The 111,376-nt window shown below is 69.4% G+C and carries 100 protein-coding genes and 2 pseudogenes (1 of these 102 only partly in view); 45 read left to right on the forward strand and 57 right to left on the reverse strand.

The annotated features are described in order from the left end of the window. Positions 1–318, forward strand: partial view of an AtuA-related protein gene (locus E5P3_RS12395; protein WP_232073109.1) — the 3' portion only. It extends 111 nt beyond the left edge of the window; 318 of the gene's 429 nt are visible here — the last part of the coding sequence; the start codon falls outside the window, past its left edge; the stop codon is at positions 316–318. A gap of 52 nt (positions 319–370) precedes the next feature. Beyond that, a complete protein-coding gene (locus E5P3_RS12400) occupies positions 371–1,336 on the forward strand; it encodes a Bug family tripartite tricarboxylate transporter substrate binding protein (RefSeq protein WP_162586252.1) in 966 nt (321 codons plus the stop codon). Between the two features lie 489 nt (positions 1,337–1,825). Here the strand turns inward: E5P3_RS12400 and E5P3_RS12405 are convergent, their stop codons facing one another. After that, a complete protein-coding gene (locus tag E5P3_RS12405) occupies positions 1,826–3,223 on the reverse strand; it encodes an FAD-containing oxidoreductase (RefSeq protein ID WP_162586253.1) in 1,398 nt (465 codons plus the stop codon). A 169-nt stretch (positions 3,224–3,392) separates the two neighbouring features. Between E5P3_RS12405 and E5P3_RS12410 the strand changes: the two genes are divergently transcribed. Both E5P3_RS12410 and E5P3_RS12415 read left to right on the forward strand, forming a co-directional pair. Beyond that, complete coding sequence (locus E5P3_RS12410; RefSeq protein ID WP_162586254.1) at positions 3,393–3,701, forward strand: acylphosphatase; 309 nt, start codon at positions 3,393–3,395, stop codon at positions 3,699–3,701. Between the two features lie 269 nt (positions 3,702–3,970). Beyond that, complete coding sequence (locus E5P3_RS12415; RefSeq protein WP_162586255.1) at positions 3,971–5,071, forward strand: glycosyltransferase WbsX family protein; 1,101 nt, start codon at positions 3,971–3,973, stop codon at positions 5,069–5,071. A 39-nt stretch (positions 5,072–5,110) separates the two neighbouring features. On the opposite strand, the gene E5P3_RS12420 is transcribed toward E5P3_RS12415, so the two are convergent. From E5P3_RS12420 to E5P3_RS12435, 4 genes are read right to left on the reverse strand one after another with little or no spacing between them, the layout of a single operon-like run. Continuing rightward, positions 5,111–6,343 carry a M20 family metallopeptidase gene (locus tag E5P3_RS12420; RefSeq protein WP_162586256.1) on the reverse strand — a complete coding sequence of 411 codons (1,233 nt, stop codon included), beginning with the start codon at positions 6,341–6,343 and terminating at the stop codon, positions 5,111–5,113. 1 nt (position 6,344) lies between these two features. Beyond that, on the reverse strand, positions 6,345–8,123 hold the full coding sequence (uraD, locus tag E5P3_RS12425; protein ID WP_162586257.1) for a 2-oxo-4-hydroxy-4-carboxy-5-ureidoimidazoline decarboxylase: 1,779 nt from the start codon (positions 8,121–8,123) through the stop codon (positions 6,345–6,347). A 1-nt stretch (position 8,124) separates the two neighbouring features. Next, positions 8,125–9,078 carry an allantoinase PuuE gene (gene puuE, locus E5P3_RS12430; RefSeq protein WP_162586258.1) on the reverse strand — a complete coding sequence of 318 codons (954 nt, stop codon included), beginning with the start codon at positions 9,076–9,078 and terminating at the stop codon, positions 8,125–8,127. An 8-nt stretch (positions 9,079–9,086) separates the two neighbouring features. After that, on the reverse strand, positions 9,087–9,755 hold the full coding sequence (locus E5P3_RS12435; RefSeq protein ID WP_162586259.1) for a GntR family transcriptional regulator: 669 nt from the start codon (positions 9,753–9,755) through the stop codon (positions 9,087–9,089). Between the two features lie 82 nt (positions 9,756–9,837). Between E5P3_RS12435 and uraH the strand changes: the two genes are divergently transcribed. Continuing rightward, positions 9,838–10,200 (forward strand): hydroxyisourate hydrolase, encoded by a 363-nt coding sequence (gene uraH / locus E5P3_RS12440; RefSeq protein WP_162586260.1) that lies wholly within the window; start codon positions 9,838–9,840, stop codon positions 10,198–10,200. On the opposite strand, the gene E5P3_RS12445 is transcribed toward uraH, so the two are convergent. Beyond that, entirely contained in the window at positions 10,185–10,709 is a 525-nt protein-coding gene (locus tag E5P3_RS12445; RefSeq protein ID WP_162586261.1) for a hypothetical protein, read from the reverse strand. The two genes, uraH and E5P3_RS12445, sit on opposite strands and share 16 nt — an antisense overlap. Positions 10,710–10,762: 53 nt before the next feature. Between E5P3_RS12445 and xdhC the strand changes: the two genes are divergently transcribed. The 3 genes from xdhC (at position 10,763) to E5P3_RS12460 (ending at position 14,336) form a co-directional block, all read left to right on the forward strand. Next, on the forward strand, positions 10,763–11,572 hold the full coding sequence (xdhC, locus tag E5P3_RS12450) for a xanthine dehydrogenase accessory protein XdhC (RefSeq protein WP_162586262.1): 810 nt from the start codon (positions 10,763–10,765) through the stop codon (positions 11,570–11,572). Positions 11,573–11,743: 171 nt separating this feature from the next. Beyond that, positions 11,744–12,952 (forward strand): urate hydroxylase PuuD, encoded by a 1,209-nt coding sequence (locus tag E5P3_RS12455; RefSeq protein ID WP_162586263.1) that lies wholly within the window; start codon positions 11,744–11,746, stop codon positions 12,950–12,952. Positions 12,953–13,007: 55 nt separating this feature from the next. After that, positions 13,008–14,336, forward strand: coding sequence for a glycerate kinase type-2 family protein (locus E5P3_RS12460; RefSeq protein ID WP_162586264.1), 1,329 nt, complete (start codon positions 13,008–13,010; stop codon positions 14,334–14,336). Positions 14,337–14,369: 33 nt separating this feature from the next. On the opposite strand, the gene E5P3_RS12465 is transcribed toward E5P3_RS12460, so the two are convergent. After that, on the reverse strand, positions 14,370–15,077 hold the full coding sequence (locus E5P3_RS12465; RefSeq protein WP_162586265.1) for a TetR/AcrR family transcriptional regulator: 708 nt from the start codon (positions 15,075–15,077) through the stop codon (positions 14,370–14,372). A gap of 108 nt (positions 15,078–15,185) precedes the next feature. Here E5P3_RS12465 and E5P3_RS12470 point away from each other — a divergent pair, with 108 nt between their 5' ends. From E5P3_RS12470 to E5P3_RS12505, 8 genes and pseudogenes are all read left to right on the forward strand, one after another. Continuing rightward, positions 15,186–16,211: an HlyD family efflux transporter periplasmic adaptor subunit gene (locus tag E5P3_RS12470; protein ID WP_162586266.1), complete on the forward strand. Its 1,026-nt coding sequence runs from the start codon at positions 15,186–15,188 to the stop codon at positions 16,209–16,211. Continuing rightward, entirely contained in the window at positions 16,211–17,962 is a 1,752-nt protein-coding gene (locus E5P3_RS12475) for an ATP-binding cassette domain-containing protein (RefSeq protein WP_162586267.1), read from the forward strand. Before E5P3_RS12470 ends, E5P3_RS12475 begins: the two co-directional genes overlap by 1 nt. Beyond that, positions 17,959–19,080, forward strand: coding sequence for an ABC transporter permease (locus E5P3_RS12480; RefSeq protein ID WP_162586268.1), 1,122 nt, complete (start codon positions 17,959–17,961; stop codon positions 19,078–19,080). The genes E5P3_RS12475 and E5P3_RS12480 overlap by 4 nt, the downstream gene beginning before the upstream one ends. Before the next feature lie 11 nt (positions 19,081–19,091). Continuing rightward, positions 19,092–20,222 carry an ABC transporter permease gene (locus E5P3_RS12485; protein ID WP_162586269.1) on the forward strand — a complete coding sequence of 377 codons (1,131 nt, stop codon included), beginning with the start codon at positions 19,092–19,094 and terminating at the stop codon, positions 20,220–20,222. Between the two features lie 13 nt (positions 20,223–20,235). Next, entirely contained in the window at positions 20,236–21,744 is a 1,509-nt protein-coding gene (locus E5P3_RS12490; RefSeq protein WP_162586270.1) for an efflux transporter outer membrane subunit, read from the forward strand. Between the two features lie 41 nt (positions 21,745–21,785). Then, positions 21,786–22,169: a hypothetical protein gene (locus E5P3_RS12495; RefSeq protein ID WP_162586271.1), complete on the forward strand. Its 384-nt coding sequence runs from the start codon at positions 21,786–21,788 to the stop codon at positions 22,167–22,169. A 95-nt stretch (positions 22,170–22,264) separates the two neighbouring features. Further along, complete coding sequence (locus tag E5P3_RS12500; protein ID WP_162586272.1) at positions 22,265–22,711, forward strand: SRPBCC family protein; 447 nt, start codon at positions 22,265–22,267, stop codon at positions 22,709–22,711. Between the two features lie 43 nt (positions 22,712–22,754). Then, positions 22,755–22,994: pseudogene (locus E5P3_RS12505) on the forward strand (ester cyclase); the annotation flags it as partial. 186 nt (positions 22,995–23,180) lie between these two features. Here E5P3_RS12505 and E5P3_RS12510 read toward each other — a convergent pair. From E5P3_RS12510 to E5P3_RS12530, 5 genes are all read right to left on the reverse strand, one after another. Next, a complete protein-coding gene (locus tag E5P3_RS12510) occupies positions 23,181–23,621 on the reverse strand; it encodes a CBS domain-containing protein (protein ID WP_162586274.1) in 441 nt (146 codons plus the stop codon). Between the two features lie 44 nt (positions 23,622–23,665). Beyond that, positions 23,666–24,721, reverse strand: a complete 1,056-nt coding sequence (locus E5P3_RS12515; RefSeq protein WP_162586275.1) for a 2-oxoacid:ferredoxin oxidoreductase subunit beta — start codon at positions 24,719–24,721, stop codon at positions 23,666–23,668. Continuing rightward, entirely contained in the window at positions 24,718–26,589 is a 1,872-nt protein-coding gene (locus E5P3_RS12520) for a 2-oxoacid:acceptor oxidoreductase subunit alpha (protein WP_232073111.1), read from the reverse strand. The genes E5P3_RS12515 and E5P3_RS12520 overlap by 4 nt, the downstream gene beginning before the upstream one ends. A gap of 58 nt (positions 26,590–26,647) precedes the next feature. After that, positions 26,648–28,480, reverse strand: coding sequence for an FAD-dependent oxidoreductase (locus E5P3_RS12525; protein ID WP_162586276.1), 1,833 nt, complete (start codon positions 28,478–28,480; stop codon positions 26,648–26,650). A 123-nt stretch (positions 28,481–28,603) separates the two neighbouring features. Next, positions 28,604–29,293: a winged helix-turn-helix transcriptional regulator gene (locus tag E5P3_RS12530; RefSeq protein ID WP_197893961.1), complete on the reverse strand. Its 690-nt coding sequence runs from the start codon at positions 29,291–29,293 to the stop codon at positions 28,604–28,606. 111 nt (positions 29,294–29,404) lie between these two features. Between E5P3_RS12530 and E5P3_RS12535 the strand changes: the two genes are divergently transcribed. Beyond that, positions 29,405–30,280: a class I SAM-dependent methyltransferase gene (locus E5P3_RS12535; protein ID WP_162586277.1), complete on the forward strand. Its 876-nt coding sequence runs from the start codon at positions 29,405–29,407 to the stop codon at positions 30,278–30,280. Between the two features lie 22 nt (positions 30,281–30,302). Here the strand turns inward: E5P3_RS12535 and E5P3_RS12540 are convergent, their stop codons facing one another. Then, the gene (locus E5P3_RS12540) at positions 30,303–32,051 is read right to left on the reverse strand and encodes an adenylate/guanylate cyclase domain-containing protein (protein ID WP_197893962.1); all 1,749 of its coding nucleotides are present in this window, start codon (positions 32,049–32,051) and stop codon (positions 30,303–30,305) included. A gap of 195 nt (positions 32,052–32,246) precedes the next feature. Here E5P3_RS12540 and E5P3_RS12545 point away from each other — a divergent pair, with 195 nt between their 5' ends. After that, positions 32,247–32,459, forward strand: a complete 213-nt coding sequence (locus E5P3_RS12545) for a hypothetical protein (RefSeq protein WP_162586279.1) — start codon at positions 32,247–32,249, stop codon at positions 32,457–32,459. A gap of 312 nt (positions 32,460–32,771) precedes the next feature. Here the strand turns inward: E5P3_RS12545 and E5P3_RS12550 are convergent, their stop codons facing one another. Further along, positions 32,772–33,707, reverse strand: coding sequence for a LysR family transcriptional regulator (locus E5P3_RS12550; protein ID WP_162586280.1), 936 nt, complete (start codon positions 33,705–33,707; stop codon positions 32,772–32,774). Positions 33,708–33,829: 122 nt separating this feature from the next. Between E5P3_RS12550 and E5P3_RS12555 the strand changes: the two genes are divergently transcribed. The 4 genes from E5P3_RS12555 to E5P3_RS12570 are packed head-to-tail and all read left to right on the forward strand — an operon-like array spanning position 33,830 to position 37,375. Next, the gene (locus tag E5P3_RS12555) at positions 33,830–34,990 is read left to right on the forward strand and encodes a CaiB/BaiF CoA transferase family protein (protein ID WP_162586281.1); all 1,161 of its coding nucleotides are present in this window, start codon (positions 33,830–33,832) and stop codon (positions 34,988–34,990) included. Between the two features lie 12 nt (positions 34,991–35,002). Further along, positions 35,003–35,992 (forward strand): hydroxymethylglutaryl-CoA lyase, encoded by a 990-nt coding sequence (locus E5P3_RS12560; protein ID WP_162586282.1) that lies wholly within the window; start codon positions 35,003–35,005, stop codon positions 35,990–35,992. Next, positions 35,989–36,369 carry a VOC family protein gene (locus tag E5P3_RS12565; protein WP_162586283.1) on the forward strand — a complete coding sequence of 127 codons (381 nt, stop codon included), beginning with the start codon at positions 35,989–35,991 and terminating at the stop codon, positions 36,367–36,369. The genes E5P3_RS12560 and E5P3_RS12565 overlap by 4 nt, the downstream gene beginning before the upstream one ends. Positions 36,370–36,406: 37 nt before the next feature. After that, a complete protein-coding gene (locus E5P3_RS12570) occupies positions 36,407–37,375 on the forward strand; it encodes a Bug family tripartite tricarboxylate transporter substrate binding protein (RefSeq protein WP_162586284.1) in 969 nt (322 codons plus the stop codon). 21 nt (positions 37,376–37,396) lie between these two features. On the opposite strand, the gene E5P3_RS12575 is transcribed toward E5P3_RS12570, so the two are convergent. Beyond that, on the reverse strand, positions 37,397–37,717 hold the full coding sequence (locus E5P3_RS12575; protein ID WP_162586285.1) for a hypothetical protein: 321 nt from the start codon (positions 37,715–37,717) through the stop codon (positions 37,397–37,399). 166 nt (positions 37,718–37,883) lie between these two features. Further along, positions 37,884–39,695 (reverse strand): tannase/feruloyl esterase family alpha/beta hydrolase, encoded by a 1,812-nt coding sequence (locus E5P3_RS12580; RefSeq protein WP_162586286.1) that lies wholly within the window; start codon positions 39,693–39,695, stop codon positions 37,884–37,886. A gap of 205 nt (positions 39,696–39,900) precedes the next feature. Here E5P3_RS12580 and E5P3_RS12585 point away from each other — a divergent pair, with 205 nt between their 5' ends. Next, positions 39,901–40,320 (forward strand): surface-adhesin E family protein, encoded by a 420-nt coding sequence (locus E5P3_RS12585; protein ID WP_162586287.1) that lies wholly within the window; start codon positions 39,901–39,903, stop codon positions 40,318–40,320. Between the two features lie 164 nt (positions 40,321–40,484). Further along, a complete protein-coding gene (locus E5P3_RS12590; RefSeq protein ID WP_162586288.1) occupies positions 40,485–43,139 on the forward strand; it encodes an excinuclease ABC subunit UvrA in 2,655 nt (884 codons plus the stop codon). 109 nt (positions 43,140–43,248) lie between these two features. On the opposite strand, the gene E5P3_RS12595 is transcribed toward E5P3_RS12590, so the two are convergent. From E5P3_RS12595 to E5P3_RS12620, 6 genes are all read right to left on the reverse strand, one after another. Beyond that, positions 43,249–43,662, reverse strand: coding sequence for an acyl-CoA thioesterase (locus E5P3_RS12595; RefSeq protein ID WP_162586289.1), 414 nt, complete (start codon positions 43,660–43,662; stop codon positions 43,249–43,251). A 6-nt stretch (positions 43,663–43,668) separates the two neighbouring features. Beyond that, positions 43,669–44,685, reverse strand: coding sequence for a Bug family tripartite tricarboxylate transporter substrate binding protein (locus tag E5P3_RS12600; RefSeq protein ID WP_162586290.1), 1,017 nt, complete (start codon positions 44,683–44,685; stop codon positions 43,669–43,671). A 22-nt stretch (positions 44,686–44,707) separates the two neighbouring features. Then, positions 44,708–46,309, reverse strand: coding sequence for an indolepyruvate oxidoreductase subunit beta family protein (locus E5P3_RS12605; protein ID WP_443083245.1), 1,602 nt, complete (start codon positions 46,307–46,309; stop codon positions 44,708–44,710). Between the two features lie 73 nt (positions 46,310–46,382). Further along, the gene (locus E5P3_RS12610) at positions 46,383–48,536 is read right to left on the reverse strand and encodes a thiamine pyrophosphate-dependent enzyme (RefSeq protein WP_162586291.1); all 2,154 of its coding nucleotides are present in this window, start codon (positions 48,534–48,536) and stop codon (positions 46,383–46,385) included. 16 nt (positions 48,537–48,552) lie between these two features. After that, entirely contained in the window at positions 48,553–49,203 is a 651-nt protein-coding gene (locus E5P3_RS12615) for a c-type cytochrome (protein WP_232073113.1), read from the reverse strand. Continuing rightward, positions 49,200–50,393: a PQQ-dependent sugar dehydrogenase gene (locus E5P3_RS12620; protein ID WP_174263065.1), complete on the reverse strand. Its 1,194-nt coding sequence runs from the start codon at positions 50,391–50,393 to the stop codon at positions 49,200–49,202. The genes E5P3_RS12615 and E5P3_RS12620 overlap by 4 nt, the downstream gene beginning before the upstream one ends. A gap of 125 nt (positions 50,394–50,518) precedes the next feature. On the opposite strand from E5P3_RS12620, the gene E5P3_RS12625 reads away from it, so the two are divergent. The 7 genes from E5P3_RS12625 to E5P3_RS12655 all read left to right on the forward strand — a co-directional run bounded on the left by E5P3_RS12625 (position 50,519) and on the right by E5P3_RS12655 (position 57,474). Then, positions 50,519–51,427, forward strand: coding sequence for a LysR family transcriptional regulator (locus tag E5P3_RS12625; RefSeq protein ID WP_162586293.1), 909 nt, complete (start codon positions 50,519–50,521; stop codon positions 51,425–51,427). Positions 51,428–51,550: 123 nt separating this feature from the next. Then, a complete protein-coding gene (locus E5P3_RS12630; protein WP_162586294.1) occupies positions 51,551–52,513 on the forward strand; it encodes a FecR domain-containing protein in 963 nt (320 codons plus the stop codon). A 60-nt stretch (positions 52,514–52,573) separates the two neighbouring features. Continuing rightward, entirely contained in the window at positions 52,574–53,446 is an 873-nt protein-coding gene (locus E5P3_RS12635; RefSeq protein ID WP_162586295.1) for a c-type heme family protein, read from the forward strand. 14 nt (positions 53,447–53,460) lie between these two features. Next, entirely contained in the window at positions 53,461–54,975 is a 1,515-nt protein-coding gene (locus E5P3_RS12640; protein ID WP_162586296.1) for a serine/threonine-protein kinase, read from the forward strand. Between the two features lie 15 nt (positions 54,976–54,990). Then, a complete protein-coding gene (gene tagH, locus E5P3_RS12645; protein ID WP_162586297.1) occupies positions 54,991–56,292 on the forward strand; it encodes a type VI secretion system-associated FHA domain protein TagH in 1,302 nt (433 codons plus the stop codon). Beyond that, complete coding sequence (locus tag E5P3_RS12650; RefSeq protein ID WP_162586298.1) at positions 56,274–57,014, forward strand: PP2C family protein-serine/threonine phosphatase; 741 nt, start codon at positions 56,274–56,276, stop codon at positions 57,012–57,014. Before tagH ends, E5P3_RS12650 begins: the two co-directional genes overlap by 19 nt. Before the next feature lie 328 nt (positions 57,015–57,342). Continuing rightward, a complete protein-coding gene (locus tag E5P3_RS12655) occupies positions 57,343–57,474 on the forward strand; it encodes a hypothetical protein (protein ID WP_197893963.1) in 132 nt (43 codons plus the stop codon). A 318-nt stretch (positions 57,475–57,792) separates the two neighbouring features. Here E5P3_RS12655 and tagF read toward each other — a convergent pair whose 3' ends face one another. The 11 genes from tagF to E5P3_RS12710 form a co-directional block, all read right to left on the reverse strand. After that, entirely contained in the window at positions 57,793–58,365 is a 573-nt protein-coding gene (gene tagF, locus E5P3_RS12660; RefSeq protein WP_162586300.1) for a type VI secretion system-associated protein TagF, read from the reverse strand. After that, on the reverse strand, positions 58,359–61,682 hold the full coding sequence (tssM, locus tag E5P3_RS12665) for a type VI secretion system membrane subunit TssM (RefSeq protein ID WP_162586301.1): 3,324 nt from the start codon (positions 61,680–61,682) through the stop codon (positions 58,359–58,361). Before tssM ends, tagF begins: the two co-directional genes overlap by 7 nt. Continuing rightward, a complete protein-coding gene (locus tag E5P3_RS12670; RefSeq protein ID WP_162586302.1) occupies positions 61,679–62,809 on the reverse strand; it encodes a DotU/TssL family secretion system protein in 1,131 nt (376 codons plus the stop codon). Before E5P3_RS12670 ends, tssM begins: the two co-directional genes overlap by 4 nt. Next, positions 62,806–63,996 carry a type VI secretion system lipoprotein TssJ gene (tssJ, locus tag E5P3_RS12675; RefSeq protein WP_162586303.1) on the reverse strand — a complete coding sequence of 397 codons (1,191 nt, stop codon included), beginning with the start codon at positions 63,994–63,996 and terminating at the stop codon, positions 62,806–62,808. Before tssJ ends, E5P3_RS12670 begins: the two co-directional genes overlap by 4 nt. Before the next feature lie 205 nt (positions 63,997–64,201). Continuing rightward, positions 64,202–64,822, reverse strand: a complete 621-nt coding sequence (locus E5P3_RS12680; protein ID WP_162586304.1) for an OmpA family protein — start codon at positions 64,820–64,822, stop codon at positions 64,202–64,204. A 68-nt stretch (positions 64,823–64,890) separates the two neighbouring features. Continuing rightward, the gene (locus E5P3_RS12685) at positions 64,891–65,625 is read right to left on the reverse strand and encodes a GIN domain-containing protein (RefSeq protein WP_162586305.1); all 735 of its coding nucleotides are present in this window, start codon (positions 65,623–65,625) and stop codon (positions 64,891–64,893) included. A gap of 32 nt (positions 65,626–65,657) precedes the next feature. Next, positions 65,658–66,092, reverse strand: a complete 435-nt coding sequence (locus E5P3_RS12690) for a hypothetical protein (RefSeq protein WP_162586306.1) — start codon at positions 66,090–66,092, stop codon at positions 65,658–65,660. Beyond that, positions 66,076–67,692 (reverse strand): DUF4384 domain-containing protein, encoded by a 1,617-nt coding sequence (locus E5P3_RS12695; RefSeq protein ID WP_162586307.1) that lies wholly within the window; start codon positions 67,690–67,692, stop codon positions 66,076–66,078. The genes E5P3_RS12690 and E5P3_RS12695 overlap by 17 nt, the downstream gene beginning before the upstream one ends. 29 nt (positions 67,693–67,721) lie before the next feature. After that, positions 67,722–68,051: a hypothetical protein gene (locus tag E5P3_RS12700; protein WP_162586308.1), complete on the reverse strand. Its 330-nt coding sequence runs from the start codon at positions 68,049–68,051 to the stop codon at positions 67,722–67,724. Between the two features lie 69 nt (positions 68,052–68,120). Next, on the reverse strand, positions 68,121–68,693 hold the full coding sequence (locus E5P3_RS12705) for a hypothetical protein (protein WP_162586309.1): 573 nt from the start codon (positions 68,691–68,693) through the stop codon (positions 68,121–68,123). 215 nt (positions 68,694–68,908) lie between these two features. Beyond that, positions 68,909–69,484 (reverse strand): hypothetical protein, encoded by a 576-nt coding sequence (locus E5P3_RS12710; RefSeq protein ID WP_162586310.1) that lies wholly within the window; start codon positions 69,482–69,484, stop codon positions 68,909–68,911. Positions 69,485–69,663: 179 nt separating this feature from the next. Here E5P3_RS12710 and E5P3_RS12715 point away from each other — a divergent pair, with 179 nt between their 5' ends. Next, positions 69,664–70,623: an alpha/beta fold hydrolase gene (locus E5P3_RS12715; RefSeq protein ID WP_162586311.1), complete on the forward strand. Its 960-nt coding sequence runs from the start codon at positions 69,664–69,666 to the stop codon at positions 70,621–70,623. 12 nt (positions 70,624–70,635) lie between these two features. On the opposite strand, the gene E5P3_RS12720 is transcribed toward E5P3_RS12715, so the two are convergent. From E5P3_RS12720 to E5P3_RS12735, 4 genes are all read right to left on the reverse strand, one after another. Continuing rightward, the gene (locus E5P3_RS12720; protein WP_162586312.1) at positions 70,636–71,487 is read right to left on the reverse strand and encodes a caspase family protein; all 852 of its coding nucleotides are present in this window, start codon (positions 71,485–71,487) and stop codon (positions 70,636–70,638) included. A 5-nt stretch (positions 71,488–71,492) separates the two neighbouring features. After that, entirely contained in the window at positions 71,493–72,110 is a 618-nt protein-coding gene (locus E5P3_RS12725) for an anti-sigma factor family protein (protein ID WP_162586313.1), read from the reverse strand. Positions 72,111–72,188: 78 nt separating this feature from the next. Further along, positions 72,189–72,785 carry an RNA polymerase sigma factor gene (locus E5P3_RS12730; RefSeq protein ID WP_162586314.1) on the reverse strand — a complete coding sequence of 199 codons (597 nt, stop codon included), beginning with the start codon at positions 72,783–72,785 and terminating at the stop codon, positions 72,189–72,191. Between the two features lie 251 nt (positions 72,786–73,036). Beyond that, positions 73,037–73,873: a GNAT family N-acetyltransferase gene (locus E5P3_RS12735; RefSeq protein WP_162586315.1), complete on the reverse strand. Its 837-nt coding sequence runs from the start codon at positions 73,871–73,873 to the stop codon at positions 73,037–73,039. 194 nt (positions 73,874–74,067) lie between these two features. On the opposite strand from E5P3_RS12735, the gene E5P3_RS12740 reads away from it, so the two are divergent. From E5P3_RS12740 to E5P3_RS12750, 3 genes are all read left to right on the forward strand, one after another. Further along, complete coding sequence (locus E5P3_RS12740; protein WP_162586316.1) at positions 74,068–74,874, forward strand: CHAP domain-containing protein; 807 nt, start codon at positions 74,068–74,070, stop codon at positions 74,872–74,874. 190 nt (positions 74,875–75,064) lie between these two features. After that, positions 75,065–75,952: a methyltransferase, TIGR04325 family gene (locus E5P3_RS12745; protein ID WP_162586317.1), complete on the forward strand. Its 888-nt coding sequence runs from the start codon at positions 75,065–75,067 to the stop codon at positions 75,950–75,952. Next, a complete protein-coding gene (locus E5P3_RS12750) occupies positions 75,942–76,271 on the forward strand; it encodes a four-helix bundle copper-binding protein (protein ID WP_162586318.1) in 330 nt (109 codons plus the stop codon). Before E5P3_RS12745 ends, E5P3_RS12750 begins: the two co-directional genes overlap by 11 nt. Positions 76,272–76,280: 9 nt before the next feature. On the opposite strand, the gene E5P3_RS12755 is transcribed toward E5P3_RS12750, so the two are convergent. The 4 genes from E5P3_RS12755 to E5P3_RS12770 all read right to left on the reverse strand — a co-directional run bounded on the left by E5P3_RS12755 (position 76,281) and on the right by E5P3_RS12770 (position 81,279). Further along, positions 76,281–78,506, reverse strand: coding sequence for a heavy metal translocating P-type ATPase (locus E5P3_RS12755; RefSeq protein WP_232073115.1), 2,226 nt, complete (start codon positions 78,504–78,506; stop codon positions 76,281–76,283). 91 nt (positions 78,507–78,597) lie between these two features. Beyond that, the gene (cueR, locus tag E5P3_RS12760; protein ID WP_162586320.1) at positions 78,598–79,017 is read right to left on the reverse strand and encodes a Cu(I)-responsive transcriptional regulator; all 420 of its coding nucleotides are present in this window, start codon (positions 79,015–79,017) and stop codon (positions 78,598–78,600) included. A 251-nt stretch (positions 79,018–79,268) separates the two neighbouring features. Beyond that, on the reverse strand, positions 79,269–80,543 hold the full coding sequence (locus E5P3_RS12765; RefSeq protein ID WP_162586321.1) for a c-type cytochrome: 1,275 nt from the start codon (positions 80,541–80,543) through the stop codon (positions 79,269–79,271). Positions 80,544–80,547: 4 nt separating this feature from the next. Continuing rightward, entirely contained in the window at positions 80,548–81,279 is a 732-nt protein-coding gene (locus E5P3_RS12770; protein WP_162589663.1) for a c-type cytochrome, read from the reverse strand. A gap of 43 nt (positions 81,280–81,322) precedes the next feature. Between E5P3_RS12770 and E5P3_RS12775 the strand changes: the two genes are divergently transcribed. Further along, positions 81,323–81,970 (forward strand): DUF1345 domain-containing protein, encoded by a 648-nt coding sequence (locus E5P3_RS12775; protein WP_162586322.1) that lies wholly within the window; start codon positions 81,323–81,325, stop codon positions 81,968–81,970. A gap of 56 nt (positions 81,971–82,026) precedes the next feature. Here the strand turns inward: E5P3_RS12775 and E5P3_RS12780 are convergent, their stop codons facing one another. The 3 genes from E5P3_RS12780 to E5P3_RS12790 all read right to left on the reverse strand — a co-directional run bounded on the left by E5P3_RS12780 (position 82,027) and on the right by E5P3_RS12790 (position 85,138). Then, positions 82,027–82,962 (reverse strand): DMT family transporter, encoded by a 936-nt coding sequence (locus tag E5P3_RS12780; RefSeq protein ID WP_269474004.1) that lies wholly within the window; start codon positions 82,960–82,962, stop codon positions 82,027–82,029. A 95-nt stretch (positions 82,963–83,057) separates the two neighbouring features. Continuing rightward, a complete protein-coding gene (locus E5P3_RS12785) occupies positions 83,058–83,555 on the reverse strand; it encodes a methylated-DNA--[protein]-cysteine S-methyltransferase (RefSeq protein ID WP_162586323.1) in 498 nt (165 codons plus the stop codon). A gap of 35 nt (positions 83,556–83,590) precedes the next feature. Continuing rightward, positions 83,591–85,138, reverse strand: coding sequence for a DNA-3-methyladenine glycosylase 2 family protein (locus tag E5P3_RS12790; protein ID WP_162586324.1), 1,548 nt, complete (start codon positions 85,136–85,138; stop codon positions 83,591–83,593). A gap of 113 nt (positions 85,139–85,251) precedes the next feature. On the opposite strand from E5P3_RS12790, the gene E5P3_RS12795 reads away from it, so the two are divergent. Together E5P3_RS12795 and E5P3_RS12800 are read left to right on the forward strand one after the other, a co-directional pair. Then, positions 85,252–86,634, forward strand: coding sequence for a phosphomannomutase/phosphoglucomutase (locus tag E5P3_RS12795; protein WP_162586325.1), 1,383 nt, complete (start codon positions 85,252–85,254; stop codon positions 86,632–86,634). A 22-nt stretch (positions 86,635–86,656) separates the two neighbouring features. Continuing rightward, entirely contained in the window at positions 86,657–88,021 is a 1,365-nt protein-coding gene (locus E5P3_RS12800; protein WP_162589665.1) for a 3-deoxy-D-manno-octulosonic acid transferase, read from the forward strand. A gap of 6 nt (positions 88,022–88,027) precedes the next feature. Here the strand turns inward: E5P3_RS12800 and E5P3_RS12805 are convergent, their stop codons facing one another. Continuing rightward, a complete protein-coding gene (locus E5P3_RS12805) occupies positions 88,028–91,180 on the reverse strand; it encodes a galactose oxidase-like domain-containing protein (protein WP_162586326.1) in 3,153 nt (1,050 codons plus the stop codon). Positions 91,181–91,404: 224 nt separating this feature from the next. Between E5P3_RS12805 and E5P3_RS12810 the strand changes: the two genes are divergently transcribed. Next, a complete protein-coding gene (locus E5P3_RS12810; RefSeq protein ID WP_162586327.1) occupies positions 91,405–91,875 on the forward strand; it encodes a hypothetical protein in 471 nt (156 codons plus the stop codon). Between the two features lie 12 nt (positions 91,876–91,887). Next, on the forward strand, positions 91,888–92,751 hold the full coding sequence (locus E5P3_RS12815) for a hypothetical protein (RefSeq protein WP_162586328.1): 864 nt from the start codon (positions 91,888–91,890) through the stop codon (positions 92,749–92,751). On the opposite strand, the gene E5P3_RS12820 is transcribed toward E5P3_RS12815, so the two are convergent. From E5P3_RS12820 to E5P3_RS12845, 6 genes are read right to left on the reverse strand one after another with little or no spacing between them, the layout of a single operon-like run. Continuing rightward, entirely contained in the window at positions 92,741–94,264 is a 1,524-nt protein-coding gene (locus E5P3_RS12820) for a TolC family outer membrane protein (RefSeq protein ID WP_162586329.1), read from the reverse strand. The two genes, E5P3_RS12815 and E5P3_RS12820, sit on opposite strands and share 11 nt — an antisense overlap. Positions 94,265–94,300: 36 nt before the next feature. Then, on the reverse strand, positions 94,301–94,639 hold the full coding sequence (locus E5P3_RS12825) for a rhodanese-like domain-containing protein (RefSeq protein WP_162586330.1): 339 nt from the start codon (positions 94,637–94,639) through the stop codon (positions 94,301–94,303). Further along, positions 94,639–95,322 (reverse strand): protein-L-isoaspartate O-methyltransferase family protein, encoded by a 684-nt coding sequence (locus E5P3_RS12830; RefSeq protein ID WP_162589666.1) that lies wholly within the window; start codon positions 95,320–95,322, stop codon positions 94,639–94,641. The genes E5P3_RS12825 and E5P3_RS12830 overlap by 1 nt, the downstream gene beginning before the upstream one ends. A gap of 51 nt (positions 95,323–95,373) precedes the next feature. Beyond that, positions 95,374–98,613: an efflux RND transporter permease subunit gene (locus E5P3_RS12835; protein WP_162586331.1), complete on the reverse strand. Its 3,240-nt coding sequence runs from the start codon at positions 98,611–98,613 to the stop codon at positions 95,374–95,376. 4 nt (positions 98,614–98,617) lie between these two features. After that, the gene (locus E5P3_RS12840; protein ID WP_162586332.1) at positions 98,618–99,769 is read right to left on the reverse strand and encodes an efflux RND transporter periplasmic adaptor subunit; all 1,152 of its coding nucleotides are present in this window, start codon (positions 99,767–99,769) and stop codon (positions 98,618–98,620) included. Continuing rightward, a complete protein-coding gene (locus E5P3_RS12845; RefSeq protein WP_162586333.1) occupies positions 99,766–100,443 on the reverse strand; it encodes a TetR/AcrR family transcriptional regulator in 678 nt (225 codons plus the stop codon). Before E5P3_RS12845 ends, E5P3_RS12840 begins: the two co-directional genes overlap by 4 nt. A 101-nt stretch (positions 100,444–100,544) precedes the next feature. On the opposite strand from E5P3_RS12845, the gene msrA reads away from it, so the two are divergent. The 3 genes from msrA (at position 100,545) to E5P3_RS12860 (ending at position 103,708) form a co-directional block, all read left to right on the forward strand. Next, complete coding sequence (msrA, locus tag E5P3_RS12850; protein WP_162586334.1) at positions 100,545–101,099, forward strand: peptide-methionine (S)-S-oxide reductase MsrA; 555 nt, start codon at positions 100,545–100,547, stop codon at positions 101,097–101,099. A gap of 47 nt (positions 101,100–101,146) precedes the next feature. After that, positions 101,147–101,524 (forward strand): hypothetical protein, encoded by a 378-nt coding sequence (locus E5P3_RS12855; protein WP_162586335.1) that lies wholly within the window; start codon positions 101,147–101,149, stop codon positions 101,522–101,524. Between the two features lie 78 nt (positions 101,525–101,602). Beyond that, positions 101,603–103,708, forward strand: a complete 2,106-nt coding sequence (locus E5P3_RS12860) for a TonB-dependent receptor (protein ID WP_162586336.1) — start codon at positions 101,603–101,605, stop codon at positions 103,706–103,708. 109 nt (positions 103,709–103,817) lie between these two features. Here E5P3_RS12860 and E5P3_RS12865 read toward each other — a convergent pair whose 3' ends face one another. From E5P3_RS12865 to E5P3_RS12875, 3 genes are all read right to left on the reverse strand, one after another. Further along, the gene (locus E5P3_RS12865; protein ID WP_162586337.1) at positions 103,818–105,131 is read right to left on the reverse strand and encodes an ATP-grasp domain-containing protein; all 1,314 of its coding nucleotides are present in this window, start codon (positions 105,129–105,131) and stop codon (positions 103,818–103,820) included. A 24-nt stretch (positions 105,132–105,155) separates the two neighbouring features. Next, positions 105,156–106,337 (reverse strand): amino acid kinase family protein, encoded by a 1,182-nt coding sequence (locus E5P3_RS12870; protein WP_162586338.1) that lies wholly within the window; start codon positions 106,335–106,337, stop codon positions 105,156–105,158. A gap of 335 nt (positions 106,338–106,672) precedes the next feature. After that, positions 106,673–107,683: an aldo/keto reductase gene (locus tag E5P3_RS12875; protein ID WP_162586339.1), complete on the reverse strand. Its 1,011-nt coding sequence runs from the start codon at positions 107,681–107,683 to the stop codon at positions 106,673–106,675. Positions 107,684–107,839: 156 nt separating this feature from the next. Here E5P3_RS12875 and E5P3_RS12880 point away from each other — a divergent pair. Further along, positions 107,840–108,784: pseudogene (locus tag E5P3_RS12880) on the forward strand (AEC family transporter); the annotation flags it as partial. A gap of 39 nt (positions 108,785–108,823) precedes the next feature. Here the strand turns inward: E5P3_RS12880 and pdxH are convergent. Beyond that, complete coding sequence (gene pdxH, locus E5P3_RS12885; RefSeq protein ID WP_162589667.1) at positions 108,824–109,471, reverse strand: pyridoxamine 5'-phosphate oxidase; 648 nt, start codon at positions 109,469–109,471, stop codon at positions 108,824–108,826. Positions 109,472–109,513: 42 nt separating this feature from the next. Here pdxH and E5P3_RS12890 point away from each other — a divergent pair, with 42 nt between their 5' ends. Beyond that, positions 109,514–110,092, forward strand: coding sequence for a nucleotidyltransferase family protein (locus E5P3_RS12890; RefSeq protein WP_162589668.1), 579 nt, complete (start codon positions 109,514–109,516; stop codon positions 110,090–110,092). On the opposite strand, the gene E5P3_RS12895 is transcribed toward E5P3_RS12890, so the two are convergent. Together E5P3_RS12895 and E5P3_RS12900 are read right to left on the reverse strand one after the other, a co-directional pair. Further along, positions 110,079–110,618 carry a superoxide dismutase family protein gene (locus E5P3_RS12895; protein WP_162586340.1) on the reverse strand — a complete coding sequence of 180 codons (540 nt, stop codon included), beginning with the start codon at positions 110,616–110,618 and terminating at the stop codon, positions 110,079–110,081. The two genes, E5P3_RS12890 and E5P3_RS12895, sit on opposite strands and share 14 nt — an antisense overlap. A gap of 2 nt (positions 110,619–110,620) precedes the next feature. Further along, on the reverse strand, positions 110,621–111,376 hold the full coding sequence (locus E5P3_RS12900; RefSeq protein ID WP_232073117.1) for a gamma-glutamylcyclotransferase: 756 nt from the start codon (positions 111,374–111,376) through the stop codon (positions 110,621–110,623).

Below are 111,376 nucleotides of genomic sequence, written 5' to 3' on the forward strand. Positions count from 1 at the left end.
ACCGGCGACAAGGGCGATCGCTCCAACATCAGCGTGATTGCCTGGCATCCGGAGCTCTATCCGCTGCTGGCCGAGCAGATCACGCCCGAAGCCGTGGCCGCGCAATTCCGCCACCGTGCGCCCAGCCGGGTGCAGCGCTTCCTGCTGCCGCGCCTCGGCGCCATGAACTTCGTGCTCGACGGGGTGCTGGACGGCGGCGTCAACGACGCGCTCAATCTCGATGCGCACGGCAAGGCGCTGTCCTTCCTGCTGCTCGACATGCCGCTCGAGGTGCCGGATGCGCTGCTGCACCGGCTGGTCGGGCCGCCCGAGGGCTGAGCGTCGTTCCTTTTTTCATTCATCCATTCAACGACCCCAGGAGACAACAAGCATGATCCGATTGCCATCCCTTTCGCTGGCCCTCGCCGCGCTGCTGGCCGCAGGCGGCGCCACGGCCCAGGGCTTCCCCGAGAAGCCCATCACCTTCGTCGTGCCCTTCGCGGCCGGCAGCGCGACCGACCAGATCGCGCGCGCGCTCGGCAACGGCGTGACGGCCGAGACGAAGCAGCCGGTGGTGATCGACAACAAGGCCGGCGCGAGCGGCTTCATCGCCTCGCAGCAGGTCGCCAAGGCCGCGCCCGACGGCTACACGGTGCTGATCACCACCAACACCACGCACGCGGCCAACGAGCACCTGTTCAAGAAGCTGCCCTACGACCCGGTGAAGGACTTCGCGCCGGTGGCCGGGCTGGGCAAGGGCGGCCAGATCATGGTGGTGCGGCCCGAGTTTCCGGCGAAGACGGTGGCCGAGTTCGTCGCGCTCGCGAAGAAGGAGCCGGGCAAGCACAGCTTCGGCAGCGGCAGCTCGTCCAGCCGCATGGCGGGCGAGCTGCTGCAGCAGCTGGCGGACATCAAGCTGCTGCACGTGCCGTACAAGAGCAACCCCCTGGCCGTGACGGACCTGCTCGGCGGGCAGATCGACATGATGATCACCGACACGGCGACCGGCCTGCCGCAGGTCAAGGCGGGCAAGCTGCGCGCGCTCGGCGTCTCCGGCGCCAAGCGCTCGCCGCTGGCGCCGGACGTGCCCACCATCGCGGAGGCCGGCGTCAAGGGCTACGAGATGGGCTACTGGTTCGCGGCCTACGCGCCCGCGAAGACGCCGCCCGCGGTGGTCAATCGCCTGAACGAGCTGCTGGTGAAGGCCGCGAAGAGCGAGGCTGCCAAGGCGGCCTTCTACGAGCCGAGCGGCACCGAGGTGTTCACCACCACGCCCGAGGAGCTGGCGAAGTTCCAGACCGCCGAATCGCAGAAGTGGGGCCGCATCGTGAAGGCCGCGGGCATCCAGGCCGAGTAGCCGGCTCCCGACGACGCACCGCGACCAGCAGACGAGCATGCAACAGACCAGGAGGCGCGCCGCCGGCGCGCACTCTTCGCCGCCGCATCAGTGATCGCGACACTGCGCGCAGCCATGTTGCTTGATGGGTGCTTTGTCTCCGCTTGTAAAAGGTTGCGAATACTTAAGTTCGCGAAATGATGCCAAATCCCGGTGGCTCGATGCGATTGCGTCGCTTCGTGCCCACGGATGCCTGTTTGACGGGCATTCCGTCGGAACGCCCGTGGGGCCTCGCACGGATGAGTTGCTCTCTGGGTTGTCCACAACGTTATCAACGGGCCCGGGGGATAAATTTCCCTCTGGCCGGGGCGCCTTGGGCGCTGCCGGCGCCGGACTTAGCCACAAGCGCGGCTAACAAATAAATCACGCGCTGACAAGCGCGTTACCGAGCAAAGACACAGTCGGATATCCCATGCGCGAAGGGCGCGAACGGCGCAGGGGATCCGCGGCTCAGTCCTGCGCTGGAGGCGCCTCCAGCGGCCGCAGTGCACCCAGCACCGTCGGCAGCAGCTCCGACACGGTGGGATGGATGAACACGGCGCGTTGCACGGTCGACACCGGCTGCCGCGCATACATCAGCGTCAGCAGCGCATGCACCGCCTCGTCGGCCTCCACGCCCAGCAGCGTCGCACCGACCAGGTGGCGCGTCTGCGCATCCACCAGCACGCGCAGGAAACCTTGCTCTTCACCCTTCTGCACCGCGCGCCCGACCCGGGACATGGGACGCTCGCCGATGAGGGTCGGCCGGCCCGAGCGCAGCGCCTCGCCCACGGTGATGCCGATTCGCGCGAGCGGCGGGTCGGTGTAGAGCGCGTAGGCAGGAATGCGATCGCCCACGCGCCGCGGGTCGTCGTCCAGCAGGTTCGCGGCGACGATCTCGAAGTCGTTGTAGGCCGTGTGCGTGAAGGCGCCGCGGCCGTTGCATTCGCCGAGCGCCCAGATGCCTTCCGCCGAGGTGCGAAGCTGGTCGTCGACCTCGATGAAGCCGCGCTCGTCGACCTTGACGCCGGCGCGCTCCAGCCCCAGGTCATCGGTGTTGGGCCGGCGCCCGGTGGCGTTGAGCACGTGCGTGCACAGGAACTCGTCCTGGTCGTCCCCGCAGCGCCAGCGCGCGGCGATGCGCTCTCCCTCGCGCCGCAGCGCGAAGCATTCCGTGCCCGTGCGGATCTCGACGCCCTCGCGCTCTAGGATCTCCTGCAAGGCAGCCGCCACATCGGCGTCCTCGCGCGGCACGATCTGCGCGCCTCGCTGCAGCATCGTCACCCGCGAGCCGAAACGCCTGAACATCTGGGCGAACTCCAGCCCCACGTAGCTGCCGCCGACCACGCCCAGGTGCTCGGGCAGTCGATCGAGTGCCATCAGCGACGAGTTGTTGAGCACGTCCACGCCGTTGCGGATCTCGGGCGCCAGCTCGCTCGCGCGGCCGCCCACATTCACGAAGATGCGATCGCTGCGCAGCAGCCGATCGGCCACGCGAACCGCGCCGGGCGCTTCGAAGCGCGCATGGCCCTGGATCACCGTGACGCCCGGCATGCCGCGCAGCCAGTTCTCGACGTTCTCGCTCGACTTGCCGGAGATGCGGCTCTTGCGCGCCATCACCGCGCCGAAGTCCACCGCGGCTTCGCCCCGGATCGAGACGCCGTACTCCTCGCTTCGATGCAGCAGCGCCGCCACGTGCGCGCTCGCCACCATCGCCTTGGTCGGAATGCAGCCGGTGTTGACGCAGGTGCCACCGAATCGATGGCGCTCCACCACCGCGACGCGCCGGCCCGCTTGCGAGAGGCGGGCGGCCAGCGCGGGGCCGGCCTGGCCGCTGCCGATGACGATGGCGTCGAATGGCTCGTCCATGTGCATCTCCTTTGGAAGCGCGCAGTGTGTCAGGCCAGGAGCGCCTTGACCAGATCCAGCTGCGGTCCGGTCCGTGCGTCGTGAGCTGCAGGTTGGCCTCGGGACATGGAGTTGGTGTCTACCCGGAGCAGGTCGACAATGGACCGCCCGCGATCACCGAAGGAAACGCATGCAGCCCCACGACGAGAACGCACCGATCGAGCACCGCCTGGTGCGTGTGCGCGGCCTCGTCCAGGGCGTCGGCTTCCGCGCCAGCTGCATGCGTCACGCGCGCGCGCATGGCATCGCCGGCTGGGTGCGCAATTGCCGCGACGGCTCGGTCGAGGCGCTGCTTCAGGGCTCGCCGCAGCAGCTGGCGCAGATGTGCGACTGGCTGCGCCACGGCGTGCCCGGCGCGCGGGTCGAGGGGCTGGAGCAGAGCGTCGTGCACGCGCCGTCGCTGCCACTGGAAGGGTTCGACATCCTGCCCGCTGCGTGAGCCGTCGGGGTCGAGGGCGGTGGCCTCGGCACGTGTCCTACGGCGCGGTAGGGATGCGCCTACAAACGAAACGTACTCATGCGAAGGGATGCCTGCTGGCGCTTGCCTCAGGATGAATTTTCCGGCATCCCGCCTGCCGCACACGCAGGCACCGAACACATGAGGGTATGAATGAGTATGGGTATCGACGTAGACCGAAACGCCGCGCAAGCCAGATTTCTGCGGCCCGTGCGCTGGACTACGCAGCTTGAAAACGGGTCGCGATTCTGATGAGCAGCCCGCAGCTGCTGGCATTCCTGCTGCCGCAATTTCATCGCATCCCGGAAAACGACCAGTGGTGGGGCGAAGGCTTCACCGAGTGGACGAACGTCAGGAAGGCGCGGCCGGGATTCCGCGGGCACCGACAGCCCCGCGTGCCGCTGCACGGCCACTATTACGACTTGTCGGATCCCAGCACGCAGGACTGGCAGGCCGAGCTTGCGAAGGCCCACGGACTGGGCGGCTTCTGCTACTACCACTACTGGTTCGCGGGCCGCCAGTTGCTGGAGCGGCCGCTGGAATCCATGCTGCGGCGGGGTGCGCCCGACTTCCCGTTCTGCCTGGCATGGGCCAATGAACCCTGGACGCGCGTCTGGGATGGCGGCGACCGCCACGTCCTGATGCCGCAGAGCTACGGCGACAAGAGCCATTGGGAGGCTCACTACCGGCATCTCGAGAGGGCGTTTCGAGACCCGCGCTACATCCGCGTGGATGGCTGCCCGGTGATCCTCATCTACCGCAGCGCCAGCATCGCCGAGTGCGGCGACATGCTGGATTGCTGGCGCAACCTGGCGGTGAAGAGCGGCTTCCCCGGGCTGCACGTCGTGAGCATGCTGACCGTGTTCGGCCGTGATGAGCGCAGCCATCTCTTCGACGCCTATTCGGAGTTCGAGCCCTTCTACACGCAGGCGCACCTGCCGCTCCACCTGAGGATTTCCGAGAAGCTCGTGAATGGAGCCAGCCGGCTGTGCTGGCGCTATCTTGGAAGGGGCCCCTACGCGCCCCGGAGCAGGGACTACCGGGCGATGTGGCGGGCGCTTGCCAGCCGTCCCGTGCGGCCGGGCCAGTACCCCGGCGCATTCGTCGATTGGGACAACAGTCCGCGCAGGCGGCTGGACACGAGCCTGGTCATGCGCAACGTGGATGTCGACACATTCCGGACCGGTTTTTCACAGCTCTACGAGAGAGCCAGCGATGCCGGAGCCCGCTTCATCTTCATCAATGCGTGGAATGAATGGGCGGAGGGCACCTACCTGGAGCCTGACGAGGACATGGGCACGGCCTATCTGGAGGCCATCCATTCCGTGGTCGGACGCAACGGCGGCGGCTGAGCCGCCGCGCGCCAACCGGACGCGCCGGCGCCGGCGTACTCAGGCCAGCAGGTCGTGCAGGGTGCGCGCGATCACCTTGGTCGCGCGCCGCAGATCCTCCAGCACCAAGCGCTCGTCGCTGCGCTTGGCATGCGATTCGAGCACGCTGCGCGGGCCGGCCCCGTAGATCACGCCCGGGATGCCGGCTTCGGCGTAGAGCCGCACGTCGGTGTAGAGCGGCGTGCCCATGGCCTTGATCGGCTCGCCGAAAACCTGCTGGCCGTGCTTCTGGATCGCGTCGACCAGCGGCTTGTTGCCGGGCAGCGGCTTCATCGAATTGGCCAGCAGCAGGCGCTTGATATCGACCGTGATGCCCGGCACCTGCGCGGCGGCATCGGCGATGACCTGGCGGATGGAGGCCTCGACCTCGGCCGGATGTTCCTCGGGGATCATGCGGCGGTCCAGCTTGAACACCACCTTGCCGGGCACGACGTTGGTGTTGGTGCCGCCCTCGATGCGGCCCACGTTGAGGTAGGGATGCGTAATGCCCTCGACCTTCGACGTGACCTGCTGGTAGAGCGTGTTCTGCGCATAGAGCGCATTCAGGATACGGACCGCCCCCTGCAGCGCATCGACGCCGGTGGCAGGCACGGCCGCATGGGCCATCTTGCCGTGCACGGTGACTTCCATCTGCAGGCAGCCGTTGTGGGCCGTCACCACCTCGTAGCTGAAGCCGGCCGCGATCATCAGGTCGGGCTTGGTGAGGCCGTTCTTCAGCAGCCAGCCCGGGCCGAGGAGGCCGCCGAATTCCTCGTCGTAGGTGAAGTGCAGCTCGACGCTGCCCTTGGCCGGCTTCGCCACCGCTTCGAGGGCACGCAGCGCGAAGGTGAAGCTAGCGAAGTCGCTCTTGCTGACCGCCGCGGCGCGGCCGTAGAGGCGGCCGTCCTCGATCTCGCCGCCGTAGGGGTCGTGGGTCCAGCCTTCGCCGGGCGGGACCACGTCGCCGTGCGCGTTCAATGCCACGGTGGGCCCAGCGCTGCCGTACTTGCGGCGCACGATCAGGTTGGTGATCGACTCCAGGCCGTAGTCCTTCACTTCCTGCGCGGGCACCGGGTGCTTCTCTGCCACGAAGCCGAAGTCTTCCAGCAGCTCGGCCGTGCGCTCCGCATGGGGCGCGTTGTTGCCGGGCGGCGTGTCGGTGGGCACGCGCACCATCTGCTGGAGGAAGCGCACCTCCTCGTCGAAATGCGCGTCGATCCATGCGTCGAGCTTGTCGTAGTCGGTGGTCGTCATGTCAGTGCGCTTTCTCGCTGGCCAGGTTGTCGAGCAGCAGCTGGAAGGCTTCGACCGCCAGCTGTATGTCGTTGTTGGTGCTCGATTCGAGCGGGTTGTGGCTGATGCCGGAATTGATGCCGCGCACGAAGAGCATGGCCTGCGGCATCACCTCGTGCAGCTTCATCGCGTCGTGCCCGGCGCCGCTGGGCATGCGGTGCAGCGGCACGCCGAGCGCATCGACCGCCTTCTCCCAGCGCTGCTGCCAGTCCGGGGCGCTGGGCGCGGCGGAGGCCTTCATGCTCTCTTCGATCGTGTGGCGCACGCCGCGCCGCTCGCAGATCGCCACGAGCTCGGCCAGGACGTCGGCCGTCAGCTTGTCGCGCTGCGGGTTGTTGGGCGCGCGCAGGTCCAGGCTGAACTTGCAGCGGCCCGGCACCACGTTGATCGAACCGCTGGGCACTTCCAGCATGCCGACAGTGGCGACCGAGTCGCCGTCCCTGGCGGCGCGCTGCTCGGCGTAGAGGATCAGCTCGGCCACCGCGGCGGCCGCATCGCGGCGGCGGTTCATCGGCGTGGTGCCGGCGTGGCTGGCCATGCCGATCACTTCGCCCACGTAACGCACCCCGCCGTTGATCGAGGTCACGATGCCCAGTGGCAGGTCCAGCTCGGTCAGCACGGGGCCCTGCTCGATATGCACTTCGACGAAGCCGAGGTACCGGGACGGGTCGCGCTTCAGCTGCGGGATGTCCTCTTCCTTCAGTCCGGCGATCGCGCGCGCCTCGCGCATGGTGATGCCGTCGGCGTCCTTCTGGTCCAGCCACTTCGGGTCGAAATGCCCGGTCAGCGCGCCCGAGCCGAGGAAGGTGGCCTTGTAGCGCTGGCCTTCCTCCTCCGCGAAGCCGACGACCTCGAAGGCGTAGGGCAGGCGGCGGCCCTGGCGCTTGAGCTCGCGCACGCAGGCGATGGGCACGAAGATGCCCAGCCGCCCGTCGTACTTGCCGCCGTTGCGCACGGTGTCGTAGTGCGAGCCGGTGAGGAGCGTCCTTGCATCGGGCGAGGTGCCCTCGTAGCGGCCCACCACGTTGCCCACGGCATCGATCTCCACGCTGTCGAAGCCGGCGTCGCGCATGCAGCCCGCGATCTGCTGCGCGCAGGCCCGGTGCGCCTCGGTCAGGTAGGTGACGGTGAGCTGGCCTTTCTCGGCATAGCCGGGGTCGGTGTGCACCGAGAGCTGTTCGTGCCAGTCCCACACGTCGTTGCCGAGGGCGGGCGTGACGCCGAACTTGTCGTCCAGCCGGATCTCGGCGATGCGGTGGATGTTGCGCAGCGCCTCGCCGCGCTCGAAATCCGCGGGGTGGTGCAGCCGGCGCTCGAAGGTGTCGATGATCTCGCGCTTGCCGAGGCCCGTGCCGCGCGGCCCGCGCACCGCGAGGATGAAGGGGAAGCCGAACTTGGCGTTGTAGTCGGCGTTGAGCTGCTGGATCTTCGCGAACTCCTCGGGCGTGCACTCCGTGAGGCCGGCCTTGCCCTGCTCGTGGGTGGATTCGGCCGTCAGCGTCTTGCTGACCATGGCCTTGCCGGCGAGTTCGGGGTGCGCGCGGATGAGGCCGAGCTGTTCGTCTTCGGTGGCGCTGGAGACCACCTGCACCAGCGCATGCTTGAGATGCGCCAGCGAGCGGAAGGGCCGTGCCGCGGCGGCGCGCTGCGCGATCCACGGCGAATGCTCGTAGGTGCCGTCGAGCAGGGCCGCGAACTGGTCGGGCGCGGCGGCGTTCAGTTGTTCGATGCTCAGGGCCATCTCAGGCTCCTTTCGATTCGGTGCAGGGGTGGGTCGCCTTCCAGTGGCGCGCGATGTCGAGGCGCCGGCAGACCCACACGCGATCGTGCTTGGCGATGTGGTCCAGGAAGCGCTGCAGCGCCGTGATGCGGCCGGGGCGTCCGAGCAGGCGGCAGTGCATGCCGATGCTCATCATCTTCGGCGCCTCGTCGCCCTCGGCGTAGAGCGCGTCGAAGCTGTCCTTCATGTACTGGAAGAAGGGGTCGGCATGCGAGTAGCCCTGGGGCAGCGCGAAGCGCATGTCGTTGCAGTCCAGCGTGTAGGGCACGATGAGCTGGGGCACCACCGTGCCATCGGTCTTCTGCACCTTCATCCAGAAGGGCAGGTCGTCGCCGTAGTAGTCGCTGTCGTACTCGAAGCCGCCGTAGTCGGCCACCAGGCGGCGCGTGCGGGGGCTGTCGCGGCCGGTGTACCAGCCCAGGGCCCTTTCGCCCGTGAGCTTCTCGATGGCCTGCATGCCCAGGCGCATGTGCTCGCGCTCGGCGGCCTCGTCCATGTTCTGGTAGTGGATCCAGCGCCAGCCGTGGCAGGCGATCTCGTGGCCCAGTTCCCTGAAGGCGGCCGTCAGCTCGGGGTGGCGCTCGAGCGCCATGCCGACGCCGAACACGGTGAGCGGCAGGCCGCGCTTCTCGAACTCGCGCAGGATGCGCCAGACGCCGGCACGCGAGCCGTACTCGTAGATGCCCTCCATGCTGATGTGCCGGTCCGGATAGCTCGCCGGATTGAACATCTCGGAAAGGAACTGCTCCGAGCCTGCGTCGCCGTGCAGCACGCTGTTCTCGCCGCCTTCCTCGTAGTTGAGGACGAACTGAACCGCGATGCGCGCGCCGCCGGGCCATTGCGCATGCGGCGGGTTGCGGCCGTAGCCGACCAGGTCGCGCGGGTAGGGCAGGGTGGTGTCGTAGATGTTGCTCATGACGAGGATCAGGCGGCCAGTGCGACCGAGATGTCGTGGGTGGGAACCTTGCGGTCGAAGACGAGGTTGGCCTCGACGTTCAGCAGGTGCTCGGTCATCAGCCGCACGGCGCGCTCCTCGTCCTTCGCGGCCAGCGCCTTCACGATGTCGGCGTGCTCGTCGTTGGAATGCTCGGCCGCGCTCGCGCTCTGGTACATCAGCGTGATGAGGGCGCAGCGCGAGATCAGCTCGCCGAGGATCTGCGCCAGCACCTGGTTGCCCATCAGCTCGGCCATGCGCACGTGGAAGTCGCCCAGCAGCTCGGTGCGGCCCGAGACGTCTTCGCCGGAGACCGCGGCCTTCTCGAGCGCGACGTGCTCCCTGAGCGCCTTGATCTTGGCCGGCGTCACGCTGCGCACGAACTCGCGCGTCATCTCGGCCTCCAGCATGCGGCGCACGGCGAAGACCTGCTTGGCCTCGTCGACCTCGGGCGCCGCGACGAAGGCGCCGCGCGCGGGCTCGAGCCGGATCAGCTTGTTCTGCGAGAGCTGGAACAGCGCCTGCCGCACCAGGGTGCGCGAGACGCCGAAGTGATCGGCCAGCTTCTGCTCGGCCAGCTTGCTGCCCGGCTGCAGCCGGTGCTCCACGATGGCCTTGGTGAGCGCATCGACGATCGCGCGGGTGGTGGTCGAATCCATGTTTTCATGATAGACCCAAAGCCGAGAAGTGTATACACTTTTGTCGACCGGAATTTCCCGAATGCCTTGAAGGAGCATCACCATGGGCCTGAGCACCCACGTCCTCGACACCATGCACGGCGGCCCCGCGGTCGGTATGCAGGTCGCGCTCTACACGACCGAGGGCAGCGGCGAGGACGCGCGCGCCACGCTGGTGAAGCGCTTCACGCTCAATGCGGACGGCCGCAGCGATGGGCCGCTCTATGCCGACGGTGCGCTGAAGGCGGGCACCTACCGCCTGGTGTTCGACGTTGCTGGCTATTTCAAGTCACGCGGCGTGAAACTGCCCGAGCCGAATTTCCTGAATCGCGTGGCGCTGGATTTCGGCGTGGCGAACGCCGAGCAGCACTACCACGTGCCGCTGCTGGTAAGCCCCTGGAGCTACTCCACCTACCGTGGATCCTGAAACTGCGAGAGCTGCCCTTCGGTCAGCGTATCGAGTTGGAAATGCCCGCTCTTGTCCCACAGCCAGGTCTCGGTCCAGGTCAGCTTGCCGATGCGGCTCGCGGCCGGGTAGGGCGCCGCGCTCAGCACGGTGCGCTCGATCTCGGCGATGACCTCGGGTGCATGCTTGGGCGCGCGCATCCAGTTCATGCCGGTGACGCGGCCGTTCGCATCGAGGCTGACCGAGAGCGTGCCGATGGCGTAGAGCAGCGGCGGCAGCTTGCCGGCGTAGATCCGGTTGCCGTTGCGTGCGTAGATGTGGCGGGCGGCGTCCTGCTTGTACTCGCGCGGAGTGCCGGCGTTCGAGGCCCGGGGGGTTGCGCTGGCGCCCTGGGCGGTCGCATTGCTGAGCTGGCCGGGCACGGAACCGGTCGATCCCGGAAGGCCGCCGCAGCCGGCGAGGCCCAGGGCCATGGTCAGGGCGGCCGCGAAGGCGCGGCGCAGGGGCGTGGCGAGCAGCGTGAATGTCATGCTGGGATTTATACCGTGGGCGCAGGGCCCCGGCGCAACCGGAGGTTTCGCGGATGAACGGCATGGTCGACGAACTGCTGGCGCGCCTCGCGCGCGGCGAGGAGGGCGTGCTGGTGCTCGTCGAGAAGACGCAGGGCTCCGCGCCGCGCGAGGCCGGCACCTGGATGGCCGTGTGGGCCGATGGCCTCACCGCCACCATCGGCGGCGGGCAGCTGGAGTACCAGGCGACCGACGAGGCGCGCGGCTGGCTGCTCGGCGGCGCGGCGATCGAGGGCGTGCAGCGCTATCCGCTCGGCCCGAGCCTCGGCCAGTGCTGCGGCGGCGTGGTCTTCCTCTCGTACCGGCGCATCGTGGCGGCCGATGCGAAGGCGCTGCAGGCCGAACTGCTCGCCCATCTGGAACCGGTGGCCCTCTTCGGCGGCGGCCATGTAGGCGCGGCGCTGGCGCGGCTGCTGTCGACGCTGCCCTTCAAGGTGCGCTGGATCGACAGCCGCGACGGCGTGTTCCCCGACGCGCTGCCGGCCCAGATCGAGACCGAGCATTCCGATCCGGTGCAGGACGCCGTGGCCCAGCTCGAGCCTGGCTCGCGCGTGCTGATCATGAGCTTCAGCCACGCCGAAGACCTGGACATCGTCATCGCCTGCCTGAAGCGCCTGCGCGCCCGAAACGACTTGCCCTACGTGGGCCTGATCGGCAGCAAGACCAAGTGGGCCACCTTCGGCCACCGGCTGGAGGCGCGCGGTTTCACGGCCGAGGAACTGGCGCGCATCACCTGCCCGATCGGCGTGCCCGGCATCAAGGGCAAGGAGCCCGAGGTGATCGCAATAGCAGTCGCGGCACAGTTATTGCAGACACTGGGCTAGGGTTTTCCAGCAGGCCTCGCTGCGAAAATCCTTCGAATCCAGCGTCAAAAGTGTATACACTCCAGTCCACAAGCCGCAGCGGAGCGAGGCCATTCCAGGAGCCTGCGTTCGCGGCCTTTTCTCTGCTTACAGCGCCCGCAGTGGTGAGCAGTCCAAACCAAGGTTGAGCACATGGAAAGCTACTACCTCGACTGGGCCAATCTGCTGCTGCGCTGGGTCCACGTCATCACCGCCATCGCGTGGATCGGCGCCTCCTTCTACTTCGTGATGCTGGACAACAGCCTCGAGAAGCCGCAGGACCAGGAGTCCCTCGACAAGGGCGTCGGCGGCGAGCAGTGGGCGGTGCACGGCGGCGGCTTCTACAACATGCAGAAGTACGCGCTGGCGCCCAAGAAGCTGCCCGACCACCTGCACTGGTCCTACTGGGAAAGCTATTCCACCTGGATCAGCGGCTTCGCGCTCTTCACGATGTCCTATCTGTGGAACGCGAGCACCTACCTGATCGACAAGTCCAAGATGGACTGGCAGCCCGGCGCCGCCATCGGCGTGGCGCTGGCCTTCTTCGTCGTCTTCTGGATCGTCTACGACGGCATCTGCCAGGTCTTCGGCCGGCGCAAGAACGGCGACACCATCGTCGGCGTGCTGGTGGCGGTCTTCATCGCCTTCGCCACCTGGCTGGCCTGCCAGTGGTTCGCCGGCCGTGCGGCCTTTTTGCTGGTGGGCGCGATGATGGCCACGACCATGAGCGGCAACGTGTTCTTCTGGATCATCCCGGGCCAGCGCAAGAACGTGCAGGCGCTGCGCGAGGGCAGGCCGGTGGACCCGGTCCACGGCGCGCGCGGCAAGCAGCGCAGCGTGCACAACACCTACTTCACGCTGCCGGTGCTGTTCGCGATGCTGAGCAACCACTACAGCTTCACCTACACGCACAAGTACAACTGGATCGTGCTGCTGCTGATCATGCTGGGCGGCGCGGCGATCCGCCAGTTCTTCGTGGTGCGGCACCGCTTCAAGCTGGGCAGCGCGGGCAACCCGCTGCCCTATGCGATGGTCGGCGTGGTGGTGCTGGGCCTGTCGATTGTGTGGATGCGGCCCGAGCCCGCCGCCGCGCCGATGGCCAGCGCCGCCGCCTCCCAGAAGGTAGCCTTCGGCGACGTCAGGAAGGTGCTGGAGCAGCGCTGCTACATGTGCCACGGCGCCCAGGTGCAGATGAAGAACGTGCGCCTCGACACGCCCGACCAGGTGGCCGCGCATGCGCAGGGCGTCTACCAGCAGGCGGTCGTGACCAAGATCATGCCGATGAACAACTCGACCGGCATGACCGATGCGGAGCGTGCGCTGATCGCGAAGTGGTTCGAGGGCGGCGCAAAGACCAACTAGCGAGCCCGGGCGCCGCGGCGTGCCGTGGACAATCGGGCAACGGAGACCGAAAGCAATGAATCCATCCCCAGCCCTGCCCGATCCGCACGCCGCGCCGCGCAATTTCCTCGAACAGCTCTACCGCATCGCAGTCCGGCGCGCCCTGCCGCTGGACAGCATGGGCGCTTGTCTCCCCAAGCCGCCCAAGGGCCGCACGCTGGTGCTCGGCGCCGGCAAGGCCGGCGGCTCGATGGCGCAGGCGCTGGAGGCGCTGTGGCCGGCCGATGCGCCACTCTCGGGGCTGGTGGTTACGCGCTACGACCATATCCCGCCGCGCCCCGAGGGGCTGGCGCAGCGCATCGAGATCGTCGAGGCCGCGCATCCGGTGCCGGACGAGGCTGGCCTGAAAGCGGCCGAGCGCATCCTTGCGCTGACGCAGGGCCTCACGGCCGACGACCTGGTGCTGTGCCTGATCTCCGGCGGTGGCTCCGCGCTGCTCACGCTGCCGGCCGAGGGGCTGACGCTGGCGGACAAGCAGCGCATCAACAAGCAGCTCCTCGAATCCGGTGCCCACATCGGCGAGATGAACTGCGTGCGCAAGCACCTGTCGCGCATCAAGGGCGGGCGGCTGGCCGCCGCCTGCGGGCCCGCAAAGGTGGTGACGCTCACCATCAGCGACGTGCCCGGAGACGACCCCGCAGTGATCGCCAGCGGGCCCACGGTGCCCGATGCGACGACCTGCGCCGACGCGCTGGCGATCCTGGATCGCTATCGCATCGAGGTGCCGCCGGCCGTGCGGGCGCAGCTCGAGAGCGGCGCGCTCGAAACACCCAAGCCTCATGACGCCGTGTTCAATGGCCACGCCACGCACCTGATCGCCACGCCGCAGCAGTCGCTCGAAGCCGCTGCCGCGGCGGCGCGCGCGGCCGGCATCGAGGCCCACATCCTCAGCGACGAAATGGAAGGCGAATCGCGCGAGGTCGGCAAGGTGCATGGCGCACTGGCGCGCGCCGTGGCGCTGCGCGGTGCGCCCTTTGCGAAGCCCTGCGTGATCCTGTCGGGTGGCGAGACGACGGTCACCATCCGCCCGCGTCAGCCGGGCCAGGCGAAAGGGCGGGGCGGCCGTGCCGGCGAGTTCTGCCTCGGTCTCGCCGGTGCGCTCGCCGGCCAGAAGAGCGTGTGGGCACTCGCGGCCGACACCGACGGCATCGACGGCGTGGAAGACAACGCGGGCGCCTTCGTCACGCCCGACACCCTGGCGCGCGCCGAGGCGGCGGGGCGCAAGCTGGCTGACCACCTGGACCGCAACGACGCGTATGGGTACTTCGATGCGATCGGGGATCTGTGCGTGACGGGACCGACGCACACCAACGTCAACGACTTCCGGGCCTTGCTGGTGTTGTAGATCAGCTCTGCGTCTTCGACGTCGCCAGGAACCTTACCTGTGCCCGCTCCCGGAGCGAGTGGGCGCAGTTCGATGCGCCTTCCCCAACGCCGCCAGCCCCGCGAACACGTAGCGCATCAGGTCATCGAACATCCCCTCGCTGTCCTTGGCCATCGCCGGCAGCACCTTGCGCGGGATCTCCTTCGGCGCGACCAGCATCACGATGCAGGGCAGCACCGAGAACACCAGCGCCCGCTGTACCGCCGGGTGATCGGCCGGCAGCTCCAGGATTTCGGCCAGCAAGCCGAGCAGCAGCTTCGCCTTGGGCCGCACCGCCTTTTCCACCAAGGCCGGCGCCAGTGGCCCTGGTGACATCATCTCGCGCAGCATCACGCGAAAACCCCAGGGCATGGCCTCGCGCGAAGAGGGCGCCAGCATATGCCCGAGCAGGGCGCGCAGCTTGTCGCGCGGATCGCCGAGCGCGCGCGTCATCTCGACCAGCTCGTCCACGCTCACGATCTGGCGGTGCGCCTCGATCAGCACCTCCTCGTACAAGGCCTCGCGGCTGCCGAAGTGGTAGTTGACCGAGGCCATCGGCGTGCCGGCGCGTTCGCAGATCTCCTTGCTGGTGGCGTCGGCATAGCCGCGCTCGGCAAATACCTGGCCGGCGGTCTGCAACAGCAGCGCGCGGGTGGCGGCGCCGTCCGGGCGCGGTGCGCGTGCAGTGCGCGGGGCGGGGGCTTTCTTTCTCGTGGCAGGCATGGCAGAACAGGGTGCGCGCGAAACTCGGCATTAGTTTGAATTTAAATTCAAATTCGTTAAGATCCAGTCTACTGCATCGACCACGCCCCTGGCGAGAAGGCCCACCCCATGAACAAGAAACCCCTCATCCTCGGCGGCATCGTGATCGTGGGGGCGCTCGCTGCAGCCGCGTGGTACTTCAACCGCAAGCCGGCCGATGCAGACAGCCTCGTGCTCTACGGAAACGTCGACCAGCGCCAGGTCTCGCTGGCGTTCAACGGCAGCGATCGCATCGGCAGGCTCGACGTGGAGGAGGGCGACCACGTCAAGGCCGGCCAGGTGCTCGGCGAGCTCGACACCCGCACCCTGAAGCTACGCGCCGCGCAAGCCCAGGCGCGGATCGGCGTGCAGGAGCAGGCCCTGCTGCGCCTGAAGACCGGCAGCCGCCCCGAGGAAGTCGCACAGGCCCGCGCCGGCGTGGCTGCCGCCCAGGCCGATGCCGAGCTGGCCGGCCAGCAACTGGAGCGACTGCAGGGCATCCGCCAGACCACCGCCGGCCGCGCCGTCAGCCAGCAGGACCTGGACAGCGCCCTGGCCCGCCGCAAGGTCGCGCAGGCGCAGCTGGAGAACGCGCGCAAGGCCCGGCAGCTGGTGGTGACGGGCCCGCGCAAGGAAGACATCGCGCAGGCCCAGGCCCAGCTCGATGTGGCACGCGCCGAACTCGCGCTGCTCGAGCGCCAGCTCGAGGAGGCCGAGCTGCGCGCCCCGATCGACGCCGTGGTGCGCGCCCGCCTGATGGAACCCGGCGACATGGCCTCGCCGCAGCGCCCCGTCTACACCCTCGCGATCACCGACCCGAAATGGGTGCGTGCCTACGTGGCCGAGGCCGAGCTCGGCCGCGTCAGGCCCGGCATGGCCGCAACGCTCTCGACCGACAGCCATCCCGGCCAGCCGCTCGCGGGCAAGGTGGGCTACATCTCGTCGGTGGCCGAGTTCACGCCCAAGACGGTGCAGACCGAGGAGCTGCGCAGCAGCCTGGTCTATGAGATCCGCGTGCTCGCCGACGACAAGGAGGACCGCCTGCGTCTCGGCATGCCCGTCACCGTGCGCCTCTCGCTGAACGGCAGCGCGACGCCGGTCGCCGCGGGGCGCTGATGAATGCCGCCGCGCCCGCACTTGTGGGCCACGGCCTGCACAAGCGCTTCGAGCTCAAGGGCACGAAGCGCACGGTGCAGGCGCTCGCCGACGTGTCGCTGGAGATTCCCGCCGGCACGCTCAGCGCGCTGGTCGGGCCCGACGGCGCCGGCAAGACCACGCTGCTGCGCCTGGCGGCCGGCCTGATGCGCGCCGACCAGGGCACGCTGCGGGTGCTGGGCATCGACGTGGCCGCCGACCCGCAGGCCGTGCAGGACCGCATCAGCTACATGCCGCAGCGCTTCGGCCTCTACGAGGACCTGAGCGTGCAGGAGAACCTCGACCTCTACGCCGACCTGCATGGCGTGCCGAAGAAAGAGCGCACCGAGCGCTATGCACGCCTGATGGAGATGACCGATCTCGGCCGCTTCACCGCGCGGCCCGCGGGCAAGCTCTCGGGCGGCATGAAGCAGAAGCTCGGCCTGGCCTGCACGCTCGTGCGTTCGCCGCAGCTGCTGCTGCTCGACGAGCCCACGGTGGGCGTGGACCCGCTCTCGCGCCGTGAGCTGTGGGAGATCGTGCGGCAGCTGGTCGACGACGAGCGGCTGAGCGTGATCGTCAGCACCGCCTACCTCGACGAGGCGGAGCGGTGCCGACGGGTCTTCGTGCTGCACGAAGGTCGCATGCTCGCGCAGGGCACGCCGCAGCAGCTTCGCGACGAGGCGCGCGATCTCTGCTTCATCGCGAAGCCGCCGCAGGGCATGCCGGCGCGCACGCTGCAAGCCAGGCTGCTGGATGCGCCGGCCACCATCATCGATGCCGTGCCGCAGGGTGGCGAGGTGCGCCTGATCCGCCAGCCCGGCGCCGACGGCCGGGCGCTGGCCGCGCTGCTCGACGGCGCGCCTTGCGCGCCCGTGCCCGCGCGCCTGGAGGACGGCTTCATGGTGCTGCTGCGCGCCCAGCAGCCGAAGAGCGCGGCACCGGCTGCGGCCGCTGCCGGCGTGACGGTCCCCGGCGCCGCCGACGAGACCGTGATCGAGGTCAAGGATCTGGTGCGCACCTTCGGCGACTTCACCGCCGTCGCCAGCACCAGCTTCAGCGTGCGCCGCGGCGAGATCTTCGGCCTGCTCGGCCCCAACGGCGCCGGCAAGACCACCACCTTCCGCATGCTGTGCGGACTGCTGCCCGCCAGCAGCGGCTTCCTGCAGGTGGCGGGCGTCAACCTGCGCCACGCACGGGCGCAGGCGCGCGCACGCATCGGCTACGTCTCGCAGAAGTTCGCGCTCTACGGCAACCTGACGGTGCAGGAGAACCTCGAGTTCTTCGGCGGCGCCTACGGGTTGCGCGGCGCGCGCCTGCGCGAGCGCATGCACGCCGTGCTCGACCAGTTCGATCTCAGAGGCCAGGCGCAGTCCGCCAGCGGTCTCCTGCCGGGCGGCTTCAAGCAGCGCCTGGCCATGGCCACCGGCCTGCTGCACGAGCCCGAGATCCTGTTCCTCGACGAGCCCACCAGCGGCACCGACCCGCTGGCGCGGCGCGAGTTCTGGCGCCGCATCACCGCGCTGGCGCAGGCCGGCGTCACGGTCATCATCACCACCCACTTCATGGAAGAGGCCGAGTACTGCGACCGCATCGTGATCCAGGACGCCGGCCGGCTGCTGGCCATCGGCACGCCGCAGGAAGTACGGCGGCAGGCGGGCCGCGCGCCGGACATGGAAGAGGCCTTCATCGGCATCGTCACCCAGTCGCGCGAGCGGAGGGCCGCGGGATGAGCGGCTTCCGCTCCAGGCTCGCCGCCCTCACGCGCAAGGAGACGCGCCAACTGCTGCGCGACCCGAGCAGCATCGCGATCGGCGTGCTGCTGCCCATCATCCTGATCCTGATCTTCGGCTTCGGCCTCTCGCTGGATGTGAAGAACGCGCCGCTCGCCGTGGTGATGGAGGACAGCACCCCCACCGCGATGGATGCCGTCGCGGGCCTGCAGCTCACGCCCTACATCTCTCCGGTGCTGCTGGGCTCGATGCACGATGCCGAACTGCTGATGCGCCAGCGCCGGGTCGACGGCATCGTGCGCGTGCCCGGCGACTTCTCGCGCCGGCTGGCGGCCGGCGATGCGCGCATCCAGCTGTTGGTCCATGGCGCCGACGCGGGCCGCGCCAGCATCGTGCTGCGCTACGCGACGGCCGCGCTGCAGCAGAACGCGCAGCGCGTGGCCGACCGCGGCCAGCCCGGCGCCGCCATCGGGCGCGTGAGCGTCGAGCAGCGCCTGTGGTTCAACACCGCCAACACCAGCACCTGGTACCTGGTGCCAGGGCTGATCGTGCTGATCATGACGCTGGTCGGCGCCTTCCTCACCGCCCTGGTGATGGCGCGCGAATGGGAGCGCGGCACGCTGGAGGCGCTGTTCGTCACGCCCGTGCGGCCGGTCGAGATCCTGCTGGCGAAGATCATTCCCTACTTTGGCGTCGGCATGGTCGGCCTTGCGCTGTGCCTGCTGGCCGCGCGTTTCCTGTTCGAAGTGCCGATGGTCGGATCGCTCGCGCTGCTGGTGCTGTGCGCGATGCTCTACATGCTGGTGGCGGTGGGCATCGGGCTGGTGATCTCCGCGGTCACGCGCAACCAGTTCCTGGCCAGCCAGGTCGCGCTGCTCGCGAGCTTCCTGCCCTCGCTGATGCTGTCGGGCTTTCTCTTCGACCTGCGCAACGTGCCCACCGCAGTGCGCGTGGTGGGGCAGGTGCTGCCGGCCACCTACTTCATGGAGCTGATTCGCACGCTCTTCCTGGCCGGCGACGTCTGGCCGCTGGTGCTGCGCAACGGCGCCATCCTCATCGCCTATGCCGTGTTGCTGCTCGGCGTGGCGCGCGCCACAACCCGCAAGACACTGGATTGAGGCCGACCGCCATGAACGCTTTCTTCATCGACGCCGTGCTGCGCATCCTCAACCTGTGCCGCAAGGAATTCCTGGCCGTGCTCAAAGACCCGGCCAGCCGCGCCATCCTTATCGTGCCCGCGCTCATGCAGAGCCTGCTGTTCGGCTATGCCGCCACCTACGACCTCAACCAGGCCGACTATGCGCTGCTCGACCAGAGCCACAGCGCGGCCTCGACCGCGCTGGTCGCCAAGCTCGACGGCACCGGCGTCTTCCGCCGCGCCGCGACCTTGCGCAGCGCGGGCGACATCGAGCGCGTCATCGATGCGCAGGACGCGCTCTTCGTGATCCACATCGGCCCGCGCTTCGAGCAGCAGCTGCAGGCCGGCGAAGACGCCGCAGTGCAGCTCATCGTGGACGCGCGCAACTCCAACACCGCCGGCTCCGCCGCCGGCTACGTGAGCGCCGTGGTGGCCGACTTCAACGCGCAGTGGCGCGCGCAGCACGGCGGGGCGCAGGCGCCGGTGCGCATCGACTCGCGTGCCTGGTACAACCCCAACCTCGAGACGCGCTGGAACCTGATGCCCGGCATGATCGCCGCGCTCAGCATGCTGCAGACCCTGCTGCTCACCGCGCTCTCGGTGGCGCGCGAGCGGGAGCAGGGCACCTTCGACCAACTGCTGGTCACCCCCCTCACGCCCACCGAGATCATGATCGGCAAGGCCGTCCCGCCGGTGCTGATCGGGCTGGTGCAGTCCACCATCGTGCTCCTGGTCACGCTGCTTTGGTTCAAGGTGCCGATGGCCGGGTCCCTCCTCACGCTCTATGCGGGCCTGGCCTGCTTCACCATCGCGAGCGTGGGCATCGGTCTGTCGATCTCTGCGGTGTCGGCCAACATGCAGCAGGCCATGCTCTATACCTTCGTGCTGATCATGCCGCTGATGCTGCTGTCGGGCCTGACCACGCCCGTGCGCAACATGCCCGAGGCGCTGCAGATCGCGACCCTGGCCAACCCGCTGCGTTTCGCCATCGACCTGGTGCAGCGCGTCTATCTCGAGGGCGTGGGCCTGCTGACTGTCTGGCACAACCTGATCCCGCTGGTCGTCATCGCGGCCATCACGCTGCCGCTGGCGGCTTGGCTGTTCCGCAACCGTCTCGTCTGAAAGAGAGCGCGACATGAAGCACCCGCAACGCTCCTCCTCATTGTCCCGCTGCGTCCCCTGGCTCGCGGCGCTGATGCTGGCCGGCGGCTGTGCCGTCGGGCCGGAGTTCAATGCGCCCACGCCCGAGGCACCGGCCGATTTCTCGGGCTGGCACGGCGGCTCGGCGGAGCTGCTCGATGCGCAGGCCCGCGATGCCGCGGGCGCGCCCATCGGCTGGTCTGCCTTCGCCGACCCGGTGCTCGATGCACTGATGGCGAAGGCGCTCGACGCCAACCACGACCTGCAGACCGCCGCGCTGCGCTTCGCACAAAGCCGCGTCCAGCGCCGGCAGGCCGAGGCCCAGCGCGGCCCGCAGCTCAACGCCAGTGCGGCCGCTGCGCGCAAACGGCAGAGCGAGGTGGGCTCCGGCACGCGCTTGATCGATGCGCTCAATCCCTCGAACCGCGAGCAGCTGATCGGCGCCCTGAGCGAGCCGCACAACCTCTACCAGGCCGGCTTCGATGCCTCTTGGGAACTCGACCTCTGGGGCCGCGTGCGTCGCGCCATCGAGGCGGCCGATGCCGATGTCGTTGCTTCGCAGGCCCTGCTGGCGCAGGTGCAACTGGCCGTGCAGTCGGAACTGGCGCGCAACTACTTCGAGCTCCGTACGGCGCAGCGGCAGTTGCGCATCGCGCGGGCCGACGTCGGCGCGAGCGAAGAGACGCTGGCCCTGGTGCGCGCACGCGCCGACGGCGGCCTGACCACCGATCTCGATGTGCGGCGGCAGGCGGCCCAGGCTGCGGACCTGCGCGCACGCCTGCCGCAGCTGCTGGCGTTGGAGGCCAGGGCGACCAACCAGATCACGCTGTTGCTCGGCGAACGGCCTGGCGCAATGCAGACGCAGCTTGCGGGGCCCGCCGATGGGCCCGCAGGCGCCTTGCCCGACCTGTCGCCGGGGCTGCCTTCCGAGGTGGCGCTGCGCCGTCCCGACATCCGGCGCGCGGAGGCGCAATTGCATGCGGCCACCGCGAGCATCGGCCTGGCCATGGCCGACCTGTACCCGCGCATCACGCTGGGCGCGAACTTCGGCTTCGAATCGGTGGCGAGCCGCAGCTTCGGCGAGTGGGGGAGCCGGCAATGGTCCGTCGGGCCCAGCTTGCAGTTGCCCCTCTTCGATGGCGGACGGCGCCGCAGCACAGTGACCCTGCGCGAGCTGCAGCAACAGGAAGCCGCTGTGGCCTACCAGCAGACCGTGCTGAAGGCCTGGCACGAGATCGACGATGCGCTGAGCGCCTATGCCGCCGAAAGACAGCGGCATCTTCAGCTCGCCGACAAGGAGCGGCAGAGCAGGGATGCGTGGGATCTTGCGCGAGTGTGGTACGAGCATGGGCTGACCGACTTCCTGGTGCAGCTCGATGCGCAGCGCACGCTGCTGCAGGCGCAGCGGGACCAGGTGGACAGCGCAGGGCGGCTGGCGATGGACCTGGTGTTGCTGACCAAGGCGCTGGGCGGGGCCGAGGACCGGAACGCAGCGCGGCGCTAGGCCCAAGTGGTGCGATCGGATCTCTGGCATGCTGGGTCCGCATGAACCTGGATCCGTTCGTCAGCGTCGATGGAATTCCGTTCACGATCTCGCAAGAAGAGATCGTGAAGCGGCGAGGGCAGCCCCTGGGGTCCGGCCGGAACGCCGTGGGGCTGAACGAGTTCGACTATGCATCGGTGGTCTACCGGTTTCAGGACTCTGGCAGGTTGGAGGAGGTCACCACGCAGGCGCCGGTGGTCAACTTCGGCAATGTAGCGGTGCCGTTCGAGACGCTGCCGTCGTTCGTCCGGCAGCAGGATCCGGGGGTGTTCGAGCGGGCAGGGTTTGTCGTCAGCCCGCGGTTCGGCCTGGCCTTCGATCCCGATGAGCCGTCCTGGGTGACGGCGCTTGCGGCGCATTGTCTCGATGCGTGGCGGGCCTTGTGAAAACACGTTGGCAGGATTCGCGGCTCCCTGGTCCTTGTGGTGCAGGCTGATCCTTCGTAGGCTCGGGGTTTCACGTCCATCATTCAAGGAGAACCATGAGCAACAACACAGTCAGGCTGCATCGCGTCATTGCCGCTAAGCCTGAAAAAGTCTATCGGGCCTTCGTCGACGCCGACGCCAAGGCGCGGTGGCTGCCGCCCAATGGCTTCACCGGGAAGGTTCATAGCATGGAGGTCAAGGTGGGCGGCAAGTACAGGATGTCGTTCACGAACTTCACCACCGGCAAGAGCACGTCCTTCGCGGGTGAATACCGCGAGCTCGTGCCGAATGAGCGGCTGCGGTACACCGACGTCTTCGACGATCCGAACCTGCCCGGGGAGATGCAGGTCACGGTCACGATGAAGCAGGTCTTGGTCGGCACCGAACTGAACATCGTCCAGGAGGGCATCCCCGATGCGATCCCTCTGGAAGCGTGCTACCTCGGCTGGCAGGAGTCGCTGCTGAACCTGGCGCGGCTGGTGGAGCCGGAGATCAACGGTTAGCCATCGGGGGCAATGGACCCGTCACCCAGTACGGGAGCTGCCCATGACCCCTGCCGATCTTTCCGCCCTGTACCTCGAATACATCGCCTGCCTCAACCAGCAGGATTGGGCGGCGCTGGGGCGGTTCGTCGACGATGAGGTGAGCCACAACGGCCGGCAGTTCGGACTGCACGGGTATCGGGAGATGCTCGAAGGGGATTTCCGGGAGATCCCGGATCTTCATTTCAACGTGGCATTGCTGGTTGCCGAGCCGCCTCATGTCGCGAGCCGGCTGGACTTCGCGAAAACGACGCGGTATTAATTCGAAGTTTTGAGGCGAATGATGGTCTGGAAAATGGTGTGCTAGCGATAGCAAGAGCGACAACAAACCAACGCCTTCTCAAGGGTGCTGATTAGATCTCAATGATCTAGTGGACGATCCCGCGCTCGCCCAGTAACAATGCCGGACCCACCCAGTCCCCACGCCTCCCTACCCCAACACATCATTCACCTGCGCATTGAACTCCGCCTGCCCCAACGCCACCCCGATCTCCCTTGGCAGCGCATCCCTCACAGAAAACACCCCCAGGATCTTCGTTCCCGACACCAGCGGCAGGTGCCGGAATCCCCGCTCGAGCATCAGCACCACCGCATCCGACACCAGCGTCTCCGGCGACACGCAAATCGGATTCGGCGTCATCACTTCACGCACGGCCGCTCGATCCGGATCGAGCCCTTTCGCCAGCACCCGCGTCATCAGGTCGCGCTCGGTCAGGATGCCCAGCAGGATGTCCGGCGGCTCCATGATGAGCACGCTGCCGCAGTTGGCGCGGGTCATCGCGCCGGCGGCGTCGCGCACGCTGGCATGCGGCCCGAGGCTGAGCACATGCTTGCGCGATATGGACTGAAACACAGTACGTTCTTCCGCCATGGTCCGCCCTCCAGCAAAAGCGCGATGTTGCGACGGGCTCGGGCTCAGCGCAAGGAGGCGTTGAGTTTTTCCAGCGCCGGGGCGCCCGGGCACAGCTCGCCGGGCCCCAGCTGGTTGAGCGGGCGGGCACTGGTGTTGAGCGCCGTGTGCAGGTCGGTGGCCAGTGGATCGACGTAGAGCAGGCCGGTCACCACCTCGCCCATTTCCTGGTGCCGCTGCATGTGCGACATGGCGGCGTGGCGGTCGCCGGGGTTGTAGCCGGCGTGCAGGCTGCGCAGCCGCAGCAGGGTGCCGTCGTGCTGGCGCACGTCCATTACCTCGCCCGGCGCCACGTCCGCGGTGATCGCTTCGCGCCCCTGGATGAAATCGATGCGGCTCACCGCCTCGTTGTGTTCGCGCACGTAGTCGTAGCTCTTGGTGCTGCCCGGATGGTTGTTGAAGGCCACGCAGGGGCTGATCACGTCGATGAAGGCGGCCCCGCCGTGGCTGATGGCGCCCTTGATCAGCGGCACCAGCTGGGCCTTGTTGCCCGAGAAGCCACGCCCGACGTACGTGGCGCCCAGCTGCAGGGCCATGGCCACGAGGTCCACCGGGCTGTCCGTGTTGATTGCGCCCTTCTTGCTCTTGGAGCCCTCGTCGGCGGTGGCGGAGAACTGGCCCTTCGTGAGGCCGTAGACGCCGTTGTTCTCGACGATGTAGGCCATGCGCACGCCGCGCCGCATGGCGTGGGCGAACTGGCCCAGGCCGATGGATGCCGAATCGCCATCGCCCGAGACCCCGAGATAGAGCAGGTCGCGGTTGGCCAGGTTGGCGCCGGTCAGCACGCTGGGCATGCGGCCGTGCACGGTGTTGAAGCCGTGCGAGGCGCCCAGGAAATAGTCCGGCGTCTTGGAGCTGCAGCCGATGCCCGAGAGCTTGGCGACGCGGTGGGGCTCGATGTCCAGCTCCCAGCAGGCCTCGATGATGGCGGCCGAGATCGAGTCGTGGCCGCAGCCGGCGCACAGCGTGGAAATCTTGCCCTCGTAGTCGCGCCGCGTATAGCCGACCTTGTTGGTGGCCAGCGTGGGGTGGTGCAGCTTGGGCTTGGCGAGATAGGTCATGCGGTTCCCCCCGTCACATGCGCAGCGATCGCCCCGGTGACGAAGCGCGCCGTAATGGGCGTTCCATCGAAGTGCAGCACGCGCACCAGCCGGGCCGGGTCGATGTCGAGTTCGTTGATCAGCAGGCTGCGCATCTGCGCGTCGCGGTTCTGCTCGACCACGAAGACTTGGCGGTGCTCGGCCAGGAACTGCACGACGCTCTCCGGAAAGGGGAAGGCGCGCAGCCGCATCGCATCCAGGTGGATGCCGCGGGCCTCGAGCGCTTCCAGCGCCTCGTGCATGGCGGGGCTGGTCGATCCGAAATAGATCACGCCCAGGTCCGTGGCCTGCGCGGCCGGCCGCAGCACGGGCTGCGGCACCATCGTGGCGGCGGTCGCGAACTTCTTCAGCAAGCGCTCCATGTTGTAGATGTAGTCGGGCCCGCGCTCCGAGTAGCGGGCGTAGGCGTCGCGCGTGGTGCCCCGTGTGAAGAAGCTGCCCTTGGTCGGATGCGTGCCGGGCAGGGTGCGCCAGGGGATGCCGTCGCCGTCGACGTCCTTGTAGCGGCCGAAGTCGCGGCCGGCCTCCAGCTCCTCGGCCGTCATGACCTTGCCGCGGTCGTAAGTGCGGCTCTCGTCCCATTCGAAGGGGGCGCACAGGCGCTGGTTCATGCCGATGTCCAGGTCTGTCATCAGGAACACGGGGGTCTGCAGGCGGTCCGCCAGGTCCAGCGCGGCAGCGGCGTGCTCGAAGCACTCGTGCGGGTCCTCGGGGAACAGCAGCACGTGCTTGGTGTCGCCGTGCGAGGCGTAGGCGCAGCACAGGATGTCGGCCTGCTGGGTGCGCGTGGGCATGCCGGTGGAAGGTCCGCCGCGCTGCACGTTGATGAGGGTGACGGGGATCTCGGCGAAGTAGGCGAGCCCGATGAACTCGGTCATCAGCGAGATGCCCGGGCCCGAGGTTGCGGTGAAGGCGCGCGCGCCGTTCCATCCGGCGCCGACCACCATGCCGATGGAGGCCAGCTCGTCCTCGGCCTGCACGATGGCGAAGCGGTTCTGGCCGGTGGCCGGGTCCACGCGGAACTTGGCGCAGTACTTCTGGAAGGCCTCGGCGACCGAGGAAGAGGGCGTGATCGGGTACCAGGCCGCGACCGTGGCGCCGCCGTACACGCAGCCCAGTGCCGCGGCGCTGTTGCCGTCGACGAAGATGCGCTCGCCCACGCGGTCGGCGCGCCGCACCTGCAGCCCCACCGTCTCGCGCAGGTGCTCGCGCGCGAAGTCGCAGCCCAGGTGCAGGGCCTGCACGTTGGAGGCCAGCAGCTTCTCCTTGCCCCTGTACTGCTCGCCGAGCAGCTTCTCGACCACCTGCGGCTCGATGCCCAGCAGGACGGCGAGTGCGCCCACGTAGACGATGTTCTTGAACAGCTGCCGCTGTCGCGGGTCGTGGTAGACCGCGTTGCAGATCTCGGTGAGCGGCATGCCGATCACGCGGATGTCGTCGCGGAACTTCGACGGCGGCAGGGCGCGCGTGCTGTCGTAGAACAGGTAGCCGCCGGGCTCCAGCTCGGCCACGTCGGCGTCCCAGGTCTGCGGATTCATCGCCACCATCATGTCGGTGCCACCGCGCCGCCCCATGTGGCCCTGCTCGGAGACGCGCACTTCGTACCACGTCGGCAGGCCCTGGATGTTGCTCGGGAAGATGTTGCGCGGGCTCACCGGCACGCCCATGCGCAGGATGGCCTTGGCGAACAGCTCGTTGGCCGAGGCCGAACCCGAGCCGTTGACGTTGGCGAACTTGATGACGAAGTCGTTGACCGCCGTGATCGAGGGCACGGCCCCTACGTTCGCCGAAGGGGCCTGCACGCCCTTGGGCGGAAGTGTCGCACTCATTGGCTAAGCTCCGCGCCATGCGCTGCGGTGCTGTTCGAATTGGGAGCGGCCTGGGTTCTCATGCCGGCACCCCCTGCTTCGGCGCGAGCTTCGCATCGCGGCTTGCCGGGCCCGCCGGCGTCATCTTCAGCAGGAACTTCTGCATGTCCCAGGCCCCGGTGGGACAGCGCTCGGCGCACAGGCCGCAGTGCAGGCAGACGTCCTCGTCCTTCACCATCACGCGGCCGGTCTTCAGCCCGCCGGACACGTACAGATCCTGCGCCAGGTTGAGCGCGGGTGCCTTCAATCGCTGCCGCAGCTCCGCCTCCTCGCCGTTGGCGGTGAAGCTGATGCAGTCCATCGGGCAGATGTCCACGCAGGCATCGCACTCGATGCACGCGACCTCGGTGAACACGGTCTGCACATCGCAATTGAGGCAGCGCTCGGCCTCCTTGAAGGCAGTGGCGGCGTCGAAGCCCAGCTCCACCTCGACCCGGATGCTGGCCAGCGCAGTCTCCGCCTTGGCCCAGGGCACCTTGTAGCGCAGGTCGTTGGTGATGTCGTTGTCGTAGCTCCACTCGTGGATGCCCATCTTCTGCGACATCAGGTTGGTCATGGGGGCAGGGCGCAGCTCGATCGATTCGCCGTGCAGCAGCCGGTCGATCGACACCGCGGCCTCGTGCCCATGGGCCACGGCCTCGATGATGTTCTTGGGGCCGAAGGCCGCGTCGCCGCCGAAGAACACGTTCGGCGCGGTGGCCTGGAAGGTGCTCTTGTCCAGCACCGGCAGGCCCGACTTGTCGAAGTCGATGCCGCAGTCCCGTTCGATCCACGGGAAGGCGTTCTCCTGGCCCACCGCCACGAGCACGTCGTCGCACTCGAAGAAGGCCTCGGGCTCGCCGGTGGGCACCAGCGAGCGCCGGCCCTGGGCGTCGTACTGCGCGCGGACGATCTCGAAGCGCATGCCCACCAGCCTGCCGTCCTCGTGGACGAAGGCCTTGGGTACATGGAAGTTGATGATGGGGATGCCCTCGTGCTGCGCATCCTCCTTCTCCCAGGGGGAGGCCTTCATTTCCTCGAAGCCGCTGCGCACGATCACCTTCACGTCGCTGCCGCCCAGGCGTCGCGCCGACCGGCAGCAGTCCATCGCCGTGTTGCCGCCGCCCAGCACGATCACGCGCTGGCCGATGCCGGTGATGTGGCCGAAGGAGACGGAAGCCAGCCAGTCGATGCCAATGTGGATATTGGCCGCGGCCTCCCGGCGGCCGGGCAGGTCGAGATCGCGTCCGCGCGGCGCGCCGCAGCCGACGAAGATCGCATCCCAGTCTTGCGCCATCAGCGCCTTCATCGAGCCGATGCGCTCGCCGCTGCGGAACTCGACGCCCAGATCCAGGATGTAGCCGGTCTCCTCGTCGATCACCGACTCGGGCAGGCGGAAGTGCGGGATCTGCGTGCGCATGAAGCCGCCGGCCTTGGCCTCCTCGTCGAACACCGTCACCTCGTAGCCCAGCGGCGCCAGGTCGCGCGCGACGGTGAGCGAGGCCGGCCCGGCGCCCACGCAGGCGACGCGCTTGCCGTTGCGCGGCTCGAGGGTCGGCATGCGCGCGCGCACGTCGCCCTTCATGTCGGCCGCGACGCGCTTGAGCCGGCAGATCGCCACGGGCTCCGGCTTCTGCGCATTGCTCTCTTCGACCCGGCCGCGCCGGCAGGCCGGCTCACACGGCCGGTCGCAGGTGCGCCCGAGGATGCCGGGGAAGACGTTCGAGGCCCAGTTGATCATGTAGGCGTCGCTGTAGCGGCGCTGCGCGATCAACCGGATGTACTCGGGGACGGGGGTGTGCGCCGGACAGGCGTACTGGCAATCGACGACCTTGTGGAAGTAGGCCGGGTTCGCGATATCGGTTCGCTGCAAAGCTTGTCTCCTTGCTGCCGCCCGTGGCCCTCGTGGGTGGGCCGATGCGGGCTTTTCCGCCAGTATGCGCCGCGTGCGGCACAAAGGGGGCTCGGTGAAAGCCCTCAGCGTGGCATGGGTGCATCAGCCCCGCGCCGCGGCCCGCGTCTCGGCGAAGGCGCTGCGGCCCAGCCAGCGCCAGAGATCGCGGGCATCGCGCACACCGCCGGTCATGCGCACCCGCCGCTCGCGGATCGAGTCTTCGGCCTCCCGGTCGCCGGTCCAGATCTCGGTCAGCGCGAGCACGGTGCATTCGACGACCAGCGTCGGCTCGTCGCCCGGGTTGTCGCGGCAGAGATCGGCGGTGCCCTGGTCGATCACCAGCCACCAGCGCCGCTCGCCTTCCGGCGCATCGGTGAAGCGGAAGTGGACCACGATGCAGCGCCCGGGGGGGCATTCGTCGAGGTGCACGAAGCGGCGGATGTCCCACATCAGGAAGCCCGCGTCGAGCTGCCCGCGCTTGAGGCGGCTGCCGATCCAGCGCGCGCCCCAGTGGCCCAGCGCCATCACGATCGGGCGCAACTCCTCGCCGGCGCCGGTCAGGTGGTATTCAGCCGAAGGACCCGTGCCCTGGACGCGAGTGACCACGCCGACCTCCTCGAGCTTGCGCAGGCGCTGCGCGAGCAGCGAGCCCGACATGCGCGGCACGCCGCGCCGGATGTCGTTGAAGCGCGTGCTGCCGCACATCAGCTCGCGCACCACCAGCGGCGTCCAGCGTTCGCACAGCACCTCGGCGCCTCGTGCGACGGTGCAGAACTGGCCGTAGTCGATCATGGCGCCAATCTAGCGCTTCGCGCGCCCGGAGACCAGTACAGATTCTGGACTGGCGCGGCGACCGGGGCGCGGCCATCCTTGCGGCATTACTTCACCCCAAGGAGATGCACCATGAGCACTGTCGCCGCCCCGCCTGTCTTCGACGCCGCCGCCTTCAAGACCACCACCCGCGCGCAATGGCAGTCCGCGGCCGAGGCCTGGCACCGCTGGGGACCCTTCCTCGGCCGCTGGCTCGGCGACGCGACCGACGCCATGTTCGAGCTGGCGCGCATCGGGCCGGGCTCGCGCGTGCTCGACATCGCGGCCGGTGCCGGCGAGCAGTCGATCGGCGCCGCGCGGCGCGTGGGAGCCTCGGGCCATGTGCTCGCCACGGACATCGCGCCTGCGTTGCTTGAGCGCGCCGCCGCCGATGCCCGCGCCGCCGGGCTGGCGAACCTCGAGGTCCGCGAGCTCGACGGCGAGGCGCTCGACACCCTGCCGGCAGCGAGCTTCGATGCCGCGATCAGCCGCGTCGGCCTGATCTACTTTCCCGACCAGCAGCGCGCGCTGGCCGGCATGCGGCGGGCGCTGCGGCCGGGCGGGCGGGTGTCGGTGGTCGTGTACTCGACACCCGAGCGCAACGCCTTCTTCTCGATCCCGGTGAAGATCATCCGCGAGCGCGCCGGGTTGCCGCCGCCGCTGCCGGGGCAGCCCGGGCCCTTCTCGCTGGGCGGGGAGGGCGTGCTCGAGGCCACGCTGGCCAAGGCCGGCCTCGGCGAGATCGAGGTCCGCAGGGTGCCGTCGCCGGTGCGGCTGCCGAGCGCGGCCGAGTGCGTGCGCTTCGAGCGGGAATCCTTCGGCGCGCTGCACCAGATGATGGTGGGCCTGGACGAAGCGCAGCGGGCCGAGGCCTGGCGCGCGATCGAAGAGGCCCTGCGTGCCTTCGAGACCGCTGACGGGTTCGAGGCGCCGTGCGAGATGCTGGTGGGAGCGGGAACGGTCTCGTGATCGAGCGGCTGCCCGTGCGGGTTCAAGTCGCCAACCCGGCCTTGCGCAGACCCGCCACGAACTGATCGAGCGGCGCGGGGTCGCTGTAGGGCAGCACGCGCAGCGTGAGTTCGATCCCGTAGCCGGGATGGAGGGCCATCAGCTCGCGCCAGATCCGGCCGGCCTCGTCGTGGCGGCCGGTGTGGCCGTAGATCGAAGCCAGGTAGGCCCGTGTGACGTCCGATCCCGGCATGTGGATCAGTCGGCGCTTGAAGCTCACTTCGGCCTCGGCGTACCGCCCGAGGGCGAACTGAGCCCGCCCCTGCGCGTGCCGCCACAGGCTGAACTGCGGGTCGAGGCGCAGTGCCTGCGCGAGCGATTCGACCGCCTCCTCGTGCCGCCCGGCGAAGTCCAGGATGATGCCGAGCGTCCCATGGCTCTGCGAGGAATTCGGGTCGAGCGCGATCGACCGCCGCGCCGCGCTCTCCGCCTCGTCCAGCCGGCGCAGCCACATGAGCGCGTTGGACAGCGCGTGATGCGCCATGGGCTCGGAAGGGTCCGCTGCGCGGGCCTTGCGTGCTATTGCGAGGTTCTCTTCCAGGTCATGCTCCGTGCGGCCGTTCCAGGCGTTGGCGTATTCCACGCCACGGGCGATCGCCAGGTAGGCGTAGGCCTGCGCCATGTCCGGGTCGATGGCCAGCGCGCGCTCCAGCATTTCGCGCGTCTCGGCCAGTGCCGGTTCGGTGAACTGCAGGATGCAGCTCTTGGCGCGGAAGAGATAGTCATAGGCCTCGCCGTTGACCTTGCCGCGCTCTTGACGGCGTGCCTCCTCGTTGCCGGTGAGCCGCACCTCGAGCGTTTCCACGATCTTGCGCGTGACTTCGTCCTGCACCAGGAAGATGTCCTCGAGGTCGCGGTCGTAGCGGTCCGCCCAGACGTGTCCGCCGGATTCAGCATCGATGAGCTGCACGTTGATGCGCACCCTCATTCCGTGGCGCCGCACGCTGCCCTCGAGCACGTGCCGTACGCCCAGCTTGGCGCCGACATCCTTGATGTCGACGTTCTGCTTCTTGAAGGTGAAGGTCGAGTTGCGCGCGATCACGAACAGGCCGGAGATCTTGGAGCAGTCGGTGATGATGTCCTCGGTGATGCCGTCTGCGAAGTACTCCTGCTCCGGGTCTCCGCTCATGTTGGTGAAGGGCAGCACCGCCAGCGAAGGCCGGTCCGGCGGGCGCAGGGCACGCGCTGGCGCAGGCGCGGGCTCGGCCGGCTTCAGCTGGAAGGCGTGGACCAGGTGCGCGATGTTCTTCATCGGCTGCTCGCCCTGGTCGACGAAGCTGGCGACGATCCTGTCGCGCACGGCCCCGTGCACCGCGTCGGACACGACGATGCCGCCCGCCTCGGCCACCGCGCACAGGCGCGAGGCGATGTTCACCCCATCGCCGTAGACCGTGCCGTCCGCCTTCTCGATCACATCGCCCATGTGGATGCCGATGCGAAAGTGCATCCGCCGATCCTGCGGCACGGCAGCGGTGGACGCGCGCAGTTCCTGCTGGACGGCGATGGCGACCGTCACCGCGCCGGCGGCCGTCTCGAACACGGCGAGTACCGAGTCGCCGGCCATGTCGATCACGCGGCCATGACCGGCCTCGATGCGGCTGCGGAAGACCGCGCGCGCAGCATCGAGCGCGGCCACGGTGCCGTGCTCGTCGCCCGCCATCAGGCGCGAATAGCCGACTGCGTCCGCCGCGACGATCGCCAGCAGGCGCTGTCTGAGATCAGCCGAGTTCAACGACGTCAACTCCATAGGGAACACCAGGGCCGGTGCATATTACGCTCGTCGCGGGGGCGGAGGGATGCTGATCGCATCCGCCGCGACCGCATCATTTGCGCCGGCCTACAGACGCGGAGCGTCTTCGACGACGCCGCGCACCCGGCATGGCCTTAGTCTGGGATGCATCCAAACTGCACAGCATTAGTCGACGACATGGCCGCCAATGCGATGGTCAAGGGAGAGGTGAATTACCGGGCCGGTGACGGCCCCATGATCCGGATCCCCGAGGGGCCGGTCGAAGTGGACCTGGCGGACGACAGCGCGGTGCTCAGCTGGGGCGACGCCGGCAACACGCAGAGCGCCGCGTTGCCGATCGCCGAATACGAGCGCTATGTGCGCGATGGCCTGATCGTGCCGAAAGCCTAGCAGCGCGCCTGGCTCGCCAGGCACTTACCAGCGCAAGCGCCAAGGGCGGAGTTCCAAAGACTACGGTGTGTTCTGTTCATAAGGGATGTCCAGGAGACGTTCGGGACCGTGCGCGGTGCGCACAGGGCAGGCACGCCGCGCGAGCGGTGCCATCCTTTTCGGTACACGCACCAGACCCTCAGGCCGCAGCGCGTGAAGCCGGGAATCGGCAAATGCTAGGAATGGCCGCTGGCCTCGTCAGGCTGCCGCTACAAAAGGCGAGAAATCATTCGCAACCCGCCGTCCCTTCAAAAGGCACGGACCAGCGCAAGCTCACCCGCGCCCGGCGCCTTTGTCCGTCTCCGACAGCCCCGCCAAGTGCTTCACCAGCAACCCCGCCGCCGCCGACAGGTTCTCCCCCGTCTTCGTCGCCATGAGCAGCCGCCGCACCGCCCACGCATCCTTCAGCCGCAGCACGCGCAGGTCCAGCACGCTGACCTGCGCCGAGCAAGCCGCCAGCGGCACGACGCCGATGCCCAGGCCGGCCGCGATCATGTGGCACATCGCGTCGAAGCTGCGCACCTGCACGCGCAACCGCATCGGGATGCCCGCCTGCTCGGCGGCGCGCGAGGTCAGCTCCAGCAGCGAGCTGCTGCGATTCAGTCCCACGAATTCGTAGGCCAGGCAGGTCTTGAAGTCCACCCGCTTCAGGCTCGCCAGCGGATGCTGCCGTGCGCACAGCACCACCAGCTCATCGGTCTGGAAGGGCGCGATGTCCAGGCCGTAGGCCGGTGTGTTCTCGGCGAACACGCCGACGTCGGCCAGTCCGTCGACCAGGGCACGCACGATGTCGCCGCTCAGCTGCTCCTCCACCTCGACGCGGATGTCGGGATGCCGCGCGAGGAAAGTCGCGAGTGCCGTAGGCAGGAACTCGGTGAGCGCCGACATGTTGGCCCACAGCCGCACGTGGCCGCGAACGCCGCTCGCGTAGTCGCCCAGCTCGCTGCTGAACTGCTCGAAGCCCTGGAACAGGCGCATCGCGTGCTGCATGGCCACGTGGCCGGCGGGCGTCAGGGCAATGCCCTGGGCGCTGCGCTCCAGCAGCTTCGAGCCGGTGGCAGTCTCGAAGTCCGAAAGCCGCCGGCTCGCCGCAGACAGCGCCAGGTGACAGGCTTCCGCGCCCTTGGTGATGCTGCCCGTCTGCGCCACCGCGCAGAACAGGCGCAGGGTGACGAAATCGACGCGGGCCGGGTTGATGGTGCGGGCCATGGGCGAGATTCTAGAGAGGGCCTTCGCATTCTGCGAAGGCCTGCTGCCGTCAAAGCAATTCCGCTGGCGGCGCGGCGTTCCTACAGTGGAGGCCATTCCACTCAAGAGACAAACGCAACGCCATGAACGCACTCGAAGGCCTCAAGGTCCTGGAGCTCGGCCAGCTCATCGCCGGCCCCTTCGCCGGCAAGACGCTGGCCGAGTTCGGCGCCGACGTGATCAAGGTCGAGCCGGCCGAGGTCGGCGACCCTTTGCGCAAGTGGCGCATGCTGCGCGACGGCACCTCCGTGTGGTGGGAAGTGCAGTCGCGCAACAAGCGCTCGGTCTGCCTGGACCTGCGCAGCGCCGAAGGCCAGGAGGCGGTGCGGGCCCTGGCGCTCGAGGCCGACGTGCTGATCGAGAACTTCAAGCCCGGCACGATGGAGGCCTGGGGCCTGGGCTGGGAACAGCTGCATGCGCTCAATCCGAAGCTGGTGATGCTGCGCATCTCGGGCTATGGGCAGACCGGCCCCTACCGCGACAAGCCCGGCTTCGGCGTGCTCGGCGAATCGATGGGCGGCCTGCGCTATCTGAGCGGCGAGCCGGGCCGGGTGCCGGTGCGGGTGGGCGTCTCGCTGGGCGACACGCTGTCGGCGCTGCACGGCGTGATCGGCGTGCTGATGGCGCTCTACCACCGCGCAGCCCATGGCGGCGAAGGCCAGTTCATCGACGTGGCGCTTTACGAGTCGGTCTTCAACGTAATGGAGAGCCTGCTGCCCGAGTACGACGCCTTCGGCGCGGTGCGCGAACGCGCCGGCAGTGCGCTGCCGGGCATCGCGCCCACCAACGCCTACCGCTGCAACGATGGCCACTACGTGCTGGTGGCCGGCAACGGCGACAGCATCTTCCGCCGGCTGATGCGCGCGATCGAGCGGCCGGACCTCGAAAACGACCCGGCGCTGCGCCACAACGACGGCCGGGTGCAGCAGGTCGAGATGCTCGATGCCGCGATCGAAGCATGGACGGTGCAGCGCAGCCGCGACGAGGTGCTGGCCGCACTCGATGCCGCCGGCGTGCCGGTCGGGCGCATCTACACGGTGGCCGATATCGCACGCGACCCCCAATATTTGGCGCGCGAAATGATCGTCGAGGCACCGACCTCCGACGGCCGCACGCTCAAGGTGCCCGGCATCGTGCCCAAGCTCAGCGCCACGCCGGGCCGCATCGCGCATCCGGCGCCGCGCCTGGGCGAGCACGACGATCAACTGCAACCAGGTGCCGGCTGGCCCGTGCGCACACGCTGAAAGGATAGCGACATGAACACCGGCAATGGCACGCGCCTGCACATCAACGAGGTCGCCACGCGCGACGGTTTCCAGATGGAAAGCCGCTTCATCCCCACCGAGGACAAGATCGCGCTGATCGATCGCCTGAGCGGCCTCGGCTACGCGAAGATCGAGGTGACCTCCTTCACCTCCGCGAAGGCCATCCCGGCCCTGCGCGACGGCGAAGAGGTCATGAGCCGCATCGCACGCCGGCCCGGCGTGGTCTACACCGCGCTGGTGCCCAACCTGCGCGGCGGCGAGCGGGCGCTCGACAGCCGCGTCGACGAGTTCAACGTCGTGATGTCGGCCAGCGAGACCCACAACCTGGCCAACCTGCGCATGACCCGCGCGCAGTCCTTCGCCCAGCTGGCCGAGGTGATCGCGCTGGCGCGGCGGGCGGCGGTGCCGGTGAACGTCTCGCTGTCCTGTGTCTTCGGCTGCCCGATGGAGGGCGAGGTGCCGCTCGATGGCGTGCTGGGCTGGATCGAGCGCTTCGCCGAGCAGGGCGTGGCCGGCATCACGCTGTGCGACACCACGGGCATGGCCTATCCCACGCAGGTGCAGCAAGTCTGCGCGAGTGCGCTCACGCGTTTTCCCGCGCTGGAGTTCACCGCGCATTTCCACAACACGCGCGCCATGGGCCTGGTCAACACGGTGGCGGCGGTCGAATCGGGCGTGCGCCGCCTCGACATGTCGCTGGGCGGCATCGGCGGCTGCCCCTATGCGCCCGGCGCGAGCGGCAATGTGGCGACCGAGGACGTGGTCCACATGCTGCAGTGCATGGGCTACGACACGGGCATGGACCTCGACGGCCTGATCGGCGCGGCGGCACAGCTCGAAGCGCTGGTGCAGCACGCGCTCCCGGCCCAGGTCTCCCGCGCCGGCCATCGGCTCACCCGCCACGCGCCACCGGCGGATTTCGCGGAGATCGCCCTGCGGGCGAAGGCGCGCGACCAAGGCACCAAGGAGCTGCAGCCATGATCGACCACCTGGACCACCTGGTGCTCACCACCGCCGACGAGCCCGCCTGCGTGCGCTTCTACGTCGAGGTCCTGGGCATGGCGCTCGAAACCTTCGGCGAGGGGCGCAAGGGCTTCCGCTTCGGCAACCAGAAGATCAACCTGCACGTGAAAGGCCACGAGTTCGAGCCCAAGGCGCAGGTCCCGATGCCCGGCGCGCTGGACCTGTGCTTCATCGCCGCGGTGCCGCTCGACGAGGTGATCGCGCGCCTCGCCGAGAAGCAGGTGCCCATCATCGAGGGCCCCGTGATGCGCACCGGCGCGGTCTCGCGCATTCGCTCGGTCTACGTGCGCGACCCGGATCTCAACCTCATCGAGATCTCGGAATTGAAGGCCTGAACAGCACACCGTATCCGTATTGACAAGGAGACAAGACATGAAACTCGCCCCCCGCCTGCTCGCGGCCTGCGCCGCCTTCACCGTGATGGCCTCGCACGCCGACAGCTGGCCCTCGAAGCCCATCACGTTCATCGTCCCCACCGCGCCCGCCGGTTCCACCGACATCATGGCGCGCATGGTCGCCGATCCGCTGGCACGCGCATTGGGCCAGCCGGTGGTGGTCGACAACAAACCCGGCGCCAGCGGCAACATCGGCACCGAGGCCGTGGCCCGCGCCGCGCCGGACGGGTACACCCTGCTCATGCAGTACTCGGGCTACCACGTGGGCAACCCTGCGCTGTTCCAGCAGATCAAGTGGAATCCGACCAAGGACTTCGTGCCGGTCGCGCTGGTGATGCGGGCGCCGCACGTGGTGGCGGTCAGCGGCAAGCTGCCGGTGAACTCGATGAAGGAGCTCATCGAGCACGGCAAGAAGAAGGGCGACGGCGGCCTCAACTACGCGTCCTCCGGCAACGGCTCGATCCAGCACATCGCGGGCGAGCTGCTGTCGCGCCAGGCGAAGCAGCCGATGACCCACGTGCCCTACAAGGGCTCGGGCCCCGCCATCAACGACCTGATCGCGGGCAACGTCGACATGTTCATCACCACGCCGCCCTCGGTGATCGGCCACATCGCGAGCGGCAAGCTCAAGGCGCTGGCCTATACCGGCACCCGGCGCCATCCGTCGATGCCCAATGTGCCGACCTCGGCCGAGGCCGGGTTGCCCGGCTACGAGGTGGATTCGTGGTTCGCGGTGTTCGCGCCGGCGAAGACGCCGCCGGAGGTGGTGGCCAAGCTCAGCGCCGAGATCCGCAAGATCGTCGAGAGCGAGGGCTTCCGCAAGAAGGTGGACGACCAGGGCGCCTTCGCCGTCTACATGGACCCGCCCGCGCTGGGCAAGTTCGTCGACCAGGAACTGGTGAAGTGGTCGAAGGTGATCAAGGCGGCCGACATCAAGGCCGATTGATCGGCGCCGCCCATGTGCGAATCAGCGAGCTGCCGCGGCGTCGGCGATGAACTTCAGCAGGTCGTGGTAGCCGGGGCCGAACTCCTGCGTGTCCACGCCTGCCAGCAGCCGCAGGCTCTTCGCGCGCGCGTTGCCGACGACCCCGCGCGTGGTGCGCACCGGCAGTTCGGCATCGAGGTCGCCATGGTCATGCTCCGACATGCAGACCACGACGATCGACCCGGCATGCAGGGCCAGGTCGCCGCGGCGGAACGGACGGCGCGCATTGGCCGGACGGAAAACCAGCCTCGGAGCGCGCCGGGTGGCGGTGGCGGGCGATTGCGCGACGGTGGTGTTGGCCATGAAAGTGCTCGCAGGGCGTGCTGATTGCTGTGATGGCTGCAATGGTCGCGCGAAAAAGGGGTGGAAAGGCCCTCCCCGCAGAGGAGAAGGCAACCGAACTGTGGCATTAGTCGCCACCGGGCGCAACAAATCGTCCGCCATAGACCGAAGGCGCCGCCGAATTCCCTCAGGAGCAGACGTACGAGCTCGCGAGGCGCGGATCGCCGCCGGTCAGCGTGGCCCGGGTCGGATACATGCAGATCGGCCGTGAACTGGCCGGCGCGCTGCCGCTGGCTGGGGCCGAGATGTCGATGCGCTCGGGAGAATTGCCGGCTTCCACCCACAGCGTGAGCGCCAGGTAGAGCTGCGCGTTGGTCGGCAGCGGCGGGTTCGCGGCCGGGTTGGTGGTGCCGTTGCTGAAGCCGTGGCCCATGGCCGGGATCAGGAACAGCCGGTAGAAATTGCGCGCCACCGCATCGCCGCCGGCCCGGGATGCCAGGCGTGTGTAGTAATTCACGGTGCCCTGCGGCGGGATCAGCGTGTCGGCGAGGCCGTGGTAGACCAGCATCTTGCCGCCGCGCGCGGCGAAGCGGTCGATGTCCGGGTCGTCGGTGTTGATGTTGGCAAAGGCGGGCTGCAGCGCGACGCCCTGGTCGAAGGCATTGGAGAGGCCCGCATAGGACAGGGTCTTCCACCGGTCCGCACCATTCCCGGTCGCGTTGATGAAGGAGGGCGTTGCCCAGGTTGGATCCTGCAGCTCCAGTGCCACCATGTCCGTCGCGATGGTGAAGGGCGTGGGGCCGGCCAGCCCCGCCGTGTTGGTGCCGCGCGTCAGCCCGTACCAGCGCTGGTTGGCCGCCGTGGCCGGCGCCGTCGCGAATCCGTTGTCCGCCGAGGGGGAGGGCACGGAGCCGTCGCTGGTCTGGCCATACCAGATCTTGTTCATCGCCAGCGCCTGCGCGGCGGTGACGCAGCTGCCGGCCGGGCCCGTGCCGCCGCTGCTCGGGCACAGCACGGCGGCGTCCAGTTGCGGGTCGTAGCGGCATTGCGACGGGTCGGGGATGTAGCCCAGGTGCTGGTTGTTCACCACGTCGCAGGCGTCGATGGCGGCATTGCCCATCAGTGCCAGCTGGGCCGCCGTGAGCGGCACGCCCGCCAGGTCGCGCTGGTAGACGATCTGCGGGTACAGCTCGGCGGTGATGAATTTCGTCCAGTTGATGGCCGGCGCGCCCGCCAGGATGCCGTCGAAGTCGGCCGGGTTCGCCTGCGCCTCCATGTGGCCCTGCCGGCCGCCGGTGGAGAAACCGTTCCAGTAGGAGAACCTGGGCGCGGTGCCGTAGAAGGCGGTGGCCAGCGCCTTGGTCTTGACCGCCATCTCGTGGATGCCGCGCTGCGCGAAGTCGTTCCACAGCGGCCCGTTGACGGTGCCGTCGGGCCTCATCGCGAAGGAGCCGCCGTTGGCCGTGTTGGCGTGGCCGGTGTCGGTGCTCGCCGAGACCGCGCCTTCCACCATCGCGGTCTCGGCCGGCGCGCCGGCGCTGCCGCCGGAGAGGCCGGCCAGCGCCGTCAGCGATGTGTGCGCGCCGCCGGCCCAGCCGCCGCCGCCCTTCACATGCACCCGGCGGTTCCACTTGGCTTCGTTGGGTAGCCACACCTCGATGCCGATGCCGGCCGAGGTCGAGGGCGCGCCAGCCGGGCCGGAGTTGCCGGGCCCCACCAGCAGCTTCACCACGCAGACGTCGGTGGTGGCAGTGGGTGTGGACGGCGTGGGCGCGCCGGTCAGCAGCAGCGGATCGCCGGTCTTGAAGGACTTGACCAGCAGCACGCTGGTGTCGGCGTCCGGCTTGAAGGCGCTCTTGATCGAGTCGTCGCAGCTCAGCCTGGTCTGGTTTGGAGGAGGAGGGGCTATTCCGCCGCCATGTCCGCCCCCGCCACCGCCGCCGCAGGCCGCAAGGCCGCCGGCTGCCGCGATGCAGGCCACGCGCGCCCATGTCTTCATCCAACCGTCCACTTGGCAGTGTCCACGCATGATGTCTCCCGCAGTTTGGCAACCCGCCGCGGCCGCAGCCGAGCGCCAAGGGGTCATGCATCGCTGGCCGGTTGCGGGGAGTAGGACGGTGCCGTCGGCTGCCAGAGGGCGCCGGCCTACAGGGCCGGTCAGGTCTCACTAGAATTGCCGTTTTTTCCTGGAAGGATGCCCTGGCGTGAGATGGTGGTTCGCGTGCTTCGGTCTGCTGGGCTCCAGCGTGGCGGCACAGGCCGCATGGTTCACGGTGATGGGCAATCCGTCAGATCCCGCAGTCGACTCGGTTCAGGTCGATCCGGTGGCGATCAGGATCACGGGCGAGCGCCGGATCATGAACCTGCGCGTGAGCCGGTCGCAGGACCGCGCCAACTGGGAGGGCGTGCCCTACCGCTCCTACGAGGCCCGCGTGGCCTTCGATTGCCGGGCGAGGACGGCCGAGTACCGTTTCGCGCGCTTCTACATGGCGGCGCTGTGGCAGGGTGAGGCGCACGCAACGACCGACTATTCGAACAAGCCGCGGCCGGTGCGCTTCATGGACATGAAGCCCAATCCGACCGACCGCATCGTCCGCGCGGCCTGTCACCATACAGCGCAGTAGGCGGGGCCGCCCAAGCTGCCGGGTCGTGCGCCACGCGAACACGGTGGGGAACTGCTACACCTGCGAAGCCGTCCGACTCGTCCTCAGGGTACCCGCCCGCGCGCCCCGAGCGCAGGCCGCACCATCGTTGCTTCCATGACACTTGGCCAAGCAAGGACGGATCGGTGAAGAACCCCGACAAGCCGAACCCGCCGCTCGATCCGGCTCTTCACGACCGCTTCGTGCGCGTGCGCGGCGCCCGCGAGCACAACCTGCGCGACGTCGACGTCGATATTCCGCGGGATGCGCTGGTGGTCTTCAGCGGCGTCTCGGGCTCCGGCAAGTCCTCGCTGGCCTTCGGGACGATCTATGCAGAAGCACAGCGGCGCTACTTCGAATCGGTGGCGCCCTATGCGCGCCGTCTCATCGACCAGGTCGGCGTGCCGGCGGTCGATGCCATCGACGGGCTGCCGCCCGCGGTGGCGCTGCAGCAGCAGCGCGGCACGCCGGGCGCGCGCTCCTCGGTCGGCAGCGTGACCACACTGTCCAATCTGCTGCGCATGCTCTATTCGCGCGCCGGCTCCTATCCACCCAGGCAGCCCATGCTCTATGCGGAAGACTTCTCGCCCAACACGGCCCAGGGTGCCTGCCCAGCCTGCCATGGCCTCGGCCGCGTCTACGAGGTCAACGAGAAGTCGATGGTCCCTGACGATTCGCTGAGCATTCGCGAGCGCGCCATCGCCGCCTGGCCGCCCGCCTGGCACGGGCAGAACCTGCGCGACATCCTCGTGACCCTGGGCTACGACGTCGACAAGCCGTGGCGCGAGTTGCCCAAGAAGGCGCGCGACTGGATCCTCTTCACCGAGGAGCAGCCGACCGTGCCCGTGTACGCTGGCTTCACTCCCGCCGAGACGCGCGCTGCGCTGCGCAGCAGGATGGAACCCAGCTACCAGGGCACCTTCATGGGCGCGCGCAAGTACGTGCTCCACACCTTCGCGACCACTCAGAGCGCCCTCATGAAGAAGCGCGTGGCGCGTTTCATGGTCGGCAGCGTCTGCCCGGCCTGCCACGGCAAGCGGCTCAAGCCAGAGGCGCTGGCTGTCACCTTCGCGGGCCATGACATCGGCGAACTCTCGCAGATGCCGCTGGCCCAGCTCGCGCGCGTGCTGGAGCCGGCGGCGCAGGGCAAGCTGGCGCAGCAGCAGGGCGAGCTGCCCGTGTTCAGCCGGGCCGCCGCGCGCAAGGACACCGCGCGCCGCGTCGCCGCCGGCGGCGCCTCGCACCAGGCGGCGCCCGACGTGCGCCGCACGCCCAACCTCTCGGAAGAAAAGCGCATCGCCGCGCAGCGCATCGCGCACGACGTGCTCGAACGCGTGAACACGCTACAGGACCTGGGCCTGGGCTACCTCTCGCTGGACCGCAGCACGCCCACGCTCTCGCCCGGCGAGCTGCAGCGCCTGCGGCTGGCCACGCAGATCCGCTCGAACCTGTTCGGCGTGGTGTACGTGCTCGACGAGCCCTCGGCCGGCCTGCATCCGGCGGATGGCGAGTCCCTGCGCGTCGCGCTCGACCGGCTGAAGGCGTCCGGCAATTCGATCTTCGTGGTCGAGCACGACCTGGACGTGATGCGCCATGCGGACTGGCTCGTCGATGTCGGCCCCGATGCCGGCGAACAGGGCGGGCGGGTGCTGTACAGCGGTCCACCGGAGGGCTTGCGCGCGGTGGAGGCGTCGCACACGGCGCGCTATCTCTTTGCCGGGCCCCACTTGCGTTCGCGTCCGCCCCGGGCGCCGCGTGGATGGTTGGCGCTCGAGGGCATCACCCGCAACAACTTGCATCGGGTGGACGCGCGCTTCCCGATCGGGGTCTTCACCGCCGTCACGGGGGTCTCCGGCTCGGGCAAGTCCAGCCTCGTGAGCCAGGCGCTGGTGGAGCTCGTCTCCGGCCACCTGGGCCACGAGCCGCCGCCCGACGAGGAGGAGGGCGACGAGCTCGCGCCAGCGGCCGCCGGCATCGTGGCCGGCCATATCGCCAGCGGCATCGATGCGATCCGGCGGCTGGTGCGCGTGGACCAGAAGCCCATCGGCCGCACACCGCGCTCCAATCTCGCCACCTACACCGGGCTCTTCGACGCGGTGCGCAAGCTCTTCGCGGCGACCCGCGCCGCACGTGCGCGCCGCTACGATGCGGGGCGCTTCTCGTTCAACGTGCCCAAGGGCCGTTGCCAGACCTGCGAAGGCGAAGGCTTCGTCAGCGTGGAGCTGCTCTTCATGCCCAGCGTGTACGCGCCCTGCCCGAGCTGCCATGGCGCGCGCTACAACGAGCAGACGCTGAAGATCACCTGGCGCGACAGGAACATCGCCGAAGTGCTCGGCATGACAGTGGACCAGGCCGCCGATTTCTTCGCCGAAGAGGCGGCGGTGGAGCGGCCGCTGCGGCTGCTGCAGGCCATCGGCCTGGGCTACCTGCGCCTCGGACAGCCCGCCACCGAGTTGTCGGGCGGGGAAGCGCAGCGCATCAAGCTGGCGACCGAGCTGCAGCGAGCGCAGCGTGGCGACACGCTGTATGTACTCGACGAGCCGACCACCGGCCTGCATCCGGCCGATGTGGACAAGCTGATGGCGCAGCTCGATGGCCTGGTGGATGCCGGCAACACGGTGATCGTCGTCGAGCACGAACTGCGCGTCGTCGCCGCCAGCGACTGGGTGATCGACATGGGTCCCGGCGCGGGCGACGAAGGCGGGCGGGTCGTGGCCGCCGGCACCCCGGCCGAGCTCGCGCAGGTCGCATCGAGCCGGACCGCGGCTTACCTGGCCAAGTTGCTGTTCGCGCCCGCGTGACGCGGGCGCCTGCTGAGCGCGCGCGGGCCGGTGCCCGGCTCAGCACTCCTTGAGCGGGTCCGGCTGCCAGCCCCGCCAGTGCGGCTGAAGCCGGCGGGTCGCGCTCCGGCTACTCGCAGAGCCGCCGTATCTCCGGCGGGATCGGCACGGCGCGAATACCGCCGCCCTCGCGCTTCGCCGCGAAGATGCGCACCTCCTCGCACTCGAGGATCAGGTCATCGCCGCGCTTGACGCGGTAGGTCTGCAGGAAGCTCTTGTCGCGCCACTCGGGAATCGCCACCGCGATCGCCAGCGTGTCGCCGTAGCTCGCGCTCTTGACGAAGCGCGTGTGGGTGTCGACCAGCGGCGTGCCGATCACCCCCAGCGTCTGCGCCGTCTCCTCCCAGCGCGGCACGCCGCGCTCGGCGAAGAAGTGGCGCGAGGCCGCATCGATCCAGCGAAAGAAGTTGGGAAACCAGACGATGCCGGCCGGGTCGCAGTCGCCGAATTCGACTCGGACGGTATAGATGACTTGTTCGCTCATTCGTTGTCAGTCGGCCAGGATCTTGCGATCGCGGATGATGGCACCGAAGCGCGCGGAGTCCGCCATCGCGCGCTCGTGGAAGGCCGCGGGCGTGCTCGGCACGGCTTCGCCGCCCAGGTTGGCGATGCGCTCCTTCACCGCCGGCGTCGCGAGGATGCGGTTGATCTCGGTGTTGAGACGGTCCACGATCTCGGGCGGCGTGCGCGCCGGCGCGTAGAAGCCGAACACCGTGTCTGCATCGAAGCCCTTGAGGCCGGCCTCGTCGAGCGTCGGCACGTCCGGGAACTGCGGCGAGCGCCTGGGGCTGCCCACGGCCAGCAGCCGCAGCTTGCCCGCGCGCACCTGGTTCAGGCCGATACCCGGGTCGAAGTAGAAGTCGAGCTGGCCGGCCAGCAGGTCCTGCAGCGCCGGTGCGGCGCCGCGGTAGGGCACGTGCACCGCGTACAGGCCGGCCTGGCTCTTGAACATCTCCCCGGCGAGGTGCGGCGAGCTGCCGGTGCCGGGCGAGCCGTAGGACAGCTTGCCTGGGCGCTCCTTCACGTACGCGATGAAGTCCTTGATGTTCTGCGGCGGCAGCGAAGGTTTGGTCACCAGGAACACCAGCACGCGCGCCGCGGCGGCCACGGGCACCAGGTCCTTGGCGGGGTCGAAGGACATCTTCGGGTACAGGTGCGGATTCACCGACACCATGCCGCCCGAGCTCATCAGCAGCGTGTAGCCGTCCGGCTGCGCGCGCGCCACGTTCTCGCCGCCGATGTTGCCGTTGGCGCCGCCGCGGTTCTCGATCAGCACCGGCTGGCCCAGGGCGTCCTGCAGCGGCTGCGAGATTGCGCGCGCGATCGTGTCGGCCGCGCCGCCGGGCGGGAAGTTCACCACGATCTTGACGGGCTTGGCAGGCCAACTGGCTTGTCCTTGCGTGCCTTGGGCATGAGCTGCGGGCAACGCCACGGCGCTCCCCAGCACCAGGGCGAGCAGCGCGCGGCGCAGCGGAGCGGGGCGGCGGTCTTGGGGTCTTGTTGTCATCGGCGGTCTCCTTCTGTGTTGTTCATGAGGTGCTCGCGGGCCGGCGCTTCACCCATCGGATCGGCTGCGCCACGACCGGCCGCGCCGGCGCGCCGTGCCGCACGAGCGCGGCGTCGAGCGCCTTGCCGGCATCGTCGGCCAGCGCGGCCTCGCGTGCCGCGGCGATCGCCTCGGCGCGCGCCGCGGTGGAAGCGCCGGGCAGCTCGGCCAGGTGGCCGATCACGTGCAGCAGGTTCTGCTTGCCGCGCTCGTTGGTGCTGCCGTAGCCCTTGATGAGCCGGCCGCACAGCGCGATCTCGTGGCCCAGGCGCCAATCGCCGCGCGTGCCCTGCAGCACGGCCGCGAGCCAGCGCTCGATCAGCGACTGCTCCTCGGCGAAGCGGCTGCCGCGCCGGCGCAGCCAGCGCAGCGAGGCCAGCAGCCGCAGCGAGGCCATGCCGAAGACCGAGTGGCTTCCGACCTTCAGCGGCAACGCCCACGGCGCCTTGCGGCGCCGGTCCCAGGCTGTCAGGCGGTGGGCGACGGAAGCCGGCAGCAGCGCCGCGAACTCGGGCGTGCCTGGCTTGAAGTGGTCATAGACCTTGACGATGTCCTCGTCCCCGGCCCGCACCTCGCGCCGCACGCGCGCCGCGCGGCTCCTGCGGCTCTTGAGCTCGGCCACCCGCACGATGTCGTCGAAGGCCATCCACAGCGCGAGCCAGCGCGCCATCTCGTGGGTGATCGCGTAGCCGTGGGCACCGGCCGGGTCGGCCGCGCGCTCGGCCGCCAGCACCTGCTGCAGCCGTTCGATGTAGAGCCGGGCATAGGAGGCGTCCTGGTAGTCGAGGACGCGGGCGTAGCCCAGCGCCAGCAGGCCCTGCACCTGCGGCGGGAACAGTTGCGCGACCGCGGGCGGCAGCGCGTGCGCCGCTGGCTCGTCCTGTGTGGTGGTGGCGAGCAGCCGGCTCACCATCGCCGCCTGCTCGCGCGGCGTGCGCACCGTCTCGAAGGCCTGCGCGAAGCCGCGCAGGCTGGCCGCGGCCATCTTGCCCGCCTTTTCGGGCGCACTGCCGCCGCGCACCACGTGCTCGTAGGCCTCGCGTGGAAAGGGGAACAGCCCGCTGCCCGCGACCGCGCCCAGCATCACCGCGCTCACCACCGTGCCGGCCTCGCGCGCCATCGTCCCCATGTCGAACACGTGGTGCTCGCGGCTGAAGGCCTTGACCACGTCCAGTAGCCGCTCGCTGTCGGCGCGGCCATCCCCCAGCGGCATGCGCTCCGCTGTGGTCAGCGTGCGGCCCGAGGAACTGATGACGAGGGTGCGTGCAGGCGCGCTCATGCCGTTGCCGATCTGGCGTGCCGTCTCGAGCAGCTCGGAGGAGACGATCGCATCCAGCGCCCCCGGCACCGGGCTCAGGCTGAACACCGGCCGCCGCCCGCCGAGTTCGGCCAGCGGCACCGGGAATACCTCGATGTAGTAGGTCGTGGCCCCGGTGCGCTGCGCCACCCCGGGAATGGACGTGCTCTGCGCCGCATAGCCGGCGTGCCGGGCCGTCTCCACCAGCCATTCGGTGAGGACCCCGCCCCCTTCGCCGCCAAGCGCGCAGACCAGCAGGGTGATCGGTTGTGTCGTATGGATATTCATCGTGTCAGAAATTCATGTCGTGGCGCAGCATCCGCAGAACAGCGGGCGGCCTTTTGCAGGGTCTCGGGAACCCTCAAGCGGGCTGCAACGCGCGCACCACCGCCGCACGCAGCGAATGCATCAGCCGCTCGTGCCACTTCGGGTTCTGCACCACCTCGGCCCGATAGAAGCTCGGACACAAGGTCGCCGCATGCGCATTGGCACCGCACAGCCCGCAGCCCACGCAGCCGTCGATCACCACCGCCACCGGGTCGACCTTCAGCGGATCCGGGTTGTCCTTGATCGTGAGCGTGGGGCAGCCCGACAGCCGGATGCAGGCGTGGTCGCCGTTGCACACGTCCTCGTCCACGCCGTACTTCACCCGCACCACGCGCTCGCCCTTCTTCAGCAGGCCTGCGATCCAGGGCTTGATGCGGCGCTGCCGCTCCAGCTGGCATTCGCCCTCCGCCACGATCACCTTGAGTCCATTGAAGTCAGTCGTGAACGCCTCGTTGAGCGTGGCGCGCATCGTGTCGACGTGGTAGGTGTGCACGGTGCGCAGCCATTGCACGCCCAGGCCCTTCAGCGTCGACTCGATGGTGGTGTTCTTGTCGACCAGGCTCTGCTGCTTGTCGACCGCGCGTTCCTTCACCTCGTCGTCGGGCGTGGAGATGATGTCCTGCGTGCCGGTGGCCGAGGTGTAGCCGTTCTTGAAGATCAGCAGCACCGCGTCGTCGCCGTTGAAGAGCGCGCTCTGCACGCCGGTGAGCAGCCCGTTGTGCCAGAAGCCGCCGTCGCCCATGATCGAGAGCGCGCGTCGCTGCATCATCGGCGACACGCCCGCGCGGCTCGCCAGGCTCATGCCGTAGCCCAGGATCGAATGGCCCATCGAGAAAGGCTCGAAGGTGCCGAACGCATGGCACCCGATGTCGGCCGCGATGTGCACCGGCCCGCTATCCTGCTGCGCCAGCTTGAGCGCCGCGAACACCGGCCGCTCGGGGCAGCCGATGCAGAAGCTCGGCGGCCTGGCGGGCAGCGGCGCGTCCAGCTTCGCGGCCACCGCGGCGCGGCGGTCCCGGTTGCCCATGAGCCAGGCCTGCGCCGAGTCCTGCGCATGCTGCGGCAGGTAGCGCTGCGCGAACTGCGCGAGGCCCGTGGCCAGCACTTCCACGCCGTACTCGCCCGCCGCCGGCAGCAGGTCGCAGCCGTGCAGCGGCGTCTGGATGTCGCGCCGGCGCAGCAGCGTCGCGATCTCCTGCTCGATGTACTCGGGCTGGCCTTCCTCCACCACCAGCACTGCGCGCTTGCCCACGCAGAAGTCGGCGACCTGCTCGGGCACCAGCGGGTAGGTGACGTTGAGCACCAGCAGCGGGATGTCGCTGGCGCCGAAGGCATCGGCCAGGCCCAGCTGCTGCAGGCTGCGGATCAGCGCGTTGTAGAGGCCGCCCTGCACGATCAGTCCCAGGTCCTCGTGCTTGCCCGGCATCAGCTCGTTCAGGCCCTGCTCGGCGATGTAGCGCCGCGCCGCCGGGATTCGCTCCTCGCCCTTGAGCTTCTCGTGCCTGAAGGTCACGGGCGGATGCGCGAGCCGCATATAGTCGAAGCCGGCCGGCTCCGCCATCAGCGCACGGGTCGAGACCGCGGGCGGCAGGTTGTCCCGGCACTCGAAGCTGCCGCGCACATGACAGGTGCGGATGCGCAGCTCCATCATGCAGGGCATGTTGGAGGTCTCGGAGAGGCGGAAGCCGTGCTCGACCATGTCCACCATCCGGCCCAGCTCGGGTCTCGGATCGAGCAGGCACATGCCGGACTTCAGCGCATAGGCATGCGTGCGCTCCTGGATCACGCTGGCGCCTTCGCCGTAGTCCTCGCCCACCACGATCAGCACCCCACCCGTGACGCCCGGCGACGAGAGGTTGGACAGCGCATCGGCTGCCACGTTGGTGCCGACGATCGACTTCCAGGTCACCGCGCCGCGCAGCGGGTAGTGGATGGAGGCGCCGAGCATGGCCGCAGCCGAAGCCTCGTTCGAGCAGGCCTCCACGTGCACGCCGAGCTCGTCCATGTACGGCTTGGCCTGCACCATCACGTCGAGCAGGTGCGAGACCGGTGCGCCCTGGTAGCCGCCCACGTAAGCCACGCCCGACTGCAGCAGGCCCTTGGTGATGGCGAGGATGCCCTCGCCGTGAAAGGTGTCGCCGGCACCGAGGCGCAGGGCCTCGATCTCCTTGCTGAATGAAACTTCCAAAACGCTTTCTCTCTGTTTACTTCGTGGGGGGCTGGCCCGGGAAGCGGGCCAGGTAGTAGGCGAGGGTGTCCAGGTCCTCGTTCGGAACGCGGCCGACCGCCTCGGCCATGGCCATCGTGTAGCCCACGCGCTTGCCGGACTTGAACTCGCGCAGCGTCATCTGCAGGTAGTCCTCGCGCTGCCCGCCGATGCGCGGCACCTGCTGGCCGCCGCTGAAATCGGCGCCGTGGCAGAACACGCACTTGTGCTCCTGCGCCAGCGCCTGCCCCTTCTTCATGCGCGTGGCGTCGGGCGGTGTCGGTGGCGCCGGCGCGGGCACCGGCGGCAGCGTGGCGATGAAATCGGAGAAGCCGCGCATGTCGTCATCCTTCATGCCCTTGGCCACCGCGCTCATCGCCTCGTTGGCGCGCCGCCCCTCGCGGAACAGGAACAGCTGCGTGATCGCGTAAAAGGAATGCTGACCCGCCAGCACCGGCGTGTTCGGCATCTCGCTGCGGCCGTTGGCGCCGTGGCAGGCCGCGCACAGCTGGGCGAAGCGCTGCGCATACGCGGGCTGGGCGCCCTGGCCCTGGGACGCCTTGCTGCCCTGGGCGCCGGCCGGCGCCGCGAGCCCGAAGCACGCCGCCGCCGCCGTCATGAACGCGAGTGCGCGTGCTCCCCTCATCATTTGCCGTAGCTGATGCGGTAGATCGCGCCCGCGTGGTCGTCGCTCACCAGCAGCGAGCCGTCCTTCATCACCAGGAAGTCGGCCGGGCGGCCGAGGTACGTGTTGTTCTCGACGAAGCCGGTCATGAAGGGCTCGACCCTCGCGCCGCCCTTGCCGTCGGGCCAGGCGACGGACACGTCGGCGTACTTGACGGTGCGGTTCCACGGGCCGTGGCGCGCGATGAACATGGCGCCCTGGTACTTGGCCGGAAACATCTTGCCGGTGTAGAACTTCAGCCCCAGCGAGCCGGCGTGCGGGCCGAGCAGCGCGGCGGGTTTCTGGAAGTCGCTGCACGACTTGCCCCAGCCGAACTCCGGGTCGGGGATGTTGCCCTGGTGGCAGTACGGATAGCCGAAATGCTGGTTCGGCCCCGTGACGACGTTGAGTTCGTCGTTCGGGAGCTCCTCGCTGAGCCAGTCGCGGCCGTTGTCGGTGAACCAGAGCCGGTCGGTCTTGGGGTCGAAGTCGAAGCCCACGGTGTTGCGCACGCCGCTGGCCACGGTCTCCATGCCGCTGCCGTCGAGGTTCATGCGGTAGATCTTGGCGTACTCGCCGGGGTCGCAGATGTTGCAGGGCGCGCCGATCGGGAAGTAGAGCTTGTCCTTGTGGATGCGGATGAACTTCCAGCTGTGGTCCTCGCCGCCTGGCAGCTTGTCGTAGAGCACCGTCGGCTGGCCCGGGTTGTCGAGCTTGGATTCGATGTTGTCGTAGCGCAGGATCTGCTTGTGCGTCGCCAGGTAGAGGCTGCCCTTGTGGTACTCGATGCCGGCAGCCTTCTCCATCTTGTCGATGACGGTCTTGACCTCGCGCGTGTTGCCCTTGGGGGCCACCGCGTAGACCTTGTTGCCGACGAACAGCGTGCTGACGAACACGGTGTTGCCGGGCCCCTGGCGCAGACCGCGCGCGTCGAGCACGCCCGAGGCCCAGGTCTCGACCTTGAAGCCCGGCGGCAGCTTGAATTTGGCGGTGGGCAGCTTGTCGGCCGCGGTCGGGATCGGGAAAGCGGGCACCGGCGCCATGCGCTGGGCGGCCTCCGTCTTCGGACGGCCCTTGGCCCAGCCCGGCTCCTCGGCGGGTGGTTGTTGGGCCCACGCAGCCGTGGCGGCACAAAGCAGGGCGGCAAAACTGGCAGGCAGGCGGAACTGGGGCATGGTTGTCTCCTTCTATTCGGAAGTTCCTGGGAGCGACGCATGCAGGCTTGCGAGCCGCCGCGACGCCGGTTGGCAGTGTGCGAGCCGGCGCACCAGGCATCAATAAAATATTCGTGCTATCCAATATGAACGCTATGCATATCGACGCCATCGACCTGAACCTGTTGCGCCTCTTCGACGCCGTCTACCGCGCGCGCAGCGTGAGCCGCGCGGCCGATGCGCTGGGCCTCACCCAGCCGGCCGCCAGCCATGGCCTGGGGCGCCTGCGCCTGTTGCTGAAGGACGCGCTCTTCACCCGTGCGCCGGGCGGCGTGGCGCCCACCCCGCGCGCGGAGCGGCTCGCCGCCGCGGTGCAGTCGGCGCTGGGCACGCTGGAGGAAGCGCTCAACGAGTCCGACCGCTTCGAGCCCGGTGCCTCGCGCAAGACCTTCCGCATCCACATGAGCGACATCGGCGAGAGCCGCTTCCTGCCCGCGCTGATGGCGCGCCTGGGCGCGCTGGCGCCCGGCGTGCGGTTGGAGACCCTGCCGCTCGCCCCCGACGAGGTCGCGCCGGCGCTCGACAGCGGCCGCGTCGACTTTGCCTTCGGCTTCCTGCCCAAGGTGCCCGACACGCAGCGCATCCTGCTGCTGAAGGACCGCTACATCGTGCTGCTGCGCAAGGGCCATCCCTTCACGCGCGGGCGGCGCAGCGGCCAGGCACTGCTGGAGTCGCTGCAGAAGCTGGAGTACGTGGCGGTGCGCACGCACGCGGAGACGCTGCGCATACTCCAGCTTCTCAACCTGGAGGACCGGGTCCGGCTGACCACCGAGCACTTCATGGTGCTGCCGGCCATCGTGCGCGCCACCGACCTGGCGGTCGTGATGCCCCGCAACATCGCGCGCGGCTTCGCCGAGGAGGGCGGCTACACGCTCGTCGAGCCGGCCTTTCCGCTGCGCGACTTCGCGGTCTCGCTGCACTGGAGCAAGCGCTTCGAGGCGGACCCGGCGAACAGCTGGCTGCGGGGAGTGATCAGGGACCTGTTCTCGGAATAGGCTGTACCGACGTTCTATATCGCTTGTGTAGTCCCAAAGACCACCGTACGGGATAACAATCGACGCTGCCTCATCGGCTGATAACCGGGTTCAGTCATGCCAGCTGCCGGCAGGGAGTACATCTTGCGGCTCACGAAGATATCGTTCAGGTTGCTCCTGCTGTGCGTCGCGAGCCTGCTCGCGATGCCGCCGGCATGGGCGCAACCGGCGGGCAGCATCGTCGGCATCGTCGAAGGCGGCGCCATGCTGATCCGGCAGACCACGCGCTACACGCTCGCCGAAGGCGTGGCCTTGCAGGAGCAGGACATCATCGAGACGGCGCCCGGCGCCTTCGTCCAGGTCGAGCTTCCCGGCCCCGTGCTCGTGGGCATCGGCGAATCGACCCGGCTCATGTTGCGGCCTCGCGTGGGCAAGGGGCTGACGGCCCCGCCGCTGTACCTTCTCCAGGGCTGGGTCAAGACCACCAGCGGGGGCGCCTTCAACTATGCAAGCCCCGCCTTCGAGATCGCGACGCAGGCCGCCAGCACGGTGGTCCACACGACCGGCGAGCAGTACGAGGTGTTCGTCGAAAGCGGCACTGCCAGGCTGACGCTGCGCGCAAGCCCCCCTTCGAGCTCGCAATTGGCCGCCGGCGATTTCGCACAACGGCGGGAAGGCGCCACGCCGACGGTCGCGCGGCGCGCGCCGCCCGAGTTCCTTGGCAAGGTGCCCCGGCAGTTCCGCGATCGCCTGCCCGCGCGCGGCGGGCAGTTTGCCAGGCGCCCTGTCGCCCCCAAGCCTGTCGGCGAGATTGCCTACGCCGACGTGGCCGCCTGGCTGCGCACCGAGCCGGCGTTGCGTCTTCCGCTGCTGCCGCTGTGGCGGCCGCGCGCAGCGGCCGATCCGGACTTCCGCGCGGCGGCCAAGGCCGAGCTGCCGCGGCACCCCGAGTGGGAACCCTATGCAGACCCCGAAGGCTACGCGCGGCGCATGGCCGAAGCGGCCGAGCGCCGCCGCGCCCGGGAGGCGGAGCGCCGGCGCGCACGCGAGGCAGCCGCAGCAGCAGCAGCAGCAGCAGGGTCCAGCGGCGGAGCGGGCAAACCCTAGTGAACCGCCACGCCTCCTGCTGCAACTCAGCGTCACGGACAGCCCGGACTGGAGAACCTCATGCGCCTTCTATTCAAGTTCAATCTGATCTTCCTGGTGGTCTTCATCGCGGGGGTGCTCGGCGCGGGCAAGGTGTCGCATGACCTGCTGCAGAGCAACGCCAAGGAGGAAGTGCTCAACCACGCGCGCCTGACGATGGAAAAGGCGGTGGCGGTGCGCACCTACACCAACGACCAGATCCGCCCGCTGCTCGAGACGCAGATGAAGTACACCTTCCTGCCGCAGACGGTCCCGGCCTATTCCGCCACCGAAGTGCTGGCGACGCTGGCCAAGAACTTCCCCGACTACACCTACAAGGAAGCGACCCTGAACCCCACCAACCCGCGGGACCGGGCGGTCGACTGGGAAGCCGACATCGTGAACCGCTTCCGCACCCAGGCCGACAAGAAGGAGTTCGTCGGGGAGCGCGAGTCGGGCACCGGGCGTTCGCTCTACATCGCGCGCCCGCTGCGCATCACCAACGCCGCCTGCCTGGCCTGCCACAGCACCGTCGAGGCGGCGCCGCGCACACTGATCGACAAGTACGGCCCGGCCAACGGCTTCGGCTGGCAGCTGAACGAGGTGATCGGCGCGCAGGTGGTGTCGGTCCCCATGGCGGTGCCGCTGGCGCGCGCCGAGCAGGTGTTCAAGGTCTTCATGACTTCGCTCATCGGCATCTTCGTGGCGATCGGCATCGTGTTGAACCTGCTGCTCTACCTGCTCGTCATCCGGCCGGTGACGGCGCTGTCGAAGCTGGCCAACCGCGTCAGCCTCGGCGAGCCCGACGTCCCGGAATTCAAGGCGCATGGGCATGACGAGATCGGGACGCTGGCCCAGTCCTTCGCCCGCATGCGCCACAGCCTCGACCACGCCATCAAAATGCTCGAGACCTGAGGTTCACCGCTGCAATGTCCGCGCCCATCCCCTCCCATGTCGGTCCATACCCGATCCGCGGCGTGGTCGGCTCGGGCGCGATGGGCATGGTGTACCTGGCGCACGACCCCGCCATCGACCGGCCGGTGGCCATAAAGACGATCCACCGCCGCCTGCTCGAATCGAGCGACGACGACCCGAGCGTGGTGGCGCGCTTCCGGGTGGAGGCCAAGGCGGCAGGGCGGCTGACGCATCGCAACATCGTCCCGGTCTACCAGTTCGGCGAAGACAACGACTGCGCCTATATCGTCATGGAGTACGTCGCCGGGCGGAACCTGCGCGACTACATCCACGCGCCGCGCAAGCTCGAGATACCGCAGGTGCTGTGCCTGATGCTGCAGCTGCTCGACGGCTTGCACTACGCTCACGAGCGCGGCATCGTGCACCGCGACATCAAGCCGGCGAACCTGCTGGTTGCCGACGACGGGCGCCTCAAGATCACTGATTTCGGCATCGCGCGAACCGAGTCGTCGAACCTGACCCGCGGCACTTCCGTCATCGGGTCGCCCGGCTACATCGCCCCCGAGCAATACACCAACAGCGACGTCGACCGGCGCGTCGACGTGTTCTCGGCGGGCGTGCTGCTCTACCAGATGCTCAGCGGGGCGACCCCGTTCGTCGGCACGGACGAGGCGATCATGTACAAGATCGTCTACGAGCCGCACAGGCCGCTGAGCGAGGTGACGAACGACCCCGCGCTCGAACCCTTCGATGTGGTGCTCGACCGGGCGCTGGCAAAGGACCCGGCGCAGCGCTATGCCACGGCCCTGGCGATGCGGACCGCGCTGCAGGCACTCGCCACGGAGGCGGTGCCGGATGTTCTCCCGCCCGACATCGTGCTCGCGCCACGGCTCAAGGGCGTCGAGACAACGCCGGCCGCGGGGAAGGAGCGCGACCCATCCGCGCCCTCCAGGCCGGGCGTCGCATCGGTGCCGCCGGCCATCGACGCTGCGACGACACCCCTGACGCCGTCGAAACCGCTGCCCGTCACCGGCCCGCCGTCGGTCCCCGTGCCCACCGGATGGGATACCGCGGCGCTGTCCGAGGTCGAGCGCGAGCTGGCCCAGCATGTCGGCCCGGTGGCGCGCGTGCTGGTGCGCCGCGCCGCGCGTGGATTGACCTCGCTCGGGGCTGTGCGCCAGGCCGTCGCCGGTGCCATCGACGATTTCGAAGCGCGCGAGCGCTTCCTGGCCAAGGCCGGTGCGCCGCCCACCCGCACCGGTACCGCGGCCTCGTCGTCGGGCACGCAGGCCCGGCCCACGCAGGGCGGGGGCGAAGCGCCGATCGGCGTGCCGATGCGCGAGGGCGACGTCGACAAGGCGGCCGCCGCGCTCCTTGCCTCGCTGGGACCCATCGCGCGGGTCGTCGCCAAGCGCTGCGCCGCGAAGTCGCAAACCCGCGAGCAATTCGTCGCTCACGTGGTCGAGCAGCTCACGCCGGGCATGGATGCGCGCCGTGTGCAAGCCGACCTGTGGCGTGCGCTCGGCTGAATCGGAGACGCCGCCGTGATCGCACTGCGTGTCACGCGCCGGCCCGGCGCCACCGAACCCGACGCGACGGCGCTTCCGATGCCGCCCGAGGGCCTCACGATCGGCCGCTCCGTCGAATGCGCCCTGGTACTGGCAGACCCGCTGCGCCTGGTGTCGCGCCAGCACGCGCAGGTGATTGCGGTCGGCCAGGCCGCGCGCGTACGCTGCATCAGCAGCAGCGCGCCCTTGTGGGTGAACGGCATGCAGCTCGATCCGGGCGGCGAGCGGGCCCTGCTGGTGGGCGACCGCTTGCGCATCGGCGGGTTCGAACTCGCCGTCGAGCCCGCGGCGGCGACGGCTGCGCAGCGCTCTCGGCTGGATCGCTGGTTCGACCTGGAAGACGCGCCCGATCCGCTCGCGGCCGAATCCCCGCTGCCGGCCCTTGCATCTTCGCCCGAGGAGGCGGCGGCACCCAGCGCGGTGGTGTCGTGGCAGACCAGCCGGCATGTCGTGCGCACGGGCACGCCGATGGTGCCCGGCGCGTCCTCGATGCCACCGGCACCGCCGCCGCCCCCGCCCGTCGCGGCAGCCGAGGCGGCCGATTCGACAGCGCCGGCGCCTCTTTCGGACGCGCCGCCGCCGGCCGCCCCCAGGAGAGGCGTTCGCCGTCCGGCAGACATGCCGCCGGAACTGCGCGAGCTCGCAGCGGCTTTCGGCCGCGGCGCCGGTCTGGGCGCCGAGGCCGCGCCGCTCACGCCGGAATGGATGGAACACCTCGGCGCGCTGCTGCGGGCCACGGCCGAGGGCACGCTCGCGTTGCTGCAAAGCCGCGCCATCACGAAGCGCCAGATGCGCGCCGAGGGCACGCGCATCGCGCCACGCCAGAACAACCCCCTGAAGTTCTCGCCGGATGCGACCGAAGCGCTGAGTCGAATGCTGCAGCGCGAGGCCAGCCCCGGCTTCCTCGATCCCGTGGCGGCGTTGCACGACGCGCATCGCGACCTGCTGGTCCACCAGGTCGCAATGGTGGCCGGCATGCGCGCGGCGGTGTTCGAGCTCTTCTCCCGGCTCGGTCCCGAGGCCGCCGAGAACGGGGAGGGCCCGGCCCACGGCATTTCGCGCCTTCCCTTGTTCCGCGCCGCAGCCCTCTGGCATCGCCACCGCATGCAGCACGCCCAGTTGCTCGAGCACCTGGACGATGACTTCCAGACCATCTTCGGACGCGAGTTCCTGCGGGCCTACGAGGCCCAGTCGCGCCTCGATCCCGACGTTGGCCCTGACGCTGGCCGCGACCCGGGCCCCACATCGCCGGAGGCGCCATGGCCGAGCGTGCGTTGACCGTCTCGCTCGCCGCGCTGTCGCAAACCGGGCGGCGCGAGTGCAACGAGGATGCCTTCGGCTATTGGGAAGGCGCCGGTTCCCTGGTGGCCGTCCTGTGCGACGGCGCCGGCGGCCATGGCGGCGGCCAGACGGCATCGCGCGCCGCGGTGACGCATGTGCTGGAAGCCTTCGCGCTCCATCCCGAGGTCAGCCTGAACGCGCTGCAGTGGCTGGTCCAGGGGGCCAACGGCGCCGTCGTCGCGCAGCAGGTCGCCGGCACCCTGACGGCCGACATGCGCACCACCATCGTGGTGCTGCTGCTCGATCTTTTCAGCGGCGCTGCGCTCTGGGCCCATGCCGGCGACTCGCGCCTGTACCGCTGGCGCGACGCCCGATTCCTCGGGCGCACGCGCGACCAGAGCCTCGAACAGCGCTTGCGCGACGCCGGCCTGAGCGCGGCCGGCACCGCTTCCGGGCAGCTGACGTCGGCGCTCGGCTCGCCCGAAGGCTTCGACTTCGAGACGCTGGAAGCTCCGCAGGTGCTTGCTTCCGGCGATGCGCTGCTGCTGTGCACCGACGGCCTCTGGTCGGCCTTCGACGAACTGGCGATGGCGCGCAGCCTCGACGGCTGCAGCGGCGTCCAGGCCTGGCTCGATCGGCTCGAAGCGGGCGTGCGGCAAGCCGGCCGCAGCGACCAGGACAACTATTCGGCGCTTGCGGTCTGGTGCGGGGCGGGTTGACCCGTCGGGGAATTTTTCAGGGATCGCCGGGACACATTCGCGAGCACGTTCCGAGTCTCACACGCTGTGCGCAGAGCCGTCAGGCAACGCTTGCGCGACAAATAGCGAGTATTTTTTTGCGGAAGGCTCGACTAGAGTCCGCGGCACCAAAAATAGACGAGCTTCCCCAATGAATAACAAGACCGCTGCATTGCCAGCGTGTGCATCGAGATTGCGCGCATCGATGCCATCCGATTGCCATGTGTTCGCGCGGATGTTGAGCCGCACAGTGCTCGCCGCTTGCCTGTGCAGCGCCGCGCTCGCAGGTCTTCCCGCTCATGCGGGTTCCGTGAGCTATAGCTACGACGCACTGGGCCGCCTGGCCAATGCGGTCTACAGCGACGCCAGCGCCACCACCACGATCACCTACAGCTACGACGCCGCGGGCAATCGCACCTCGGTGGCGACCACCTCGCCGTAGCGTCGGCGCGCTATTGCAGCCCGGGCCGGGAGGGCAGGGCTGCTCGCTTCCTTTCCATCCAAAAAACTCGGGGAGTTCCCATGTCCAAGCTCGGGCGCGCGTGCGCCGTTGCCGTGGCCACATCGCTTGCTCCAGGGTGGAGATTGAATTTCAACGATATTGCGGGCTTTTGTTGCCAGCTTTTGAGGCATCGCTGTTGGAAGGATCCGTCATCGGTGCCATGCCAACCGAAGAGTTTCAGCAAGCTGATTGACTCGGCTCAAGTGCGAGCCGCGTTCGCGGCTCATTGAGCGGACTGTGCAACTGCGATGCTCTTTGCTATCTGCCGGAATCAGCCTGAATATCCAACAGCTCCAGCACCAGCCCCGGCTCCGGCGGCCAAGCCGCCATCCGCGGAAGGCCATCGTGCGCAGCGGCGAGCGGCCACCACAGGCTGGCCGGCTGCGGCGGCCAGGCCTCGGCGGGCTGGAATTCCTGCCCCGCGCGCGGCGGCAGGGCGGCGATTGCTGCCTCGAGTGCCTCGGGTCCTTCAGCTGCCGCGCCAAGCAGCGACGCGAGCCGCGCGGCGCTTTCAGCCGGCGACGCCGGCTCGGTCAAGCGTTCGGCCAACGTCAACGGAAACGCACGTCCAACGCGATCGTGCGAAGGCACGACGATGCCGCACCAGATCTCGCCGGGCGCCGGCAGCGCCAGGTAGCGCCAAGGCGCGAAGGCGCGAAGCCGTTCGCGCAAAGCCGCGCCGTCCAGCGTCGTAGCGGCAAGGGCCAGCCCCCGCTGCAGCCAACCGTCCCAGTCGCTGCGCCAGCGCGGCGGCAGGCCGCGGCCGACGAAGTCGCCGCGCGCGGGCAGCTTGCCGTACCAGCACACGCGACGCGACGGCAGCTTCACCATGTGGCTTGCGGGCAGCGAAACCGTGCCAGTTCCCGGAGGGTCCAGATGTCGGCCTCGGGCGCGCCGGCTGCGCTCGCCTCGACGTCGAGGGTGCGGGTGTCGACGGCCAGGGCCAGGCGCGCCGGCGCACCCGGCTCGCCCTTCCATTCGCTGCGCAACAGCACCCGAATCCAGGCGAAGGCGCCTTCATGGACTTCAGCGGCGACGCCGGTGGGGCCCGGCGGCAGGATGCGCATCAGCACTTTCTGGGTCGAAGCCGGTCCCGGCCAGACCAGCTCCTTCGAGCGCGACGGGCCGTTCTCGAAGCGCAGCAGCTGACCATCCACGTCGACGCTGAACTGCAGCAGCTCGGCATCCATGCGCTGCGGCGTGAGGCGCAGCTTGAGCTCGGGCATCGGTGCGCCTGCGGGGAAGAACAGGGCGCCTATCGCCGCCGCCCGCTCGAATGCGCCCGGCAACTCCGCATCGCCCGGTGCGCCGCGCGCCTTCCACGGCCGGCTCGACGTGTCGATGCGCTCGCTCAACTGGTTGCGCCGGAACTCGTCAAAGAGGCCGCCGGGTCCGAACAGGCGCGCGAAGTCGGACGGGGCCATGTCGCGCAGCGCAGCGGCGCCGAAGGGGAAGCGCTCGCGCGTCAAGGCGCTGCAGGTCTGCGCGAGCTCGGCCAGCGCGGCATCGAAACTCCGCTTGGCGCCGCCGTGCGAGCGCATCAAGGTCCCGAGGCCGCCGTAGACCTTGCGCAGCGCGGGCGGCGCGCGGGCGGCCTCGGCGCGCAAGGTCGCGTCGAGCTCGGAGTTGGCGGCCTCGTCGCGCTTGGCCGTGGCCAGGGCCTGGAGACGGTCGAGGGCTTGCGGCCCGGCCCCCGCAGCGTAGTCGCCGAGGGCGCCGAAGCGTGCTCGCAGCGCGCCATCGAAAGCGCCCTCGGCCGCGCTGGCGCCCTGGGGTGTGGCGCTGAACTCGTCGGCCAGGCGCGTCAGGAGGCGGCGCAGCGGCGAATCGGGCGCCGTGAGAGACAAGGCTTGGCGCGACGCGCTGTCCGCATCGGTGCCGGGCGCCAACGCGAGCGCATTGAGCTGGCGTGACCAGGCCGCGATCACGCGCTGGGCGTGGCGCTTGCCGACCTGCGTGGCGATCTCGTCGCGCCAGGCGAGGTCTTTCTGCAGGCGCCGTACTTCGCCGCCGGAGTCGCCGAGCACCCAGTCTGCCTCGTTCGCGAGCTCGTCGAGCGTCGTATCGAGCGCCGGCACGAGCATGCGCCGCCAGTCGCCGGCGCTCGAATGTTCCGGCATCGGCCCGGCGTCCGACGCCGCGAACACGAGGGCGCCGGCCGCGCCAAGGCGTGTGGGCAGGTCCTGCGGCGGCTCGGCGTCGGCAACGCGACGCAGCAGGCGCTCATGCACGCGCTGCGCCAGCGGTATTGCCGCGAGTGCGCTGCGCGCCGCGCGCACGCCGGCCTCGTCGGAGCGCATCGCCTCGGGCAGCCCGCTGCGTTCGAGCAGGGTCCCGACATGGCGCGCCCATTCGGCGCGTTCCGCTGCGCCGCCCGCCTGTGCCAGCGTCTGCTCGGCCCAGGGCCTCAACTCGCCGCGGACCAGCCGCGCCGGGCTGGCCAGCATCAATGAAGCGCGCAAGGCCTCGTAGCGCGTCGCGCTGTCCTCGGCCTCGCGCAGGTCGCGGCGCAAGCGTTCGACGAGCAGCGGCGCCAGGCTGCGATCGAGCATCTCGCGGTAGGCCTGCTCCGCCGAGCGCGCCAGCCGCGGCCCCTGGAACAGCCCGAATCCGAAGCCGGCGGGTGCAACGTTCGGATCGATGCCGTCGTTCGCGGCCAGGCGCTCGAGCAGCGAATAGAGCGGCAGCACCTGCTCGAGCTTTGCCGATTCCAGCGAGCCGATGCGTTGGGTCAACTGCTCCACCCGCGTGCGCACGCTGTCGACATAGTCGAGGTTGCGCCGGTAGCTCTGCCACCACAGGGCCGAGGCGGCGAGCAGCGCGGCGCCGGCAAACCCCGCCCCGAACATGGCGGCCCGCCGGCGCCAACGCATCCGCTGCAGCCGCTGGCCTGCCAGCGGCGCTTCGGCGATCACGAGTTGCTTCAGCAGCGAATTCAGGAAGAAGGATTTGCCGCCGGCGTCGGGCCGCACCAGCGGCTTCAGCGCCAGGCCGTGGCTGCGTGCGAGTTCGCCGATCACCCGGTCGATCGGATTGCCCTCCTGGGTGCCGCTCGTCAGCGCGATCGCGCGCAGGCGCTGCGCCGGTTCGGCGGCAATGCCGGCGAAGGCCTTGCGCACGAAGCTCTCGAGGGGTGCGAGCAGGGCGTCGAACTGTGCCGCGAAGGCGTAGATCGGCAGGCGGCGCTGCGGCGTGTGTTCCTGCTGCAGCAGTTCGCGGCTGCGCCGCGCCAGGCGCTGCGCGAGGTCCGACAGGCGCGGCCCGAGATCGGCCGGGATGCCGGCCGCGTCGGCGTCGAACACCAGGCCCCAGAGCTGCTCGCGTTGCGCAGCGTCGAGGTCGCCGAAGGTTTCGACAAAGCCGGCGAGCAGGTCGGCCTTGGTCACCAGCAGGTAGACCGGGAAGGCGAGGTCGAGCTCATGGCGCAGCTCGTCGAGGCGCGCCGCGACCGCTGCCGCCTGGCGTGCGAGTTCCGCGCCGCCGTGCAGCAGGTCGGGCACGCTGACGCTGACGATCACGCCATTGATCGGCTGCACCGGCCGGTGGCGGCGCAGCAGCGCGAGGAACTCCTGCCATTCGCGGGCGTCGGCCGCGGCGTCGCTGTCCTGGGTCGTGTAGCGTCCTGCTGTGTCGATGAACACCGCGTCCTGGCTGAACCACCAGTCGCACTGACGCGTCCCGCCGGTCCCCGCGAGCGGGTCGCGCCCGAGGCGTTCGGCGAGCGGAAAGCGCAGGCCTGAATGCAGCAGCGCCGTGGTCTTGCCGCCTCCGGGCGCGCCGATGATCAGGTACCAGGGCATCTGCTGCACCTGCCGCCGGCCTTGCCACCAGTGGTGGCGGCCCTTCGCCTCGATGCCCTGGCGCAGCATCGCGAGCGCCTGCCGGAAACGCTGGCTCAGCTCGGGCCCGGCATCGCCGACTTCGAGGCTCTTGAGCAGGCGCTCGTTGCGCCGCCGGGCCAGCAGCACCCGCAGTGCGTGCAGGCCGAGCAGCAGGAGCGCGCCCAGCGTCAGCAATGCGACGCGCGCGCGCACGTCGTCGAAAGGGTGCCAGGTGCCGAAGGCGAGCAGAGGTGCCGCGAACCACAGCAGGACGCCTGCCGCGCCGAGGTTCACGGCGCCTTGCGCGAAGCGGGTCGACGGCTTCATTCCGGGAACAGGACGATCTCGACCCGGCGCGGCGGCTTGCCGCCCGTGGCGTCGACGCGGGCCTCCACGGCCAGCCGCGCATCGCCGAGCTGCGGCCGCAGGACATCGGCGGCGCCGCGCGCCCATTCCATCGCCTGGTGCCAGGCCGAGGGCGTGCGCGCCGTCGGGGGATCGCTGCCGTCGGTGTAGCCGACGACGACGACCTTGCCCGGCAGTTTCGCCAGCGCAGCACCGAGGCGCGTCAAGGGGCCGGTGGCGTCGCCCAGCGCATCGGCACCGAGCACGGCCACGCTGCGCAGCGCCTCGTCGCGGACCGACAAGCGGCCGGCGCCGATGTCGTCACGCAGCTTCGAGGCCAGCCGCGGCGGCACTTCCGGCGCGGCCGCTGTGGGCGCTGCCGTGGCGGCGCCCGCCGGCACGATTTTCTGCAAGGACGCCAGCACGCCGTCGACGCGCGCCGCAAGCTGCAACTGGCTGGCGCTGTAGATGCCCAGGGCCAGTACGCCCAGCAGCAGGACCGCCGGCAACGCGACGCGCGGCGCGCGAGGCGGGCTGGCCGCTGCCGCCGAGCATTGCCAAGGGGCCACCAGCGCCGGCACCGGCGCCACCTGCTGCAGCGCGAGGTGCACGCGCGAGCGCAGGGCTTCGTGGTCGCGGTCGCCGAGGACGCCGCGCGCGCGCAGGCCCAGACTCAGGCAGGTGTGGAAGAGCTCGAGCAGTGCGCGGTGCTCGCGCGGCTTTTCGGCCAGCCGCGCCAGCAGGCGCAGCAGCTTGTCGCCGCCCTTGGCCTCGCCGTGAAAGCAGCGCAGCAGCCCGGCGCCTTCCGCGCCGCCCCAGGGCGCCGCGTCGAACTGCTCGTCGCCCCAGGCACACAGCACGTAACTCGCGGCCGCGATGTCGGGCTCGGCGATGCCCGCCGCGCGCGCATCTGCTTCGAAACGGTTCACCGCCTGGGCCAGCGTGCGGCGCAGCGCGGCCGGGTCGGCGGGCGTCGCATCCCGCAGGCCGGCCATCAATGCGACGAGGGGCAGCGCATGGGCGCGGAGCGCACGCGCTGCGGCCGGCTCGTCGGCGCCGCTCGGCTGGCCGGGGACCGGCGGTGCGGAGGCGTCCGCCGGCCGCTTCACTTGGCCCACCCCAGTTGCAGCTGGCGCGCCTGCGCGTCGACGCGCACGCGCGCCAGCGTCCCGACGGGCAAGGGCAGGATGGCACGCCACTGCGAGCGCTCGATCTCCCTGAACGCACCGAAGACGGCGAGGGCGCGTGCGTCGCCGCTCAGTTCGAGGGCCAGCTCGCGCGCCTCGCCGGGGCGCAGGTACAGGCTCTCGCGCACGAGCACGTTCGCTCCGAGGGTCGCCTCGTCGTCGTCGTAGAGGCTGTCGAAGCTCGCCTTCTCGAATCCGCTCGCATCGCGCAGGACATAGACCCGCAGCGCCAGCGAGGCCGACGCGTTGCGTGCATCGGTATTCAGGCTGCGCTGCGCCTGCACGAGCAGTTGCAGATTGCGCTTGGGGCTGGCCAGTGCCGGCGCTGCCCCGGGGTTGAACATGAAATTCACGACCATCGAGGTGTTGACCCAGGGGATCTGGCGCTGGCCGGTGTCACGCAGCACCTTGACGCGGACCGCCTTCATCATTTCCTCGACTTCGACGCCGACCGAGCGCAGCTCGGTGGCAAGGTGCTTCGTGTAGACGCTGTTGCCGCCGGCCGGGCCATCCTCCGCGACGCCGCCGGGGGCTGCGGAGAAGGCGATGAGGGCACCCGGCGCCGCCATCTCGGCCAGGCCGTTGGCGTTGCGCGATCGCCCACGCGCCGCGAAGGGGTCGTTGCGGCAGGCGTCGATGATGAAGATGCGGGCGCGCGGACGGACCCGGTCGACGTGCGCGAGAAGCGCGTCTTGCAGGTCGATCGCCTCGTCGCGCACCTCGGCCTCGTCGCGCAGTGCGATGTCGACCGGCAGCAGGTAGTTGCGCCCGCCGATCTGCACGCCATGGCCGGCGTAGTAGAAGACCGATGCGACCCGGTCGTCGTCCATTCGGCGCGCGAATTCCCGCAGTACGCGCTTGAAGTCGCGGGCCTTGAGGTTGAGGTGCTCGCCGACTTCGAAGTCGAGGGAGCGCAAGGTCTGGGCGACGAGGCGGGCGTCGTGCTCGGGGTTGTTCAGCGGGATCTCGGGGTAGCGGCCGTTGCCGATGACGAGTGCGATGCGGCGCTGCCTGGAGACTTCGACCTTGGCTTGCGGCTGGGCGAGGGAGGTGGGGGGCCATAGCGCGGGGGCCAGGGCGATGCAGGTGAGGAGGGGGCGGCGCCTCACTCCGGAGAGTTTCTGGACTTCGGACAGAAAGCCCGGTGCCCCCACGCCAACCTTCCTCCGGAATGAGAGGGACCAAGACCCCAGCGCAAGAGATGCAAGGTTCGACACAGTCTGAAGCACCTCCACGGACGACCGCGTTCCATTCTCCGTGCAGCGCATCCGAGGCACAAGGGGAAGGGTCCGGTCGTCGCGCCCGAGCGCTTGTTCAGCTGCCGCGGAACTGCACGCGGCGGTTCACGGCGGCGGTGGGATCGGCCGCCTCGACCAGTCGGGCTTCGCCGTAGCCGACCGTCTTCAGCCGCGCACCGTCGATGCCATGCCGCTGCACCAGATAGTCACGCACAGCACGCGCGCGGGAGCGCGAGAGCTCGAGGTTGTAGGCATCGCTTCCGACAGCATCGGTGTGGCCTTCGACCGTGACGATGCTGTTTGGCGCAAGCAGCTTGACGCCTTCTGCCAATGCATCGAGCTGGGTCCGTGCGGCGGGAAGGATCTCGGAGGAGTCGAAGGCGAAGCGCACCGGCAGGGACAAGGCCGAGGCCTCGGCGGTGGCATCGTCAGGCGCAGCGGACACACGGGCCGGGGCGCGTGCCGAGGTCTTCGCCAGGGCGGCGGCGGCGGCCGCAACATACTTCGTCGGGGTTGGCGCCGCCGGCGCATCGTCGAGCAAGCGAATCGACCGGGTCTTGTTGCCGAGCACGGCCGCCACGTCATGCGGGTTCACGAGCTGGCCCTCGCGATAAATGATCACCTTCTCGGCCTTGACCGGCGGGGTGAGGAAGGCGGCGGCGAGCGCGAGGGCGAGGGTGCTGAGGTAGCGGGTCATGGCGGGGCTCCTTGAGCGTGGCGTTGGATTCGTCGATGCCCATGGGTTGCGAGCGCCGCCTGCGCGGTTCAATCTTTCTCGATCGTCCCGACGCCGCGGATCGAGCGCGTCACCACCGGGTCGCCGTGATAGCGCACGTGGCCGACCCCGCCGATGCGCACTGCCAGCGTGGTGCTGGCGGCAAGGCGCACTTCGCCGTTGCCGTCGATCGCGACTTCGGCTCGCTCGCTGGCAAGCCCGGGCGCCGAGTAGCGGCCCATGCCGGTGATGGCCAGTTGCTGCGCGACCACCCTGCCGCCACCGACAGCGACCTCCCCGGCACCGGTGATCCGCACGTCGAGGCTGCGCGCATCCTCCAGGCGATCGAGGCGGATCGAGCCGCCGCCCGCCAACACCAGCGCGAGCGCGTCGCTGCGCAGCGGTCCGATGCTGATCTCGCCGGCGGTGCGCGACTCGAAGGCGCGCAGCGCCCGGACACCGAGCTTCATCCGGATCGGCTGCCGGGTCTCGATCCGCCCCGGCGCCAGGCCGATGAGCAGGCGCCGGCCCTGGACCTCGGTGGTGATCTTGCGCAGCACCGCGGGCTCGGCTTCCAGCGTCAGCGTCTCGCTGGGACCCTGTTCGACGCTGATCTCGCCGGCGACGGCGAACACCACCTGGTCGAAGCCGGCGACGCTGCGGGTCTCGGTGGCCGCCTGGGCCGGCTCGGCCAGGGCCGCGGCAAGTACCGCGGCCGAACCCGCGGCCAGGGCGCAGGCGCGGAGCGCGCCCCGCGCCGGCAACCAACGGCTGAACCAGTTCATGGTGCAGGTTCCTTGAGTGCGCGGGCTTGGCCTCAGCGCGGCAGCGCGAGGTTGCGCTCCGGGGGGTAGGGGCGCGCCTGGCAGGTGGTCCAGCCGGAGTCGGTGACGATCACCGATCCGCCGTTGCGGTCGGTCGCCACCAGCTTCGCGCCCTGCCGTGCGTCGGGGCCCAGGGTGACCGGCCCTTCGTCGAACAACAGGCGGCCATACTGCCAGCAGCGCAGCCGATAGGTGCCCTGTCCCTTCTGCCTCGACGCCGGCGCCGTGGCCGGGGGCGGGGGCGCCGGCGGGAGCCCGGAGACGACGCGATCGTCGGCGGCAGCGGTGGCGGTCGCGACGCCTGCCGTCGCGCCGGAGGGCAGTTGGAGGATCCCGACCACGGCGGCCAGGGCGACCCCGCTCACGGCGACCAGGCGGATGCCGAGCCACTTCGCACGGCCGGGAAGGGATTCATTTGGCTTGGACACGGAAGTTCTCCTGGGCGAGCGTGCCGCCGCTGGCTTTGACGAAGGCGCCGCGGATCGCTTCGAGCGTGGCGCCGGGGAGGGGTTCGAAGTCGGTGCCGACCAGGGCTTGCGGCAGCGAAGCCATCACGTCGCGCTGCGTTGCGAAGCAGGAGATGGTCTCGGGCACGCCCTTCGTATTCATCGTGAGCTGGAAGCGCATGGCGCCGGGCAGCGTGAGCGGCTGGGCCGCGGCGATGCGCGAGTCGCGGGCAAAGCGGTTCGGGAAGAAGCGGATGACCTTGGACTCCTCGTCCTGCAGGTAGCAGTAGACATGCGCGTCCTGCGAGGGTGCGAGGGAGAGGCTGATCGACTCCCCGCGGGCAAAACGGGTCTGCTGCTTGGGAGCCGTCACCGAGAGCTTCAGCGGTGCCGCGGCCGATGGCGCTGCTGCCGCCGCCGCGGGCGAGGCGGATGCTGCGCTTGCCACCACCGGGACCGATGCCGGTGCCGCGGCCACCGAGGCCGGTGCGACGTAGCGCGCCGGCTCCTCCGGCCGCTTGATCTTGGTGTGGTCGGCTGCGAGGAAGGCGTAGAAGAACTGCTCGTTGAGCACCGCCTCGCGGCTGAGCCCGAGCGCGGCGCGGTAGTTCGCGATCGCCTCGTCGATGGCGGGGTTGAACTCGCCGTCGATCGGGCCGTCGTAGAACGCGCGCCGGCGCAGCTGGTTCTGGAAGTAGGCGATCAGCTCGATGCGCGTCGCGGCCATCGCGTGGTACCAGTCGAACATCTCCAGGCGCGTTTCGTCGTTCGCCTTCGGGTCCGTCACGCCCAGGCAGCTCCAGTAGGGAGTCTTCGTGAGCTTGCCGATGAGCTCGACCGCCGCCAGCTCGACCAGTCCGCGCAGCGCCTGCGTCTGGCCCTCGGCCTTCGCCAGGTTCATGCTGTAGTTGATGCCGAACTTGTGGTACGCGGCGTCGCCGTCGATGCCGCTGCCCTGCTTCAGGATCATCACGGAGTTGCGCGAGGTGACGCCCGCGAGTACCGCCATGTCGCTGGTGGTCAGCACGCTCAGGTCGAGCGCCAGCATGCTGGATCCCGCGTCCTTTGCCGCGCCGAGGTTGATGAAGGGTGCGAAGCCGATGCCGACGTCCTTCTGGTTCTTGACCAGGTTCTCGTCGAACTGCGAGACGGATCCCTTGATGTCGTAGAGCGGGATCGCCTGGTAGGCCGCCGCGCTCTGCGCCGAAGCGAGATAGCTGATGACGTTCGCGGTGTCCTTGCCGAAGGCGACCAGGCGCACTGCGCGGCTGCGACGCGACATGTCCGACACCGACGAGATCAGCATGTCGCGCGTGCCGGCGTTCAGCTTCTTCGTTTCGTCGCTGATTTCCTCGGTCAGCATCGTGATGTCGCGCACGCCGTAGTCGAGCAACAGCGTGTCCATGCAGCGCAGCGCATGCGAGAAGCCGGTGATCGAGCGCTGGGGCCGGTCCTCGGGGCCCTTGCGGATCTCGTTCGTCTGGTCGATGGTGGGTTGCCTGACCTCGAGCGTCTGGCAGCCGGCGAGTGCCGCGAAGGTGGCGGAAAGCGCGAGGAGGCGCGCGAGCTTGGGCGGTTTCATGACATCTCCCTTGATGCGGGACGTTGTGCTCAGCGGCACCCGCCGCGGCCGACGATGTTGATCGCGTTGGGCGCGAACACGAACACCTCGCGCGGCGAGGCGCCGATGCGCCCGCCGGTGTCGATGTTGCCGATGTTCTGACTCCCGCAGGTGCTGGAGTCCGAGGAGTTTCCCTGTGACTTGCCCTGTTCGTCGGCCTTGCGCTCCTGGGCGGCGATGCGGATCTTTTCCTTCGCGATCTTCGCGCGGAAGCGCGTGTCGACACCCATCAGCTCCTGTCCCGCGAATGCGTGGGCCCCGGCGCCCAGCGTGACGGCGGCGAGAACGATGCGGGCGATGAGGGCGAGGCGTGCATTCATGGTGGTCTCCTGGATGGGGAAGCGCCGGCGGGCGAGACGCCGGCGCAGGGAAAGAACAAGGACGAGGTCTTACTTCGCGACGCCGACGCTCTGGTCGGCGGTGGACAGGAAGCCCGCGGCGGTATTGACCTGCGCCGTGGCGAGCACCGTCGAGTTCGTCAGCTTGCCGCTGCCTTGCGCGCCGCCGATCTGCTGGCGCGCCGTCGACAGGAAGCCGCCGGCCACGTTGCTCACGCCGGTGGCGCCGACGAAGCTGCCCTGGACCTTGCCATCGTCCTTCGCGAAGCCCACTTCCTGGTTCGCCGTGCTCAGGAAGCCGGCGGCCGTGTTGTTCACGCCCTGGGCGACGATGGCGGTCTGGCTGATCTGGCCGTTCTGGGTGGCGCGGGCGATGCTCTGGTTGGCCGTCGACAGGAAGCCCGCCGAGGTATTCACGGCGCCGTTGACGATCACGGCGGTGTTCTTGATCTTGCCGTTCTGCTCGGCCACGCCGACGTTCTGCCGCGCGGTGGACAGGAAGCCGGCCGAGGTGTTGACGGCACCGGTCGAGAACACACCGGAGTCGGCGATCTCGCCGGCCATGGCGGCACCGAAGACGAGGCCGAGCGCGGCGAGGACGGAAAGTTTGGGAGCGGCTTTCATGGTGGATCTCCTGAAGGATTGGCGGGTTGGCGTTTGGGGGTGGGCGGCATGCGCTTGCTTGCCTTCCGCTGCATGGGTTGCTGCGCGTCCGGAAACGGTTCAAGGGAATTCGCATTCGCAGCAGCAGAAGCGCGGCCCCGGAATGAAAAGACCCGCCGGCGCAGGTGCGCGGGCGGGTCGGGGCCGAGGAGGCGGGAATGAAAGCCGGCAGCGTCTTACTTGGCGACGCCGATGCTCTGGTCGGCGGTGGACAGGAAGCCGGCGGCGGTGTTGACCGAGCCGGTGGCGATCACCGTCGAGTTCGTCAGCTTGCCGTTGCCTTGCGCGCCGCCGATCTGCTGGCGGGCCGTGGACAGGAAGCCGGCGGCCGTGTTGCTGGCGCCGTTGGCGATGACGGTCGAGTTCACGACCTCGCCGTTGTCCTTGGCGAAGCCCACGTCCTGCGTGGCGGTGCTGAGGAAGCCGGCAGCCACGTTGTTCAGGCCGTTGCCGATGACCGTGCTGTTGGTGATCTTGCCGTTTTGCGTGGCGCGGCCCACGCTTTGCGTCGCCGTCGACAGGAAGCCCGCGGCGGTGTTGTTGGCGCCGTTGACGATCACGGTGCTGTTGGTGATCTTGCCGTTCTGCTCGGCCACGCCGATGTTCTGGCGCGCCGTGGACAGGAAGCCGGCCGAGGTGTTGACGGCACCGGTGGACAGCACCGTGGAACCCGTGATTTCGCCGGCCATCGCGCCACCGACGGCAAGACCGAGAAGGGCGACAAGAACGGAAGCTTTGCGGACGATTTGCATGATGATCTCCTGAGAGTGATGGAACGAGGGTTAGTGGTGGGGCTTGCCGATCTGCCTGCCTTCCCGCTCCATGGGTTGCGCCCGGTTCGGATTCGGTTCAAAGGAATTTCACGACGATCAACCGAGAAGGGTTCGAGCCGATTTCGGGCTGGCTGCGCGCCAGCGTACGATGGCCCGCCATGCTCGACAGGGCTCCGCCAGACCCGCCTCCACACCCGCCGCGCCTGACGGGTTTGCGCGGCACCTTGAACGCGCTGCGCAACTTCGGGCTGGTGAACCTCGGCACGCCCGCCGCCGGCGAATTCGACAGCTTCACGGCCAGCGATGGCCAGGTGGTGCCCGTGTTCGTGCTCGGCAAGGGCCCGCCGCTGGTGCTGGTGCACGGGGTCGGATGCTCGCATCGCGACTGGATGCCGGTGGCGCGGCGGCTGGCGCGGCGCCACTGCGTGCTCGCCTGGGACGCCCGAGGCCATGGCCATTGCCGGCCGGTGCGCGGCAGCATCACACTCGCGCGGCTGGCGAGCGACCTGGCCGAAATGCTCGACCACTTCGGGCTGCAGCGAGCGGTGCTGGTCGGGCACTCCATGGGCGCGCTGACGCTGATGCAGTACCTGCATCTGCATGGCACGCACCGCGTTGCCGCGGTGGCGCTGGTCGACCAGTCGCCACGCATCGTGACGGACGACAGCTGGCGTCTGGGGCTGTTCGGTGGCTGCAGCGCGGCGATGCTGTCGGGGCTGATCGCGGGCGCGCGCCAGGACCTGGCCGAGGCGCTGCTGAACGAGGTCGGCGCGCTCGGGGGCGCCTGGCTCAGGCGCCAGCTGGGCATCGACACATCGCTCGGGCGGATGCTGCGCCGGCGCCTGGGAAGCATCGACATCCGGCCGCTGCTCGATCTCGCCGAGTCGATGGCGCAGGCCGACTTCCGCGCTTCCCTGTCGCGCCTGGACGCGCCGCTGCTGGTCGTGCTGGGCGCGCGCAGCCCGCACTATGCCGGCCTGCCGCTCGACGCCTGGTATCGCGACACGGTGAAGCATGCGCAGATCTCCGTCTACCCGCGTGCCGGCCATTCGCCGCATGTCAGCGAGCCGCTGCGCTTTGCGCGGGAGCTCGAGCGCTTCCTGGACGACCACGCCTGAGCGGCGTATCGGCTACCCGCACCGCCCCTTGTCGTTCGACTTGAAGCAGAAGTCGGCCGTCAGGCTCGACGACTCCCAGGGCACCTGCACGCGTCCGGTGTCTTCGGCCACGCCGATGCGCACCCGCTTGAAGAGCTGCTCGATCTGCAGCCCGGGCGTCGGCAGGTTGGCCAGCAGGTGACGCGCATAGACGCTGTGCTTGCCGCTGGCGCCGTCGAGCGCCACGCCGTTGGGCGCGGTCGAGAAGGCCACCAGGGTGCCGACGGGCGCATCGAGCGTCGCCAGGCCCCCTGGTGTCGCGCCGCGGAATTTCAGGCGCCGTCCATCGGGGCCGACGATGACGCCGCCGGCGAACGGGTTCACGCGGCAGGCGTCGAGCACCACGATGTTGATGCCGGTGCGTATGGCGCTGAGCCGGTCGACGAACTCGCCGACGTCCGCGCTCTGCCGCTGGATGTCCTCTTCGGTCAGCGGGTCGGCGTCGATCGGCACCAGGTAGTTGCGGCCCTTCACCTGGACGCCGTGGCCGGCATAGAACAGCATGCGGACCGAGGCCTTCGGCGCGCGCATCGAGAACTCGCGCAGGGACTCGATCAGGTCCGGCAGCCGCGTGTCCTGGCGCAGGGTCACGTCATAGCCAAGGCCGCGCAATGCGGCCGCGACGGCAGCGGCGTCGCCGGGCGGGTTCTTCAGCGGCGCGGCGCGATACGCGCCGTTGCCGATCACCAAGGCAATGCGCGACTCGGCGCCATGGGTGTTCGCGTTGCCGTTGGCGGGGCCGCCCAGGGCGGGACCGCCAAAAGGCAGCGCCGCGGCGCCCAAGGCGCCTTGCAGCAGCGTCCGGCGGCTCAGCAGCGTGGCCATGGCGGCTACTCCCGAGGCGGCACGCCGGGTGCCAGCGAGGCGGCCTGGACGATCGGGGCGCCCTGCACCCGGGCGAGCGCCGCCGCTTCGCTACCGGCCGGCACGCGCAGGTAGTAGTCGCCGAGCTGCCCCGGCCCACCGGCCAGCTCGCCTCCGACCTGCACCACCAGCATGCGGATGTCGGCCTCCTTCGCGTCGGGCGCGAAGCTGATCTTCAGCATCGGGCCCTCTTCGACGCGAACCGCGTTCAGGGCGCGGATCTGGTCGGCGTCCTCACGGGCGTGGCCGAGCAGGTTCAGGATCACGCCGCCTTGCACCATCACGAGCGCCAGGCCGGCGATCGCATAGCTCGGGCGCATGCCCAGGTTGCCGAAGAAGGCGCCGATGCGCTCGGCAAGCGTCGGGCGGTCGCCCTGGATCAGGCGCATGGCGCGGGCCAGGCCGATGGTCGGCGGCACGGCGGGGGCGTTTTCCTGGACGCGCGCCTGCAGCGAGCGATACCAGTCCAGCTCGCTCCTGGCCTCGGGGTGCTGTTGCAGGTAGGCGTCGACCCAGGCGCGGTCTTCGGCTCCCAGCGAACCGTTGGCGTACCAGGGGAGCAGTTCTTCGAAGCGTTTGTTCATGATGCCGCTGGGTTGCGCGAGCCTTGCGGATGGTTCAGTTTATTTTTGCGCGCATGCCGGAAAGACCGCAAGCGTCATTCACGAGGCGAGGGCGCCCTTGGCTTCAGGGGCGCTCCCCTCGCTGCGCAGCAGGGACTGCAGGCATTTCTTGATCTTCTGGCGGGCGTGGAACAGGCGCGTCTTGACGGTGCCCTCGGGGCAATTCTGAATCTCCGCCACTTCCGCCAGGCCCATGCCCTCGTAGAACACCAGGTGCAGGCATTCGCGGTGCTCGTCCGACAGCTTGCCCATGCAGTGCTGCACGCCTTCGCGCCGCTGCTTGCCCGCCAGCTCCGCGTAGCCGTCGGGCGTGTCCGAAGCGGTGACTTCGGCGATGTCTTCCAGATCGGCATGCACCTCGTCGGGCCGGCGCGCGCGGTAGACCATCAGCGCCTTCCTACGCGCGATCCCGATGAGCCAGGTGGAAAACTGAGAATCGCCCCGAAAGCGGTCGGGGTGGCGCCAGACCTCGTAAAGCGTGTCCACCAGCACTTCCTCGGCCCGCGCGTGGTCGCTCAGCATGTTGAGCGCGTAGGCATAGACCCGTTGGCTGAACGCCTTGTACAGCTGGCGAAACGCCGCCTGGTCTTCGCGGCCGATGCGTACGAGCAGCTGGTTGACCTCGTCGTTGTCCATGCAGGGTGACGGTGGCGATGGCGGTGGGAGTGACGCAATATAGCGTCTCTGCCCCGTTTTCCGGCGCTCATGTCACGCGCCTTCTTCGCGAGCGCGGCCTCGATGTCGGCGGCCAGCGCGAGCAGCGCGCCCGAGGGCTCCCGCTCGACGCTGCGCACCGTCTCCGCGGTGGAACGCGAGGTTGAGCGCGTAGGGGGGCTGCCCCTCCCAGCGCAGCGGCAACGCCAGCGCGTTCTGCCTGGTCCAGGGCCCTAAAAGAAGCGCTTCATCTCGATCTGGCGCATCACCGGGACCAGGCCGCGCGCACGCGCCGCGCTGAAGAAGGGGCTGCCGCCGGGCTCGTCGACCAGCCGCCAGCGGGTGTCGGGGCGCGCGGACGAGAGCACGCCCAGGAGCGAATGCGCGGCCGCCTCGTCGACCGCGGCGGCATCCAGCAGCGTGCCGTCATGGCGGGCCTGCTCGGGCAGCACGGCGTAGCCCACGAGGGTGTCGCCGCGCCGCACGCCGATCGCGGCGGCGCTCTCCTGCGTGAGGGCATCCAGCAAGGTCGGGAGCTCGCGGCGCCAGGTCGGCAGCGCGATCGCGCTGCAGTGCGCGTGCACGGCGGCGAGATCGGCCGGGCCGAGGGCCACGGCCTCGGCGGCTGGCGCGTCCAGCGTGCCCGACAGAAGCTCCAGCGGCCGCAGCGCCTCGAACCCGGCCTGGCCGTAGAGGGTGCGCGCGGGGTTCTGCTCGATGACCTCCAGCACCACGTCGCGCACGCCGGCGGCCGGGAGGGCCGCGAGCTGCACCTCGATCAGCAGGCGGGCGAGTCCGCGGCGCCGCTGCGCGCGGACGATGCCGAAGCCGGCGAGGTAGGCCCGCGCGTCCCGCCGCCCTACCAGCGAGAGGCCGGCCGGCTGGCCGCCGGCGGTCAGCACCCTCGACAACCCGAGCTCGACGTTGGCCCGTCGAAGATGCCGCTCGAAGCGCTGCTCGTCGAAGGCCGCGGGCACGAAGTAGCCCTCGTAGGCCTGGTTCCAGAGTGCGGCCAGCGCGGTGCGCGAGAGCTGCCCGGCGGGGAGGATGGCGATGTCGGCACGCTTCATTCCTTGTCTGCACCTCGTGTCATGCACACGCAGGCAATGATGCACCGCTTCGCGCATCGACGGGTCTGCGCGCGGTGCGGTCCAGCTCGCATGCGCATGCATCGCATCGCATGCAGGCGTTCCGGAATACGCCGTCCGCCAGATGCATTTGCGCATGCGGACGCCTAAGCTGAGCAAGCCACGAGGAGAAGCGCATGGACTATCCCGGTCGCATCATCAAGCTCGGCGAAGACGATGCCGTTGTCGTGCAGGCGGTGCGCAGGCAACTCGGCCTGATGATGGGCGGCGACGGCGAGTCCGTCGCGCGCCTCGATCCGCGGGGCGCGGTCTTCGATGCCGGCATGCGGCGCGTGGTGAAGCTGTTCCAGGCCCGCCATGTCGATTCGGCCGGCCGCCCGCTGAAGCAGGACGGCGAGATCGGCGCGCTGACCTGGGGCGCGCTCTTCGGGACGGAGGCCGCCGGTGCGAGCGCCCATGCCGGCAGCGACCTGCTGGCACAGGTGCTGGCGGTCGCCGCCGGCGAAGAGGCGAAGCAGGTGCGCGAGGTGCCGATGAACTCGAACCGCGGCCCCGAGGTCGAGAAGTACCTGGCCCGCGTCGGCGTGCCGGCCGGGCTGCCCTGGTGCTGCGCCTTCGTCTACTACTGCTTCGACGAGGCCTCGAAGACGCTCGGGCACGCCGGCAATCCCATGGTGCGCACTGCGGGCTGCCTCGACCACTGGAACAAGGCCGCGGCCAAGGGGGCAACGCGCATCCCGGCGCGCGCGGCAACGGCCGATCCGACGCAGCTCGCGCCCGGCATGATCTTCATCATGGACCACGGCCGGGGCGCGGGCCACACCGGCCTGATCGAGTCGGTCTCGGCCGGCATCCTCGCCACCATCGAGGGCAACACCGACGCCAGCCGCACGCGCGAGGGCGGCGGCGTCTACCGGCTGGCCCGCAAGGTCGGGGAGATCAACAAGGGCTTCATCGACTACGGGACAACCCGGAGGCCGTGAATGAGTCCAGTGGGTCTGTTCTCCCCTTTTCACGGCCGCCGGAAATAGTCGTACATCCTGTAGGCCGCACGTCCGTCAAGGTCAGCGTTCCGGCCGCCTGATCGTTTCTCGAAGAGGAATCGGTCATGTCCTGGTCACACACCCAGTTCGGGACGGCGACGGCGCACCCGTGGCGCCGAAGGGGGGTGCGATGACCCACCCGAGCGTGGCGCACCGGGTGCGCGAGCTGCTGGAGGGCCCCGCGACGCGGCCGCTGTTCCTGCAATGGCGGCGGCGGCACTTCCAGTCCCCGGAGGGCTTCGGCTTCTACTTCGGCGTATACGACAGCTTCGAGGCCGCGCGCCGGTCGCTGCCACCCAATCCGGGCTTCGGACACGAGGCCCTGGCTGAGGAATACGTGAACCTGCGCAGCAGGAAGGTCTTCGCCTACGACTACCCCGTGATGTGGTGGCTGGCCCGCGCGTTCGGCCAGGGCGCCGCGAGCGTGCTCGACATCGGCGGCTCTGTGGGTGTGCACTACTACGCCTACCGCTCCTACATCGACATGCCGGCCGCGCTGACGTGGCGCGTCGTGGAGGTGCCCACCATCGCCGCGATCGGCCGCAGGCTGGCCGTGGAGCGCGGTGCCGCGGCGCTGCGATTCGCCGACGATCTCGACGAGGCGCTGAGCGGCGACCCTGCCGAAGTCTGGATTGCCGCGGGATCGCTGCAGTACATGGAAGACGGCCGGCCCGCCGCGCTGCTTGGCCGCTGCGCTGGGATGCCGGCGCACCTCCTGCTCAACAAGGTGCCGCTCTACGGGGGCGACGATTACGTGTGCACGCAGAACATCGGCGATGGGTGCTTCGTGCCGGTGCAGGTGTCCAACCGCGAACGCTTCGTCCAGGGCATCGAGGCACGGGGCTATGTGCTGCGCGACCAATGGGAGGTGCATGAACGCTCTCTCTACCTGCCCGGCCATCCCGAGCGTTCGTTCCCCACCTTCAGCGGGCTGTACTTCACGCGCAGCCTGGCGCCGCCTTTCCAACCCGCCGGCTCTGCGCCGGCATCCGTTCCAGGAGAAATTCATGGCTCATGAGAGGTACGCACAGTGCATCGACGCCTGCAACGACTGCGCGATGGCCTGCAGCCACTGCGCCGCCGCCTGCCTGCACGAGGACGATGTGAAGATGATGGCCGCCTGCATCGCGCTCGACATGGACTGCGCCGCCATCTGCCAGCTCGCCGCAGCGGCAATGGCGCGCGACAGCGCCCACGCGCCGGCCATCTGCCGCCTGTGCGCGGAGATCTGCACGGCCTGCGGGGCCGAGTGCGCGAAGCATTCGCACGCGCACTGCCAGGCCTGCGCCCAGGCCTGCCGCCGCTGCGCGGACGCTTGCCGGCAGATGGCCGCCTGAGATGCGGGCTCAGCCCGCGCTTCCCTTCCAGCGCCGCAGCAGGAGCGCGTTGCCCACCACGCTCACGCTGCTGAAGGCCATGGCGGCACCCGCGATCACCGGGCTCAGCAAGCCGAAGGCGGCCAGCGGAATGCCTACGACGTTGTAGACGAAGGCCCAGAACAGGTTCTGCCGGATCTTGGCGTAGGTGCGGCGCGAGATGTCGATCGCATCGCCGACCAGCGCGGGGTCGCCGCGCATCAGCGTGATGCCGGCGGCGTGCATGGCCACGTCGGTGCCGGTCGACATCGCGATGCCCACGTCGGCCGCGGCCAGTGCCGGCGCGTCGTTGATGCCGTCGCCCACCATCGCGGCGCGGGTGCCCGCCTGCGTCTTGAGCTGCGCGACGATGGCGGCCTTGTCCTCGGGCAGCACTTCCGCGTGCACGATGTCGATTCCCAGCACCCGGGCCATGGCTTCGGCGCTGCCCCGGTTGTCCCCCGAGATGAGCGCGGTCCGGATGCCCTGTGCATGCAGCCGGCGGATGGCTGCCGCGGCGGTCGGCTTTGGCGTGTCGCCGAAGGCGAGCAGGCCGAGCAGCTTCGGGCCGGCGCCGATCTCGGCCAGCCAGGAGACGGTGCGGCCCTCTGCCTGCAGTTGCGCCGCGCGCTCGGAGAGCTTGCCGAGCGGCACCGAGAGCTCGCTCATGAAGCGGCTGCTTCCCAGGCGCAGCGCGCGGCCTTCGACCGTGGCCGCCATGCCGCGGCCGGCGTGCGCGCGCACCTCGCTCGCGGCCGGGATCGCCAGGCCCTGCGTGCCGGCCGCAGCGAGCACGGCACGCGCCAGCGGATGCTCGCTGCCGGCCTGGATCGCCGCGCTAGCCCGCAGCAGGGCGGCGGTATCGCCATCCACGGCATCGAGGGCGACCAGTTGCGGGCGGCCCTCGGTCAGGGTCCCGGTCTTGTCGAAGGCGACGATGCCGACGCTGTGCGCGACCTCCAGCGCCTCGGCGTCCTTGATCAGCACGCCATGCCGCGCCGCGACGCCGGTCCCGGCCATGATGGCGGTCGGCGTGGCCAGCCCCAGGGCGCAGGGACAGGCGATGACGAGCACGGCCACTGCGTTGAGGATCGCGGCTTCCCAGTTGCCCGTCGCCAGGCCCCAGCCCGCCAGCGTGGCGAACGCGATGGCGATGACCGCCGGCACGAAAACGCTGCTCACGCGATCGACCAGCCGCTGGATCGGCGCCTTCTTCGCCTGCGCCGACTCGACCAGCCGCACGATGCGCGCGAGCACGGATTCCGCGCCGACGGCGGTGGTGCGCACCGCGAGCAAGCCTTCGCCGTTGACCGAGCCGCCGGTGACCGTGTCATCGGCGTGTTTGGCGACCGGCAGGTTCTCGCCGGTGATGAGCGACTCGTCGACCTCGCTGGCACCTTCGAGCACGACGGCGTCCACGGGGATGCGCTCGCCGGGGCGCACGACCACCACGTCACCGACTTTCACCTGCGCGAGCGGCAACTCCCGCTCCTGCCCGTCGCGCCGCACCCGCGCACGCTCGGGCCGTAGCGCGTTCAGCGCGCGGATCGCCTCCGTGGTCTGCCGCTTGGCCCGCAGCTCCAGCCACTTGCCGAGCAGCACCAGCGTGATCACCACCGCGGAGGCCTCGAAGTACAGATGCGGCGGCATGCCGTGGCCCGCGTGCGTGAGCAGCAGGTAGAGACTCAGGCCATAGCCGGCCGAGGTGCCCAGCGCAACCAGCAGGTCCATGTTGCCGGTGCCCGCCTTCGCGGCCTTCCAGCCCGCGCGGTAGAAGCGCGCGCCGAGCCAGAACTGCACCGGCGTCGCCAGCGCCAGCTGCAGCCAGCCATCGAGCATCCACGTGCGGCCGAAGAGCAGGCCGAGCATGGGCAGCACCAGCGGCGCCGACAGCAGCGCGGCCAGCGCGACCGGCCACCAGTCGGGCGCTTGGCTCGCCGCCGGCGCGGGCTGCGGCTCGTCGGCACGGCGTGCCTCGTAGCCCGCCTTGTGCACGGCGGCCAGGAGTGCGGCGACATCCACGTCGCGGCCGGCGAAACGGACCTGGGCCTTCTCGGTTGCCAGGTTCACCGTGGCCGAGGCGACGCCCGGCACGCCGGCCAGCGCCTTCTCCACGCGCGCCACGCAGGAGGCGCAGGTCATGCCCTCGATCTGCAGCGACCGTTCCTGCAAGCCGGCGGCGGGCGCCGGCATCGTCAAGCTGTTGTCCATCGACATCGGGTGTTCTCGGATTTCTTGGGAAAGGTCCACTGTCGACCCTCCCATCATGGGAAGGTCAAGGCCTTTCCGGCTTTGCGGCCTTGCACGTTCAGTGCTCGGCCAGTTCGTCCAGGATCGGGCAATCGGGGCGCTGGTCGCCATGGCAGCAATCGGCCAGGCGCTCCAGTGTGCGCTTCATGCCCGCCATTTCCTCGATGCGGCGGTGCAGGTCCGCCGCATGGGCCAGGGCGATGCGCTTCACGTCGGCGCTCGCGCGGCGCTTGTTCTGCCACAGCTTCAGCAGTTCGGCGATCTCGGCCATGCTGAAGCCCAGGTCGCGCGCGCGGCGGATGAAGCGCAGCGTGTGCACGTCCTTGTCGTTGTACTGCCGGTAGCCCGCGTCGGTGCGGCTGATGCGGGGCAGCAGCCCCAGCGACTCGTAATGCCGCACCATCTTGGCCGAGACGCCGGAGCGTGCCGCCGCCTCGCCGATGTTGAAGGGTTCCCTGCCGAGGAGGGCCTGGTTCATTGCGCTTTCCTTTTCGCCTCCACACTGTCGAAGGCAAGGGCGAAGCATCGACCCTACCATGATGGGAAGGTCAAGCCCGGCGCGTGGTTTCAGAAGGTGTGAACGAATCCGGCGTGCCCGAGCAGGCTGCCCAGGCGCGCCCAATCAAGACGCAAAGCGCAGCCGTAGCCCGTGCTACGGCGAGCATTTGCAACGCAGAGTGGGTGCGCTTGGGCAGGATGAGCGGGCATGGCGGGTGCGTTCGCACCTTCTCAGGGGCGCATGATCTGGCCGCGGGTGACCGGCGGCGCGTCGTTGCCCCATGAGCCGCGGATGTAACTGAGCACAGCGGCGATGCCGTTGTCGTCGAGCACATGGCCGAAGGGCGGCATGCCGTAGGGCCGCGGGTTGCCGGCGGTGGAGGGCAGGAAGCCCCCATGGCGCAGCACCTGCACCAGGTTGACGGTCGAGTCCATGTTGACCGCGCGGCTGCCCGCCAGCGCCGGATAGGCGCCTTCGGCACCCTGGCCGGCGTCGCCGTGGCAATAGGCGCATTGCTGGTCGTAGATCTTCGCGCCGCGCGCCATCACGCCGGCATCGCGGCGCACCGGCGATGGGGAGGTGGGAGCGTCTGCCGCCTTGGCTTCGGGAAGCTGCTTGAGGAACACCGCCATCGCATGCAGGTCCGCCTCGCCGAGGTGCTGGGTGCTGCGGTAGACCACGTCGGCCATCGGGCCCATGACGGAGCCGGGCGGCGAGGTGCCGTTCTTGAGCAGCGCAACCACGTGCTGCCTGTCCCAGTCCGCGACGCCGGCCTCGCGCTTCGAATTGAGCGAAGGCGCATACCAGTTCTCGACCGGGATCAGCCCGCCGGAGAGGCCCAGCTTCTCTTCGGTGGCGCCCAGCACGTTGCGGGTGCCATGGCACGCGATGCAATGGCCCAGGCCCTCGACCAGGTAGGCGCCGCGGTTCCACTCGGCCGGCCTGGCCGGATCGGCGACGAAGCTGCCGGGCGAGAAGAAGAGGGCGCGCCACACGGCGAGCGCGGCCTGCGTATCGTAGGGAAAGCGCAGCTTGTGGGCGCCGTTGGGCGTGGGGGCCGGCGGTACCGTGCGCAGGTAGGCGTAGATCGCGTCCGAATCCTCGCGCGTCACGCGCGTGAAGCTCGGATAGGGGAAGGCGGGGTACAGCAGGCGCCCGTCCATCGAGCGGCCGTTGTGCAGGGCGCGCCAGAAGTGCGCGGCGCTCCACCGGCCGATGCCGGCTTCTTCGTGCGGCGTGAGGTTGCCGGCGAAGACCGTGCCGAAGGGCGTCTCGATGCCGACGCCGCCGGCATAGGGCGCGCCGCCGCGCGCAGTGTGGCAGCCGGCGCAGTTGCCGGCCAGCGCGAGATAGCGGCCACGTTCGACCTGGGCCGGCGTCTGATCGAAGGCGGCCGGCGTCGCGGGCAGCGGGTCTTCGCCGCGCAGGTTGAGGGCCACGAGCCCGAGTGCGGCGAGGGCCAGCAGCACGAGGAGGGCGAGCAGGGCATAGAGGGTACGTCGCATCGCGTCAGCTCCCCATGGCACTGCACGGCATCGGCAGCGGTCCGGGCGGCGCGGCCGCGGGCTTCGGGTCGGCCGGCACGGGCTGCAGGGCGAGCCAGCTCGCGACGGCGTTGATGTCTTCCGCGTTCAGCTTGCGTCCGACTTCCGCCATGCAGTCGGGCGGCAACGCATGGCGGCCGTTGTTGAGCCAGTCGCCGAGCTGCGAGGCGAGGTACAGGCGCGGCAGGCCCAGTAGCGAGGGGATGGCCGGCGCAACGCCTGTCAGCGCCTGGCCATGGCATTGCGCGCAGGCCGGGATGCCGCGCGCCGCATCGCCCTCGAACGCCAGGGCCTTGCCGCGCGCGAGGCTCTGCGCCGAGGCGTCGCTGCGCGCGGACACGGCGGGATAGGGCAGATCGAGCTCGGCGAAGTACTGCGCGATCTCGCGCAGGTACGCATCGGAGAGGTGCCGCACCATGTGCACCATGTCGCTGTTGAAGCGGCGCCCGTCGCGGAAGCTCAGCAGCTGGTTGTAGAGATAGCCCTCGGGCTTGCCGGCCAGCCGCGGGAAGTAGCCGGCGTTGGTGCTGGCGCCCTCGCGCCCATGGCAGGCGATGCAGGCGGCGACGCGCTGCTCGATGGTGTCGGGCACGCGCGCGGGTGGAGAAGCGGCATGGGCCAGCGGGATCAGCGTGATCAGCGAGGTCAAGCCGAGGGCGGCGAGCAGCAGGCGTCGCCAGGGGGGTGGGATCTTCATCATGGTGCGAGCACGATTGTCGCAGCACGCTAAAGTGCCTCGCATGGGCATGCGATTCACGCGGATGATCGGCTGGCAGCGGCTGCTGTTAGGCGCGGCGGTGGGCGTCGCCGTCGGCCTGCTGCCTTGGCACTTCGGCGGCGTGGCCCGTGGCCTCCTGGGCTGGTGCTGCGGCGCGGCGGCCTATCTGCTGCCCGCCTGGTGGCTGGCCGAGACCTCGGACGCTCAGGGCACGCGGGCGCGCGCGCAGTCGCTGGACCAGCCCAGCGCGCTGATCCTCGCCGCGATGGTGGCGGGCATCGGCGCCAGCGTGGTGACGATTGCGCTGCTCCTCAAGCATGTCGGGCAAATGGACGGTGCCGAACGCATCGGCCACATCGCGCTGGGGCTGCTGGCGCTCGCGGGCTCATGGCTGATGATCCACACGATCTACGGCTTCCACTACGCGCACCGGTACTACCAGGCCGAGCCAGGGGGCGAACCGGGGCTGGACTTCCCGGGCAAGCTCGACCCGGACTACTTCGACTTCCTGTACTACGCCTTCGTGATCGGCATGTGCTCGCAAGTGTCCGACGTGCAGGTGCACTCGCGCGAGATGCGCCGCATCACGCTCGTGCACAGCGTGCTGTCCTTCGCCTTCAACATGCTGGTGCTGGCCTTGTCGATCAATGTGGTGGCCGGCGCCATCTAGGCCACTGCTTGCCGCTGCTTTGCGAGAAGCGCGCGCAGCCCCAAGGGCTTGTGCCGCTACGGCTTGCCCGAGGCCGGTGCGGCCTCCACCGGCCGCCGCCCCAGCTTCACCAGACCGGTCGACAAGGCCACCCCGCACACGATCACCACCGCGCACACCAGCATCCACTGCGTGATCTCCTCGCCCAGGAAGACTGCGCCGTAGAACAGCGCGAACACCGGCACCAGGAAGGTCACGGTCAGCGCACGTGCCGGGCCGGCGCGCGCGATCAGGCGGAAGAACAGGATGTAGGCGAGCCCTGTGCAGGCGGTGCCCAGAACGACCAGCGCGAGCCAGGCCTTGGGGCTCGGCATGTGCGCCGGCCACAGCCAGATGGCGGGCAGTGCCAGGGCGAGCGTGGCGCCGATCTGGCTGCCGGCCGCGGTGGCGAGCGGCGGCACGCCCGTGAGGTGCTTGCGCGTCAGGCTGGCAGAGAAGGCGTAGCAGATGCAGGCCGCGAGGCAGGCGCCGATGGCCCAGCGCGCAGCGGCCTCGTCCGCGCCCGGCTGGAGGCCCGCGCTGCGGCCGGCCAGCATCGCGACGCCGGCAAAGCCGATCACCAGGCCCAGGGCGCGCGAGCGGTCCGGCCGTTCTCCGAAGAAGCCCCAGGCCACCAGCGCGCCGAACATCGGCACCGTGGCGTTGAGGACGGCACCGAGCCCGCTGTTGATGGTGAGCAGCGCAAAAGAGAAGAAGGCAAAAGGCAGCCCGGAATTCAGCACGCCCATGCCCAGCGCCGGTTTCCAGTACTGCCTCAAGCTGGACCATTGGCCGTGCATGAACAACAGCGGCAGCAGGAAGAGCATGGCGATCGTGACCCGCACCGCCGCCGTCGGCAATGCACCGAATTCCGCCGCTCCGATGCGCATGAACAGGAAGGACGCGCCCCACAGCATGCCGAGCAACACGAGGTCGACCAGCCAGCGCTTGCCGGCCGGGCGTGCAGGCGTGATCGGCGCAACGGGCGCAACAGGAGCAACAGGAGCAACAGGAGCGACAGGAGCAACCGGCTTGGCCACCGCGCTCGCGGCCGTGCACTCGCCTTCGCTCACAAGGCACCTTCCAGTTCGAGCAGCGCGCTCTTGCGTTCGAGCCCGCCGGCGTAGCCGGTCAGCGAACCGTTGGTGCCCAGCACGCGATGGCAGGGCACGATCACGCTGATGGGGTTGCGGCCCACCGCAGCGCCCACCGCACGCACCGCGGCGGGATGGCCCAGGCCCGCGCTGATCGCCCCGTAGCTGGTGGTGCGGCCCGCGGGAACGGCCAGCAGCGCCTGCCACACCGACTGCTGGAAGGCCGTGCCGTGCGAGAGATCGAGGGGCAGGTCGAAGTGCTGGCGGCGCCCGGCGAAGTAGTCGGTGAGCTGGGCCCCGGCTTCGCGCAGCACGGGATGCGCCGGGTTGTCCTGCCAGCCGCGCGTGTCGGGCCAGTGGCGTTGCTGCTCGAACCAGGCGCCGGCCAGGCCCGCATCGGTGGCGGCGAGCGTGACGGCGCCGAGCGGCGTCTCGATCGTGCAGCTGTGGAGGGTGGTGTTCTTGAATCTCATGATGTCGTCTCTCGATGTTGCTCTCGTTCAGTCATTCAGGCGGCAACGCTTTCGTGGCCGGGCGGCGCGGCCGCGGATTCGCCGGCGGGCAAGGGACTGTGCCATGCGCGCAGCACCGCGTAGCTGCGCCACGGCCGCCAGGCCTGCGAGGCCTCTGCCGCGGCGCGCGCGGAACTCACGCGCAGTGCCTTCTGCAGCGCGACGTCGCCGGCCGGGAAGGCATCGGGCCAGCGCAGCGCGCGCATGGCGATGTACTGCGCGGTCCAGTCGCCGATGCCGGGCAACTGTTGCAGGGCGGCGAGGGTGCCCGGCACGTCGGCGCCGGCATGCAGGGCGAGCCGGCCTTCCAGCACTTGCGTCGCGAGCGCGATCAGGGCGGACTGCCGCTGCCGCACGATGCCCAGCCGGCCGAGCGCATCGCCACTCGCGGCTGCGAGGGCCGCGGGGGTCGGGAACAACCGGTCCAGTCCCGCGACCGGCGTGGCGATGGGCTCGCCCAGCGCCTGCACCAGCCGCGTGCCCAGCGTGCGGGCGGCGGCGACGGTGATCTGCTGGCCCAGCACGGCGCGCACCGCGAGCTCGAAGCCGTCGAGCGTGCCGGGCACGCGCAGCCCGTCGCCCTGCGGGAAGCTGGCGTGCAGCGCGAGGTTGATCGCCATCGGGTCGGCGTCCAGGTCGAGCATCGCGCGCACCCGGCTGATCACCGTCGGCAGCACCGCGGCCAGCGAATCGCCGACCTGCAGCAGCAGATGCCCGCGCTCGCCGTCGAAGCGCAGCTGCAGCCAGCCGGCATGCACGCGCTCGCCCTGCGCGACGCGCAGCGTGCGGGCCAGCCGTGGCGTTCCGCCCACGTCGTCGATGGCCTCGACGCCGCCCAGCGCGCGGCGCGCGAAGAAGCCCAGCATTGCGGCAGCGTCGTAGGGCGGCCGGTAGCCCAGGCGCACGCCGACCGAGCCGCCGCCGCGTTCGCCAGCCGCGGCACCGGCCCGCCGCAGCGCGCTGGGGTTGAGGCCGTAGTGCGAGACGAAGGCTGCGTTGAATCGGCGCACGCTGGCGAAGCCGCTGGCCAGCGCCACCTGCGTCATCGGCAGCCGCGTGTCGGCGATCAGTTGCTTGGCCGCCAGCAGGCGGCGCGTCTGCAGGTACTGCAGCGGCGAGACGCCGAACTGCGCCTCGAAGATGCGGCGCAGGTGGCGGTCGCTCACGCCCAGGCGCGCGGCGATGCTGGCGGCGCCGGGGCCGTCCTCGGCCCAGGCATCGGGCTCGTCGATCAGGCGCGCGGCCTGCAGGGCGAGGATGCGCGATGCGTCCTCCGTGGACCAGCTCGCGGCCCGCGGCGCCAGCTCGGGCCGGCAGCGCAGGCAGGGGCGGAAGCCCGCAGCCTCGGCCTGGGCCGCATGCTGGAAGAAGCGGCAGTTCTCGCGCCGCGGCAGCTTGACGCGGCAGACCGGCCGGCAGTACACGCCGGTGGAGGTCACGCCGGTGAAGAAGGAGCCGTCGAAGCGCGCGTCGTGGGCCTTCATGGCCAGGTAGCAAACGTCGCTCTCGAGTGCTGCGGCGGGGGAGGCGGTCGAAGGAGCCATGCCTTGGATGATACGGAGCGCGATGCGCAGGAGTAGCCATTTCCGGACATCTGGCAGCAGGAGCGCATGCCTACAATGGTCCTCATTTTTCGAACTCATCCGAAGGGAAGCCCATGCAGCTCAGCGCATCGATCTTCAAGGCCTATGACATTCGCGGCGTCGTGCCCACCACGCTCGACGCGGAGGTTGCCGAGGCGCTCGGCAAGGCCTTCGGCAGCGCGGCGCGCGCGGCCGGCGAGAAGGCGGTGGCGGTCGGGCGCGATGGGCGCCTGTCGGGCCCGGCGCTGGCGGAGGCGCTGATCCGCGGGCTGGTGGCCACGGGCATCGAGGTGATCGACGTCGGCGCGGTCACGACGCCGATGCTGTATTTCGCGGCCCACACACTCGCCAGCAGCGGCATCCAGGTAACCGGCAGCCACAACCCCAAGGACTACAACGGCTTCAAGATGGTGCTGGCCGGCCGCGCCATCTACGGCGACGAGATCCAGGGCCTGCGCCGCGTGATGGAAGCCGACAGCGCAAAGCTGGCGCCCGGCGGCAGCGTGCGCAAGGCGGATGTCACCGAGGCCTACACGAAGCGCATCGTCGAGGACATCAAGCTCGCGCGGCCCATCAAGATCGTGGTCGATTCCGGCAACGGCATCGCGGGTGCATCGGCGCCCGCCATCCTGCGCGCCATCGGATGCGAGGTGACCGAGCTCTACAGCGAGGTGGATGGCAATTTCCCCAACCACCATCCCGACCCGAGCAAGCCCGAGAACCTGAAGGACCTGATCGCGGCGCTGGCCACAGGCGATGCCGAGCTCGGCCTGGCCTTCGACGGCGACGGCGACCGCCTTGGCATCGTCACCAAGGACGGCCAGAACATCTTCCCCGACCGCCAGATGATGCTGTTCGCGCAGGACGTGCTGTCGCGCGTGCCGGGCGGCACCATCGTCTACGACGTGAAATGCACGCAGCGCCTGGCGCCCGCGATCGAGGCCGCGGGCGGCAAGCCGATGATCTTCAAGACCGGCCACTCGCTGATCAAGGCGAAGATGAAGGAAATCGATTCCCCGCTCGGCGGAGAGATGAGCGGCCACATCTTCTTCAAGGAACGCTGGTTCGGCTTCGACGACGGCACCTACGCCGGCTGCCGGCTGCTGGAGATCCTCAGCAAGACGCCCAACGCGAGCGACACGCTCAACGCGCTGCCCACCAGCTTCTCGACGCCCGAGCTCAACGTGAAATGCGCCGAGGGCGAGCCGCACGGGCTGGTGGAGCAACTCGTGAAGACGGCGAAGTTCGATGCGCCGGCCAAGGTGTCGACCATCGATGGCCTGCGCGTGGACTGGCCCGACGGCTTCGGCCTGATCCGCGCCTCCAACACCACGCCGGTGCTGGTGATGCGCTTCGAAGGGCAGACGCAGGCAGCGCTCGATCGCATCCAGCACGACTTCCTCGCGCTGCTCAAGGGCGTGAAGCCCGACGCGACGCTGGCCGAAGCCGCGCACTGAACCCGGATTCCTTTTGTTGAGCGTGCGTTCGCTGCTGCTGCGCCTCTACGGCGTCTTCACCACCCTCGCGCAGCCGCTCGTGCGGCGCAAGCTGCGCCGGCGCGCCGTGGCCGAGCCCGGTTACGCCCATGCGGTCGAGGAACGTTTCGGCCGGTATGACGAGGCCGCGGCCGGCACCGGCTGGTGCTGGGTCCATGCGGTATCGCTGGGCGAGGCGCGCGCCGCCGGCATCCTGATCGCCGAGCTGCGGCGCCAGTACCCGGGCATCCCGATCCTGCTCACCCACGGTACCGCCACCGGCCGCGAGGAGGGCGCCAAGCTGCTGGAAGAAGGGGACCTGCAGGTCTGGCAGCCCTGGGACGCACCGGCCGCCGTGGCCAGCTTCCTGGACCGCTTCCAACCGCGCATCGGCGTGCTGATGGAGACAGAGGTCTGGCCCGAGCTCACGGCGGCCTGCGCCGAGCGCGGCATTCCGCTGGTGCTGGCCAATGCGCGCTTGAATGAGAACTCGCTCGCTTCGGCCGAGCGCCTCGGGTGGCTCGCGCGTCCCGCATACTCCTCGCTGGCCGCCGTCTGGGCGCAGACCGAGGCGGATTCGCACCGCCTTGTCTCGCTGGGCGCCAAGGTCGAGGGCGTGTACGGCAACCTCAAGTTCGACGCCACGCCCGATGCACGCCAGCTCGCAACCGCGGCGCGGCTGCGCGGCCAGCTGCCGCGGCCGGTCGTCATGCTCGCCAGTTCGCGCGACGGCGAGGAGGCGCAGCTGCTTGATGTGCTCGCGCGCTTCGGCGCGCTGTCGCCGGTGCCACCGGCGCAGGACGCGGTGCAGTCCATCGCCAGGCGGGTGCACGAGGTGCAGTGGATGATCGTGCCGCGCCACCCCCAGCGCTTCGACGAGGTCGCCGCGCTGATCGAGGCGCGCGGCTTCGCAGTCGCGCGGCGCAGCGCGGCCGGTGCGCCGGCCGAGTCGGAGATCTGGCTCGGCGATTCGCTGGGCGAGATGGCGCTCTACTACGGCTTGGCCGACGTGGCGCTGCTGGGTGGCAGCTTCGAGGCGCTGGGCGGGCAGAACCTGATCGAGGCGGCGGCCTGCGGCTGCCCGGTGATCATGGGGCCCTCCACCTACAACTTCGCGGAGGCCGCGGAGCTTTCGCTTGCGGCCGGCGCGTCGCTGCGTGTGAACGACATGGAGCATGCGGTCACGGCGGCGCTCAAGCTGGTCGAACAGCAGGATCGCCGCGAGGCGATGGCCGAGGCGGCGCAGGCCTTCGCCAATGCCAACCGCGGCGCGGCGCAGCGCACGGCCGCCGCGTTGCTGGCGATCGCGGAGGCGGCGCCGGAACGGCGCGCCCCGCAAGAAGAGCGGGCCGAGCCGAGTCTGGAGTAACGCGGCTCAGCCTGCCACGCAGGACTTCACCGTGAAGGGCGCCGGGTCGCCGCCGAAGTAGGCATTTGTGCAACTCACCGTGCCAGTGACGGTCTTGGTGATCCAGCGCGTGTCGGCCCCGTACTTGACCACAGTGGAGCTTGAGACCGTGAAGCTGCCGCCCTCCGGGGCGAGCACGGTGCCGGGTGCTGGCGCTGGGGCTGGAGCTGGAGCTGGAGCCGGGGCTGGAGCTGGAGCTGGAGCTGGAGCTGGAGCCGGGGCTGGAGCTGGAGCCGGGGCTGGAGCCGGGGCTGGAGCTGGAGCCGGGGCTGGAGCTGGAGCTGGAGCTGGAGCCGGGGCTGGAGCTGGAGCTGGAGCTGGAGCTGGAGCTGGAGCTGGAGCTGGAGCTGGAGCTGGAGCTGGAGCTGGAGCTGGAGCTGGAGCTGGAGCTGGAGCTGGAGCTGGAGCTGGAGCTGGAGCTGGAGCTGGAGCTGGAGCTGGAGCTGGAGCCGGGGCTGGAGCTGGAGCTGGAGCCGGGGCCGGAGCCGGGGCTGGAGCTGGAGCTGGAGCCGGGGCCGGAGCCGGGGCTGGAGCTGGAGCTGGAGCTGGAGCCGGAGCCGGAGCCGGGGCTGGAGCCGGAGCCGGGGCTGGAGCTGGAGCCGGAGCCGGAGCTGGAGCCGGAGCCGGAGCTGGAGCTGGAGCCGGGGCCGGAGCTGGAGCCGGAGCCGGAGCCGGAGCGGGCGCCGGAGTCATGCACGACTTGGCCGTGAAGGGCGCCGGGTCCGTCCCGAAGAAGGCATTGGTGCAGCTCCCGCTTCCGCTCACCGTCCGTGTCACCCAGCGCGTGTCTGCGCCGTAGCGAACCAGCGTCTCTGTCGGAACCGTGAAGGTCTCGCCTTCCTTTGCGAGAGTGATGTATGTCGCGGGGGCCGGTGCAGGCGCAGGTGCGGGTGCAGGCGCAGGTGCAGGCGCAGGCGCAGGCGCAGGCGCAGGCGCAGGCGCAGGCGCAGGCGCAGGTGCAGGCGCAGGTGCAGGTGCAGGTGCAGGTGCAGGGGAGGGCGCCGCGCTCGCGAAGCAGGACTTCGCGGTCATCGGTGCCGGATCGACGCCGAAGAACGTACTGGTGCAGCTCGCGCTGCCAGAGACGGTTTTGCTGGTCCAGCGCGTGTCCGCACCGAAGCTCACCAGGGCCGGGCTGGCCATGCTGAAGCCGCCGCCCTCGTTGGCAACCAGCTTGTCACCGGAAGCCGGCTGGTTGCCGGGCACCACGCCCGCGGCCTGCGGCGTCAGCACCTCGCATGCCTTCGCCACGCCCGGTGCCGGATTGGCGCCGAAGAATTCGTTGGTGCATGCCACGGTGCCGGTTGCGGTCTTCTGCACCCAGCGGCTGCCCGTGCCGTAGCGCACCGTGGTGGCGGCCGGCAGCGTGAAACTCTTGCCTTGGTCGACCGCCTTGGCCCAACTGGCATCGACCTTCATGATCTTGGCCACCGAGGGCACGCCCGCGCTGTCGATGACGAAGAGCATGTAGTAGCCGATTGGCACTGTGTTCGGCCCTTCGTTCAGCGTGATGCTGACGTTGGAACTGCCTGCAGCCTGCGTGAAGGGCAGCTCCAGGAAGCGCTGCTCGAAATTGGTCGAATGCGTGACCGAGCCGGTGCGGACCAGCGTCACGCGCTGGATCGCACGGCCCGACGCCACCGTGATGCCGAAGGTCGCGCCGAGGTCCACCTTGGCTGGCGCCGAGTTGATCAGCGGCCGCGCCTGCTTCTGGCCGTTGCTGTCGAAGAGGTAAGGCGGCGAGTAGATCTCGGCGTTGAGGTTGACAACCGGGCCCGGCGAGCCGCCGCCCACCGAGAGCACCGTCGCATCCGGAAGAAGGATCGCCGACGAGTGATAGAGGCGCGGCTTGGCGGCCGAGGCACCGGTGGTCCAGCCGTTGGTTTTCGGGTCCCAGATGAGGGTGGAGAAGGCGGTATCGACCAGCACGTTGTCCTCAGACGAGCCGCCGGTGACGGCCACCTTGCCGTCTGCCAGCACGGTCGCGGTGCTCCAGACGCGGTTGGTGCCGGGCCCGGCGATCTGCGTGATGACCGGCGCGGCGCCGTTGACGTCGACCACCATCGCGCCGCCTTCGTCGTCGACCATCATCATGCGGCCCCGGTCGAAGAGAGCCCAGGGCAGCATCCAGTCGGTGTTCCTTGGCAGTGTGCCGATGGTGTCCATCGTCTCGGCCTCCACGTCGAGGCTGTGGAGGGTGCTGCCGCTTGCGATCACAACCTTGCCGTTAGGCGCCAGGAAGCCCCGCGGGTAGTACCAGTCCGCGGGCCAGTTGGCGATCTTGGACAGCGTCCTCCAGCCCGACCCGGGCGTGTAGAGCTCCGGCGGCCCGGCGCCGGCGGCGGTTTCGTCGATGCCGGCCGCGGTCAACACCCGGCCGTCCGCCAGCGGGAACAGCGAGCCGTACCATCGCGCGTATTGCATGGGCGTGCCGGAGGCCTTCAGTTCCAGCAGCAGCGGGTCGAACAGGTTGGTGTCGCGCACGCCGAGGTTCACCGGCGTGCCGTCGTTGAGGCCTCGTGTGTCGCCCCCCGCGAGCAGCACCTGGCCGGTGGTCGGCAGCATCACCTGCGCGTTGCAGAAGAGGTCGGTGCGGGTGGAATGCTGCAGCAGGCTGTGCGCGTTGGTGGCGGGGTTCCAGACGTCGTAGTAGAGCTGCGCGCCCTGCTTGCCGTCGGGGTCGGTGCCGTAGCTCATGATCTTGCCGTCCGGGGTCAGGATGGCGTGGATGGCATTGATCGGCCAGCTGCTGGCGGAAGACCACTGGCCCAGCACCCCCGGCCCAGCAGAAGTGCCCGCCTGCAGATCCGACGTCTTTCTCCTGGGGCCGTCGCCCCGGTCGATCGGCGCAGGCACGTCGCGCTCGCGCGCGCGTTCGCGCTCGATGTCGAGCAGGGTGCGTACGGCGCGCCGGGGCTTGCCGGGCTTGGCGGCCGCGTCGCTGCCGCTCGGGCCGGTCTGGCCGCCGCTGCTGCTCCCCTCCGGCGCCGCGCCAGATGTTGCCGACAGGGCGGAGGCTGTACCGCCACTGCTGCCTCCGCCGCATCCCGCTATCAAGGCCGCCACCGAGACCGCGACCAGGGTGAGGCGAAAGCAAGAGGTGGAGCGCTGCGAAGACATCGGTGATCAGGTTCGTAAGGTGTGAATACTTTGTAGTTATATCCTCGCAAACGTAACGTTTTCCGGAAACGCGGTGCTTTCCTACGCCCCTGCGCGAGCTCGCGGAAGGCAGCGTCCTGGCGACCATGTCGGCACGGCGCAAGATGGTCTCCGTTTGGAACTGGCAGGCGGGTCCGGTTACTGACCGATGGCATTGCACTTCATCACAGTTAAAGGAACGCTACATGCCAACGACATCGCCCAGGGAGAACCCTGTCGCCTCGCTCTATTTACAGGCCCTGCACGAGCTCGCCGATTCGATCGGCCTCGAGCCCTCCGAGATGCTCAAGACCGCCAGCGTCGAAGCCGACGGGACGCGCTTTTATTTTCAGGACCATACGGAAGACGAAGGCCAGACACTCAGTGTGCTGGCGGAACTAGGTGAAATTCCAGCCGACGCCGAACTGGAAATGCTTCGCCAGCTTCTCGAGGCCAATTCGCACCTGGCCGCGCAGTCCGGCACCTACGTGCTCATCCCCGGCACGAGCCGTGCGGCACTGCGCATGCATGTTCAGCTCGAGGAAGGGGCTCCCAATGGCGAGCGCGTTCTCAATGTCATGAAGGGCCACCTTGCTACCTGCTCGGCCGTTCGGCACCTGGGGACCCCTCCGATGTTCGAGCCCAGAGCGCAAATGGTCGATTCGGCGCTGGCCTGAGGAGGAGGCATCATGATCACTCAACTGCAATCTCGAGCCAGCTCAACCCTGTCCGTGTCGTCCGTCTCTGCGTCCGTGTCAGTGACGCAAACGCGAACCGCCGTATATGCCGGCTTCATGTTGGGCTCGCGCCTTCCGGCGCCGCACAATCCAGGCTACAACGCAGGCTTCATCGCCGGTTTCGTCGCGTACAGGGCGACGGTGACGATGCAAGTCTCAATCCGTGCGAGCTATCGCTTCTCGGCCTGTTCCCAGGCTCGGCCCCAGACAAAAGACCCTGTTCGTGCGCTTTTCGAGCGCACCCGAGAGCTTCCGGCCGGCGCCATGCTCTTCGCGCAGACGACGACGTACCGGGCCACGACGGTTTCGATGCTGTACTTCGACTATGTCTGCACGCAGGCGTCCGCGCACGCCCGGGGCGCTCGTCCGAGGCCGATGCCTGCGCACACGCCAAGGCGACTGGAACCGGCCAATGCGCCTGCCGCTCCCGCAGCACCTCCCATCAAACCGGTGCCGCAGGCCGCCAACGCGACTGCACCGGCTCCGGTCCCGGCATCTTCGGCTCCGGCTTCCGAACCGCCCGGCGCAACGGTTTCGCTGAAGCCAGTTGAACCGTCGAAGACCTCGGATCCCTTCGACTGGGTGAAACTTCCGAACAAGGAAATTGGGCATCGCTACGAAGTCTGGAACGCACTTGGACGGGAAAAGCCGGCGCGCGTCAAAGTCTCCTTGAAGGCGTCCCCGCAAGAGCCCAAGATCTTCACCCCTCGGACGATTGACCAGAAGGGCTTGTCGTTCAGCGCCGTGAATGCGGACGGCACGCCGGAAGAAATCGCTTTCGGCGACGTGAGTCGCTTGGAAGTGCTCAGCGTGTAGGCGGCAGGATCACCGGCGGCGGAGGCGGCGAGGGCATCGTCGGCGCCGTCGGCGCGAAAGGAGGCGTCTGGACAGGCGGGACCGGCGGAATGAGGACGGGTGCGCCCGGTGGCCGCCCCCTGGTGGCCGGCTCCGAGGCTGGCGGCTGCGGCGGCGTCACAGTCATGTCGACGGCCGGGCGGCCATCGGTCGCCAGCGTGCCGTTGATCGCACGCAGGTCATCCGGCGTCAGCGTGCCGTTCGCCTGGCGCAGCCTCAGGTTACCCAGGAGCACGTTGTAGCGCGCCACGGCGAGGTCGCGTTTGGTCTGGTAGAGCTGGCTCTGCGAGTTGAGCACGTCGATGTTGATGCGCACGCCCACCTGGTAGCCCAGGCGGTTGGCATCGAGCGCGCTCTGGCTGGAGGCTTCCGCGGCTTCGAGCGCCTTCACCTGGCCGGCGCCGGAGACCAGGCCCAGGTAGGCGGCGCGGGTGGCCTGGGTCACGCTGCGGCGCGTGGATTCGAGCACCGAGCGCGACTGATCCTCCAGGGCCAGCGTTTCCTTCACGCGGTTCTCGATCGCGTAGCCTGCGAACAGCGGCATGCTGAAGGTGACGCCGATGGTTGCGGCATTGATGCGCGACCGGGTCGTGGTGGTGCTGGTGCCCTGCGGATTGTTGTTGACGTTGTAGCCCAGGCTGGCATCGATGGTGGGCTTGTGGCCGGCCTGCGCCTTCTGCACCTCGAGCGATGCCACGTCCAGGCCGAGGCGCGCCTGGCGGATGGAAGGATGCACGTCCTCGGCCTGCGCCACCCAGGCGTTCATGTCGGCGGGCGCCACCTCGGGCAGTTGAACCGGCGCGGCCAGCGGCACCGGCACGCTGCCGGGGCGGCCGACCAGCTGGTCGAGCGCGATCTTTTTGACCTGGAGGTCGTTCTCGGCCGCGATCTCCTGCGACACCACCAGGTCGAAGCGCGCCTGCGCCTCGCGCGTGTCGGTGATGGTCGAGGTGCCGACCTCGAAGTTGCGCTTGGCGGCCGCCAGCTGCTCGGCCACCGCGACTTTCTGCGCGCGAACCAGCGACAGCGTGTCCTGCGCGGAAAGCACGTCGAAATAGGCTTGGCTCACGCGCACCACGAGATCCTGATCGGCGATTGTGAGCACCGCCTGGGCGATCTCCACCTGGCGCTTGCCCTGCTCGTAGGTGGCCCAGTTCGCGGGCCTGTAGAGCGGCTGGATGGCGTTGATGCCCGCGCTCTGCGTGTTGAAACCGCGCGAGGCGTCGCCGGCGGGCGTATGCACGTCGAGCTCGGTCCGCGAGGCGCCGGCGGACAGCCCCACGCTCGGCAGGATGCCGGCCTTGGCCTGGGCGGCGCGCGCCAGGTTGGCGTCGTACTGCGCGCGGGCGGCCTGGTAGGTCGCGTCGTACCCGCGAGCGGATTCATAGAGCTCGATCAGGCTCTGGCCGTGTGCCGGCAATGCGATCGCGGCGGCGAGGGCCGCCGTGAAGGGAAGAAGCCGGAGCACGGGCATGAAGAGTCCTTGATCAGCAGGGGGAAGCGAGGCGTCTCAGTAGCGTGGAACGGAGGGGTCGTGCTGGATCGACCAGGCGTCGATGCCGCCGGCGACGTTCGCCACCTCGGCGAAGCCGTTCTGGGCGAGGAAGGCGGCCACGCGCTGGCTGCGCGCGCCGTGGTGGCACAGGCAGGCGATGCGCTGGCCGGGGTCGAGCTCCGAGAGGCGCGCCGGAATCTCGTTCATCGGAATGGCGACCAGCGTGAAGCCCTGCGGCACAACGCTCGCGGTCTGGCGCTCCCAGGGCTCGCGCACGTCCAGCAGCACCGGTGCCGCGGCCGCATCGAGGGCGAACCAGTCGGCCAGCCGGGCGGGGGGGACTTGGTCGACCATCAGAAGACGAAGCGCGAGGGCGCCGGGAAGTTGAGCAGGCGCGGCACGATCGTGTCCCACGGCTGGGTGATGTCCCACTTGCCTTCGCCCACGCGGGTGACGAAGTGGGCGCGCATCATCGGCTCGTCGCCCACGATTGCGGCCAGGCGGCCGCCCATCTTGAGCGAGCCCATCAGGCCCTGGGGCAGGCGAGCGACCGAGCCGCTGAGCACGATCACGTCGAAGGTCGGGCCGCTGGCCAGCGGCACCGAGCCGTCGGCGTTGCGAACTTCGACGTTGCTCACGCCATTGCGGCGCAGGTTCTCGGCCGCCACCGCGGCAAGGCCGGGATCGATCTCCAGCGTCAGCACCTGCGCCGCGCGGTGTGCGAGCAGCGCGGCCATGAAGCCGGAGCCGCTGCCGATCTCGAGCACCGTCTCGTGCTTCTTGATGTGCAGGTCCTGCAGCATGCGGGCCTCGACCTTCGGCGAAAGCATGCACTGCCCGGGCTCCTTGTGGGTGGCGCCTTCGAGCGGGAGCTCCATGTCGAAGAACGCGAGGCTGCGATGGGCCTTGGGCACGTAGTCCTCACGCCGGATCTGCGCGAGCAGATCGAGGATCTCGTGGTCCAGCACATCCCAGGGGCGGATCTGCTGTTCGATCATGTTGAAGCGCAGGCGCTCCAGGTCGTGGGTGGCATTCATGGGCGCGTTCATGGGGTGTTCCTCGTGCCTATCTGGATGTTGGGGGTCGATTCAGGACAAACTTTCAATTCTAGGGGCCGGCGTTGTCGCGTCCGTGTCGGCGCGCTGCGCCGGCTTCTTCTCGCCGCGCCAGATGCGCCTGGTCCACATGGCGAGGTCGTCCATGTAGCAATAGACGACTGGCACCACCACCAGCGTCAGCAGCGAGGACGTGATCACGCCGCCGATCACGGCCTGGCCCATGGGCGCGCGCTGCTCCGAGCCTTCGCTGAGCGCGAAGGCCAGCGGCACCATGCCGAAGATCATGGCCAGCGTGGTCATCAGGATTGGGCGGAGCCGCACGCGGGCGGCCAGCAGCAGGGCCTCGGCGCGAGGCAGGCCCGGCGTGGTGCTGCCGTCGGCGGCGAGCACCGGTTCGCGCGCGCGGATCGCGAAGTCCACCAGCAGGATCGCGTTCTTGGTCACCAGGCCCATCAGCATCACGATGCCGATGATCGAGAACATCGACAACGTGGAGCCGAAGAGCATCAGCGCCAGCACCACGCCGATGAGCGTCAGCGGCAGCGCGGTCATCAGCGCCAGCGGCTGCAGGAAGCTCTTGAACTGGCTGGCCAGGATCATGTAGATGAAGATGATCGCCAGCGCCAGTGCCGACACCGCATAGCCGAAGGACTCCTGCATGTTCTTGGTCGAGCCGCTGAACTGCCAGCCGTAGCCCGGCGGGAAGGCGATTGCCGCCAGCGCCGTGCGGATGTCGGCCGAGACCTCCCCGGCCGAGCGGTGGGCGACGTTGGCGTTGATGCTGACCTCCCGCGCCAGCGCGCGCCGGTTGATCTGGTTGGGCCCGGTGGTCTCGCGCACCTCGGCCACCTGCTGCAGGCGCACGATTCGGCTGGAGCCGTCGGCGTTGGCGCCCATGGCCGTGCTGACGAAGGGCAGTCGCGCCAGGTCGGCCGGCGAGTTGCGTACCTCGGGTGCGAGCCGCACGTTGACGTCGTAGGTCTGGTCGTCGGGCGCGCGCCAGTTGCCCACCGTGGTGCCGGCCACCAGCGTGCGCAGGGCGGCGGCGATCGGCGCCACGCCCAGGCCCAGGTCGGACGCAGCGTCGCGCCGCAGCACCACGCTCACGGTCGGCTTGTTGGGCTTCTGGCTCGAGTCGAGGTCGACCAGGCCGGGGATCGGGCGGATGGCCTCCATCACCCGCTGCGTGAGCCGCTCCAGCTCCTGCAGGTCGGGGCCCTGCAGCGAGAACTCGATCTGCTTGTTGCCGCCCACCGAGTCGCGCAAGCCCACATGGGTGACCGTGATGCCGGGGACGGTGCGCAGGCGTTCGCGCAGCACCGTGGACATCTGGTCCACGCTGCGGCTGCGGTCCTTGCGGTCGACCAGGCGCACGTAGATGCTCGCGTAGATCTTGCCCTGCGCGTCGCCGGTGTTGATGGTGCTGAGCGTGTAGCGCACCTCGGGCATCTCGCGCAGGACGCCTTCGACCTGCCGGGCCTTGGCCTCGGTCACCTCGAGCGAGGAGCCGACCGGGGTGTGGAAGTTGATGGCGGTTTCCGAATAGTCGGCCTTGGGCACGAACTCGGTGCCCAGCAGCGGGACCATCGTCACGCTGAGGACGAAGATGCCGATGGCCGAGAAGACCGTCGCGAGCCTGTGCGCGAGCGACCACCGCAGGATGGACTGGTAGCCCTCGCCCAGGCGATCGGTCGCGCGGTCGAACCAGCCCGTGACGCGGCCGATGGTCCGGTCGTAGAGGCCGGCCTTGCGCTGCGCCTGCTGCCCATGCGTGTGGATGGACGGGTCGTGCCACACGCTCGACAGCATCGGGTCCAGCGTGAAGCTCACGAACATCGAGATCAGCACGGCCGCCACGATGGTGATGCCGAACTCGTGGAAGAACTTGCCGATGATGCCTTCCATGAAGCCGATCGGCAGGAACACCGCGACGATGGACAGCGTGGTCGCCAGCACCGCCAGCCCGATCTCCTGGGTGCCGTCCAGCGCAGCGGCGTAGGGCGCCTTGCCCATCTGCACGTGGCGCACGATGTTCTCGCGCACCACGATCGCGTCGTCGATCAGCAGGCCCACGCACAGCGACAGCGCCATCAGCGTCACCATGTTGATGGTGAAGCCGAACATTGCCATGAACCAGAAGGTGCCGATCAGCGCGATCGGCAGCGTCAGGCCGGTGATCACGGTCGAGCGCCACGAGTTGAGGAACAGAAAGACGATCAACACCGTGAGCAGGGCTCCCTCGAGCAGCGTCTTGCGCACGTTGTCCACGGCCACGCGGATCGGCCGCGAGGCATCGCTGATGGGCTCCAGCTTCACGCCCGGCGGCAGCTGCGGCTGGATGTCCGCCAGCGCCTTGCGCAGGCCGTCCACCACCTGGATGGTGTTCTCGTCCTGCGCCTTCTGCACCGACAGCAGCAGCGTGCGCTGGCCGTTGTAGAGCGCGAGGCTGTCGATCTCCTGCGCGCCGTCGCTCACCCGCGCCACCTGGTCGATGCGGATCGGCGCGCCGCCCTTGCGCGCGAGGATGATGCGGCCGAAGTCCTCGGGCCGTTCCATGCGCGCGTCGATCTGCACCACTCGCTCCTGCTCCAGCGAGCGCACCGCGCCCACCGGCAGCGCCTGGTTCTCGCCGCGCACCGCCTCCACCACCTGCTGCGCGCTGATGCCGAAGGCCTCCATGGCCTGGGGATTCAGGTAGATGTTGATCTCGCGCTTGGTGCCGCCTACCAGCGTGACGGAGCCGACGCCGCGCACGTTCTCCAGGCGCTTCTTCAGGACCTGGTCGGCCCAGTTGGTGAGCTCCACCGCGCTCGGCTGCGTGCCCTTTCCACCGTCCGGCAGCACCGCGACCGACCACACCGGCCGCGAGGCCGGGTCGAAGCGCAGCACGCGCGGCTCCTTGACTTCGTCGCGGAACAGTGGGCGCACGGCCGCCACCTTCTCGCGCACGTCGTCGGCTGCCTTGCGCCCATCCACGTAGAGCTGGAACTCGATGATCACGACCGACTGGCCCTCGTAGCTGCGCGAGGTCAGGGCGTTGATGCCCGCGATGGAGTTGACGCCTTCCTCCACCTTCTTGGTCACCTCGCTCTCCACGATCTCGGGCGAGGCGCCGGGGTATTCGGTGATCACCACCACCACCGGGAAGTCGATGTTGGGGAACTGGTCGACCTGCAGCCGCTGGTACGAGAAGATGCCCAGCACCACCAGCGCCAGCATCAGCATGGTCGCGAAGACCGGGTTCTTCAGGCTGACGCGGGTGAACCACATGGTGTCAGGGCGCCGTGGCCGGTGCCAGGCGCACGGCCGTGCCCTCGCGCAGCGGGCCGACGCTGCCGGCCACCACGACCGCGCCGTCGTCGATGCCCTGGACCGCGACCAGCGTCTGGCCGCCGACCTGGCCGCGCGCGCCGGTCTTGATCTGGCGATGCGCGATGCGGCCCTCGATCACCATCTGCACATAGGGCGCGGGCTTGTCGATGCGCACCGCCGACAGCGGCAGCGCGAGCCCTTCCGTGCGCCCGATGTCGAGAGTGCCCTGCGCGAACAGGCCCTGGCGGAAGCCCTCGCTGCGATCCAGCCGCAGGTAGACCAGCACGCTGCGGCTTCCGGCCTGCGCACTCGGGTTCACGCGCACCACGCTCGCGCCCACGCTGCGCTCGGCACCGGCGGGGCCGATCCCGCCGCTGCCTTCGATCTGCAGCGCCGCGCGCTGGCCCACCCGCACCGCGACCGAGTCGGCCGCGGACACCGTGGCCTCGAGCTCGATGCGGCTCAGGTCCACCACTTCGATCACCCGGGCGTCGACCGAGACGCGCTCGCCGTTCTGCGCCAGGCGCTGCGCTACCTGGCCGCTGAGAGGGCTCGTGAGCACGGTGTCGCTGAGCGACTTGTGCGCCATCTCCACCGCCGCGAGCGCGGCGCGGTGCGTGGAGCGCGCGGCATTGAGGTTGGACTGGGAGGTGTCGAGCGCGGTGCGCGAGATGAAACCCTGCTCCACCAGCGCCTTGTTGTTGTCGTACGTGCGCTGCGCGACCTCGGCCTGGGCGCGTGCGCTCTCGGCCTGTTCCTGGGCCTGGCGCACGCGCGAGCGGTATTCGGTGGGCTCGATGCGGGCGATCACCTGGCCGGCCTTCACCGTGTCGCCCTCGCGCACCGCGAGGCCCACCAGCTCGCCGGGCACGCGCGCCTTGACCAGGGCCGAATCGACCGCCCTGAGCGTGCCCGAGACCGCCAGCGTCTGCGCCAACTCGCGCCTGGTCGCGCGCACCGCGTCGGCGGGGGCCAGCTGCACGACGGTCTCGACCGGCGCCCCCGCGGAGGCGGCAGCCTGCTGCGCACGGCGCGCCTCGAGCGCGCGCAGCACGCCCGCGGCGAGAAGCACCAGGGCCAGCGCCGCGGCGGCCCATTTCCACCGGCGTTTCATGGCCCCGCCTTCGGCGGCATGCTGAGGCCGTGCAGCACGGTCTCGGCCTGGATCGCGAGGTACTTCTCGGGGTCGATCTCGGACTCGCCGTCGACGCAGATCATGGCCGAGTGCTTCCACAGCATGAGGAAGATCATCGGCGCGATCACGGCGTAGATCGCATGGTCCACGTCGACCGGCGCGAACTCGCCGCTGTCGATGCCGCGGCGGATGATGCGCCGGAGGAGCGCGTGCCCGGGCCGCACCACCTCCTGGCGGTAGAACTCGGCCAAGTCGGGGAAGTTGCGGCCTTCGCTCAGCATCAGCTTGGTCAGGCCGGAGGCCTTGGTGGACCCCACCCGCTCCCACCAGACGCGCATGCAGTAGCGCAGCATGTCGGAGGTGCTGCCCTCGAAGACCTCGAATTCGGCGTTCCACTCCGTGAAGCGGCCGGCCAGGTTCTCGATCACCACCGCCTTGAACAGCTCTTCCTTGCTCGGGAAGTAGAGGAAGAGGGTGCCCTTGGAGACCCCGGCGCGCGCCGCAACTTCTTCCGCACGGGTGGCGGCGAAGCCCTTGTCGACGAAGAGATCCAGCGCCGCCTCCAGCAGCTCTCCGGGACGCGCCTCCTTGCGGCGCTCGCGCTTGGCGCGTTCGGGGAAGAACTTGTCGCTGATGAAGCGGGAGGCGGGCATCGGATTTTTAATGACTGACGGGTTAGTAATGTAGTGAGGGCGTCCGGGCCCGTCAAGCCGCCACAATGCGGGGTTCTGCCACTCGAGCCCACGGAGAGTCCATGCCCACGCCATCAACGAACACCGAGACCATCGTGCTGGGCGGCGGCTGCTTCTGGTGCACCGAGGCGGTGTTCGACCGCGTACAGGGCGTGCTGGACGTCGAGTCGGGCTACAGCAACGGCGAGACCGTCAACCCCAGCTACGAGCAGGTCTGCACCGGCCGCACCGGCCATGCCGAGGTGGTGAAGCTGGTCTTCGATCCAGCGCAGATCACGCTGCGCGAGGTCCTCGAGATCTTCTTCGTGGTGCACGACCCGACCACGCTGAACCGCCAGGGCAACGACGTGGGCACGCAGTACCGCAGCGGCATCTACTACGGCGACGAGGCGCAGAAGCAGGTGGCCGAAGAAGTGATCCGCGAAATCGAGGCGAGCAAGACCTATCGTTCGCCGGTGGTGACCGAGGTCGAGCCGCTGGCCAACTACTCGGCGGCCGAGGCCTACCACCAGGACTATTTCCTGAACAACCCGAACCAGGGCTACTGCGCCTTCGTGGTCGGGCCCAAGGTCGAGAAGTTCCAGAAGACCTTCGCGTCAAGGCTCAAGAAGGCCTGATCCGGCATTCCGCCTCGTCGATGCCGTCCATTCCCTTCATGCCGTCCATGCGTTCGGCAGCCCGTCCCGCCAAGGCCCGCGCACTGTTGTGCCTGCTGGCGTTCGCGTTGTGGTTCGCGGCCACGCTGGGGCTGGTGCACCGGACGGTCCATGGCCATGCGGGCTCGCATGCGCCGAGGGTCGCCGTGGTCGAGGCAGGCGAAGCGGACCATGGCGCCCATGGGCTTTCGGCGCTCTTCGGGACCCACACCGACGCCGAGTGCCGGCTCTACGACCAACTGTCCCACGGCCCGGCCGCGCTCGGCGTGCCGGCCGTGGTGCTGCCGGCCCTCCTGCCGGCCGCCGTCTTCCTCTACCTCGAAGGCGAAGTACTCGCCCGCTGGGTCGCGCTGTTCGACGCGCGCGGCCCGCCTTCCGCTCGCTGAATCCGCCTTGACGGCCGGTTGCTGCGCTCGCTGGCGAGCCGCGGCCGGCTTCCCATCGATTCAACGAGCTTCAACCACATGTCTTCCCTTTTCACGCGCAGCGCCGTCGGCGTTGCCGTTCTCTCCTTCGTGTCCTGCGCCGCCTGGGCGCAATCCGATGCTGCGGCCGCGACCGGCGCCACCTCCCTGCCCGAAGTCACCGTCACCGGCAACCCGCTGGGCGCCAGCGATCTGATCGCGCCCACCACCTCGGTGTCCGGCGACCAACTGATGCTGCGCGCCCAGCCCACCCTGGGCGAGACGCTGAACAACCTGCCGGGCGTCGGCAGCACCTATTTCGGGCCGAACGCGAGCCGGCCCACGATCCGCGGCCAGGACGGCGACCGCATCCGCATCCTGCAGAACGGCGCCTCGGCGCCCGATGCCTCCTCGCTGAGCTACGACCATGCGGTGCCGGTCGATGCGCTGGTCACCGAGCGCATCGAGGTGCTGCGCGGCCCCTCGGCCCTGCAGTACGGCGGCAGCGCGGTCGGCGGCGTGGTCAACGTGATCGACAACCGCATCCCCACCGAGCCGCTCGAGGGCTTCGGCGGCCGCGCCGACGCCGGCTACGCCACGGGCAACCGCGAGAAGAGCGGCGGCATCGTGCTCGAAGGCGGCACTGACCGCTACGCGCTGCATGTGGATGCCTTCACCCGCGACGCGGACGACGCCAAGGTGCCCATCGAGCTGGCGTGCGAGAACCCGCGCCGGCCGGGCCTTGCGCGCAGGATCTGCAACTCCGCCAACCGGGCGGACGGCGGCGCGATCGGCGCCACGCTGTTCTTCGGCCAGGGCTGGATCGGCGCTTCGGCCAGTACCTACCGCAGCAACTACGGCACGGTCGCGGAGGACGACGTCACCATCGACATGAAGTCCGACCGCTATGCGCTCGAGGGCGAATGGCGGCCGGGCGGCTTCTTCACCAGCATCCACGGCAAGCTCAGCCACACGGACTACCGCCACACCGAGTTCGAGGGCTGGGAACCGGGCACCGTCTTCGCCAACAAGAGCAACGACCTGCGCATCGAGGCACGGCACCGCAAGATCGGCGGCGTGGAGGGCCTGGTCGGCTTCACCAGCGAGACCAACCGCTTCTCGGCGGACGGCGAGGAGGCCTTCGCGCCGCACAGCCGCACGCGGTCGAACGCGCTGTTCCTGCACGAGGAGCTGGGCGCTTCGTGGGGCCGCCTGAGCTTCGGCGCCCGTACCGAGCAGGTGAAGGTGCGCTCCATGGGTTCGCCCGATCCGGATGTCACGCGCTTCGCGATCGGCGAGCGCGACTTCCACCCGAACAGCGCGGCGCTGGGTGCGCTCGTCAACCTGGCGCCGCAGTGGCAGCTGACCTCGAACCTCGCCTACACCGAGCGTGCGCCCAAGGACTACGAGCTCTTCGCGAACGGGCCGCATGTGGCGACCGCAGCCTGGGAGGTGGGCGACCCTGGCCTGCAGAAGGAGAAGTCGGTGGGCTTCGACCTCGGCGCCCAATGGAAGTCCGGCGCCAACAACGCGCGCGTCAACGCCTACGTCACGCGCTTCCGCAACTACATCGGGCAGCAGGCCTCGGGCAACGTGCGCGACGAGGAAGGCAACATCAACCCGGGCCCGGTGGAAACCGAAGAGGGCCTGGTGTTCCCCGACGTGGTGGACGAGTTCGTCTACCGCGGCGTGCGTGCGCGCTTCACGGGCCTGGAGGCCAGCGGCAACCTGCGGCTGCTGGGCACCGACGGCTTTGCCAGGCCGGCTGATGGTTCCACGCTGGACCTGCAGTGGCGTGGCGACCTGGTGCGCGCGAAGAACACCGAAACCGGCGAGCCGCTGCCGCGCATCTCGCCGGTGCGCGCAGGCGCCACGCTGGCGTACGGCAACGGCCCGTGGACGGCTCGGCTGGGCTTCGACCACTACGCGGCCCAGCGCCGCGTGCCGAGCGTGGGTGCCCGGCCGACCGATGCCTTCACGCTGTGGAACGCCGCCATCACCTACCGCATGAAGGTGCAGCGCGCCAGCCTCACCTGGTATGCGCGCATCGACAACCTGACGAACAAGCTGGCCTACAGCGCGACCTCGATCCTCACCACCACGGCCTTCCCCGACGCACCGCTGCCGGGGCGCAGCCTGAAGGTGGGGTTGCGGGCGAACTTCTGACCGAAGGCAGCACGCCCGCCGCGTTGCTTCGGCGCGGCCTGCCGATGATCGGCGCGCCAGCGCTCACCCATTCGGTGTGGCACGAGATACGGCGGCGGCCTGCTTTCCATCAGACGCTTCCTTCTTCCTCGAACGCGACGGTCGTGCCGGCGCGCGCGGCCGGGCGTACGCTGAAGATCTCGGAGGCCATGCGCCTGGCGATGTCCAGGTGTTCGCGGAATCCCTGTTCCGGGTTGCGGCCTTTCCAGAAGAACTCGACCGAGCCTTCACGCGAGCGGCACGAGATCGGCCGCTCCGACACGTCGTTGGGCTTGCCGGTGACCTGCATGTTGACGATGGTGTGGGGCAGCGACCTGGGCATCTTCACGCTCTGGATGACACCTTCGTCGGCCTTCAGGAACGACACCGCGGCCAGTCCGCGCGAGACCAGCGATCCGGCCGGCAGGTCCAGCGGCTTGCCAAGATACGAGCCGACGTGGATCTCGTACGGGTTGAAGCCGTAGGTACGCTCCACGAGGTCCATGATGGCGTCGCCGCCGGTACGCGCCCCCACCTCCATGATGCGAATCACGCCAGCCGGCGTGATGCGGGCCTCGAAGTGCGCGATGCCGTAGCGGATGCCCAGCGCCTCGCAGGCGCGCTCGGCGATCCGCACCAGCTCCTCGTTGCCGGTGTGCACCGAGGGCACCGAGTGGCCGGTCTCCACGAAGTAGGGTTCTGCGCCCAGGTACTTGTCGGTCACGCCCAGCACGCGGTGGGTGTGGCCATGGTTGGCGATCTCCACGCTGACCTCGTTCATCGCAGGGATGTACTCCTCGGCCTGGAACACGTCTTCGGTCGTCATGCAGGCGCCGTTGAGCACCTTGATGTCGGCGATGCATTGCTCGTAGGCTCTGCGCAGCTCGGCCGGGTTCGACACCTTGATCACGCCCACGCTGCCGGCCAGTTCGCGCGGCTTGATGACCAATGGAAAGCCGATCTCGCCGGCCAGCCGCTGCAGTTCCTCGAAGCTCAGGAAGGCGCCGAAGCGCGGCACCGGCAGGCCCGCGCCTGCGAGGACCTGCTTCATCAGGAACTTGTCGCGGCAGTTGTGAACCGTTTCCGCCGAGTTGTGGTGCAGTCCGTAGCGCTGCGACACCGCCAGCGCGCTGCGCACCGTGAAGTCGTTCATCGGGATGACGGCCGCCGGCGTCGCGTCGTGCTCCAGCTCGTGCTGCTGCACCGCTCTGAGCACGCCTTGCGGATCGGACACGTCGCCGACGATGTAGCCGTCGAAGAACTTGATCGTGGTCGAGGTGCGCGTCCCGGCGAGCGTGTAGATGGGCAGGCCGCCGGACGCCCTCAGCGCGCCTGCCAGAACACGTTCGCGCAGCGGAAATTCGCCGCCCAGGATGAGAACGTAGCGCGGGGCCTGGGTCTTCATTGCAAGGCTCCTGAGCGGTGGTGCTCAGACATGGCAGGGAACTTTCGTGCCGTTCGGGCGGCCAGGTGCGCGCTCAGCGGCTGCGCGATCGGCGGGGGCGCTGGTCTCTGCCGGCGCCCGCGTTTGCGGCGACGCCGGCGCGCAATGGATGTGGTGCAGTTCGCGTGCCCGGGCAGCCAGCGCCGACGGCGCGACCAGTTCGCGCTTGACGCCGCCGTCGAGCCGCACGCGTGTCAGCAGCATCGTGTCTTGCTTGACCACCGGCAACTGGCGCTCGGTGGCAAGGAAGTGCCAGGCATCGAAGAAACCGCAGGTGACGACCACGTGCCGCGTGCCTTCCTGCATTCCGGGCATCAGCACGTGCGGCACGTCGGCGGCGGCCAATTGCTGCGCCACGTCTTCGGCGGCGCCGATGCTGGCTTCGAAAGTCTGCGAACGGGCGTCGGCAACGATGGCTGGCTGGAATGCGGCGTCGGCCACCAACACGGTTCCGGTCTCGAAGTTGCCACGGTTGCGCCGGCATACGACGCGCAGCCGGTTCTGCAGCGCATGTTGGACGGCGCGGTGGTGCAGCACCTTCGCGCCCGAGGTCGCCATCTGGATCGCCTGTGCATAGGGCAGGCGCGGAATCAGCGTCGCGCTGTCGACGATGCCGGGGTCGCAGCTGAACACACCCGGCACGTCGGAATAGATCTCCAGCTCCTCCTCCCCCAGCGCGGCGGCCAGTGCGATGGCCGAGAGGTCGGAGCTGTTCGTGCCCCGCCAGGTGGTCTCGCCGCCTCGTGTGGCCGACGCTTGCCCGCCCGGCACCACCACCACCACCTGGTGCTGTGTCAGTTGCTGGCGCAGCACCGTGAGGTTGATCCCCTGCGGCCGAACGCGAGGGTAGTCGACGCCGGTGCGCAGGCCGATCCGGTTGCCCGCTACCACGGTGGCACTGATGCCGTGCGCCAGCAGCGTGTCGCGGTACTGCTCGGCCGACCCCGACGGCGCGCTGACCACACAGACGATGCGGTGGCGTGGCCCGCCTTCGTCGAGGCGGCGCCGCAGCCACTGGCAAACCGGGCCGAAGTGCTCCCGTGTCGCGAACGAGGAGCCGTCGAACTTCATCACGCTCGTCCTGTCGCCGGCGCTCGCTCGGGCCTGCAGCTCAGTCGGCATGGCCCAGGCTCGCCGCTCATGCATGTTCGTATCTCGCTTGTCCATTGGCAGGCTCCTGTGTGAATCTGGCCTTGGCGGCGCCCGGACGAGCGGCCATCGGCGGTGGCCGGTGGCGCGGCGCGGTGGGCTTCGTGGCAGTTCCGGGCGGATTAAGCCGGCAGGCATCGCCGCCCACAACTACCAACATTGGTAGCTAGGGTGGACCCTGATACTGCGGGGAGGGATGAGTCAGGGGGCCGCCCAGGAGGCCGACGAAGGCGCGCGAACGCCTTCGGTGCCGCGGGCACGGTGGTGCTGCTGGCGCGCCGCCGCCCGGTCGCAGCCTGGGCTGGGGCTGCGCGCGAGCCTCTGGTCGAGGCCCGCACGTGTTGCGTTTCTCTTCAGCGCGGCGCGTCGCCCTTGCGGTACTCGGCGGTCAGCTCGTCGAGCCGCTGCTTGAGTGCGGGGTCGAGCGTGTAGGCGGCTGCCGCGATCGTCGCATCCAACTGCTCCGGCCGGCTGGCGCCCAGCAGCGGCGCGGTGACCAGCGGGTTGGCCATCACCCACGCCACTGCCAGGGTCGCCAGCGGCACGCCGGCTTCCTCGGCAAGGGCGTGCAGCTGCGCGACCGTCGCGAAACTGCGCTCGTTCCAGTAGCGGTCCTGGTACATCGAGCCGGCCGTGCCGAGCTTGAAGCGCGTGTTGTCTTCCGGCTGGGCACCAGTCTTGTACTTGCCCGTCAGCAGCCCGCCGGCGAGCGGGTTGTAGGGGATCACGCCCACGCCTTCCTCGCCGGCAAGCGGCAGCAGCTCGCGCTCGATCTCGCGGAACAGCAGGCTGTAGCGTGGCTGCACGCACACGATGCGCGTGAGCTTGCGCAGCTCCGACACGCCGATGGCCCGCGCGAGCCGGTAGGCCAGAAAGTTCGAGACGCCGACATAGCGCGCGCGGCCCGAGCGGACGATGGTGTCGAGCGCTTCCAGGCTCTCGTCGAGCGGCGTCGCGCGGTCGTCGCTGTGCAGCTGGTAGAGATCGACATGGTCGGTCTGCAGGCGCGCAAGCGAATCATCGATGGCATCGAGCAGGTGCTTGCGCGACGCGCCCTGGTCCCAAGGGTTCGGGCCGACCTTGCCGACGGCCTTGGTCGCGATGACGAAGCGCCTGCGCGCGCCGGCGCCCTTCGATTGCAGCCACCGTCCGATGATCTCCTCGGTGCGGCCGGTCGTCTCGACCGTGCCACCGAGCGGATAGACATCGGCGGTGTCGAGGAAATTGATGCCGGCCTCGGTGGCCTTGTCGAGGATGCGGAACGAGACCGACTCGTCGGTCTGCAGGCCGAACGTCATGGTGCCGAGCGCGAGGCGCGAGACGGTCAGGCCGGTGCGGCCGAGGCGCGTGGTGGGGATGCTCATGATGGGGTCCTGGGGGAAGGGCGGGGCGGGGAGGGGAGCGGGCCATCATAGTCAGACGTGCGGGAACGCGCAGGACGTGCAAGGGCGTGCAAGGGCGTGCAAGGACGTGCAGTTGGCCGGACGCTGCGCGTCCCGGCGCCTTGTATGCTCGGCGCGGTGAATTCATCGGTCCTTTCGTCGCTGGTGCCCGTGGTCCTGCTCATCGGCGCCGGTTTCCTGGCCGGGCGGCGGGGCTGGGTCACCGGCGGCGCGGTGCGCGACCTGTCCAACCTGATCTTCTTGCTGCTGGCGCCCGCGCTGCTCTTCCGCACCATGAGCGCGGTGCACGTGGAGCAACTGAGGCTGGGGCCGGTGGCCGCCTACTTCCTCGCGGCCGGGCTGATCTTCGCGGCGACCCTCATGGTGCGCGGCTTCAACCGCACGGCGGCCGTGATCGCGCTGGCCAACACCTTCAGCAACACCGTGATGATCGGCATTCCGCTGGTCGGCCTGGCCTTCGGTCCCGAGGGCATGGTCGTGCTGCTGACGCTGATCTCGCTGCATTCGCTGGTGCTGCTGACCAGCGCGACCCTGGTGCTGGAGCTCGCGGTGGCGCGCGAGCGGGCGCGCCAACCCGGCGGCGAGCGCGCGCCGATCCTGCGCACGCTGGGTCGTGCCTTCTACAACGCCATCATCCATCCGGTGCCGCTGCCGATCATCTTCGGGCTGCTGTTCGCGCAGACCGGCCTGACGCTGCCCGAGTCCGTCGACAAGCCCATCGCCTGGCTCGGCCAGGCCTTCGGGCCGATCGCGCTGGTAATGGTGGGCATCACGCTGGCGGCCACGCCCATCGGCCACCAATGGCGCGCGGCGCTGGCGCAGGCGTTGATCAAGAACCTGGCGCACCCGGCGCTCGTCGCGCTGCTGGGCTGGCTGCTGGGATTGCGCGGGCTGCCGCTGCAAGTGATGGTGGTGGCCGCCGCGCTGCCGATCGGCGCCAACGTGTTCCTCTTTTCGCAGCGCTACAAGACGGCGGAGGACCTGGTGACGGCGAGCGTCGCGGTGTCGACGGCGCTGGCGCTGGTCACGCTGTCGATCGTGCTGTCGCTGGCGGGCTGGCTTTATTGTTGCCGGGCGAACCCGATCCCCGGATCTGCTTCCTTAGGGCGCCAACCGCTCGCGCACCCACACGCCGTCCTCGCGCCGATAGCGCAGCCGGTCGTGCAGCCGGCTCTTGCGACCCTGCCAGAACTCCCAGCGGTCGGGCACCAGCCGAAAGCCGCCCCAGTGCGGCGGCCGCGGCGGCGAGAGCATGTGCCTCGCGGCCTGCAGCGCTGCGTTCTTCACCAGCACGTCCCGCCCGCTGATGACCTGGCTCTGCGGGCTGGCCCATGCGCCGATGCGCGAGTCGAGGGGGCGGCTGGCGAAATAGGCGTCGCTCTCGGCCTCGTCGACCTTGCCGACCCGGCCCTCGATGCGCACCACGCGTTCCAGCTCGACCCAGTGGAACTGCAGCGCGGCCCACGGATTGCCGGCGAGCTCCTGGCCCTTGCGGCTGTCGTAGTTGGTGTACCAGACGATGCCGCGCGCGTCGCAGCCCTTGATCAGCACGATGCGGGTCGAGGGCCGCAGGTCGCTGCCGACGGTGGCCAGGGTCATGGCGTTGGGTTCGGGCAATTGCGCATCGATGGCCTCGGCGAGCCAGCGCTCGAACTGCAGGAGCGGGTCGGGCGCGCTGCTCGCCTCGTCCAGCTCGGCGCGCTCGTAGCTCTTGCGCAGCGCGGCCAGGGTGTCGGTCGGAAAAGTCATGAGGCGGATTGTTGCGCATGGCCGGCCGTGGATACTGCGGGCATGGAATTGCGTGCTCCCACCGTGATCGTCCTCGCCTCCGGCCGCGGAGAGCGCTTTATCGCGTCCGGCGGCACGACGCACAAGCTGTCGGCTTTGCTGGGTGGGCGGCCCGTGCTGGAGCACACGCTGGGGGCGGTGCGCGAGAGCGGGCTGCCATGGCACCTGGAAGACGCGGGTCACCCGGGCATGGGCGATTCGATCGCGGCGGCCGTTCGCGCGGCGGCGGATGCGGGCGGCTGGCTGATCCTGCCGGCGGACCTTCCGCTGGTGCAGCCCGCGACCTTGCGGCGCATCGCCGAGGTCTTGTCGCAATCCTCGTCGCAATGGCAGGCGGTGCAGCCCGTGCATGCGGGGGCGCGCGGCCATCCGGTGGGCTTCGCGGCATCGAACGGTGCGGCGCTCATGGCGCTGGCGGGGCCGCTGGGCGCGGCATCCGTGCTGCGCGGCTTGCGCGCGACGAATTCCGTGGGGGAGGTGGAGGTCGACGATGCCGGTGTCGTGACGGACATCGATACGCTCGACGACCTCGCGCGGGCGGAGGCGCTGCTGCTGCAGCGGCGCAAGGTCAGCGCCGCGTGATCAGCGCGCAGGCGATGCGCGGTCCCGAGTTGCCGGCCGGCTGCGAGGTGAAGTCGTCCCGGTCGCGGTGCACGACGAGCGCGCGGCCGACCACGTTGTTGGCGGCGCCGTCGGTCAGCGAGATCGAGTGCACGTCGACGCTGAAGCGCGCGGTGCCGCTGGCATCGGCCACGAGGCTGGGCAGCTCGCCGGCGTGGCTGCCGGGCGCGCTGAACTTGCCGTGCGTGCCGCCGGCCGGATTGAAGTGGCCGCCGGAAGCGTTGCCGTTGTCGCCGCAGTCGCCCTTTTCATGGATGTGGAAGCCGTGCTCCGTGCCCGGCGCGAAGCCGCGCACCTCGCCGGCCACGCGCACGCCGTGATCGAGCGCGGTGAAGGTCACGTTGCCCGTGGTCGGGTTGGGCGAGATCGCGCCGGTCGGCGCCAGGCTGGCGATGGCGCTCGCCTTCCCTCCCAGCGTGCCGCAGCCCGCCAGCAGGCTGGCTGCTGTTGCGATGGCAAGGGCGGGGACGATGAGGCGAGGGAACATGGCTACTCCTTGGTTGAAGAATCGGATGAAGATGCCGCAGGGTATACCGGAGCTGCCGGCCCGCCGCAATCGGGTGGCGCCGACAGCCGGTGTGCTGCCGCACTGGCTTGCGCCAGTCTGACCAGTCGCGCCAGCGCCGCGTCGTGGATCGAATGGCGCCGCAGCTCCAGCAAGGTCTGCTGCGCGTAGTCCAGCGAGCTGCCGTAGCGGCCGGCCGCGTTGGCGAAGATGTGGCGGTAGCGCTCGTCGTCCAGCGTGCCGGTGAAATTGGGGCTGCGCCGCGACAGCGTGAAGGCCAGCGCCCGCACCGAGCCGTGGGGGGTGGTGCAGTCGAGCCACCTCGGGTCGTAGACGCCCGTCGGCATCTCGCGCAGCCACAGCCGGCCCAGCGTCTCCAGGCCATCGGCCGCCGGCACGCGAAACACCATGCCGCGGCAGCTGCCGCCCGAGAGCAGCCCGAACACCAGGCCGGGGTTCTCGACCGTGCCGCGGTTGACGCGGCTCCACATCTTGAGCGCCCGGTGCCAGCCGTGCACCCGGGCGGGATGGCGCTCGATGAAGCCGAACTCCGGGCGCCAGATCAGCGAGCCGTAGCCGAACACCCAGAGATCCTCGTGGCCGCCCCATTCGTCGATCACGCGATCGAGCATCGGTTTCGGGTCGCGCAGGGGCTTGGGCAGGGGGTCGAGCCCGGGCGGGCCGGGATTGCCTTCGGGCTGCAACGCAGCCGCGCCTAGAATTTCGCCGTCATGGTTCAC

This window comes from Variovorax sp. RA8 (genome assembly GCF_901827175.1).
GTDB lineage: Bacteria > Pseudomonadota > Gammaproteobacteria > Burkholderiales > Burkholderiaceae_C > Variovorax.

What these genes read in the sequence shown, in the direction of transcription:
- E5P3_RS12460 (WP_162586264.1), top strand. Translation starts at nt 13,008, where the DNA reads ATGAATCCATCCCCAGCCCTGCCCGATCCGCACGCCGCGCCGCGCAAT.
- E5P3_RS12815 (WP_162586328.1), top strand. Translation starts at nt 91,888, where the DNA reads ATGATCACTCAACTGCAATCTCGAGCCAGCTCAACCCTGTCCGTGTCG.
- E5P3_RS12495 (WP_162586271.1), top strand. Translation starts at nt 21,786, where the DNA reads ATGAACCTGGATCCGTTCGTCAGCGTCGATGGAATTCCGTTCACGATC.
- E5P3_RS12895 (WP_162586340.1), bottom strand. Translation starts at nt 110,618, where the DNA reads ATGTTCCCTCGCCTCATCGTCCCCGCCCTTGCCATCGCAACAGCAGCC.
- E5P3_RS12545 (WP_162586279.1), top strand. Translation starts at nt 32,247, where the DNA reads ATGGCCGCCAATGCGATGGTCAAGGGAGAGGTGAATTACCGGGCCGGT.
- uraH (WP_162586260.1), top strand. Translation starts at nt 9,838, where the DNA reads ATGGGCCTGAGCACCCACGTCCTCGACACCATGCACGGCGGCCCCGCG.
- E5P3_RS12515 (WP_162586275.1), bottom strand. Translation starts at nt 24,721, where the DNA reads ATGACCTATCTCGCCAAGCCCAAGCTGCACCACCCCACGCTGGCCACC.
- E5P3_RS12740 (WP_162586316.1), top strand. Translation starts at nt 74,068, where the DNA reads ATGGACTATCCCGGTCGCATCATCAAGCTCGGCGAAGACGATGCCGTT.
- E5P3_RS12695 (WP_162586307.1), bottom strand. Translation starts at nt 67,692, where the DNA reads ATGAAACCGCCCAAGCTCGCGCGCCTCCTCGCGCTTTCCGCCACCTTC.
- E5P3_RS12640 (WP_162586296.1), top strand. Translation starts at nt 53,461, where the DNA reads ATGTCCGCGCCCATCCCCTCCCATGTCGGTCCATACCCGATCCGCGGC.
- E5P3_RS12715 (WP_162586311.1), top strand. Translation starts at nt 69,664, where the DNA reads ATGCTCGACAGGGCTCCGCCAGACCCGCCTCCACACCCGCCGCGCCTG.
- E5P3_RS12530 (WP_197893961.1), bottom strand. Translation starts at nt 29,293, where the DNA reads ATGATCGACTACGGCCAGTTCTGCACCGTCGCACGAGGCGCCGAGGTG.
- E5P3_RS12485 (WP_162586269.1), top strand. Translation starts at nt 19,092, where the DNA reads ATGAACGCTTTCTTCATCGACGCCGTGCTGCGCATCCTCAACCTGTGC.
- E5P3_RS12415 (WP_162586255.1), top strand. Translation starts at nt 3,971, where the DNA reads ATGAGCAGCCCGCAGCTGCTGGCATTCCTGCTGCCGCAATTTCATCGC.
- E5P3_RS12480 (WP_162586268.1), top strand. Translation starts at nt 17,959, where the DNA reads ATGAGCGGCTTCCGCTCCAGGCTCGCCGCCCTCACGCGCAAGGAGACG.
- E5P3_RS12820 (WP_162586329.1), bottom strand. Translation starts at nt 94,264, where the DNA reads ATGCCCGTGCTCCGGCTTCTTCCCTTCACGGCGGCCCTCGCCGCCGCG.
- E5P3_RS12735 (WP_162586315.1), bottom strand. Translation starts at nt 73,873, where the DNA reads ATGAAGCGTGCCGACATCGCCATCCTCCCCGCCGGGCAGCTCTCGCGC.
- E5P3_RS12775 (WP_162586322.1), top strand. Translation starts at nt 81,323, where the DNA reads ATGGGCATGCGATTCACGCGGATGATCGGCTGGCAGCGGCTGCTGTTA.
- E5P3_RS12565 (WP_162586283.1), top strand. Translation starts at nt 35,989, where the DNA reads ATGATCGACCACCTGGACCACCTGGTGCTCACCACCGCCGACGAGCCC.
- E5P3_RS12720 (WP_162586312.1), bottom strand. Translation starts at nt 71,487, where the DNA reads ATGGCCACGCTGCTGAGCCGCCGGACGCTGCTGCAAGGCGCCTTGGGC.
- E5P3_RS12730 (WP_162586314.1), bottom strand. Translation starts at nt 72,785, where the DNA reads ATGGACAACGACGAGGTCAACCAGCTGCTCGTACGCATCGGCCGCGAA.
- E5P3_RS12710 (WP_162586310.1), bottom strand. Translation starts at nt 69,484, where the DNA reads ATGCAAATCGTCCGCAAAGCTTCCGTTCTTGTCGCCCTTCTCGGTCTT.
- E5P3_RS12560 (WP_162586282.1), top strand. Translation starts at nt 35,003, where the DNA reads ATGAACACCGGCAATGGCACGCGCCTGCACATCAACGAGGTCGCCACG.
- E5P3_RS12725 (WP_162586313.1), bottom strand. Translation starts at nt 72,110, where the DNA reads ATGAACAAACGCTTCGAAGAACTGCTCCCCTGGTACGCCAACGGTTCG.
- E5P3_RS12555 (WP_162586281.1), top strand. Translation starts at nt 33,830, where the DNA reads ATGAACGCACTCGAAGGCCTCAAGGTCCTGGAGCTCGGCCAGCTCATC.
- E5P3_RS12825 (WP_162586330.1), bottom strand. Translation starts at nt 94,639, where the DNA reads ATGGTCGACCAAGTCCCCCCCGCCCGGCTGGCCGACTGGTTCGCCCTC.
- E5P3_RS12580 (WP_162586286.1), bottom strand. Translation starts at nt 39,695, where the DNA reads ATGAAGACATGGGCGCGCGTGGCCTGCATCGCGGCAGCCGGCGGCCTT.
- E5P3_RS12470 (WP_162586266.1), top strand. Translation starts at nt 15,186, where the DNA reads ATGAACAAGAAACCCCTCATCCTCGGCGGCATCGTGATCGTGGGGGCG.
- E5P3_RS12745 (WP_162586317.1), top strand. Translation starts at nt 75,065, where the DNA reads ATGACCCACCCGAGCGTGGCGCACCGGGTGCGCGAGCTGCTGGAGGGC.
- tagF (WP_162586300.1), bottom strand. Translation starts at nt 58,365, where the DNA reads ATGGTGAAGCTGCCGTCGCGTCGCGTGTGCTGGTACGGCAAGCTGCCC.
- uraD (WP_162586257.1), bottom strand. Translation starts at nt 8,123, where the DNA reads ATGGCCCTGAGCATCGAACAACTGAACGCCGCCGCGCCCGACCAGTTC.
- cueR (WP_162586320.1), bottom strand. Translation starts at nt 79,017, where the DNA reads ATGAACCAGGCCCTCCTCGGCAGGGAACCCTTCAACATCGGCGAGGCG.
- E5P3_RS12830 (WP_162589666.1), bottom strand. Translation starts at nt 95,322, where the DNA reads ATGAATGCCACCCACGACCTGGAGCGCCTGCGCTTCAACATGATCGAA.
- E5P3_RS12650 (WP_162586298.1), top strand. Translation starts at nt 56,274, where the DNA reads ATGGCCGAGCGTGCGTTGACCGTCTCGCTCGCCGCGCTGTCGCAAACC.
- E5P3_RS12785 (WP_162586323.1), bottom strand. Translation starts at nt 83,555, where the DNA reads ATGAGATTCAAGAACACCACCCTCCACAGCTGCACGATCGAGACGCCG.
- E5P3_RS12890 (WP_162589668.1), top strand. Translation starts at nt 109,514, where the DNA reads ATGGAATTGCGTGCTCCCACCGTGATCGTCCTCGCCTCCGGCCGCGGA.
- E5P3_RS12510 (WP_162586274.1), bottom strand. Translation starts at nt 23,621, where the DNA reads ATGGCGGAAGAACGTACTGTGTTTCAGTCCATATCGCGCAAGCATGTG.
- E5P3_RS12750 (WP_162586318.1), top strand. Translation starts at nt 75,942, where the DNA reads ATGGCTCATGAGAGGTACGCACAGTGCATCGACGCCTGCAACGACTGC.
- E5P3_RS12875 (WP_162586339.1), bottom strand. Translation starts at nt 107,683, where the DNA reads ATGAGCATCCCCACCACGCGCCTCGGCCGCACCGGCCTGACCGTCTCG.
- E5P3_RS12770 (WP_162589663.1), bottom strand. Translation starts at nt 81,279, where the DNA reads ATGAAGATCCCACCCCCCTGGCGACGCCTGCTGCTCGCCGCCCTCGGC.
- E5P3_RS12855 (WP_162586335.1), top strand. Translation starts at nt 101,147, where the DNA reads ATGCGTTCGGCAGCCCGTCCCGCCAAGGCCCGCGCACTGTTGTGCCTG.
- msrA (WP_162586334.1), top strand. Translation starts at nt 100,545, where the DNA reads ATGCCCACGCCATCAACGAACACCGAGACCATCGTGCTGGGCGGCGGC.
- E5P3_RS12810 (WP_162586327.1), top strand. Translation starts at nt 91,405, where the DNA reads ATGCCAACGACATCGCCCAGGGAGAACCCTGTCGCCTCGCTCTATTTA.
- E5P3_RS12635 (WP_162586295.1), top strand. Translation starts at nt 52,574, where the DNA reads ATGCGCCTTCTATTCAAGTTCAATCTGATCTTCCTGGTGGTCTTCATC.
- tssM (WP_162586301.1), bottom strand. Translation starts at nt 61,682, where the DNA reads ATGAAGCCGTCGACCCGCTTCGCGCAAGGCGCCGTGAACCTCGGCGCG.
- E5P3_RS12685 (WP_162586305.1), bottom strand. Translation starts at nt 65,625, where the DNA reads ATGAACTGGTTCAGCCGTTGGTTGCCGGCGCGGGGCGCGCTCCGCGCC.
- E5P3_RS12705 (WP_162586309.1), bottom strand. Translation starts at nt 68,693, where the DNA reads ATGAAAGCCGCTCCCAAACTTTCCGTCCTCGCCGCGCTCGGCCTCGTC.
- E5P3_RS12500 (WP_162586272.1), top strand. Translation starts at nt 22,265, where the DNA reads ATGAGCAACAACACAGTCAGGCTGCATCGCGTCATTGCCGCTAAGCCT.
- E5P3_RS12795 (WP_162586325.1), top strand. Translation starts at nt 85,252, where the DNA reads ATGCAGCTCAGCGCATCGATCTTCAAGGCCTATGACATTCGCGGCGTC.
- E5P3_RS12860 (WP_162586336.1), top strand. Translation starts at nt 101,603, where the DNA reads ATGTCTTCCCTTTTCACGCGCAGCGCCGTCGGCGTTGCCGTTCTCTCC.
- E5P3_RS12615 (WP_232073113.1), bottom strand. Translation starts at nt 49,203, where the DNA reads ATGATGAGGGGAGCACGCGCACTCGCGTTCATGACGGCGGCGGCGGCG.
- pdxH (WP_162589667.1), bottom strand. Translation starts at nt 109,471, where the DNA reads ATGACTTTTCCGACCGACACCCTGGCCGCGCTGCGCAAGAGCTACGAG.
- E5P3_RS12400 (WP_162586252.1), top strand. Translation starts at nt 371, where the DNA reads ATGATCCGATTGCCATCCCTTTCGCTGGCCCTCGCCGCGCTGCTGGCC.
- E5P3_RS12605 (WP_443083245.1), bottom strand. Translation starts at nt 46,309, where the DNA reads ATGAATATCCATACGACACAACCGATCACCCTGCTGGTCTGCGCGCTT.
- E5P3_RS12445 (WP_162586261.1), bottom strand. Translation starts at nt 10,709, where the DNA reads ATGACATTCACGCTGCTCGCCACGCCCCTGCGCCGCGCCTTCGCGGCC.
- E5P3_RS12840 (WP_162586332.1), bottom strand. Translation starts at nt 99,769, where the DNA reads ATGAAACGCCGGTGGAAATGGGCCGCCGCGGCGCTGGCCCTGGTGCTT.
- E5P3_RS12620 (WP_174263065.1), bottom strand. Translation starts at nt 50,393, where the DNA reads ATGCCCCAGTTCCGCCTGCCTGCCAGTTTTGCCGCCCTGCTTTGTGCC.
- E5P3_RS12765 (WP_162586321.1), bottom strand. Translation starts at nt 80,543, where the DNA reads ATGCGACGTACCCTCTATGCCCTGCTCGCCCTCCTCGTGCTGCTGGCC.
- E5P3_RS12865 (WP_162586337.1), bottom strand. Translation starts at nt 105,131, where the DNA reads ATGAAGACCCAGGCCCCGCGCTACGTTCTCATCCTGGGCGGCGAATTT.
- E5P3_RS12575 (WP_162586285.1), bottom strand. Translation starts at nt 37,717, where the DNA reads ATGGCCAACACCACCGTCGCGCAATCGCCCGCCACCGCCACCCGGCGC.
- E5P3_RS12595 (WP_162586289.1), bottom strand. Translation starts at nt 43,662, where the DNA reads ATGAGCGAACAAGTCATCTATACCGTCCGAGTCGAATTCGGCGACTGC.
- E5P3_RS12755 (WP_232073115.1), bottom strand. Translation starts at nt 78,506, where the DNA reads ATGTCGATGGACAACAGCTTGACGATGCCGGCGCCCGCCGCCGGCTTG.
- E5P3_RS12405 (WP_162586253.1), bottom strand. Translation starts at nt 3,223, where the DNA reads ATGGACGAGCCATTCGACGCCATCGTCATCGGCAGCGGCCAGGCCGGC.
- E5P3_RS12790 (WP_162586324.1), bottom strand. Translation starts at nt 85,138, where the DNA reads ATGGCTCCTTCGACCGCCTCCCCCGCCGCAGCACTCGAGAGCGACGTT.
- E5P3_RS12465 (WP_162586265.1), bottom strand. Translation starts at nt 15,077, where the DNA reads ATGCCTGCCACGAGAAAGAAAGCCCCCGCCCCGCGCACTGCACGCGCA.
- E5P3_RS12835 (WP_162586331.1), bottom strand. Translation starts at nt 98,613, where the DNA reads ATGTGGTTCACCCGCGTCAGCCTGAAGAACCCGGTCTTCGCGACCATG.
- E5P3_RS12535 (WP_162586277.1), top strand. Translation starts at nt 29,405, where the DNA reads ATGAGCACTGTCGCCGCCCCGCCTGTCTTCGACGCCGCCGCCTTCAAG.
- E5P3_RS12410 (WP_162586254.1), top strand. Translation starts at nt 3,393, where the DNA reads ATGCAGCCCCACGACGAGAACGCACCGATCGAGCACCGCCTGGTGCGT.
- E5P3_RS12520 (WP_232073111.1), bottom strand. Translation starts at nt 26,589, where the DNA reads ATGAGTGCGACACTTCCGCCCAAGGGCGTGCAGGCCCCTTCGGCGAAC.
- E5P3_RS12490 (WP_162586270.1), top strand. Translation starts at nt 20,236, where the DNA reads ATGAAGCACCCGCAACGCTCCTCCTCATTGTCCCGCTGCGTCCCCTGG.
- E5P3_RS12700 (WP_162586308.1), bottom strand. Translation starts at nt 68,051, where the DNA reads ATGAATGCACGCCTCGCCCTCATCGCCCGCATCGTTCTCGCCGCCGTC.
- E5P3_RS12570 (WP_162586284.1), top strand. Translation starts at nt 36,407, where the DNA reads ATGAAACTCGCCCCCCGCCTGCTCGCGGCCTGCGCCGCCTTCACCGTG.
- E5P3_RS12870 (WP_162586338.1), bottom strand. Translation starts at nt 106,337, where the DNA reads ATGGACAAGCGAGATACGAACATGCATGAGCGGCGAGCCTGGGCCATG.
- E5P3_RS12435 (WP_162586259.1), bottom strand. Translation starts at nt 9,755, where the DNA reads ATGGATTCGACCACCACCCGCGCGATCGTCGATGCGCTCACCAAGGCC.
- E5P3_RS12600 (WP_162586290.1), bottom strand. Translation starts at nt 44,685, where the DNA reads ATGACAACAAGACCCCAAGACCGCCGCCCCGCTCCGCTGCGCCGCGCG.
- E5P3_RS12420 (WP_162586256.1), bottom strand. Translation starts at nt 6,343, where the DNA reads ATGACGACCACCGACTACGACAAGCTCGACGCATGGATCGACGCGCAT.
- E5P3_RS12805 (WP_162586326.1), bottom strand. Translation starts at nt 91,180, where the DNA reads ATGTCTTCGCAGCGCTCCACCTCTTGCTTTCGCCTCACCCTGGTCGCG.
- E5P3_RS12625 (WP_162586293.1), top strand. Translation starts at nt 50,519, where the DNA reads ATGAACGCTATGCATATCGACGCCATCGACCTGAACCTGTTGCGCCTC.
- E5P3_RS12845 (WP_162586333.1), bottom strand. Translation starts at nt 100,443, where the DNA reads ATGCCCGCCTCCCGCTTCATCAGCGACAAGTTCTTCCCCGAACGCGCC.
- xdhC (WP_162586262.1), top strand. Translation starts at nt 10,763, where the DNA reads ATGAACGGCATGGTCGACGAACTGCTGGCGCGCCTCGCGCGCGGCGAG.
- puuE (WP_162586258.1), bottom strand. Translation starts at nt 9,078, where the DNA reads ATGAGCAACATCTACGACACCACCCTGCCCTACCCGCGCGACCTGGTC.
- E5P3_RS12455 (WP_162586263.1), top strand. Translation starts at nt 11,744, where the DNA reads ATGGAAAGCTACTACCTCGACTGGGCCAATCTGCTGCTGCGCTGGGTC.
- E5P3_RS12680 (WP_162586304.1), bottom strand. Translation starts at nt 64,822, where the DNA reads ATGACCCGCTACCTCAGCACCCTCGCCCTCGCGCTCGCCGCCGCCTTC.
- E5P3_RS12475 (WP_162586267.1), top strand. Translation starts at nt 16,211, where the DNA reads ATGAATGCCGCCGCGCCCGCACTTGTGGGCCACGGCCTGCACAAGCGC.
- E5P3_RS12550 (WP_162586280.1), bottom strand. Translation starts at nt 33,707, where the DNA reads ATGGCCCGCACCATCAACCCGGCCCGCGTCGATTTCGTCACCCTGCGC.